The sequence below is a fragment of the Methanobacterium alcaliphilum genome (genome assembly GCF_023227715.1).
Lineage (GTDB): Archaea > Methanobacteriota > Methanobacteria > Methanobacteriales > Methanobacteriaceae > Methanobacterium_E > Methanobacterium_E alcaliphilum.
In genome coordinates this window covers 115343-230685 of record NZ_JALKIF010000001.1, presented here as the reverse complement: position 1 = coordinate 230685, position 115343 = coordinate 115343, and the positions used below count along the sequence as shown (strand labels likewise).

Annotated in this window: 113 protein-coding genes, 5 tRNA genes, 1 pseudogene and 1 CRISPR repeat array (2 of these 120 running past the window's edge); of the genes and pseudogenes, 84 read left to right on the top strand and 35 right to left on the bottom strand. The window is 32.9% G+C overall.

Annotated elements, in window-relative coordinates; all coding sequences use genetic code 11:
- The 6 genes from MXE27_RS01170 to MXE27_RS01145 form a co-directional block, all read right to left on the bottom strand.
- Nucleotides 1-978, bottom strand: partial view of an inositol-3-phosphate synthase gene (locus MXE27_RS01170; RefSeq protein ID WP_248610555.1) — the 5' portion only. It extends 117 nt beyond the left edge of the window; 978 of the gene's 1095 nt are visible here — the first part of the coding sequence; the start codon lies at nucleotides 976-978; its stop codon lies off the left edge, out of view.
- Between the two features lie 284 nt (nucleotides 979-1262).
- Nucleotides 1263-1673 carry a small multi-drug export protein gene (locus tag MXE27_RS01165; RefSeq protein WP_248610554.1) on the bottom strand — a complete coding sequence of 137 codons (411 nt, stop codon included), beginning with the start codon at nucleotides 1671-1673 and terminating at the stop codon, nucleotides 1263-1265.
- A 286-nt stretch (nucleotides 1674-1959) separates the two neighbouring features.
- Nucleotides 1960-2907 (bottom strand): hypothetical protein, encoded by a 948-nt coding sequence (locus tag MXE27_RS01160; protein WP_248610553.1) that lies wholly within the window; start codon nucleotides 2905-2907, stop codon nucleotides 1960-1962.
- Nucleotides 2908-2957: 50 nt separating this feature from the next.
- Complete coding sequence (locus tag MXE27_RS01155; RefSeq protein ID WP_248610552.1) at nucleotides 2958-3797, bottom strand: MBL fold metallo-hydrolase; 840 nt, start codon at nucleotides 3795-3797, stop codon at nucleotides 2958-2960.
- A 12-nt stretch (nucleotides 3798-3809) separates the two neighbouring features.
- Complete coding sequence (locus MXE27_RS01150) at nucleotides 3810-4385, bottom strand: nucleoside/nucleotide kinase family protein (RefSeq protein ID WP_248610551.1); 576 nt, start codon at nucleotides 4383-4385, stop codon at nucleotides 3810-3812.
- Nucleotides 4386-4513: 128 nt separating this feature from the next.
- On the bottom strand, nucleotides 4514-5167 hold the full coding sequence (locus MXE27_RS01145; RefSeq protein ID WP_248610550.1) for a diacylglycerol/polyprenol kinase family protein: 654 nt from the start codon (nucleotides 5165-5167) through the stop codon (nucleotides 4514-4516).
- Between the two features lie 166 nt (nucleotides 5168-5333).
- Between MXE27_RS01145 and MXE27_RS01140 the strand changes: the two genes are divergently transcribed.
- The 3 genes from MXE27_RS01140 to MXE27_RS01130 all read left to right on the top strand — a co-directional run bounded on the left by MXE27_RS01140 (nucleotide 5334) and on the right by MXE27_RS01130 (nucleotide 7276).
- The gene (locus tag MXE27_RS01140) at nucleotides 5334-6176 is read left to right on the top strand and encodes a UbiA family prenyltransferase (RefSeq protein ID WP_248610549.1); all 843 of its coding nucleotides are present in this window, start codon (nucleotides 5334-5336) and stop codon (nucleotides 6174-6176) included.
- A 157-nt stretch (nucleotides 6177-6333) separates the two neighbouring features.
- On the top strand, nucleotides 6334-6717 hold the full coding sequence (locus MXE27_RS01135) for a hypothetical protein (RefSeq protein WP_248610548.1): 384 nt from the start codon (nucleotides 6334-6336) through the stop codon (nucleotides 6715-6717).
- Nucleotides 6718-6844: 127 nt separating this feature from the next.
- Complete coding sequence (locus MXE27_RS01130; RefSeq protein ID WP_248610547.1) at nucleotides 6845-7276, top strand: hypothetical protein; 432 nt, start codon at nucleotides 6845-6847, stop codon at nucleotides 7274-7276.
- A 241-nt stretch (nucleotides 7277-7517) separates the two neighbouring features.
- Here MXE27_RS01130 and MXE27_RS01125 read toward each other — a convergent pair whose 3' ends face one another.
- Nucleotides 7518-9473, bottom strand: a complete 1956-nt coding sequence (locus MXE27_RS01125) for a cation:proton antiporter (RefSeq protein ID WP_248610546.1) — start codon at nucleotides 9471-9473, stop codon at nucleotides 7518-7520.
- 146 nt (nucleotides 9474-9619) lie between these two features.
- On the opposite strand from MXE27_RS01125, the gene MXE27_RS01120 reads away from it, so the two are divergent.
- From MXE27_RS01120 to MXE27_RS01085, 8 genes are read left to right on the top strand one after another with little or no spacing between them, the layout of a single operon-like run.
- Entirely contained in the window at nucleotides 9620-10174 is a 555-nt protein-coding gene (locus MXE27_RS01120; protein ID WP_248610545.1) for a PadR family transcriptional regulator, read from the top strand.
- Nucleotides 10175-10816, top strand: a complete 642-nt coding sequence (locus MXE27_RS01115; protein ID WP_248610544.1) for a GyrI-like domain-containing protein — start codon at nucleotides 10175-10177, stop codon at nucleotides 10814-10816.
- Entirely contained in the window at nucleotides 10809-11186 is a 378-nt protein-coding gene (locus tag MXE27_RS01110; protein ID WP_248610543.1) for a hypothetical protein, read from the top strand. The genes MXE27_RS01115 and MXE27_RS01110 overlap by 8 nt, the downstream gene beginning before the upstream one ends.
- On the top strand, nucleotides 11187-12020 hold the full coding sequence (locus MXE27_RS01105; protein ID WP_248610542.1) for an amidohydrolase family protein: 834 nt from the start codon (nucleotides 11187-11189) through the stop codon (nucleotides 12018-12020). It abuts the gene before it with no gap.
- A gap of 12 nt (nucleotides 12021-12032) precedes the next feature.
- The gene (locus MXE27_RS01100; protein ID WP_248610541.1) at nucleotides 12033-13037 is read left to right on the top strand and encodes a prenyltransferase/squalene oxidase repeat-containing protein; all 1005 of its coding nucleotides are present in this window, start codon (nucleotides 12033-12035) and stop codon (nucleotides 13035-13037) included.
- Nucleotides 13038-13091: 54 nt separating this feature from the next.
- Nucleotides 13092-13283 carry a hypothetical protein gene (locus MXE27_RS01095; protein WP_248610540.1) on the top strand — a complete coding sequence of 64 codons (192 nt, stop codon included), beginning with the start codon at nucleotides 13092-13094 and terminating at the stop codon, nucleotides 13281-13283.
- Nucleotides 13284-13472 carry a hypothetical protein gene (locus MXE27_RS01090; RefSeq protein WP_248610539.1) on the top strand — a complete coding sequence of 63 codons (189 nt, stop codon included), beginning with the start codon at nucleotides 13284-13286 and terminating at the stop codon, nucleotides 13470-13472.
- A 9-nt stretch (nucleotides 13473-13481) separates the two neighbouring features.
- Nucleotides 13482-14171: a DNA alkylation repair protein gene (locus tag MXE27_RS01085; protein ID WP_248610538.1), complete on the top strand. Its 690-nt coding sequence runs from the start codon at nucleotides 13482-13484 to the stop codon at nucleotides 14169-14171.
- A gap of 637 nt (nucleotides 14172-14808) precedes the next feature.
- Here MXE27_RS01085 and MXE27_RS01080 read toward each other — a convergent pair.
- Nucleotides 14809-15291, bottom strand: a complete 483-nt coding sequence (locus tag MXE27_RS01080) for a pyridoxamine 5'-phosphate oxidase family protein (RefSeq protein ID WP_342765974.1) — start codon at nucleotides 15289-15291, stop codon at nucleotides 14809-14811.
- 8 nt (nucleotides 15292-15299) lie between these two features.
- Entirely contained in the window at nucleotides 15300-16664 is a 1365-nt protein-coding gene (locus MXE27_RS01075) for an MBL fold metallo-hydrolase (RefSeq protein WP_248610536.1), read from the bottom strand.
- Between the two features lie 110 nt (nucleotides 16665-16774).
- Here MXE27_RS01075 and MXE27_RS01070 point away from each other — a divergent pair, with 110 nt between their 5' ends.
- From MXE27_RS01070 to cas2, 13 genes are all read left to right on the top strand, one after another.
- On the top strand, nucleotides 16775-17719 hold the full coding sequence (locus tag MXE27_RS01070) for an ATP-binding cassette domain-containing protein (RefSeq protein WP_248610535.1): 945 nt from the start codon (nucleotides 16775-16777) through the stop codon (nucleotides 17717-17719).
- 37 nt (nucleotides 17720-17756) lie between these two features.
- The gene (locus tag MXE27_RS01065) at nucleotides 17757-18521 is read left to right on the top strand and encodes an ABC transporter permease (RefSeq protein ID WP_248610534.1); all 765 of its coding nucleotides are present in this window, start codon (nucleotides 17757-17759) and stop codon (nucleotides 18519-18521) included.
- A 10-nt stretch (nucleotides 18522-18531) separates the two neighbouring features.
- Nucleotides 18532-18720 carry a hypothetical protein gene (locus tag MXE27_RS01060; protein ID WP_248610533.1) on the top strand — a complete coding sequence of 63 codons (189 nt, stop codon included), beginning with the start codon at nucleotides 18532-18534 and terminating at the stop codon, nucleotides 18718-18720.
- A gap of 149 nt (nucleotides 18721-18869) precedes the next feature.
- Nucleotides 18870-19613, top strand: a complete 744-nt coding sequence (cas6, locus tag MXE27_RS01055) for a CRISPR-associated endoribonuclease Cas6 (RefSeq protein WP_248610532.1) — start codon at nucleotides 18870-18872, stop codon at nucleotides 19611-19613.
- Nucleotides 19613-20965, top strand: a complete 1353-nt coding sequence (gene cas8a1, locus MXE27_RS01050) for a type I-B CRISPR-associated protein Cas8b1/Cst1 (protein ID WP_248610531.1) — start codon at nucleotides 19613-19615, stop codon at nucleotides 20963-20965. Before cas6 ends, cas8a1 begins: the two co-directional genes overlap by 1 nt.
- Nucleotide 20966: 1 nt before the next feature.
- Nucleotides 20967-21974: a type I-B CRISPR-associated protein Cas7/Cst2/DevR gene (gene cas7i, locus MXE27_RS01045; RefSeq protein WP_248610530.1), complete on the top strand. Its 1008-nt coding sequence runs from the start codon at nucleotides 20967-20969 to the stop codon at nucleotides 21972-21974.
- The gene (gene cas5b, locus MXE27_RS01040) at nucleotides 21971-22588 is read left to right on the top strand and encodes a type I-B CRISPR-associated protein Cas5b (RefSeq protein ID WP_248610529.1); all 618 of its coding nucleotides are present in this window, start codon (nucleotides 21971-21973) and stop codon (nucleotides 22586-22588) included. The genes cas7i and cas5b overlap by 4 nt, the downstream gene beginning before the upstream one ends.
- Complete coding sequence (gene cas3 / locus MXE27_RS01035) at nucleotides 22581-24803, top strand: CRISPR-associated helicase Cas3' (RefSeq protein WP_248610528.1); 2223 nt, start codon at nucleotides 22581-22583, stop codon at nucleotides 24801-24803. The genes cas5b and cas3 overlap by 8 nt, the downstream gene beginning before the upstream one ends.
- A 517-nt stretch (nucleotides 24804-25320) precedes the next feature.
- Complete coding sequence (locus MXE27_RS01030) at nucleotides 25321-25623, top strand: nucleotidyltransferase domain-containing protein (protein ID WP_248610527.1); 303 nt, start codon at nucleotides 25321-25323, stop codon at nucleotides 25621-25623.
- Nucleotides 25616-25984, top strand: coding sequence for a HEPN domain-containing protein (locus tag MXE27_RS01025; RefSeq protein ID WP_248610526.1), 369 nt, complete (start codon nucleotides 25616-25618; stop codon nucleotides 25982-25984). Before MXE27_RS01030 ends, MXE27_RS01025 begins: the two co-directional genes overlap by 8 nt.
- Before the next feature lie 5 nt (nucleotides 25985-25989).
- Complete coding sequence (cas4, locus tag MXE27_RS01020) at nucleotides 25990-26505, top strand: CRISPR-associated protein Cas4 (RefSeq protein WP_248610525.1); 516 nt, start codon at nucleotides 25990-25992, stop codon at nucleotides 26503-26505.
- Between the two features lie 57 nt (nucleotides 26506-26562).
- A complete protein-coding gene (gene cas1b / locus MXE27_RS01015) occupies nucleotides 26563-27531 on the top strand; it encodes a type I-B CRISPR-associated endonuclease Cas1b (RefSeq protein ID WP_248610524.1) in 969 nt (322 codons plus the stop codon).
- Nucleotides 27532-27533: 2 nt separating this feature from the next.
- Nucleotides 27534-27797: a CRISPR-associated endonuclease Cas2 gene (gene cas2 / locus MXE27_RS01010; RefSeq protein WP_248610523.1), complete on the top strand. Its 264-nt coding sequence runs from the start codon at nucleotides 27534-27536 to the stop codon at nucleotides 27795-27797.
- A 353-nt stretch (nucleotides 27798-28150) separates the two neighbouring features.
- Nucleotides 28151-32421: a CRISPR direct-repeat array (repeat unit 30 nt; unit sequence GTTAAAATCAGACCATATTGGGATTGAAAT).
- Between the two features lie 356 nt (nucleotides 32422-32777).
- Here cas2 and MXE27_RS01005 read toward each other — a convergent pair.
- The 3 genes from MXE27_RS01005 to MXE27_RS00995 form a co-directional block, all read right to left on the bottom strand.
- On the bottom strand, nucleotides 32778-33308 hold the full coding sequence (locus tag MXE27_RS01005) for a hypothetical protein (protein WP_248610522.1): 531 nt from the start codon (nucleotides 33306-33308) through the stop codon (nucleotides 32778-32780).
- 452 nt (nucleotides 33309-33760) lie between these two features.
- The gene (locus MXE27_RS01000; RefSeq protein WP_248610521.1) at nucleotides 33761-34381 is read right to left on the bottom strand and encodes a metal-dependent hydrolase; all 621 of its coding nucleotides are present in this window, start codon (nucleotides 34379-34381) and stop codon (nucleotides 33761-33763) included.
- 96 nt (nucleotides 34382-34477) lie between these two features.
- The gene (locus MXE27_RS00995; RefSeq protein WP_248610520.1) at nucleotides 34478-35086 is read right to left on the bottom strand and encodes a hypothetical protein; all 609 of its coding nucleotides are present in this window, start codon (nucleotides 35084-35086) and stop codon (nucleotides 34478-34480) included.
- 296 nt (nucleotides 35087-35382) lie between these two features.
- Between MXE27_RS00995 and MXE27_RS00990 the strand changes: the two genes are divergently transcribed.
- Nucleotides 35383-36534, top strand: coding sequence for an ABC transporter permease (locus MXE27_RS00990; RefSeq protein WP_248610519.1), 1152 nt, complete (start codon nucleotides 35383-35385; stop codon nucleotides 36532-36534).
- Entirely contained in the window at nucleotides 36527-37192 is a 666-nt protein-coding gene (locus tag MXE27_RS00985; RefSeq protein ID WP_248610518.1) for an ABC transporter ATP-binding protein, read from the top strand. Before MXE27_RS00990 ends, MXE27_RS00985 begins: the two co-directional genes overlap by 8 nt.
- Before the next feature lie 270 nt (nucleotides 37193-37462).
- Here MXE27_RS00985 and MXE27_RS00980 read toward each other — a convergent pair whose 3' ends face one another.
- The 3 genes from MXE27_RS00980 to MXE27_RS00970 all read right to left on the bottom strand — a co-directional run bounded on the left by MXE27_RS00980 (nucleotide 37463) and on the right by MXE27_RS00970 (nucleotide 39628).
- Nucleotides 37463-38215: a class I SAM-dependent methyltransferase gene (locus MXE27_RS00980; RefSeq protein ID WP_248610517.1), complete on the bottom strand. Its 753-nt coding sequence runs from the start codon at nucleotides 38213-38215 to the stop codon at nucleotides 37463-37465.
- A 102-nt stretch (nucleotides 38216-38317) separates the two neighbouring features.
- Nucleotides 38318-39091, bottom strand: coding sequence for a CPBP family intramembrane glutamic endopeptidase (locus MXE27_RS00975; protein ID WP_248610516.1), 774 nt, complete (start codon nucleotides 39089-39091; stop codon nucleotides 38318-38320).
- A gap of 18 nt (nucleotides 39092-39109) precedes the next feature.
- Complete coding sequence (locus MXE27_RS00970; RefSeq protein ID WP_248610515.1) at nucleotides 39110-39628, bottom strand: hypothetical protein; 519 nt, start codon at nucleotides 39626-39628, stop codon at nucleotides 39110-39112.
- A 384-nt stretch (nucleotides 39629-40012) separates the two neighbouring features.
- On the opposite strand from MXE27_RS00970, the gene MXE27_RS00965 reads away from it, so the two are divergent.
- Nucleotides 40013-40204, top strand: coding sequence for a hypothetical protein (locus tag MXE27_RS00965; protein ID WP_248610514.1), 192 nt, complete (start codon nucleotides 40013-40015; stop codon nucleotides 40202-40204).
- A 38-nt stretch (nucleotides 40205-40242) separates the two neighbouring features.
- On the top strand, nucleotides 40243-40722 hold the full coding sequence (locus MXE27_RS00960; RefSeq protein ID WP_248610513.1) for a hypothetical protein: 480 nt from the start codon (nucleotides 40243-40245) through the stop codon (nucleotides 40720-40722).
- Between the two features lie 8 nt (nucleotides 40723-40730).
- Here MXE27_RS00960 and MXE27_RS00955 read toward each other — a convergent pair whose 3' ends face one another.
- From MXE27_RS00955 to MXE27_RS00930, 6 genes are all read right to left on the bottom strand, one after another.
- Nucleotides 40731-41990: an Nramp family divalent metal transporter gene (locus MXE27_RS00955; protein ID WP_248610512.1), complete on the bottom strand. Its 1260-nt coding sequence runs from the start codon at nucleotides 41988-41990 to the stop codon at nucleotides 40731-40733.
- Nucleotides 41991-42022: 32 nt separating this feature from the next.
- Nucleotides 42023-43255 carry a magnesium transporter MgtE N-terminal domain-containing protein gene (locus MXE27_RS00950; RefSeq protein ID WP_248610598.1) on the bottom strand — a complete coding sequence of 411 codons (1233 nt, stop codon included), beginning with the start codon at nucleotides 43253-43255 and terminating at the stop codon, nucleotides 42023-42025.
- A gap of 70 nt (nucleotides 43256-43325) precedes the next feature.
- Nucleotides 43326-43766, bottom strand: a complete 441-nt coding sequence (locus tag MXE27_RS00945) for an Lrp/AsnC family transcriptional regulator (protein WP_248610511.1) — start codon at nucleotides 43764-43766, stop codon at nucleotides 43326-43328.
- A gap of 234 nt (nucleotides 43767-44000) precedes the next feature.
- Complete coding sequence (locus MXE27_RS00940; RefSeq protein ID WP_248610510.1) at nucleotides 44001-44639, bottom strand: DedA family protein; 639 nt, start codon at nucleotides 44637-44639, stop codon at nucleotides 44001-44003.
- A 14-nt stretch (nucleotides 44640-44653) separates the two neighbouring features.
- The gene (locus MXE27_RS00935; protein WP_248610509.1) at nucleotides 44654-45541 is read right to left on the bottom strand and encodes a cation diffusion facilitator family transporter; all 888 of its coding nucleotides are present in this window, start codon (nucleotides 45539-45541) and stop codon (nucleotides 44654-44656) included.
- A 182-nt stretch (nucleotides 45542-45723) separates the two neighbouring features.
- Nucleotides 45724-46353 (bottom strand): DUF4012 domain-containing protein, encoded by a 630-nt coding sequence (locus tag MXE27_RS00930; protein ID WP_248610508.1) that lies wholly within the window; start codon nucleotides 46351-46353, stop codon nucleotides 45724-45726.
- Between the two features lie 310 nt (nucleotides 46354-46663).
- Here MXE27_RS00930 and MXE27_RS00925 point away from each other — a divergent pair, with 310 nt between their 5' ends.
- From MXE27_RS00925 to MXE27_RS00870, 13 genes and pseudogenes are all read left to right on the top strand, one after another.
- Nucleotides 46664-48019, top strand: coding sequence for an MFS transporter (locus MXE27_RS00925; protein WP_248610507.1), 1356 nt, complete (start codon nucleotides 46664-46666; stop codon nucleotides 48017-48019).
- A gap of 168 nt (nucleotides 48020-48187) precedes the next feature.
- Nucleotides 48188-49381 carry a tyrosine-type recombinase/integrase gene (locus MXE27_RS00920; protein ID WP_248610506.1) on the top strand — a complete coding sequence of 398 codons (1194 nt, stop codon included), beginning with the start codon at nucleotides 48188-48190 and terminating at the stop codon, nucleotides 49379-49381.
- A 117-nt stretch (nucleotides 49382-49498) separates the two neighbouring features.
- Complete coding sequence (locus tag MXE27_RS00915) at nucleotides 49499-49825, top strand: hypothetical protein (RefSeq protein WP_248610505.1); 327 nt, start codon at nucleotides 49499-49501, stop codon at nucleotides 49823-49825.
- On the top strand, nucleotides 49822-50109 hold the full coding sequence (locus MXE27_RS00910; RefSeq protein ID WP_248610504.1) for a hypothetical protein: 288 nt from the start codon (nucleotides 49822-49824) through the stop codon (nucleotides 50107-50109). The genes MXE27_RS00915 and MXE27_RS00910 overlap by 4 nt, the downstream gene beginning before the upstream one ends.
- Nucleotides 50110-50363: 254 nt before the next feature.
- The gene (locus tag MXE27_RS00905; RefSeq protein ID WP_248610503.1) at nucleotides 50364-51881 is read left to right on the top strand and encodes a class I SAM-dependent DNA methyltransferase; all 1518 of its coding nucleotides are present in this window, start codon (nucleotides 50364-50366) and stop codon (nucleotides 51879-51881) included.
- A complete protein-coding gene (locus tag MXE27_RS00900; protein WP_248610502.1) occupies nucleotides 51871-52389 on the top strand; it encodes a hypothetical protein in 519 nt (172 codons plus the stop codon). Before MXE27_RS00905 ends, MXE27_RS00900 begins: the two co-directional genes overlap by 11 nt.
- Entirely contained in the window at nucleotides 52386-53729 is a 1344-nt protein-coding gene (locus tag MXE27_RS00895; protein WP_248610501.1) for a restriction endonuclease subunit S, read from the top strand. The genes MXE27_RS00900 and MXE27_RS00895 overlap by 4 nt, the downstream gene beginning before the upstream one ends.
- A complete protein-coding gene (locus tag MXE27_RS00890) occupies nucleotides 53729-56794 on the top strand; it encodes a type I restriction endonuclease subunit R (protein ID WP_248610500.1) in 3066 nt (1021 codons plus the stop codon). Before MXE27_RS00895 ends, MXE27_RS00890 begins: the two co-directional genes overlap by 1 nt.
- Before the next feature lie 20 nt (nucleotides 56795-56814).
- Nucleotides 56815-57075, top strand: a complete 261-nt coding sequence (locus tag MXE27_RS00885) for a tetratricopeptide repeat protein (protein ID WP_248610499.1) — start codon at nucleotides 56815-56817, stop codon at nucleotides 57073-57075.
- A gap of 8 nt (nucleotides 57076-57083) precedes the next feature.
- Nucleotides 57084-57284: a hypothetical protein gene (locus MXE27_RS00880; RefSeq protein ID WP_248610498.1), complete on the top strand. Its 201-nt coding sequence runs from the start codon at nucleotides 57084-57086 to the stop codon at nucleotides 57282-57284.
- Nucleotides 57283-57429: pseudogene (locus tag MXE27_RS12010) on the top strand (tetratricopeptide repeat protein); the annotation flags it as partial. The gene MXE27_RS00880 and the pseudogene MXE27_RS12010, both read left to right, overlap by 2 nt.
- Nucleotides 57430-57549: 120 nt before the next feature.
- Nucleotides 57550-57909, top strand: a complete 360-nt coding sequence (locus MXE27_RS00875; RefSeq protein WP_248610497.1) for an endonuclease NucS domain-containing protein — start codon at nucleotides 57550-57552, stop codon at nucleotides 57907-57909.
- Nucleotides 57910-57926: 17 nt separating this feature from the next.
- The gene (locus MXE27_RS00870; protein ID WP_248610496.1) at nucleotides 57927-58928 is read left to right on the top strand and encodes a restriction endonuclease; all 1002 of its coding nucleotides are present in this window, start codon (nucleotides 57927-57929) and stop codon (nucleotides 58926-58928) included.
- Between the two features lie 36 nt (nucleotides 58929-58964).
- Here the strand turns inward: MXE27_RS00870 and MXE27_RS00865 are convergent, their stop codons facing one another.
- Complete coding sequence (locus MXE27_RS00865; protein WP_248610495.1) at nucleotides 58965-59120, bottom strand: ribbon-helix-helix domain-containing protein; 156 nt, start codon at nucleotides 59118-59120, stop codon at nucleotides 58965-58967.
- 311 nt (nucleotides 59121-59431) lie between these two features.
- Nucleotides 59432-59974 (bottom strand): hypothetical protein, encoded by a 543-nt coding sequence (locus tag MXE27_RS00860; RefSeq protein WP_248610494.1) that lies wholly within the window; start codon nucleotides 59972-59974, stop codon nucleotides 59432-59434.
- Nucleotides 59975-60823: 849 nt separating this feature from the next.
- Between MXE27_RS00860 and MXE27_RS00855 the strand changes: the two genes are divergently transcribed.
- Nucleotides 60824-61414, top strand: coding sequence for a hypothetical protein (locus MXE27_RS00855; protein ID WP_248610493.1), 591 nt, complete (start codon nucleotides 60824-60826; stop codon nucleotides 61412-61414).
- Nucleotides 61415-61419: 5 nt separating this feature from the next.
- Entirely contained in the window at nucleotides 61420-62052 is a 633-nt protein-coding gene (locus tag MXE27_RS00850) for a metal-dependent hydrolase (protein ID WP_248610492.1), read from the top strand.
- Nucleotides 62053-62290: 238 nt separating this feature from the next.
- Here MXE27_RS00850 and MXE27_RS00845 read toward each other — a convergent pair whose 3' ends face one another.
- On the bottom strand, nucleotides 62291-63235 hold the full coding sequence (locus MXE27_RS00845) for an IS5 family transposase (RefSeq protein WP_248610597.1): 945 nt from the start codon (nucleotides 63233-63235) through the stop codon (nucleotides 62291-62293).
- Nucleotides 63236-63714: 479 nt separating this feature from the next.
- Here MXE27_RS00845 and MXE27_RS00840 point away from each other — a divergent pair, with 479 nt between their 5' ends.
- The 10 genes from MXE27_RS00840 (at nucleotide 63715) to MXE27_RS00800 (ending at nucleotide 72426) form a co-directional block, all read left to right on the top strand.
- Nucleotides 63715-64821: an SMODS domain-containing nucleotidyltransferase gene (locus MXE27_RS00840; protein ID WP_282730276.1), complete on the top strand. Its 1107-nt coding sequence runs from the start codon at nucleotides 63715-63717 to the stop codon at nucleotides 64819-64821.
- The gene (locus MXE27_RS00835; RefSeq protein ID WP_248610490.1) at nucleotides 64821-66626 is read left to right on the top strand and encodes a ThiF family adenylyltransferase; all 1806 of its coding nucleotides are present in this window, start codon (nucleotides 64821-64823) and stop codon (nucleotides 66624-66626) included. Before MXE27_RS00840 ends, MXE27_RS00835 begins: the two co-directional genes overlap by 1 nt.
- On the top strand, nucleotides 66613-67092 hold the full coding sequence (locus MXE27_RS00830) for a Mov34/MPN/PAD-1 family protein (protein ID WP_248610489.1): 480 nt from the start codon (nucleotides 66613-66615) through the stop codon (nucleotides 67090-67092). The genes MXE27_RS00835 and MXE27_RS00830 overlap by 14 nt, the downstream gene beginning before the upstream one ends.
- Before the next feature lie 56 nt (nucleotides 67093-67148).
- Complete coding sequence (locus MXE27_RS00825; protein WP_248610488.1) at nucleotides 67149-67784, top strand: Cap15 family cyclic dinucleotide receptor domain-containing protein; 636 nt, start codon at nucleotides 67149-67151, stop codon at nucleotides 67782-67784.
- A gap of 263 nt (nucleotides 67785-68047) precedes the next feature.
- Nucleotides 68048-68473 (top strand): Holliday junction resolvase Hjc, encoded by a 426-nt coding sequence (gene hjc, locus MXE27_RS00820; RefSeq protein ID WP_248610487.1) that lies wholly within the window; start codon nucleotides 68048-68050, stop codon nucleotides 68471-68473.
- A 131-nt stretch (nucleotides 68474-68604) separates the two neighbouring features.
- Complete coding sequence (locus MXE27_RS00815) at nucleotides 68605-69432, top strand: ATP-binding protein (RefSeq protein ID WP_248610486.1); 828 nt, start codon at nucleotides 68605-68607, stop codon at nucleotides 69430-69432.
- Complete coding sequence (locus MXE27_RS00810) at nucleotides 69423-69692, top strand: STAS-like domain-containing protein (protein ID WP_248610485.1); 270 nt, start codon at nucleotides 69423-69425, stop codon at nucleotides 69690-69692. The genes MXE27_RS00815 and MXE27_RS00810 overlap by 10 nt, the downstream gene beginning before the upstream one ends.
- 284 nt (nucleotides 69693-69976) lie before the next feature.
- A complete protein-coding gene (locus MXE27_RS11880) occupies nucleotides 69977-70105 on the top strand; it encodes a hypothetical protein (RefSeq protein WP_282730270.1) in 129 nt (42 codons plus the stop codon).
- A 105-nt stretch (nucleotides 70106-70210) separates the two neighbouring features.
- A complete protein-coding gene (locus MXE27_RS00805) occupies nucleotides 70211-71125 on the top strand; it encodes a hypothetical protein (protein WP_248610484.1) in 915 nt (304 codons plus the stop codon).
- Between the two features lie 41 nt (nucleotides 71126-71166).
- Nucleotides 71167-72426 carry a serine/threonine-protein kinase gene (locus tag MXE27_RS00800; RefSeq protein ID WP_248610483.1) on the top strand — a complete coding sequence of 420 codons (1260 nt, stop codon included), beginning with the start codon at nucleotides 71167-71169 and terminating at the stop codon, nucleotides 72424-72426.
- 258 nt (nucleotides 72427-72684) lie between these two features.
- Here the strand turns inward: MXE27_RS00800 and MXE27_RS00795 are convergent, their stop codons facing one another.
- Together MXE27_RS00795 and MXE27_RS00790 are read right to left on the bottom strand one after the other, a co-directional pair.
- Nucleotides 72685-73782 (bottom strand): hypothetical protein, encoded by a 1098-nt coding sequence (locus MXE27_RS00795; RefSeq protein ID WP_248610482.1) that lies wholly within the window; start codon nucleotides 73780-73782, stop codon nucleotides 72685-72687.
- A 158-nt stretch (nucleotides 73783-73940) separates the two neighbouring features.
- Nucleotides 73941-74372 carry a hypothetical protein gene (locus tag MXE27_RS00790; RefSeq protein ID WP_248610481.1) on the bottom strand — a complete coding sequence of 144 codons (432 nt, stop codon included), beginning with the start codon at nucleotides 74370-74372 and terminating at the stop codon, nucleotides 73941-73943.
- A gap of 791 nt (nucleotides 74373-75163) precedes the next feature.
- Between MXE27_RS00790 and MXE27_RS00785 the strand changes: the two genes are divergently transcribed.
- From MXE27_RS00785 to MXE27_RS00760, 7 genes are all read left to right on the top strand, one after another.
- Complete coding sequence (locus MXE27_RS00785; RefSeq protein WP_342765975.1) at nucleotides 75164-77674, top strand: NosD domain-containing protein; 2511 nt, start codon at nucleotides 75164-75166, stop codon at nucleotides 77672-77674.
- A 105-nt stretch (nucleotides 77675-77779) separates the two neighbouring features.
- The gene (locus tag MXE27_RS00780) at nucleotides 77780-78556 is read left to right on the top strand and encodes a hypothetical protein (RefSeq protein ID WP_248610480.1); all 777 of its coding nucleotides are present in this window, start codon (nucleotides 77780-77782) and stop codon (nucleotides 78554-78556) included.
- A gap of 33 nt (nucleotides 78557-78589) precedes the next feature.
- Entirely contained in the window at nucleotides 78590-78715 is a 126-nt protein-coding gene (locus MXE27_RS11875; RefSeq protein ID WP_282730264.1) for a hypothetical protein, read from the top strand.
- A 440-nt stretch (nucleotides 78716-79155) separates the two neighbouring features.
- On the top strand, nucleotides 79156-79425 hold the full coding sequence (locus MXE27_RS00775) for an LPXTG cell wall anchor domain-containing protein (protein ID WP_248610479.1): 270 nt from the start codon (nucleotides 79156-79158) through the stop codon (nucleotides 79423-79425).
- Between the two features lie 409 nt (nucleotides 79426-79834).
- Complete coding sequence (locus tag MXE27_RS00770) at nucleotides 79835-80185, top strand: hypothetical protein (protein WP_248610478.1); 351 nt, start codon at nucleotides 79835-79837, stop codon at nucleotides 80183-80185.
- A gap of 55 nt (nucleotides 80186-80240) precedes the next feature.
- Complete coding sequence (locus MXE27_RS00765; protein ID WP_248610477.1) at nucleotides 80241-81179, top strand: DUF4013 domain-containing protein; 939 nt, start codon at nucleotides 80241-80243, stop codon at nucleotides 81177-81179.
- A gap of 64 nt (nucleotides 81180-81243) precedes the next feature.
- On the top strand, nucleotides 81244-82062 hold the full coding sequence (locus MXE27_RS00760; protein ID WP_248610476.1) for a CPBP family intramembrane glutamic endopeptidase: 819 nt from the start codon (nucleotides 81244-81246) through the stop codon (nucleotides 82060-82062).
- 27 nt (nucleotides 82063-82089) lie between these two features.
- Here the strand turns inward: MXE27_RS00760 and MXE27_RS00755 are convergent, their stop codons facing one another.
- Entirely contained in the window at nucleotides 82090-85041 is a 2952-nt protein-coding gene (locus MXE27_RS00755; protein WP_248610475.1) for a PAS domain S-box protein, read from the bottom strand.
- Between the two features lie 1100 nt (nucleotides 85042-86141).
- Here MXE27_RS00755 and hypD point away from each other — a divergent pair.
- The 7 genes from hypD to pscS all read left to right on the top strand — a co-directional run bounded on the left by hypD (nucleotide 86142) and on the right by pscS (nucleotide 93035).
- Complete coding sequence (gene hypD / locus MXE27_RS00750) at nucleotides 86142-87188, top strand: hydrogenase formation protein HypD (RefSeq protein WP_248610474.1); 1047 nt, start codon at nucleotides 86142-86144, stop codon at nucleotides 87186-87188.
- Nucleotides 87189-87239: 51 nt separating this feature from the next.
- Entirely contained in the window at nucleotides 87240-87914 is a 675-nt protein-coding gene (locus MXE27_RS00745; protein WP_248610473.1) for a phosphoglycolate phosphatase, read from the top strand.
- Nucleotides 87908-89215: a TldD/PmbA family protein gene (locus tag MXE27_RS00740; RefSeq protein WP_248610595.1), complete on the top strand. Its 1308-nt coding sequence runs from the start codon at nucleotides 87908-87910 to the stop codon at nucleotides 89213-89215. Before MXE27_RS00745 ends, MXE27_RS00740 begins: the two co-directional genes overlap by 7 nt.
- 20 nt (nucleotides 89216-89235) lie before the next feature.
- Nucleotides 89236-90363 carry a radical SAM protein gene (locus MXE27_RS00735; RefSeq protein ID WP_248610472.1) on the top strand — a complete coding sequence of 376 codons (1128 nt, stop codon included), beginning with the start codon at nucleotides 89236-89238 and terminating at the stop codon, nucleotides 90361-90363.
- 97 nt (nucleotides 90364-90460) lie between these two features.
- Complete coding sequence (locus MXE27_RS00730) at nucleotides 90461-91228, top strand: zinc-ribbon domain-containing protein (protein ID WP_248610471.1); 768 nt, start codon at nucleotides 90461-90463, stop codon at nucleotides 91226-91228.
- 12 nt (nucleotides 91229-91240) lie between these two features.
- The gene (locus MXE27_RS00725; RefSeq protein ID WP_248610470.1) at nucleotides 91241-91771 is read left to right on the top strand and encodes an NTPase; all 531 of its coding nucleotides are present in this window, start codon (nucleotides 91241-91243) and stop codon (nucleotides 91769-91771) included.
- Between the two features lie 127 nt (nucleotides 91772-91898).
- Nucleotides 91899-93035, top strand: a complete 1137-nt coding sequence (pscS, locus tag MXE27_RS00720; RefSeq protein WP_248610469.1) for an O-phospho-L-seryl-tRNA:Cys-tRNA synthase — start codon at nucleotides 91899-91901, stop codon at nucleotides 93033-93035.
- 107 nt (nucleotides 93036-93142) lie between these two features.
- On the opposite strand, the gene MXE27_RS00715 is transcribed toward pscS, so the two are convergent.
- The 3 genes from MXE27_RS00715 to MXE27_RS00705 form a co-directional block, all read right to left on the bottom strand.
- Nucleotides 93143-93604, bottom strand: coding sequence for a GyrI-like domain-containing protein (locus MXE27_RS00715; protein WP_248610468.1), 462 nt, complete (start codon nucleotides 93602-93604; stop codon nucleotides 93143-93145).
- Between the two features lie 26 nt (nucleotides 93605-93630).
- Nucleotides 93631-94155 carry a hypothetical protein gene (locus MXE27_RS00710; RefSeq protein ID WP_248610467.1) on the bottom strand — a complete coding sequence of 175 codons (525 nt, stop codon included), beginning with the start codon at nucleotides 94153-94155 and terminating at the stop codon, nucleotides 93631-93633.
- 113 nt (nucleotides 94156-94268) lie between these two features.
- Nucleotides 94269-95753 (bottom strand): TrkH family potassium uptake protein, encoded by a 1485-nt coding sequence (locus tag MXE27_RS00705; RefSeq protein ID WP_248610466.1) that lies wholly within the window; start codon nucleotides 95751-95753, stop codon nucleotides 94269-94271.
- Between the two features lie 361 nt (nucleotides 95754-96114).
- On the opposite strand from MXE27_RS00705, the gene MXE27_RS00700 reads away from it, so the two are divergent.
- From MXE27_RS00700 to MXE27_RS00685, 4 genes are read left to right on the top strand one after another with little or no spacing between them, the layout of a single operon-like run.
- Nucleotides 96115-96666 carry a nitroreductase family protein gene (locus MXE27_RS00700; RefSeq protein WP_248610465.1) on the top strand — a complete coding sequence of 184 codons (552 nt, stop codon included), beginning with the start codon at nucleotides 96115-96117 and terminating at the stop codon, nucleotides 96664-96666.
- A 4-nt stretch (nucleotides 96667-96670) separates the two neighbouring features.
- Entirely contained in the window at nucleotides 96671-97153 is a 483-nt protein-coding gene (locus MXE27_RS00695; RefSeq protein ID WP_248610464.1) for a GbsR/MarR family transcriptional regulator, read from the top strand.
- A gap of 12 nt (nucleotides 97154-97165) precedes the next feature.
- Nucleotides 97166-98110, top strand: coding sequence for a (Fe-S)-binding protein (locus MXE27_RS00690; protein WP_248610463.1), 945 nt, complete (start codon nucleotides 97166-97168; stop codon nucleotides 98108-98110).
- Nucleotides 98111-98119: 9 nt separating this feature from the next.
- Entirely contained in the window at nucleotides 98120-98791 is a 672-nt protein-coding gene (locus MXE27_RS00685; protein WP_248610462.1) for an MBL fold metallo-hydrolase, read from the top strand.
- Nucleotides 98792-98834: 43 nt separating this feature from the next.
- On the opposite strand, the gene MXE27_RS00680 is transcribed toward MXE27_RS00685, so the two are convergent.
- The 5 genes from MXE27_RS00680 to twy1 all read right to left on the bottom strand — a co-directional run bounded on the left by MXE27_RS00680 (nucleotide 98835) and on the right by twy1 (nucleotide 103422).
- Complete coding sequence (locus tag MXE27_RS00680) at nucleotides 98835-99293, bottom strand: GyrI-like domain-containing protein (protein WP_248610461.1); 459 nt, start codon at nucleotides 99291-99293, stop codon at nucleotides 98835-98837.
- A gap of 83 nt (nucleotides 99294-99376) precedes the next feature.
- A complete protein-coding gene (locus MXE27_RS00675) occupies nucleotides 99377-99946 on the bottom strand; it encodes a GNAT family N-acetyltransferase (RefSeq protein ID WP_248610460.1) in 570 nt (189 codons plus the stop codon).
- 38 nt (nucleotides 99947-99984) lie between these two features.
- Nucleotides 99985-101067, bottom strand: a complete 1083-nt coding sequence (locus MXE27_RS00670) for a hypothetical protein (RefSeq protein ID WP_248610459.1) — start codon at nucleotides 101065-101067, stop codon at nucleotides 99985-99987.
- Nucleotides 101068-101353: 286 nt separating this feature from the next.
- The gene (locus MXE27_RS00665; RefSeq protein ID WP_248610458.1) at nucleotides 101354-102217 is read right to left on the bottom strand and encodes a DUF1002 domain-containing protein; all 864 of its coding nucleotides are present in this window, start codon (nucleotides 102215-102217) and stop codon (nucleotides 101354-101356) included.
- Between the two features lie 290 nt (nucleotides 102218-102507).
- Nucleotides 102508-103422 carry a 4-demethylwyosine synthase TYW1 gene (gene twy1, locus MXE27_RS00660; protein WP_248610457.1) on the bottom strand — a complete coding sequence of 305 codons (915 nt, stop codon included), beginning with the start codon at nucleotides 103420-103422 and terminating at the stop codon, nucleotides 102508-102510.
- Nucleotides 103423-104235: 813 nt separating this feature from the next.
- Between twy1 and MXE27_RS00655 the strand changes: the two genes are divergently transcribed.
- The 13 genes from MXE27_RS00655 to rpoA2 all read left to right on the top strand — a co-directional run.
- Nucleotides 104236-104730, top strand: coding sequence for a transglutaminase-like domain-containing protein (locus MXE27_RS00655; RefSeq protein WP_248610456.1), 495 nt, complete (start codon nucleotides 104236-104238; stop codon nucleotides 104728-104730).
- A gap of 300 nt (nucleotides 104731-105030) precedes the next feature.
- Nucleotides 105031-105711: a triose-phosphate isomerase gene (gene tpiA, locus MXE27_RS00650; RefSeq protein ID WP_248610455.1), complete on the top strand. Its 681-nt coding sequence runs from the start codon at nucleotides 105031-105033 to the stop codon at nucleotides 105709-105711.
- 58 nt (nucleotides 105712-105769) lie between these two features.
- Nucleotides 105770-106993, top strand: a complete 1224-nt coding sequence (locus MXE27_RS00645) for a phosphoglycerate kinase (protein ID WP_248610454.1) — start codon at nucleotides 105770-105772, stop codon at nucleotides 106991-106993.
- Between the two features lie 144 nt (nucleotides 106994-107137).
- Nucleotides 107138-107211, top strand: a tRNA-Thr gene (locus MXE27_RS00640).
- A 106-nt stretch (nucleotides 107212-107317) separates the two neighbouring features.
- A tRNA-Pro gene (locus MXE27_RS00635) sits at nucleotides 107318-107392 on the top strand.
- A gap of 78 nt (nucleotides 107393-107470) precedes the next feature.
- A tRNA-Tyr gene (locus tag MXE27_RS00630) sits at nucleotides 107471-107544 on the top strand.
- Nucleotides 107545-107854: 310 nt separating this feature from the next.
- A tRNA-Asp gene (locus MXE27_RS00625) sits at nucleotides 107855-107926 on the top strand.
- A 12-nt stretch (nucleotides 107927-107938) separates the two neighbouring features.
- Nucleotides 107939-108012, top strand: a tRNA-Lys gene (locus MXE27_RS00620).
- Between the two features lie 43 nt (nucleotides 108013-108055).
- Nucleotides 108056-108289: a DNA-directed RNA polymerase subunit H gene (locus tag MXE27_RS00615; RefSeq protein ID WP_248610453.1), complete on the top strand. Its 234-nt coding sequence runs from the start codon at nucleotides 108056-108058 to the stop codon at nucleotides 108287-108289.
- Nucleotides 108290-108434: 145 nt separating this feature from the next.
- Complete coding sequence (locus tag MXE27_RS00610) at nucleotides 108435-109979, top strand: DNA-directed RNA polymerase subunit B'' (protein ID WP_248610452.1); 1545 nt, start codon at nucleotides 108435-108437, stop codon at nucleotides 109977-109979.
- Between the two features lie 40 nt (nucleotides 109980-110019).
- On the top strand, nucleotides 110020-111831 hold the full coding sequence (gene rpoB / locus MXE27_RS00605) for a DNA-directed RNA polymerase subunit B (protein ID WP_248610451.1): 1812 nt from the start codon (nucleotides 110020-110022) through the stop codon (nucleotides 111829-111831).
- Nucleotides 111832-111902: 71 nt separating this feature from the next.
- On the top strand, nucleotides 111903-114551 hold the full coding sequence (locus tag MXE27_RS00600; RefSeq protein WP_248610450.1) for a DNA-directed RNA polymerase subunit A': 2649 nt from the start codon (nucleotides 111903-111905) through the stop codon (nucleotides 114549-114551).
- A 39-nt stretch (nucleotides 114552-114590) separates the two neighbouring features.
- Nucleotides 114591-115343 carry the 5' portion of a DNA-directed RNA polymerase subunit A'' gene (rpoA2, locus tag MXE27_RS00595; RefSeq protein WP_425438250.1) on the top strand. Its footprint extends 396 nt past the window's final position, so the window shows 753 of its 1149 coding nt (coding positions 1-753); its start codon is at nucleotides 114591-114593; the stop codon falls past the right edge of the window.

Genomic DNA, 115343 nt, shown 5'->3' with positions numbered 1-115343 from the left:
AATTCCACGTTCTAATCCTAACTTACAGCAGCGAATGGCATCAATAACGCAGCCTGCAGAATTTGGTGAATCTTCAACACTCAGGCGTAGCTCAATATTCATAGGAACGTCCCCAAAGGTTCTACCTTCCATTCTTAAAAAGCAGATCTTATTATCTTCTTGCCAGGGTACATAATCGCTGGGCCCAATATGAATATTATGCGGGTCCATTCTTTCACCTAAAACCGATTGCACAGCTTCGGTTTTTGATTCTTTCTTAGAGTCTAAACGGCTCCTATTGAGCATGTTCAAAAAATCAGTATTTCCACCGGTATTGATTTGGTAAGTCCTATCTAACTTAACTCCTCTTTCTCTAAAGAGATTAGCAAGAGTTCTGTGTGTGATAGTTGCTCCAATTTGGGCTTTAATATCATCACCAACAATTGGAATGCCTTTTTCTTTGAACTTAGCCGCCCATTCACTGTCACTGGCAATGAAAACAGGCATGTTATTTATAAAGGCCACTCCGGCATCCAGCGCACACTGGGCATAAAAACGGGTTGCTTTTTCAGACCCTACAGGCAAATAATTTAATAAAACTTCAGCACCACTTTCTTTAAGTACCTTTACAACGTCGCATGATTCTTCTTCGGAGACTACAAAGGTGTATTCTTCCTCAAAATCACTCATGTGTGGTGCAACACCATCTAAAATGTGCCCCATTGAAACCTTGACCTTGCTTTCAGGTATTTCACTGCAAAATGTTGTGGTACAGTTAGGTTGTGCAAATATTGCTTCGCTGACGTCCTGCCCTACTTTACGTTCGTCAATGTCAAATGCAGCTACTATTTCGATGTCACCAGGTTCGTATCCTCCGATTTCCCAGTGCATTAATCCAATAGCGTCCTCTGGATTTTTCCCATTGTAATAATGAATTCCTTGGATGAGGGAACTTGCACAATTTCCCACTCCCACTATAGCTATTTTTATTTTATCCAATTGAAACACCTTTAATACTTTAATTGATGTACTTGTCAATGCAAAATAGAATATTCTTTTTTTTATACAATTACTTTAGAATCTATGATTAATTATAGTTACATAGTTTTATTATAACTTAATTCATTTTAAATTTGACTATATAACTATTAAATGTTTCGTTTAAACAAATTTTATTTGTGAAAGGACTGGAATGATGATTTAAATCAATAAATTAATCACTGTAAAAAGTTATTAATAAAATTCACACTAACAGCTGATGGGCCCTGTTTTTAAATAATTCATCAAATCATTTGAGAAATTTTAATCCCTTCCATTGCGGCAATGGTGAGCCCTGCAGACCAAATAATTATGCCCACCACCATCCAAAACATTAATCTAGGCCTGGAAGATCCTAAAGCTGCTCCAATAGCTGCACCTATGGGGGCTCCAAAAAGTAAGGGGGATAATAGTCCAAGGCCAATTAAACCGTATTTTTCCCAGATTTTATGGATTAGTCGGGTTCTTTTGCCAAAGGGAGAGGGATGATATTTTTCAAGGATCGTGGTTCTCAATTTTTCACCAAAAAATAGAACCAGCATAGCTGAAGCACTGGCCCCCAGGGCTGACGCCGCTGCAGTGGCCGCTGGATTTAATTGAAAGGCAAAACCTGCAGGTATAGCAATCCACAACTCAACAATCCCTAATAAAAACACGCTAACAAATGAGATTAAAAATTCAACAGGGCTAATTTTTTATTCCCTCCCCATAATTGGTTTTAAGTTTCCAATATAACTATCTTCTCCTTACCTAAGATTAACTTATTCTAAAAGAACAGTATAATTAACTTAGAGGGCAAAATAGTTAATTATATATTTTAGCGCTTTTAAAATATAAAAAATCGTTTTTTAAAATGATTTAATTGGATTTTTAATCCTGATGGGCTAAAACAGAGTTATAAGTTTGTATAAATCAATTAAAATAAAAAAATAATTTAAAATCCTAACTCTGGATTAAAACTATTCTTAAAAACAGGAACATTATCCAGAAAACTATTAGTATGGTGCTGATTTTAGCTGGAATTTTATCAGGGGATAATTTTTTGAGTTTTGAGTTGAGATTCCAGTGCAATATAACCACCACCACTAAAAGCAGCGTTTCAATCATTCCCAGAATGTTCAATGGATTCTTAGAATAAGTAAATAACCACATTATTGCAGTTAGAATTATACCAATCCACATCAATGGATTCAAATGATTATAATAAGTTTTAGTTAGTTCCAGGGTTTCTTCTGATTTTCTAGATTTTAGGATAAAGGTGCACATCACTGAAAACACCCCTACAGCTAGAATAAGGCCAATGAACTGGAAGAATAATTCAGCTACTGGGACCTGGAATATTTGTGCTTTAAGTAGGGGTAGCAATATGATGGCATTTAAAGATTCATCTGCAGGAAATGATTCAATATCTCCAATGGCCAGTGAATATTTGCCTGCGTTGTTTTCATTAAATACTTTAATATAATAAGTCCCTGCTGGCTGGGTCTGATTATATTCGCCCCCTTTCAAATAATTATCCCCACCAAACTCCTCAAAATAAGGTTTCCATGCACTATTTTCCCTATCAAGCAGTGCAATACGCTCTTGGGAGCTGTTAAGTATTTCTACAGACATCAGCTGCTCTCCAGATCCAGGATTATCTGGAACCAGAATATTCACGTACAAGTTGAATGATGCATTACTCTTAATTTCATAGTATGCTGGAGCCCCATTCAACTGTCCGTAGAATGCTTGTGAAATTTCAGGATTTTTAACCACTACTGGGTTTTCAATAGAACTATTACCACTCACCAGGCGCGGCTGATGAGCAGCAGCCAGAGAAAAAGATAAAAAAATAACTAAAAAAATAACCCCCAAAAGTCCCCACTTTTTATTTTTAGTTAGAAACATACTTTTATTTTTGTTTAAAATAATTATTAAATATATTCCGGTAAAAATTATTAAAGTTCAATACTGGTTCCCGTAAAACAATAATCTATTTTATCCCCCATAATTCTTTTTAATAAAGAATATGCTTTATCCCCTGTGCAGTGGCAGGTGTAAACTTTTTCTATAGGGTATTCCATTAACTTTTCCCCCATGTTTAACAAATCCTCTTTGAGGGCAAATTCTTCATCTGAACTTTTAATTACCATATGGAAGCCACCAAAAATAGATTTTATCTTCTTTTCAGGATACAAGTCAATAGCAGTCTCCACAATATTCAACAAACCATTGTGGCAACAGCCAGTGAATATATGTATTCCATCGAGTTCAGGGACTATAAGAAACAACTCATGATTAAAGTCGTCATTAATGATTTCACCATTTATCTCCTCAAAAAGGTATTTATTGCCGGGAGGTTTAGGATATTTCTGCTTTATATTGGTTATAATATCCAATCCATTAATTTCAGTATTTTCTGATAAAAAATGTATCCTTTCCGGTTCGTTTTCTAAAAAAGACTTATTCAAACCAACATATTTAAAATCTGATGCTGATTTTTTGGAAAAGTGTTTTCTTTCTGCTGTTTTCTTTAGATATAATGGGGCGTTTTTGTTTTTATCAAAAAAAGCACTTAACCCTCCGCCATGGTCATAGTGTCCATGAGATAATACTGCTACATCTACGTCTTCTAGAGAGATCCCCAGTGTTGAGGCATTTTCCATAAATAAATCTGATTTTCCCATGTCCAAAAGGATATTCCTCCCATTTTTTTCTATATGGATTGATAAACCGTGTTCTGCCACCAAATCCGGCTGATTTATTTTTTTATCGTCAATTAAAATAGTGACTTTCATGGCTAAAACACCTTAATCATATTTTTTATCCAGATCCTCTAAGACAATATCTATCTTTTTTTGAACGCTTTCTATACTCCCGCAGGTATTTATGATGTGCCAATCATTCACCAGGTCCAATGCCTTTTGTCTGGTTTTGACTAAATCGTCCATATTTTCAAACATTTCATGTTCATCCCTCTGGGAAACTCTGTTCAATGATTCTTCAGGAGCAACATCCAGAAAAAACATGTAATGAGTGGTGGGTAGGACTGCTGCCAGTATTTTATATAAAACTTTGTCCAGGGGATTAGGCAAATATGCCACCCCTAAAAGATATCGTGAAAAAATAAGAGTATCTGCAGATTTATCATGATATAATTTAAGGGATCTGATAACATCCAGAGCATAATAAAATGATGCCTTGATATGATTAAGCTTCCCTTTTCCCAGCAGTGCTTCTTTTGCTTTAATACCATACTGATTATCACTTTCCGGGTGAGAACGGAATATTACATTTTCGCCCTGGGAAACATATTTTTCTACAATCAATTGGGCGTGGGTGTCTTTCCCGGCACCATCTAATCCATCTATGATTATGAATCGCATTGTTCACCTGTTTTCATTCTATGTTGAAAAAAATAAAGTTTTAAATAGAGAATTATTAACCATAAATTCATTGGAGATATTAGTTAATAAACTTGTCTCATTTAAGGATATATGAATAAGGGGATCTTTTATAATAATCCCATAAGCAAATAAGTACCCACAGCTCCAAAACAGGCAGTTAAATTATCTATACCTTTGGGAGTGATTCCTTCTAATATGGTGGCCACGAGAGATACTATAATAATAGTTAAAACATTTATGGGCTGATTATAATAAATTAGAACCCCGATTAAGGATATAATCAGGACTAAAAACATGGCAATAGATCCTTCAATACTTTTTGTATCTCCTGAAAGATTATACTTGGTTTTACCATATTTTCCACCTACTAGTGATGCCACTCCATCACCATAGGACATGGCTGCAATACCCACAGCAATTATCCATTGTTGGGTGAAGAAGAAAAAAGCCAGAACGGTCCAGGATATGGCGTAATAAACCAAACCCAAACCATGCCCTGAACTTGATACTTTATGATCTAATTTAATGGGCGAATAAGGGCTCATTAAAAAAGTCAGGAATATAAATGGGGCTGCAGCCAGAAAAGTCATGGCTTCTCTTGTGGCAAAGAGTGGAAGTATGAACAATATGTTTCCCACCATTATATGGACAAATTTCCGACTGAAAGTGGGATATTTACTTAAAACCTTCTCTGATACTAACAGTAAAATTACAACATACCCATATACAAATATTAATCCCCATAAATCACTTTGAACCATGAATTTATAAAGTTGTTACACATATAAGAGAATTTGGATTTTATTTTAAATTCAACAAACTATTTGGGAAGGATATAAGAATAGTTTATGTAGTCAGGGATTAAGTATGAATATAATCTATAAGTTTTCATGAACATATTAAACATTTTTTTACAAGGGTGTTACAATGAATGCATATTTAGAGATATTAAGACCGTGGAATGCGTTGATGGCAGTGATTACCATAATTTTAATGGCTATAATTAGTGGACAGTTCACTTTCAATGCAATGTTAGCAGGAATTGCAGTTTTTATAGCCACAGGGGCAGGTAATTCAATCAATGATTATTTTGATCATAGAATTGATGCTATCAATCGGCCAGAGCGACCAATCCCTTCTGGAAGGATCTCCTTAAAAACTGCAGGAATTTATTCTATAGCTCTTTTTACAGTGGCCATTGCATTGGGATTTATTATCGGAGTTCTACCCGGCAGCATTGTTTTTTTAAGTTCACTTTTAATGGTCTATTATGCATACTCTCTTAAAAGCAAATGCATTATAGGTAACCTTAGTATATCCTTCTTAACAGGCCTTAGTTTTGTATTTGGTGGTGTTGTGGTAGGTGAAATCATTATATCTCTCTATCTTGGATTTTTCGCCTTTTTAATGACTATGGCCCGGGAAATTGTAAAGGACATGGAGGACATGGAAGGTGATAAATCAGAAGGAGCAACCACCCTACCTATTGTTTATGGAAAAAAAGTTTCAGCTATCATTGCTGCTTTCTTCATGGTATTTGCCAGTATTGGCAGCCCTATTTTATATTTCGTGGGCATATTTAACGCCGCATATTTAATCATACTTACAGTGCCAATTGCACTTTTTTTATCTGGAGCAATCTCTATTTTGAAGGATCAATCTGTGGAGAGTACTAAAAAGATTTCTAAAAAGATTAAAGTTGGGATGGCCGTTGTTTTTGTAGCTTTTGCTTTAGGCTCTCCATTTTTCACTTCACTGATGAATTTTTAACCTACTGATTAATAATTGGCAAAAAATTCACAAAACTGAAAATCCACCACTTAATACTATTTTTAATTAATGACACATGATTATTAATGGACCTAAATTTATTTATTAGTGAAAAATCAAACAATTAATTATAAATTTTGTGGAGGGGGACAATATAATGAAAAACTCGTTATTGAATCGTAAGATGTTTTTCGCGGTTTTAATATTGTTTGTTTTCGTTTTTGCTGTTCAGATGGCGGAACCCGCATCTGCTGCTAAGTGGAAAAAGTTCGATAAAGGCGAAAAATTTTTTTATAGTGATTATGATCAACTAATTTCATATAAATGGGTCTCTTATAAAAAAGGCACTAAATATGCCAAAGTATATAGCTGGTGGACCAACCATGACAGTGGGAAAAAAGTTCGAATAAATATTTATTTTAAAAAAATGAGTAAAAAGATTATTCGGATTAAAACATCATCTAATGGTAAAACTAAAACACAATATTTCAGAACTACCTGGACCGCAGCCAGAGCTGCTAAATGGTGGATAAGACATTGAATCCATCAATTATTTTTTTTTAACTTGATATAATAGATTAACACTGCTTTTTTAAATCCCTAATGAACCTAAATTACTTATTATTAAAAAATCAAAGATTAATGTATATACGAAGGGGAGGGATAATATGAATAGAATGGTGTTTGATAAGCGAGTCATTCTTGTGGCTTTGACATTGCTTGTTTTTGTTTTTGCTGTTCAGATGGCTGAACCAGCGGCAGCTGCCAAATATAAGAAGTTTGATAGTGGAACTAAGGTATTTTACAGTAGTTATTGGAATACTTATTATAAATATAGTTGGAATTCATATAAAAAACCAAATTATATCTTAGTAAAAGATAAAACGATTTGGTATGACAATAATGAAAAAATAACTGGTAAATATGTCCTTAAAAAAGTCAATAAAAAGAAATTGAAAATTGTAGATAAATATTACAGCTCACGTACAAAAAAGGTCACTACAAAGGTATATTATAAAAAGACTAAGTTAACTGCCTACAAATACTATAAAAAACACTTCAACAAAAAAGGCAAGGGTGGGTTTGGTAGTGTATTATAATCAATTCTTTTTTTTTAATTTTAAATTCTAATTATGGTATTAATGGGGAGGCGAGGGTACTCCAAGGATGAGGCGGTACCCTTATGTTATAATTAAGAGTACCCTCGTTAACCAAAAAATGGTTAATGAAAATGACGAGTTTTTATACCAAACTTGTCAATCTTCTATCTATTTTATAAAAGACGCTTTAAAAATAGTTTTTCCCAATTTAGTTCATATCTCTCCCAAATCATTCCCAAATCTATTTTTCATATAATGGAGTATTGTTATTAGAGTGGGCCATAATAACAATATCTCCTTTTAAAAGCTCAAAATTAATTTCCGGGTTTTTAAATGTTGCAGAACCTCTTCGAACAGCTAATACTTCATAATCATATTTTTTAATAAAATATTCAAGGGGTTTACCGTCCATCTGGGTTTCTATGGGTATGGATATTATATTAACTGGGGTAGTGTCATTATCCAGAGTGCAGGTCACGGTTTCATTTTGTGATAATGTCCTGAACATTTCATAACCATCAGAACGAATTTCACTTATATAATCATCAATATTTTCCTTAGACAAACCATATTTATCAAGCACCCTGCTGAAGATTTCAATAGATGTTTCAAACTCTTCAGGTATTACCTCATCAGCGCCCCTTAGATATAATTTTTCCATTTCCTTAATATATCTAGTTCTAATAATGGTATATAATTCGGGATTTAGTTTTTTAGCAGTATCAACAATTTTACGTGTTCCTAAAGGATCAGAAATTGCCACTACCATTATCCTGGCCTTATCAATATTAATATTTTTTAAAACTGCTTCATGAACGGCATCTCCAAAATATATGGATTCTCCTCTGATTTTTTCAGTTTTAACTATTTCGGGGTTAAGTTCAACCACAACGTAGGGGATATTTGCTCTTGAAGCGGCTTTAGCCATATTTTTACCATTTATTCCAAAACCAATAATTATTAAATGGTCTCTCAGTATGATTTCTTCTTTTAAGGAGATGCTGTGAAACCCGTGTTTAATTTTAGGTGGCAGCGGTGCTTTATCAGAAAGTTCTGCTATTTTAGGTGCATAATTCATGATAAATGGAGTAACTGACATGGAGATTAAGGAGACAGATAAAAATATTTGAAAGAACTCTTCATTTATTATTCCCAGCTGTAGCCCAGTTGCAGATAAAATAAAAGAAAATTCTCCTATTTGGCTTAAAATCAAACCAACTAATACCATAATCCTTAAGGAAGATCCTAAAACTCCTACACTTAAACTGGTAATTAAAGATTTTATAATTAAAATCAGCACGGTGATTAGTAGTATTAAAAGTAGATTTTCCATTATAAATCCGGGATTAAGCAGCATTCCTATTGAAACAAAAAAGAAGCTCATGAAAATATCTTGAAAGGGCAAGATATTACCCAGGGCTTGATGGCTGTAATCTGTGTTAGATATAATCAACCCTGCTAAAAAAGCACCTAATGCTGTAGATAAACCAATACTTGAAGTAATCCAAGTAACTCCAAAACAAATCAATATTATGGTTAATAAGAATATTTCACTGCTTTTAAATCGAGCAATATAGTGCAATAGTTGGGGAACAACCCACTTGGCAGATATAAATGTGAATAAAATTAAAATTATTCCGGTTAAAAGAAAAATAGGCCAGTTATTGGCGGGAGTTGAGTTTAAACCAGCTAAAAGTGGGGTTAATAAAATAACAAAGACTACAGCAATGTCTTGAAAGATTAGAATACCCATGGATATTTGGCCGTGAATACTATGTAACTGGTTGCTGTCCTGTAAAAGTCTTAAAACAATAGCTGTGCTGCTGAAAGCTATTAAAAATCCTATGAATATTGATTCGGATGCAGAAAAACCTAAAATTTGACAGATAAGATAGATAATAATTAAAGTTAGTGAAACCTGCAGTGAGCCCCCAAAAATTACATATCTTTTAACATGTGAAAATTTTTCAAAAGAGAATTCCATGCCTATTGTAAAAAGGAGGAATATAACTCCTAATTCTGCTAAAAGCTGAACTTCTTCAGTTGAACTGATTAAACCAAGGCCGTGAGGCCCGGCTAATAACCCGGTTACGAAAAATGCCAGAATGGCAGGAATCCTTGCTTTTCGAAATATCAGGAGTACCATGACTGATAATGCAAGAATAATCACAATATCCTTTAATAAAAATATATCCATCTATTTTCTCCTTAAACTTTAATTATTCTTATTTTATTTTGTATTTATTAATATGCTGGTTAATGGTTTAAGTTAATCAATGCAAAATCTTTTTATATTATATTCTAAATATAGAATATTATATTTGTAGAATATCAGGGATCGTCATGTACAATCTATCAGACATTGAAGCAGCTGTTTTAGGCCTACTCTGTGAAGGCCCTCAATATGGGTATAATATCGAAAAAATAGTAGAAGATAGGGGAATGCGCAACTGGACGGAAATAGGATTCTCTTCCATATATTACGTCTTGAAAAAGCTCCAAAAGAACCAGTTAATTGAAAGTGAGATAAAAGAAACGAAAGGCAAACCTGCCCGTAAAATATATACTATTACTCCTTTAGGATGGAATGCAATGGAAGAAAAAGTTAAAACAGTATTGTCTGTTGCAGAAAAACAGATTCATCCCTTTGATTTAGGTATTGCTAATCTAAAAATTATCTCTCCAGAGGAGTCTATCCGTTGTTTAAAATCATATGTAAAATCAGTAAATAAGAGGATTTCATTTTTAGAAGAATCTATTGCCACACATAATAAATTAAAATCTCCCTATTTTGTGGTGGCTCTTTTCGAAAGACCTTTGGTGCATTTAAAAAATGAAAAACAATGGGTTTTGGATTTAATAGAAAAAATCAAAAAAGAAGAAAATTTGAGTGATTAAATGAAGAAAATAGACTATAAAAAAGAATATAAAGAATTGTATTCTGCTTCTAAAACCAAACCATCCTTGGTGAAAGTACCAAAATTAAATTATCTGATGATCGATGGAAAGGGAGATCCCAACACTTCACTAGAATATCAGGAGGCCATGGAAGCGTTATTTCCAGTTTCATTTAAGGTAAAATTCATTTCCAAAAAAGAAAAATCCATGGATTATGTGGTAATGCCTTTGGAGGGACTTTGGTGGGTGGATAACATGGAAGACTTTTCAATTGAAGATAAAAGCGCCTGGAAATGGACAGCCATGATCATGCAACCCGATTTTATTACAAAAACCATGATTAACAATGCCCTAAATGAAGTTGAAGAAAAGAAAAATCCGGAAGCGCTGTCAAAAATCCGGTTTAATAGTTTAGAAGAGGGATTGTCTGCTCAGATAATGCACATTGGTCCTTACTCTGAAGAAGGCCCTACAGTTGAAAAACTCCACAATTTTATTCGAGAAGAAGGGTTTGAGTTTGATGGGGGAGGGAACTGCATGAAACACCATGAAATATATTTATCAGACACGCGTCGAACAAAACCAGAAAAACTTAGAACCATAATTAGACAGCCTTTAGGAGGTATTGCAGAAAATGAATAAAAAATTAAAAGTATTTTTATTTGGATTTTTAGCATGGCTAATTCCATTTGCAGTTTCTTTTATTATTTTCCCACTCAAAGAATCTATGAGGCCATTATTTGAATCAATAATGCCCTTAGTTCTTTCCATAACTGTGATAATTTTAACGTATTATTATCTAAAGAAAATATCCTCGAATTTTATTAAAGAAGGAATTTTGATAGGTATTATTTGGTATGTGATAAATATTGTGATAGATCTATTTTTATTCATGCCTGAAAGTCCTATGCATATGAGCTTTGGGGATTACATGATGGATATTGGTTTAACATACTTAATAATCCCTGTTATAACCATTGGTATGGGTTACATGGCTAATTATGGTGATTAAATGATCATTGATTCTCATGTGCATTTACATCCAACAGAAGAAGTTGGGAAAATGGTAGTTGAAATGATCAAAGAACAATATGGTGTTGGTTATTACAGCTATGGTACTCCTGATGATTATTTAAAGGATATGCAAAGATCCGGTATTGATAAAGCAGTGATGGTAAGTTTTGCCCCGGATAATCAACTAAAAAACAATAATTTCTGGACTGTAGCCATAACCCGCCCTGGAAAAAACAGACCTGCGAAATATCCCATGTTCATCCCATTTATCTCAGTCAGCCCCACCATGAAGGGTAGAACCCCTATTGAAGAATTAGAACATAAATATAAATGGGGAATGAAGGGTTTAAAGATCCATCCTGTGGCGCAGGGATTTGATGTAGGTGATGAGAGGATGTGGCCGGTTTACGAGTGGCTAGTAAAACACAACTTACCTATCACTGCTCATTCAGGGATTAATATTGATAATAAATCATCATTTGGAGAACCAAAAAGATGGATGCCTGTTCTTGAAGAATTTGAATCATTAAAACTAATTTTAGCTCATTTAGGTAATGGTTTCTGGGATCAAACCCTTGAAATAGCTGATAAATTTTCTAATGTCCGGTTTGATACAGCCATCGCCATCTCCCATATTAACACACCAACTACTTTGGATGATGAGGACGCAGTTGATTTGATAAAAGCCATCGGCGCTGAAAAAATACTTTTCGGATCAGATTATCCCTGGATAAACCCCTCGGGGGATATAAAACGAATCAAAGCATTGGAGATATCTGAAAATGATAAAGAATTGATATTGGGTAAAAATGCTGCAAAATTATTCAAATAAGGGAGTGTGCGTATGGGAAACTGGGAATCTTATTTAAATGAAAACCCAATAGATTGGCTTCTGGAGGATAACAATCCCTCTGTCAGATACTTCACATTAACTGAACTTCTAGATAAACCACAAGATGACTTTGAAGTAAAAAAAGCCCGAAAAAATATCATGAAAATAGGTGTTGTCCCTAAAATTTTATCTAAACAAAATAAAGGAGGTTACTGGGGCCCGCCCCAAAATTTTTATCTTCGAGGTAAATATAAAGGAACCTCATGGCAGATAATCGTCCTGGCCGAGTTGGGAGCTAATGGAAAAGATGAAAGAATTCAAAAAACATGTGAATTTTTATTTAAAAATTCTCAAGATCCCTTAAGCGGAGGATTTTCCTACTTATCTAATGCTGAAGGGATAGGTGATCATGAGAAAGTCTTACCTTGTCTGACAGCTAATATGGTTTGGAGTTTTATTAGATTGGGATATTGGGGGGATGAGAGACTTGAAATGGCAATTGAGTGGATATTAAACTATCAGAGGTTTGACGACGAAGCCGGACAGGCCCCTGATGAATGGCCCTATAAACGATGGAAAATATGTTATGGTGAACGCACATGCCATAGTATAATAGTCAAATCTCTTAAAGCATTCACTGAAATACCGGAAAATAAAAAAACCCCTGAAATAAAGGAATATATGGCTAATGCTGCAGAACACATGCTAAACCACCATATCCACAAACGAAACTATCCTCCATCTAAAGGTCGATTTAAGTGGTTGGAATTTGGATTCCCTCTGATGTGGAGCATTGATGCCCTTGAAGTTTTAGGTATTCTCTCTAAATTGGGTTATAAAGATAATAGGATGATGGAAACAATGGACATAATGATTTCAAAGCAGAATACTGAAGGTAAATGGATATTGGAGAATACTTTCAATGGTAGGGTTCAAGCAGCAATTGAACGAAAAAATCAACCAAGTAAATGGATTACATTGAATGCTATTAAGGTCTTAAAAAATTTTTATGGTTAAGAATAGGGTTTATATTTTTCAAAATCAATAACTAATCATTGGGGGTGATTGTTTTTGGATTCAGATAATCAGAAATTGATCCTGTCTGGTATTTTAATGGTCGCGGGTTTGGTAATTTGGGTTGTTTTTGGTTTTTGGGGAAATAATTTCATCTTCAGTATAATTGGTATATTGATGATAGGTGTTGGTGGAAGCATTATTTCTACCATTAGAAAAAGACAATTAGGAAATAATGGGGGTAATTAGATGGATGAAAAAGTTAAGTTAATAATAGGTATTGTACTCTTGGCTATTGCCATTTTGGTGTACCTATTTTCTCAGCTATCTACTTCACTGGAAAGTGTTGGAACTAATTTGATGTTGATTTTCATAGCAACCATACTGGCATTAGCAGGGGTTTTACTTATTTTAAGATCAGTACAGAAACTAGCATAATGGGAGTTGATGGATATAACTTATGGATGCCTGGAAATCATAGAAGAACTTCAATTACTATCCAACCCTGAGGATGTGGCAGGCATGGCCCGTTTTGGAATTAACACTGATAAAACATTTGGTGTTAGAATGCCTCAACTGCGCCGTATAGCTAGAAAGGCAGGAAAGAATCATGAATTAGCTCATAAATTATGGAATTATGGGTATAAAGAAACCATGATAATTGCCAGTATTATTGAAGATCCAAAACTGGTAACTGCAGAACAGATGGATGCATGGGCCGTGGAATTTAATTCATGGGACATCTGCGATCAATGCTGTATGAATTTATTTAGAAAAACAGATTATGCCTATTCAAAGATATTTGAATGGAGTACTCGAGAAGAAAAATTTGTAAAAAGAGCCGCTTTTACTTTAATAGCTGTTTTAGCAGTTCATGATAAACAAGCAGCCGATGAAAAATTTGAACAATTTTTTCCTCTGATAGTCCGTGAATCTACAGACAATAGGAAATATGTTAAAAAAGCAGTCAACTGGGCATTACGCCATATCGGCAAAAAGAATAAGTTGCTAAATGAAAAAGCCATAAATGTTGCTGAAGAAATATATAGGATTGATTCTAAAAGTGCAAAATGGATTGCTAAAGATGCTTTAAGAGAACTAAAAAGTGAAAAAGTTAAAAAAAGAGTGGGAATATAGGGGCCAATTACCAATTCTTTTTTGTGCAAAAAATCACAATAGAATATTCTTTTATATCCGTTTAAATAGCCATAATAGATTTTAAAGCGCTTTAAATTATTTAATAATAATTTTAAAAATCTTTTTTTAGTTAATAACTATTAAATATTCAGAAATTATTAATATGGTGGTAAATATTATTTTAATCAATTTTTAATAAGTATTACAAGTCTTTTGTTGTGGTTTATTTCAAGAATTTTAATATTAATATTTAAAAATATATTTTGGTAACTTATATTCTTTAAAATTGATAAATAATATCTAAAAACTATATTGAATCAAAATAACTTGTTTTAAACTTGTTTTCATTATTTAAAGTTACACTTGAAATCAATGACCGATTATTTAGTGATAATATTCACAAAAAAAATTTTAAAATCTTTATATAAGTGAATATACTATTTGAGTTAGGGTACCACAAGCTTGGGAGGCTTTTGGAATCCATGTGCAAACCATATCCCCCCAATTTTTGGCAAAACATGGATACCGGCCTACTTCAAGCAAAACCCTTATTTTTTATTTTTTAAACTTTTCAAAAATAGTTCATGATTTGTTTTGATATTTTCATGATTTTTAAAAATAGGGATATGGGATTCATTCATGAATTTTTAATCCCTATAATTTTCTCAACATCCACCAATTTCCAAACATAGGAACATTCCATCTCCACCAGATTTGAAATAGGGTCATCTGGTGAATGCCCCAGTGCAGCCATAATATTAGTAGAAAGCTTTTTAGACATGATCAATTCTGCAAACATTTCTCTAATTTGGCGCTGTTTTTTAGGGTCTTTTTCTTCCTCAATACGCCCCTGCAAAGTAACAAACTGATATTTTGATAAATCTGGGCTGTATTCTTCGATTTCAACAGCGACCAATGGATTTTTTCCGAGCATCTCTATTTTTTTACCATACTTGGTGGATAAGAAATACAAGTAATCACCATCGAAAACATATAAAAATGGAGCCATATAAGGATAATCTCCGTTAAATGCAATTCTACTAATATAATTACTTTTTATCAAGTTATCATACTCTTTTTTATCCATCAAAGGAATTTTAACTAGACTCAAGATTATCACCTGCTTTTTTATTTAACCACAGGGTAGCCTGATTTTAACCAGGCACCCATACTACCTAAAACACTTGAAATATTAGAATATCCATTTTTTTTCAATATACTAGCGGCAATGGTTGATTTATAACCAGAATCGCAGTACACAACAATTTTCTTATCTTGGGGTATTTCACGAATCATCTGAGGAATATCGCCCACCCATATGTGGTGAGAACCCTCAATATGAAACCTCCTACGGTCGTTAATTTTCCTCACATCCAGTAAGAACATTTCATCCCCGTTTTCCTGAGATTTTTTAAGTTGATGCACAGACCACATATCCAGATGAGCGACGTCTTTCCCTGCCATATACCACTCTGGAAAACCCCCTCTCAGATATCCCTTAATATTATCATAACCTAAACGTATCAAATAGCGCCACACTTGGTGGGGTTGATCATAATCATCCACAATTAATATGGGGTCGTCGTAATTCAAAAAATAACCTGCAAATGCTGGAAAACCTTCTCTCCAAATATTAATAGTTTCAGGGACATGCCCTCCACCAAAACTGGTTGGCTTTCTAAGATCAACAACCTGTGCCCCATTTTCTATAAATTCTGAAAATTCCCGAGCATTCAAAGGAGGCATGTACGGCAATCTATTTAGAATAGGGGCTCCATACTGATTATTTAGTTCCATCTGTTTGAAATAGGGGGGCGTATAAAGTGTTTCTTCCACTTTTCTTTTGATGAATTCTTCTTTGTTTATCTGAAGCAATGGATTAGTTTTTTTCTCATAACCTACAGTGGTTGTTTCCTGGTCACGTATATCTGCCCCACACACAGATCCTGCGCCATGTGCCGGGCATAAGATAACGTTATCTCCATGTGGGAGAATTTTTTCATGGATGCTGTGATATAAAAGCTCAGCCATATGTGGAGTTTCGGATTCTCCAAAAAAATCAACTCTACCCACTTCGCCGGCAAATAAAACATCACCAGTGAAAATTAGATAAACATCATCTGAAACGCTTTTATCTCTAAGAGCAATCGATATACTCTCATGGGTATGTCCCGGAGTTTCTAAAATCTCTAATTCTAATTTACCCACATTAAAAGTATCTCCTTCCATAACAGCAGTCCCATAACTAAAATCAAGATGTGCTCCGTGAAATATTTCACTATCACTAACACCTGCCAGTTCCAGTGAACCCACCGTGAAATCTTCATTTCGGTGAGTCTCAAAGATATATCTAATATTAAGCCCATGTTTTTGCGATAGGTTCAGATAAATGTCAATATCACGCCGAGGGTCTACAACTACAGCTTCCCCTCCGGATCCAAAAAAATAAGAATTCTGAGCTATTCCCTCAGATTTTATCATTTCCATAATCATCCAACCACTCCTTAGATTTATTATGAAATCAAAATCAAATATAATTTATTACATAATTTTCAATATTAATATAAATAAAATTTTTTAAAAGACCTTTTTTGAGGGTTAAAATGTCATTTATAATTGAAACTGAAAACATAACCAAAAAATATGATGATTTCACTGCAGTGAATTCTATTAATCTTCAAGTCCCTAAAAACAGTGTTTATGGTGTTTTAGGGCCAAACGGTGCAGGTAAAACAACTTTAATATCTATGCTATGCACTATATTAAAACCAACTGCTGGAACTGGCAGAGTAAATGGCTACGATATTATAAAACAGGCTAAAGAAGTCAGAGAGTCCATAGGCATAGTATTTCAATCCAGAGCACTGGATGATATCTTAACTGGCAGGGAACATTTGGAGATGCACGCTTCCCTATATGGTGTACCTCGTGATTTAAGGGAAGAACGGATTGAAGAAGTTCTGGACTTAATTGCCCTGGGCAAAAAAGCAGATGAATATGTCAAAACCTATTCTGGGGGGATGAAAAGGCGTTTAGAAATTGGAAGGGGCCTTATACATCATCCGGAAGTATTATTTTTAGATGAACCAACTTTAGGGCTCGATCCTCAAACCAGAGAAAGTATATGGGATTATATTAAAGATTTAAACCAGGCCAAAGACCTTACAGTGCTTTTAACCACCCACTATATGGAAGAAGCAGATAAACTATGTGACGAAGTGGCTATCATAAACAAGGGGCAAATAATAACCACGGATTCCCCAAAAAACCTTAAAAGAGAATTGAAAGCAGACACTATCACTATCAATGTGGATTCCCCAGAAGAGTTTGTAAATAAAATTAAGCAATATGAATTTATAAAAGATGCCTTTATACTCAACGGCGAAGTGAAACTAATGGTGGAAATGGGTGAAAACCTCATACCATCTGTGGTGGAATTTGCAAGTAAAAATGGATTCACTGTAATATCTATAGAACTGGAACACCCTAGCTTGGAAGATGTATTCATAAAATTCACAGGTTCTAAAATCAGCAGCGAGGGAAAATAATGTTTTTTATAATTAAAATGCCCGGAGGGATGGAATAATGGCAGAATTGGAGGGCATATACACCATATGGCTTAGAGAAACCAAACGATTTTTCAGGTACAAATCAAGGATAGTAACATCTGTGGTAACTCCGCTCTTATGGTTAATAATATTTGGAACTGGACTGGGAGCAGCAATAAGGTTTGGTGCCATGGCAGGAGGATATAAAGCATTCATATATCCCGGTATTATTGGCCAGACCATACTATTCACCTCCATATTCTCAGGCTTATCTGTAATCATGGACCGCCAGTATGGGTTTTTAAAAGAAATACTGGTTGCACCAATATCCCGCCCGTCCATTGTTATGGGAAAAGCACTGGGGATAAGTACTGCAGCGGTCATTCAATCGGCTATATTACTGGCACTATCATTTATAGTGGGAGTATCTATGGATCCACTCACCTTTATCCTGTGCATGTTAATAGCGCTTATAATGTCCGTGGGTCTGGGGGGTCTGGGCCTGGTTATTGCAGCATTCACAGAGAGTATGGAAGGATTCAATCTAATCATGAGCTTCATTGTTCTACCTATGTTCCTTTTAAGTGGGGCTTTGTTTCCCATCACTGGACTACCCCAATGGCTACAAGCAGCAGTATATATAAACCCCCTAACCTATGGTGTGGATGCACTAAGATACGTCACCCTGGGAGAATCTGCACTGCCACTAGGCCTTAGTTTCCTAGTCATGATGTTTTTCGCAGTTCTCATGATATGCGTATCCGCACTCCTATTTATTAAAAAAGAACAGAGTCTAATGTAAGGTATTTGGGATGAAACAAGATAAAATTACTTTAAAACACCAAATAACTGTATATGGTGGGACAATAATTGTTATACTTATTTATATGTATATTGTCTCCATCTTTTATGCAATTTATTCCCTATGGTCATTTATAGGGGCTGTTTTGGTGGCTATGGTGACATTACCCATATTGCAGGGATTGATTTATCCTAAATGATTTTATATTTTTTTATATAATGTATTGTATATACTTATAATCTTACATATAATTTATTTTGATGTAAATAAAAATCATTAACTATATATATCTTATTAGAAATAATAATTATATCAATTTTATTATACTAAAATTGGGGGTGGTGAAAGTTGAGGCTAAAAATTAGTTTATCTGCACCAGAAAAACATTTAAAAATTCCGTATAATTACAATCATGTATTATCTGCCATAGTTTACAATAAAATAGTAGATTTGGATATGGCTCAAGAATTACACGAATCTACAAATTATAAATTCTTTACTTTTTCTCAACTTTTTGTTTCAAAAAGAAAAAATCTCAAAGACTTCATGATCTCCCGCAATGGGAAATTTAGTTTTTTTATTTCCTCCCCCAATGATGAATTAATAAAAAGCATGGTAGAAGGTTATCTGGACATTCCCTCAGTAAATTTCATGGGCCAAAATCTCCTGGTGGAACAAGTAGAACTATTGAAAATGCCGGAGATTAAAAAAAGGATGAAAATGAAGACTTTATCTCCTTTAATTGCCCGTGTTCAAAAAGAAGTTGAGGGAAAGCTAAAAATATGGGACTTAAACCCCAATGACCTGAAATTCTATGAGAATTTACAAAATAATCTTTTAAATAAATATAATTCATTTTATGATGGATATGATGGGGATAACTATGTAAAGATAGTTCCTAAAATCGATTCAATTAAAAGAAAGAGGATTACTATTCCAAAAAGAGATCAAGAAACATTTCACCGCTGTTTTTTAATGAAATTTGAGATCGAGGCCGATAAGAGATTGGTGAAGTTTGCTTATGATTGTGGATTGGGAGAAAAGAATAGTATGGGCTTTGGGTGTGTTGATGCTAAAGTTGGAGGTAAATAATGAGTGAAGTAATTTTTGATTTCACAGGAAATCCATTTGTTGATGCTGGAATTTGGGCAATTAGTGAATGGGTTGGGAAACGACCTGAAGAATTGGATAAAATGGATATGATGGGGATTATTGATGAGATTGTGGAATTATATTTAACCCCAAAATGGTCTAAAAATTTGTATCAAATATTTCCAAATAATCCTATAACAAATAATGCAGTCAAAGATAAAAAAGAAAGGTATTCTAGTATTTTAAGAGAATTGGTCGAAAAAACGGAATTTATAGGGGATAATGGTAATTGTATTGCGTGTGGTCGAAGAAACATTCTGTATAGGTCATCTAAAGACAAAATTCCTTTAACTGGATCAAAAAAACTAATAAATTATTTTTCTTTCGGGGCTGAAGGAGCAGATTATTGTCCTGCTTGTGCTTTTGCAATTCAATTCGTTCCTTTGATGTCATATGCATGTGGAAACATGTTGTTGTTACATTCCGGTTCAAAAAAAGTTATGGGAAGATGGTCAAAGAATATTAAGAAAAATATTGATGTACAAATATCTCTGAAGGAATATACGGGCTGTCCTAATGAGGGATTTAAAAACCCTAAAAATGCTATTTTTCATATAATACAAGACATTATAATGACTTATGATGAAAGATGGGTAAATGAGAATCCTTCCATAACATTTTATCATTTCACTAATTTTAATCAAGGTCCATCTTTAGATATATATTTTATTCCAACTCCTGTTTTTAGGTTCTTAACATATATTCCTCAACATGAAAAAAAGGAAGATTGGTTTAGAATAGTTAGGAAAGGTTATCAATATGTGAACTGGGAAAAAGTCAAAGAGGAAAGTGAATATAAAAATAGGGAAAATAAGGTGTATAATAATCTTCTAGAGGGTAAATCAATCATTAAATATTTTATTGATAAAAAAACCAAGGAAGCGATTGGTGGATGGGAATTAATCAGCCATTATCTGGAGGAGGTAAGAAATATGGATAAAAAGCGGATAGATTCAATAAAAAAATTAGGGGATGAAATAGCGCATTACATAGAAAGTATGGATGATATGAAAATGTTGAACCGGTTAGAAATGGCTAGTGATTATCGAAGTTTTAGAAATATTTTGAGAATTATAATCAAAAAGAGAATCTCAAATGGTATTGAAAATCCTTTGTTTACATTTGATGATTATGTAACTTATCTCTTTCCTGAAGGTAACTTAACCTGGCGGGAAACTCAGGATTTAATTTTATTTAGAATCTATGAAAAATTGCAACCTTGGATAATACAAAAGGGAAATCAAGAGGAAATAGAAATTCAAGAACCAGAAGAAGTTGAAGAGGAGGAATAAAATGTCGAAAACAGTTGTAGGGTTCATGTTGGTTGATGCACCTCATTCTGCGTTAAATAATGCGGGTGCTGATGCTGGAGATAGAACAGATAATATTGTGAGGGTTAAATCAATTAGAAGAGGAAGAAAAGTTTATCCTTATGTTTCTGGGCAGGCATTAAGATACTGGTGGAGAGAGACCTTAGAGAAAAAATATCATTGGAAAATGTCTCCTATAGAACGGCAAAAGAAAATTGCTTTTACTAGTGCAAATCCAATTGAATATGATGATGATGATGTTTTTGGATATATGAGAGCTTTAAAAGCAAAAGAAGGAGGTACTGTAACTAGAATATCTCCATTAAAAACATCTCCTTTAATATCTGTGATTGGGCAGACTCCAACTCAGGATTTTGGTGTTATGGCTCGTCATGAGGGCGATCCTGTTCCATACGAACATGAATTTTATTCTACTGTTCTCAAAGGCATTTTTTCTTTGGATTTAGATAGTTTAGGGGTTTTCTATGCCAATGAAAAAACGGGTTATAAAAATATGTACTCTAAATTGGAAGAAGAAGCTGAAGAAAAAGGTTTGGCTAAAGACAAAGAAAATAGTAAATGGGTAATGTCAAAGGATATCCGAATAAAAAGAGCCCAGGAAGTAATCAAGGCCCTTCCCTATCTACAAGGTGGAGCAAAACTAACTTCACATTTAACTGATGTATCTCCCAAATTCGTGATTTTAGCAGCTATTGATGGTGGAAGCCATATATTCATGAATATTGCTAAAGAAGAAGATGGTGAGGCAATTATTGACATTGAAGCAATTAAAGAAGTACTATATGACTATTCTGATTGTTTACTAACTGATGTTTATATTGGACGCAGAAAAGGTTTCATGGATAATTTAGAACCAGATATAACTAAATTAACTGAAGAAAAGTTTGAAGGCAAAGGAGTTATATCCTGTTCAATTAAAGAAGCTGTAGATCAGTTTACAAATAATATCCCGGAGATGATGAAATCATGAAGGCAATAAGAGTTCTGATTGAAGGTTGGGTAACCTCTTTTAGATACCCTGCTTTTATAAGTGGATTCCAACCAACTTTACCTGTTCCACCACTTAGTACAATTTATGGGCTTATATCTGCTGCCAAAGGGAATTTGGTAACTCCAGATGATTTATCTGTAGGCTATGTATTTAATCATCAAGGTAAAGCTGTTGATTTGGAAACTATCTACGAATTATCTGGCCTGAAAGGAAAATCAAATGTTATTAAAAGGGAATTTTTAGTTAATCCTGAAATTTATTTATATTTAACTGATTTGGATTATGGGGATTACTTTAAAAGACCTCACTATCCTCTACTTTTAGGAAGATCCACGGATCTTGTAAATATACGTGAAATTAAAGAAATAGACTTAGAAAAAAGATCAAATGTCCAATTGGGAAAAACAATCTTACCCTTTGGAACTAATGGTGCTTTTGGCACTATTCAAGCATTACCTACTCATTTTTCAGATACTATTCCTCGAAGTGCAATAGGAACAAAGCCATTTATATTGGTAAATCAGTTTTTTGACTATTCAGAAGAATGTTATTTTGATGAAGAGATGGATTGGGGTGTTTGGATACATGAATAAATGCCTAAACACAGAACTTTTAGCCAAACCGGATGAAACGATATTAAAACATACAGAAAATGCTCTGAAAGTATTTAAGAGCATCAAAGAGTCTTATGTCAATGTTCCGGAAATATGTGATGTTGATGATTTTTGGGAACATCTTTTTTATTCTATTTTTTTGCATGATTTTGGTAAAGGAGCAACAGGTTTTCAGGAGATGTTAATGGGAGGACCCGGGTGGAAATATAGGCATGAGATATTATCCGCGGGATTTATTTCTTCTTTGAATTACGAAAAATCATATAATGATGCTATTGGTTTAGCAATAATTACTCATCACAAAGATGTCATAATTTTAAGAGAAAAATACAACACTTCTCCAAGTCCTAATGGAAAAAAATTGTATGATAAAAAATTAAATGAATTAAATCCTAATTTTGAAGAAATAATGGATTATTTTGAACTTATACCAGAATTAAGTAAAGAATATTTGGGTTATAAACTGAAAAATTATAAGTTAATTTCGTTTGATGATTTGACTGATGTTTATAAAAATTCAGTGTTACCTTATTATTTAAATTCGGAGGATAAAGATTATACGCCGCTCCATAGGAAATATGGGGTATTTTTAAGAGGGTTTTTAAATGCATGTGATTATTTATCTTCAGGTTCAAGATATGAGATTTTAAAAGGCATTCCAAATATGAAAACAATTTACAATTTTCAAAAATTAAGAAAAATTCAGGAAGAATCTTTAAAAACCAGGGGGAGTGCATTTTTAACTTCACCTACAGGAAGCGGGAAAACAGAGGCCTCATTATTCTGGAGCGATACAAATCAGAATTTTAATCATTCTAAGCGAGTTTTTTATTTATTACCTTACACAGCAAGTATAAATGCCATGTATAATCGGTTGCAGAAAGATTTTGGAAACAAAGAATTAGTTGGATTATTGCATGGTAAGTCCTCTTATTTTATTTATAAAGCCTTATCTAACCTGGATTTGGATTATGGGTCTAAAAAAAAGATAATTCGTGATATAAAAAGTTTAAATAAGAAGATATACAGGCCTTATAAAGTTTTAACTCCATTCCAAATATTAAAAGCATTTTTCGGTTCCAAAGGATTTGAGATGCAACTATCCGAAATGACTAACGGATTGTTTATATTGGATGAAATTCATGCTTATGATGCTCACACGACTTCTTTGATTCTCGAAATTTTGCGAATATTAAAGAATGATTATGATGTGGATTTATTTATAATGTCTGCAACACTACCTAAATTCATAAAAGATCTATTTAAAGAATATTTGGATATTTCTAATGATATTATGATGGAAAATGAAGAAATAAGATCATTTACTCGGCATGAAGTTCACATTATTGATGGTAATATTCTGGATAATCTTGATTACATTAAAATGGATTTAAACACAGGAAAAAAAGTTTTAGTAGTGTGCAACACTGTTTTACAAGCCCAAAAAGTTTTTGAAGAGTTGAGTAGTCAAATTGAAAATAGTGCTTTGTTGCATAGTAGATTCATGCTTAAAGATCGAGAAAAAATTGAGAAATCTTTAAATAATTTGGATTTGTTAGTGGGAACTCAAGCTATTGAAGTATCTCTTGATATTAGTTATGATGTTTTATATTCTGAACCAGCCCCTATCGATGCTTTAATACAAAGATTTGGTAGGGTAAATAGGAAAGGATGGGAAGAAAACAAGATTTCTAAGGTTAATATATTTTCAAGAGGTTCAGAGAAGGATAAATATGTTTATAGTCAAAACTTAGTAGAAAAAACAATTAAAAGCTTTGAAAATGTGGATATTTTATCAGAAGATCTAATTCAAAGACTTGTTGATGAAGTTTATGAAGATGGCTATGATGAAAAAGATCAAAAAGAATTTGATGCTGTTAAAAAACATTTCAGATCATTTTATGAGCAAATAGTTCCATTTATTAATGAAAAAAGTAGTGAACTCGAGTTTTACTCTCTTTTTAAGTCTTATGAGGTAGTGCCATTTAAATATAAACTGGATTATCTTGAAGAGTTGGATAAGGCTCGTTATTATGATGCAATGAGTTATATTTTGTCTATTAGTATTGTGCAATTCAAAAAACTAGAAAAAGAGAATAATGTAGAATTTGATCAGGATACATATTTTGTTAATGCAGTTTATGATCCAAAAAAGGGGTTAATGTTAGAACAGGAAGAAGATACATTTTATTAAATTAAATCAAAAAAGTAGAAAAAAATCACTTTTAAGATGGTGATTAATAATATTAAAAAAGAATAGGGCCTTAAAATAAATAAGAAGAGTAGTAACAATTTTTACTTTATTTAATCAATACCAAATTACTTTTCGTATTACACTCATAGTAAAAGTAATGTGATCTCTGGTGAGTGTTACAATAAGGATCCGGTAACGATTTCCAGAGAAGTAAGAGAAGATCTTAATATTAATCAGGGAGATAAGGCAGTTTTCATAAAGATAAAGGGGATAAGTGGTTTTAATAATGGGAGAACTCACTAATAATGGTTGAATCCTTTGAGGATATTGAAAAAACAATAGTAGAATAGGTTGAAACTGGAGTTAAGAATAATTAAACGGTAAACTGGTTACTTATGATGTTAAAGACTTCCACTGGATGGAAAATGTAGTGACTCCATGAAGTAACTAAAAAATGATAAAAATATTTTAATTAATCTGGAGTACATAAAATTAAGTAAACATATATGTGATTAAAATGAACCGAAGAAAATTAGCCATAGAATTCTCGAATTCTTTAGATTATCCTGAAATAAAAAAAATAATCTTATTTGGTTCGGTAGCCCGTGGTGACGATAATAAAGACTCAGATATTGACATACTTATTGTTTCCACAAAAAAAGACGAAACAAAGGATAAAATAATGGGTAAAATCACAGATGTTTTACTTGAGCAGGGAGCCTATATCTCTGCTAAGGTTATTTCTCAAAAAGAATATGATACTCTTAAAAATACTCATTTTATTTCCACTATAACTGAAGAAGGTGTAGTCATTGGATGAAAGGATAATTCTTTTAGAAAATGCTCATGAAAAGTTGGAAGCGGCTAAAAATCTATTTGAGAATGAATTTTATAATGATTCTGTAAGTAGGGCATATTATGCAATGTTCTTCGCGGCCAAAGCATTATTGCTTAGAAAAAATATTCATCCCAAAACTCATAGAGGATTGATTTCTCAGTTTGGAATGGAATTTGTGAAGAATAATGAATTTAAAAAAGAACTATTTGATTTACTTGCCCGTGCACAGGAAGATAGGGAAGAAGCAGATTATGGTTTATTTTCTAAAATTGGTGAAAATGAGGCCAAAACTATAATTAAAGGCGCAGAATTATTTTTAGATGAATGTGAATTACTTTTGTAAGTATTATGCCCTCCCAAAAACAGCACCTCCAAATTAGAGGAACCCAAATAAACTACTTTTTTATTTGTCATACCAAACTATGGTTCTTTTCTCATAATATTCAGATGGAACAGGAATCTGAACTGGTTTCTTTAGGTAAGATAATCCATAAAAATTCTTATAAACGAGAACATCGTGACTTTGCCTTGGACAATATTGTCAACATGGATTTCATCAGGAAAGGAGATTTTTTAGAAATTCATGAGGTTAAAAAGAGCACTAAAATGGAAAAAGCCCATGAATTCCAGCTTTTATATTACTTATATTATCTCAAGCATGAGAAAGGAATATCTAATACTAAGGGATTTATTGATTATCCTAAAATTCGCAAAAAACAGGAATTTGAGCTCACAAGTGATAAGGAATATAAGCTAGAGGAAATATTTGAAAAGATCAAAGAAATCGTAGCGAGTGATCTTCCCAAACCAATAAAAAAACCATTTTGTCGAAAGTGCGCCTATTTTGAATTATGCTGGGTTTAATTATATTGGGGGTAGTGGGATTTTTAGTGATATAATTGATCAGATATTTAACTTAAGATGACAAGAAAAAATTATTATTTAATGTCGGATGGTATCCTAAAAAGACGCGAAAACACGGTTTATTTCATAAACAAGGACAATAAAAAACCTTTACCTATAAATAAGATTTATTCTATCTATGCCTATGGGTCTTTAAGTTTTTCTTCTCAAGTAGTTAATCTGCTGGCTAAAGAAGGAATCCCTATTCATTTTTTTAATTACTATGGATTTTACAGTGGTAGTTTTTATCCTAGAGAAACTCTCTTATCTGGTGATCTTTTAGTTAAACAAGCGGAACACTTTTTAGATTTTGAAAAAAGGATAATCTTGGCTAAGAAATTTGTAGAAGGCGCAGCCAAAAACATGATGAAAGTTTTAGCCTATTATAATGTAGATAACCCTATAAAAGAAATATTAAGTGAATTAACAGATTGTGATGTAATAACGGAAATTATGAATGTTGAGGGGAGAATCAGGGCAGATTATTATGGTCGCCTGGACGAAATACTTCCTGAAGATTTTCAAATTGGCAAAAGAAGTAGAAGACCGCCTGAAAATATGATAAATTCTCTGATAAGTTTTGGCAATTCTTTGATTTACTCAACAACATTATCTGAGATTTATAATACTCAGCTCAATCCCACTATTTCCTATTTGCATGAACCATCTGAGCGAAGATATTCTTTATCTTTGGATCTTAGTGAAATATTCAAGCCAATTCTGGTGGATCGCTTGATTTTATATCTTGTTAAAAAGAGGATGTTAAATGAAAATGATTTTGAAAAAGACATGGAATATTGTCTTTTAAATGAAAATGGCCGGAAAGTTTTCCTAAAAGAATATGACAAACGGCTCAAAAAGACCATAAAGCACAGGGAATTAAATAAAAATGTTTCTTATCGCCGATTAATTCGTCTAGAGGCATATAAAATGATAAAACACCTTTTAGGTTCTAAAGAGTATAAACCTTTTGTCATGTGGTGGTAGATATGTATCTAATCATTGTCTACGATATCAAAGTAGAGCGAGTTAATAAAGTAAAAGGATTTCTACGTACACACTTATACTGGATACAGAATTCTGTCTTTGAAGGAGAAGTAACGGTCAGCGAATTTGAAGAGATCAAAATGGGCATTAATGATATAATTGAAAAAGATGAGGATTCTGTGATAATTTATTCATTTAGGACAGAGAAAGCTTTTAAAAGAAAAGTGATGGGCATTGAAAAAGCACCTATTGATGGGATACTATGATTAAAAACTTTAGATTTCTATTTATGGGGTCATAATCTTTTAAATTAACTGATAAATACGTTTTATCAAATCGTTTTTGAGAAAATTTTCATAATTTACTTAAACAATTTTATTTAATTTTTCTTTTCTTAGTTCGAAATGAGGCCTGAAAAATGATTTTAGAATATTTATCCAAGAAATATTTTATTTTTTAATAAATAAGTCCTTTTTAAATAATTAATCATAGTAAACATTGTTATTTAACTGGCGTCTTTTCATATAAAAGAAATACAAAATATTAGATCGATAAAATTATACACTCGAAAGCAACAATATTAATAGATATAAACCAAAATAGGCTAAATTTCCAGCCTGTTAAAATCAGACCATATTGGGATTGAAATGGACTTTGAAGACAATAATCCTTACACTGTTTTTGAGGTTAAAATCAGACCATATTGGGATTGAAATTAGCTTTAATTACATCATCAAAGCCTAATTCTTCCTGTTAAAATCAGACCATATTGGGATTGAAATTTCTTCATCACACATAAACGGGCCGGTTGGTACTTGGTTAAAATCAGACCATATTGGGATTGAAATGATAGTACTGATGATGATTTACAATACCTTGTTTGTTAAAATCAGACCATATTGGGATTGAAATGGACATGAAATTATCTATCTCGTTTTGTATATCTGAGTTAAAATCAGACCATATTGGGATTGAAATAAGATTACAGAAGCTGAACGCAAAGGAGGATATAGAGTTAAAATCAGACCATATTGGGATTGAAATGAATTATAATTAAATGCTTGTTGCATACCACTACAACAGTTAAAATCAGACCATATTGGGATTGAAATGAAACATAAATACGGATCTAAAAGTGACGGAAGGAATGTTAAAATCAGACCATATTGGGATTGAAATACTATAATTTAATTCTCCATGGGTATCGGGAAATTGGTTAAAATCAGACCATATTGGGATTGAAATACGGAGTATGTGAGAATAACCTAACAAGTGAAAATAGTTAAAATCAGACCATATTGGGATTGAAATACAATCCAACCTTATGGTAAATTAGCACCAGGGGAAAGTTAAAATCAGACCATATTGGGATTGAAATCAAAATAACCATGGCAATTCTTAGTCATGAAATTGAAAGTTAAAATCAGACCATATTGGGATTGAAATGAACCTGAGAAAATAGGATATGGCTCTATTTTCAATGTTAAAATCAGACCATATTGGGATTGAAATTTTCGCTTCATACATCCAAGTATCCTTTATCTGTTGTTAAAATCAGACCATATTGGGATTGAAATACCAGTTTATGTTCCACAAATGCAAAGGCCATTACAAGTTAAAATCAGACCATATTGGGATTGAAATGATATTTAATCTCATTTATTTTTTTATGAGGGATAGTTAAAATCAGACCATATTGGGATTGAAATGATATTATTGAACTAATTAAATCTAACCAGATTAATGGTTAAAATCAGACCATATTGGGATTGAAATCTCATTTTTACGAGAACTAGTGATGCTTATGATGATGTTAAAATCAGACCATATTGGGATTGAAATTTAGAATTAAGACTCTTATCTATACTTGACAAAGGCGTTAAAATCAGACCATATTGGGATTGAAATTGTTTTAGTACGTAAAACCTCATCAAAATAGTTTGTTAAAATCAGACCATATTGGGATTGAAATGGGGACAAGGTTTTAATAACATATATTAATAATAACGTTAAAATCAGACCATATTGGGATTGAAATTAAACATATATTATATATATTTTTTTTGATAAGAATTGTTAAAATCAGACCATATTGGGATTGAAATAAACCAAATCATTCAATGTAAGTGGACTAATAGAAAGTTAAAATCAGACCATATTGGGATTGAAATTTCAATTCTGAAGCAATAAATGTGGATGGTACTGGTTAAAATCAGACCATATTGGGATTGAAATAAAAATAAAAAAATAAATTAAGATATATCCTTCATTGTTAAAATCAGACCATATTGGGATTGAAATTTGTGAAAAAGTAATATATGCGTTGAATGGGTTGAGTTAAAATCAGACCATATTGGGATTGAAATAGCTCCTTAATCCTTTGATCTCGGTCACCATTAGTCCGGTTAAAATCAGACCATATTGGGATTGAAATTTAACTTATATAGTTGCACCTGACGAAGGCATAGCTCGTTAAAATCAGACCATATTGGGATTGAAATATCTCAGTAATTTTTAGGCACTTGAAAGCTTTCATATGTTAAAATCAGACCATATTGGGATTGAAATTCTATTGTTGCTATTAAACTTGTATTATCTAATCTAGTTAAAATCAGACCATATTGGGATTGAAATCGATTTATTTACCCACATCATTTGAATCTATATTGAATGTTAAAATCAGACCATATTGGGATTGAAATTTCCTTTGTCATTATTTTCTCTCCATGTAAAAATTAGTTAAAATCAGACCATATTGGGATTGAAATAAAATAGAGGATTTAAATCAACTAAAAGGAAGGTTAGTTAAAATCAGACCATATTGGGATTGAAATGAGTAATAGAAATCCTAGCAGCAGGGTTTGATGTAGTTAAAATCAGACCATATTGGGATTGAAATATTAATATCATCTCTTATGATAAGGAGTTCAAAGAAGTTAAAATCAGACCATATTGGGATTGAAATTTTTATAAATATTTCACATGTGCGAGAGGTGATTAAAGTTAAAATCAGACCATATTGGGATTGAAATTTTTTTAGGGTAACAGGTGATGGTTACGCTGGTTTTTGTTAAAATCAGACCATATTGGGATTGAAATCGGGCTCACCTTGCATTAACCCATCTAGGTCTTCATCGTTAAAATCAGACCATATTGGGATTGAAATTGAACCTTTGAATCATAGTAAAATTCACCTTCAATATGTTAAAATCAGACCATATTGGGATTGAAATAGCTTTTATATTAGATACTGTGACTGTTCCGGTACTGGTTAAAATCAGACCATATTGGGATTGAAATTCAGTTAAATATGATACTGATACTTTAACTAGATTCGTTAAAATCAGACCATATTGGGATTGAAATCTGCGTGGGAGTGGTAGCATGAGTAACTGCCGCACTTGTTAAAATCAGACCATATTGGGATTGAAATTTATAATCTGTTTGTTTATCTGGTCCTGTGATGTCTCGTTAAAATCAGACCATATTGGGATTGAAATTTTAATGTTAAAAGAATGGTCTAATGATGAGTTGGAGTTAAAATCAGACCATATTGGGATTGAAATAAGAATTATTGCATGGAAATTTTTATTTGGATTGGTGTTAAAATCAGACCATATTGGGATTGAAATAAGAAAACATGGGCGCTCAAAGTTTCATAGTTAAAGTTAAAATCAGACCATATTGGGATTGAAATGACGAAGGCATAGCTCCTTATGCATTATACGTATTATGTTAAAATCAGACCATATTGGGATTGAAACGTCTATGATTTGTTGTATGGCTTGATTCCATAACTGAGTTAAAATCAGACCATATTGGGATTGAAATGTTTGTATGTGTTATAGTGTACTGTGGATTATTAACGTTAAAATCAGACCATATTGGGATTGAAATTACGACAGAAATGGAGGAGCAGACCCTGTTTTAAAAGTTAAAATCAGACCATATTGGGATTGAAATGAACATACCACTACAATTAACAAAATTACTAAAGGAGTTAAAATCAGACCATATTGGGATTGAAATAGAAACATCACACACCATTTGAGATTGAATCAGTATTGTTAAAATCAGACCATATTGGGATTGAAATGAGAAAGTAAAAGCAACTGAATTAAAGGGTTGGATTGTTAAAATCAGACCATATTGGGATTGAAATTCACCATATATGTTATTACCTGATTTAGATAACCAGGTTAAAATCAGACCATATTGGGATTGAAATTTTTCTAATTTGGTTAATATGCGTTCTTGTTTTTTTTGTTAAAATCAGACCATATTGGGATTGAAATCTCGATAATGTTTGGGGAGACAATAATAGTGTTGATGTTAAAATCAGACCATATTGGGATTGAAATATAATCCAGATTATAATGATAAACCATTATATAAAGGTTAAAATCAGACCATATTGGGATTGAAATTTTCCTATTGCGGATAGTGTTGCTTTGAATGATTTTGTTAAAATCAGACCATATTGGGATTGAAATGATAAATTAATTGAGGATGATATTATGGTGAATGGTTAAAATCAGACCATATTGGGATTGAAATATAACAGATTTATATCTGCCATTATAGTCTTGTTTTTGTTAAAATCAGACCATATTGGGATTGAAATATACGGGCTCCAACCATGACTTTTTTGATTTCACCGAGTTAAAATCAGACCATATTGGGATTGAAATACATATTACTCCTTTTAAACTAACTTTATTCACAGAGTTAAAATCAGACCATATTGGGATTGAAATTTGCCTGAGTAATAATTACCTCGAATTAAATTATTCGTTAAAATCAGACCATATTGGGATTGAAGTAATTATGCAAGCATAATAGGCGCGGGCAATTATTGCGGTTAAAATCAGACCATATCTTGCTTAAATTATTAATTCATAAAAAAAATGACCCATATAGATCAGAGATATTGATTTTAAATGGGCTATTCTGGATTATGTAATATGCTGTTTGGAAGACAATCTTCTTCCAATTAAATGACGGAGTATCATTTATTTAAATGTTCGAAATATATTTAACCAGTTATATATAATAAATGCATTTGACTATCCGGAGTCAAATTTTCCATTTTTATCAATTTCTCTGATTTACTAATTATGGGCATAGAGTAATATTAATATAATAATATATATTCTTATGCATTTCCTATTATTTTTCAGGGGATTATAATATACTAATGATTGATATTTAAGGGAGCATTACCTGTGCTGATCTAAAGATTAAAATTATTTATTTAAGTTTAAATACTTTTTTAATTCATAGACGCTTATTTTACACTTATTAGCATGGAAATTAATGGTTTTTGTCCCGGTGAATCGATCTACTTCTAAAGGGTCGCATTGGAAACGCTGGGCAATGTTTAAAATAGTGTTAACTGACTCGTTAATTTTTTCATCTTGTATGGAGCTGGGAGCATAACTGCCATTATCATTGTTTAAATCCAATGCCTCTTCGTTAAAAATATGATCAGAATTAATGTGTCTTTTATTATGGGATATTCTCTCTTTTAATAGCTTATTCTGAAGCATTTCCATGGCGAGTATTTCCATTTTAATTTTTTCAAGTTTTAAATTAAGTTCATGGAGCTCGCCATCAATTAATTTTAGAAAAGTCTCTGTTCTTTCTTTTTTATCATTCAAAATATTTGCAAAAAAATCAATGCCTTCCCCATAAGAGTATTCGCTGGTTTTAATAATTTCCCTTGAAGTTGGCAGGCATTTTGCATTAATGGTAACCTTATTATCTTTTATTTTCATACTTACGCCCCTCATTAAACTGGGTTTCACATTCATTTTAAAAAAATAAACAGGTTTAATTGGTTAAGGGGGTTTTAATTCACCAATTAAACTTTTATTATCATTTTAGCTTGGTTAACTTTACAAAGTCATTTTTTTGGGCTTAATAGGAAATTTCTATATTCCTTTAAACCTATCATCATTTAAAACGTATTATTGGATATTGGTATATTTGAGGCTATATAATGCGAGGCAACGTTATTAAATGATGATTTTTCAATTTATTTTATCAGATTTTATCACCTCCAATAATACTATTTTATAATAAAATAATAATATATTTAAATTTTACTACTTGTTCCTAATTTAGTAATATATGTGGGCTTATTCAAGCTAAATCCGATTGTTTCAGGGGTTAAGTACGTATATTAGGGTATTATAGGTAATGCAGTCGTGGAGACTGAATAATAAATTTAAACATGCGACTCAATATCCTGGATAATGATTTGGGTTTTGTTTTCATTCACTTTTTCCAGAGTAATGTTTTTGTTGCAATTTTCATCCAATTTTAAATTTAGATAGATATTATTTTTTTCCATTCCGCTTGAATTTCCTTCTTCTGCAGCAGAAGCGGCTTGGAGTGAATTATTAGGAAATAGCTCGTATATGCCTGAACTAAGAAATACCACGCTACATATCATCAAAGTTAAAAATAGGAATACTGTTTTGTCAGGCTTTGCACCAGTTTTAAATCTCATTTTTTTATTTAAACATACGAATCCTGATTTTTTAAAAGGATAAAAAACAGGAGATCCATAAACTGTGAAACAATCTAGAATAATGTGGGATAAAAATCCAATTATTAAAGATAATGCTATCTCGCTGCTATAGATGGTCACCACGCCTATAGGTATTATCCAGATTAAGGAATGACCCCAATTACGACGGGTCCCTGTAATTTTATCCAGTGAATTAGGGAAAATAGAACTCCAGGCTGCAAATAAAATACCCGGCATGGGGCTTGTAATATTCAATGGGAAAGATAGCAGGAGAAAAAAGAATATTCCTCCTGCAATATGGGTGTAAAATTTCATTTTTGGCCACCATAAATGTGTAAATCGTGCTTATTGCATTTATTCTCCATTTTCAGCCTCCGTGCCTTTAATTTCTCTACTTTTTAATTTTAAGATTCATGGCCTACCTCCTACATAAACCATGGTTCTAAAAATGATTAATCCAAACCATAAAGCCCCGAGTATTGTTGCACTAACATTGGCAAGAGAACTGGCTTTAAGAAAAATTAAAAATGCTATAACTCCAAATATAAAATAAACTGGATAAGTAATGTTTATTTCGTCTTGACCAGTTTCTAATCGATATTCTTCCATATTAACTAATTGGAATGTTTTATAAAATCCATAAACTTCACTTTTAAATTCCTTATTAAAGCTGCAGATAAACATAATATTGGTGTGGTTATTTAATTCCTGCAGAGAACTAACTGCTTGCCTATTTAATAAATGAAATCCATTAAAAAGTATGATTAACTTATTTGAATTTAATTTTGCTAGAAGTATTTTAATTAGTTCTGCGGTAGTAAATTTTTTTAAGGAAGCTTCTTTTTTTCTAACAACAGTTTCAATACATTCTATGACTCTTACTTTTAGGGGGACTGGTTCATTAAAGAATATACAATTATATTTTGAATTTAATTCAAGGTAGACTTTTTGAACGTCTCTATCGTAAAATAACAAATTTTGACCTTCACCTATGCTCCGGGTAATTTGTATTAAATTCATAATATTACTTATTAAAAATGAATATAAAAACATTGTTCAAGTGTGAAATTGTTAATGAGTGTTTTTTTGTTTTCGGTGTTTTATTGCTCTTTGAATTTTTTCATATTGGTGAAAATAAACTATTTTTTATTCATCCTTAGGGTCCAATTATTGTATAATTGTTGTATGATTCGGGTGAAAGTGGGCTTAAATTGGGAAAAATTATTTTTAAGGTCTTTTTTAGAAAAAGGAGCATGCAATTTAGAAATTTAATTATAAAAAACATTTTCAGAAATAAAACCCGGAGCTCCTTAGCAATGCTAGGTATTGCTATAGGGATAGCCACTATTCTGGGTTTGGGTCTGATTACAGACGGACTTTCTGAATCTACACAAAACGCCTTAACCGAAGGTGCAGCAGATTTTTCTGTTGTTGCAGTCAGTTCTGGCCCGGGACAAGGTCAGGGCCAGGGAGGAGGTATGCAGGGTGGACCGGGAGGATCCAGCCAACAATTGATAAATCAAACAACGGTAGATGAAATAGCAAGTATTTCTGGAGTAGAGAGTGTCACTGGAGTTTTAAGGTCCAATATGTTTGATGATAGTACTAATAGCACTAACCAAACAGATCAATCAAGTACTCAAGGCCCAAATCAAGCCAGCATGCAAATGCCCATCACTATTTTAGGAATAGATTCTCAGAATCTGGAAATGGAAGATGTGGAAGTAACCAACGGTACCACGTATTCTTCTTCAGATGAAGTTATAATTGGTAAAACTGCTGCAAACAGTTTAAATAAAACTATTGGGGATTCAGTAAGTATCTCTAATAAAAGCTTTGAAGTGGTAGGAATATATGAAACTGGAGATACCATGCAGGATGGTGGTATTATAATGTCATTATCTTCACTTCAGGATTTGACCAATAACACGGGAAAAGTTTCTTTTATCCTGGTAAAGGCAAGTGACAGCAGCAATGCTAACAGCTTGGCAGAAACCATTGAAAATAAATACAGCAACCTTACAACCACCACCTCATTATCCGGGATGCAAAGAATGAACCAAGGCCTTGACATCATAAATACTGGGGCATGGGCAGTTTCACTTCTAGCTATCCTTATTGGGGGGATAGTTGTGGTAATAACCATGGTTAAATCTGTTAGTGAACGAACCCGCGAAATAGGAGTTTTAAAAGCGGTGGGATGGCCTAAACAATCAGTTCTATTGATGATCATTGCTGAATCGGTGGTAATGGCAGTAATAGCCTCGGTTATTGGGATAATAATAGGAGTGGGATGCGTTGAATTATTAAGCATGACCAACTTGATTCCATTTATCCAGCCGGCATACTCTGCCACATTATTCCTAAAAGCATTAATTATTGGAATATTAATGGGAATAATCGGGGGATTATACCCTGCTTACAGAGCTTCTAAATTAGCACCTACCGAGGCGTTGCGTTATGAATAATATTATAGAAATTAAAAATCTGCAGAAACATTATGACCAGGGCAATATAATCGCTTTAAGTGGAGTTGACTTACAAATAGAAAAAGGAGAGTTTGTTTCTATTGTAGGCCCCTCTGGGTCTGGAAAATCAACTCTTCTAAATATGATTGGTGCCTTGGACCAGGCAGATGAAGGATCAATTAAAGTTGCAGGTAATGATCTAATGGAGAACAAAGATTTCAGCCAGTTTAGATCCACAGAGATAGGTTTCATATTCCAGCTGCACAACCTCATACCTAATTTAACTGTCAGTGAAAATGTTCAAATACCCATGATACAAACAGACATGTCTGATGAAGAGATGGTTAAACGAGCCAATGAGATACTGGAATCATTAAATCTGGGATCTAAAATCCATCAATTCCCCACAAAGTTATCTGGGGGGGAAAGACAAAGAGTGGCCATTGCTAGAGCACTGGTTAACCACCCATCAATAATACTTGCTGATGAGCCAACAGGAGCCCTCGATTCAAAAACTGGAGACATTATTCTGGATGTTCTAAAGAATATCCACCGTGAAGAGAATGTAACCTTGATTATAGTGACTCATGAAAAATACGTGGCAGATCAGGCAGATAGAACAATCAAAGTTAAAGATGGTTGCATTACTGCAATGTAACCATTTAACAAAGGGCACTTATCAGCTAAACCTCCGACATATTTTCATAATACGATAAGTGCCCTCTTTTTTTTGCATGGCTATTTTTTAATAATTTATAATTTAATTTGGCATTTAAAAAAAATCATGTAATATCAATCATGTTTACTATATCTGAAAAATCTTTAAAATTAGTGATTATTGGGTGTATGGTATATATGGTCTGGTGAAAAAATAATGATTTCTTCAATTTTCATATGCAGGAGTGGTAAACAAGTTAATAAAATAATATTATTTTCCCTCAACTTCAATAGCATCTAAAGTATATAATCCACAACTTGATTTAGTCCATGGTTTTTTAGAGATGCATAACATTTCATCAGCACCGGGTCTAAATTTGTAATCTACTTTATGTACTTCTAGTGAAAAATCAGGGGATAAGTCATTAATTATCTGTTCCACGTATTCGGATTTTTTTGAATTTCTCAACTGTACCAAAGGATAAATTCGAACTTCCTGACTACTAACTCTAATCATTTCTTTTATAGATTCCAGATGAAAATCATAATCTAATCGATCGTCATATAAAAATAGCAAATGTGATGATAATACTAAATGAAAGGTGTTATCGTGGAAAGGGAGCATGGGAAGTTTTGCTTCAACATAATTGGTGTCTTTATTTTTTTCATAATCCTTTGAAAAGTCTTTATAAGTTTTTATACGGTACTGGGCCATTTGTTCATGGTCTTCAAAGAATCCCCAGTCGACTTTATCTTGCAGGCCATGGTGGGCGTCCATCAGTGTTCTGAAATCATTTTCCGATACTTTTTTCATCTCTTCAGGATGTTTACTGTATAAAATATCAGCAGCCACCACATCAAAACCTTGTTGGGTCATATGTGCTGCAAAAGAGCTCGCACCAGCATTACAATCCAATATTTTACATTCCCGGAGGTAGTTTAATCTTAAATTGAACATCTGTAAATATTCTTCAAATCCTCTTCCTAAAAACCATATTTTATTTTCAGAATTATTGGGCTGCAATTGATCTCACTACTCTTGAAGTAATTATATTCATTACCCCTACTTGTATTTTTCCAATTCAGAGGATTCTAGGCGTAATACTATTATCAAAATAAAAAGAATTTATGAGTTAGATTTTTTGGGGAAATGGAATGTGTAATACCAGAATATGATTAAAAACAAGGCATTAATCACTAATCCTAAATATCCTCGTTCTGGATCAAAAATATTAATGGGCATTATCCCCAAGATACCTACAGATGTTCCAAATCCAAATAATGTGTAATTAACACTGTTCCATATTGTGTGGGACAGGGAACTGGTAATTATAGACCCTGAACGATAACGTATAGTACCCATTATGGCCCCTCCAGTAAATACTGTGCTTAAATAGAGAGGTATCATATTATAAGCACCTTCCATCCCAGTACCTATGAAAAATAGGGGTATGTGCCAGATGGTAAATGCTAATGCAGTTAATAATATTATTGATTTAGAAGAGAATTCATATTTCTCCATAACCCCAAATAACCATCCTCTAAAGAATCCTTCTTCAGTAGTAACAGTGAGAATTAGGGTGGTGAAAAAAAGCCCTAAAAATGCAATTAAAGCTGTAAAACTCAAATTAATTGGCCCTATATGTCCAGAAATGGTTGCTAAAGTTATCACTATAAGTGCACTGATTAAAGGGTAGGCTATGGCAATCAGATATTCTTTTCTCTTACCAAATACTAATCCCAGTTCGGCGGCATTCATTTTTGTCCAGTAGGCAAAAATTAAGATTAAGGGGAATAATAATGTCACTTGAAGATTACTATTTCCGGTTAAAATCGGCGCAACAGCAGTCAAAACTAATGCGATTATAAATCCTGAAAGTGGAATATATTCTTTTTTCATTTAAATACCTCATTATTTTTATAATGGGATTAAACTCACTATATAAGCTATTGTTGGGAAAAATATTAAATAAAAAATCCCTGATATAAAATGAGCTTTAAATGAGTTGTCCTCATCGTTTTCACGACCCCATTGTGAGAGTACATATTCAAATTCTTCAGCAGTATAAAACTGCAAATGTCGTTCAGTGGCGATTATAGAATGTAAAATTTTTACAAACCCTAAAACAGATAATGATGCAAATGCCGCAGCCATTATGGGTATGGGTCCGGTGGCTTCAGGGATCATAAATGTATACAAAACCAGTAACCACGTAACTGGCAGAATATCAATGATTAATAGGGCCACTGCGAACCTGCGTTTATAACGTCTTTTCTTTTTCTTATTTGCTGAAAATAATAGTTGCATATCAAAGGTTCGGTACTTTCTGATTAAATTCATTAAAAGGGTAAAATAAACTCCAAAAAATAAGATTAGCGCGTCTTTTCCAGTTAAAATAGTTGTTATTTCTGTTCCCGTAACCATTATTTGCCTCATAAATACATTTTATTAAGTTCAGTATAAACAAACCTTTCTAATTAGTAGGGCTTGATGTAAATCCAATTTTTTAGTTTTTCTATGAAAATTAGTTCGTAGGCTGGAAACCCCTCCCTTATATATCCATATAAAACTATTTTAGATATATATCTTATTTTACCATATAAATCCCATTTATGTAGAGAACACCTGACTATCAATTAAATTAGGCTAATTAAAATATTATAAATAAATCCTCGACATTGTTTTCAGATCATATTAATACTTTATTGAGGGTATTTATATAAAATTATGATGGTTATAATTGAGAGCGATTAGAATAATCTCTCTTTCACCTCCGATTGAATAATTATTTTTTTATTTTTTTATAAATTTGGTGATAATTTGAGCCGTAAAAAAAGAAAAAAGCAGCAAAAAGTTGCTAAAACTAATACTAAAAACGATAAATTGGATGACATAATAATCCTGGATGATGGGGAAAGAAAGAGACTGGGATATGTTTTTGCAGGTTTGTTTTTTTCCAGCATAATCTTTGCCATTATATATGCTGTAGGTTTGATCAGGGTTTTTATATAACCAACCAAAATCCTTTTTAAGGTGAAAAACCTAATGTAATGCCTATAAAATATGAGGTATTCATGGGCAATCAATTCACCACAATTAAATATTGTAACTGGTGTGGAGACCCTTTTGAGGTAAAATCACCTAACCAAAAATATTGCTCTCCAGGGAATAAAAATTGTAGTCATGAAGCTAAACGTGAAAGCTGGCGTAAGGCTGCTTCAAAATATAGAAAAAATTACAAAGACACCCTACTTATTTCTCAAATGTATAAATTGGGCTCTGGTTTTCTGGGAAGCAGCGCAGAAAAAGATTTTAATCAAGAATATAAATCTATTCAAAAAGAAAAAAAGAGACTGAAATTGAATTCCATTCTCTTTGGATTATGCATATATATTGAATTAGGATGCCAACATTTAATAAGAAACTTATTCCAAAGAGGAACTATTTCCTATGTTGAATCTAATCCGGGGATACTAATCATTCTTTTAATAATAGTATTCGCTATAATAGTGGGGTTATACTGGCGGTGATCTTATTTTTAAGCCATTAATGAACTTGCAACCAACCCGATACTCAGCCCCATTACAATTATTACAGTAGCTATGGCAATTAAATTAAATAATTTCGAATTCACATGTTCCCCCATTACCTTTTTATCATTGATAATTAAGAGCATTAATATCAATACAAAAGGCAGCAGTATTCCGTTTGCTACTTGTGATAGATATAAAATGGACAATAATGGTATATTCGGTATCATAATTATTATAACTGCCAATACAATCAGCCCCAGATAAAGACCGTGGAATATGGGGGCTTCTTTAAAACTTTTGGACACTCCTGCTTCAAAACCAAGGCTTTCGCAGACATAATATGCGGTTGAAAGAGGTAAAATACTGGCAGCAAATAATGACGCATTCAAAAATCCAAATGCGAATAATATGCTAGCGTATTGTCCTGCCAAGGGTACTAGGGCCTCTGAAACATCCGCTACATCTGTTACTTCTATTCCATTACCATATATGGTTGCAGCACATGCTATGACAATGAAAAATGCTACAATATTGACTACTATGGCTCCAATTATGGCATCGGCCTTGGAATATTTTAGATTTTGTAAACTAATGCCTTTTTCAACCACAGAGGACTGGAGATAAAACATCATCCATGGGGCTATGGTAGTACCTACCAGGCCTATCACCATAGTAATATAGTCTGGATCTGTACTTATGGTGGGTATTAAAACATTTTGGGCAGCTAAGGTCCAGTCAGGCTGTGATAAGAATCCCGCTATAATATATGAGAAATATAAACAAGATGCAAGTAAAAATACTTTCTCTACACTTTTATAATTTCCTTTAACTACCAGGAGCCAAACAAAAAGAGCAGATAGGGGCAACGCTACAAAAAGTGGCACGTTGAATATGGCTGCACTTACTGCGATTCCTGAAAATTCAGCAAGAACATTTCCAAAATTAGCCAGAAGCAAGGCCACCATCATTAAAAAAGTTAGTTTAATACCTACTTTTTCCCTTATAAGATCTGCCAGCCCTTTTCCAGATACAATTCCCATTCTAACTCCCATTTCCTGAATAACAGCTAAAGCTATTATCATGGGAATGAAAGTCCAGAGCAGGGTGTAACCAAATTGTGAACCTGCCAGTGAATAAGTGGTTATGCCTCCTGCATCGTTATCTACATTGGCCGTGATTATTCCAGGGCCCATTACTGAGAGGAAAATTATAATACTCAAAAGAGCAGGATTTTTGAAAATCCTGGTAAAAATACGAAAATCCATATTATCACCGTGTTATTAGCGGTTAAAAATTTTTATCTGCCGAACATTCGGGGAACTCTCTTTTTCCAGGCAGTGGGGAGCACAATATCTATGGCATCATCAACTGTAATTATGCCTTTAAGCTTGGTTTCATTCTCAACCACCGGAAGGGCTATTAAATTATATTTGGCAATTTGTTGAGCCACATCATGTTGATCTGATAGCACGTCTGCCTTAATAATGTGGGTATGCATGAAATCAGAAATATTGGATTGAGGGTCTGCAAGCAAAATGTCTCTGAGTGAGGTTACCCCTACTAAATCGCCATTTTTTGACAGTACATATATATAATAAATGGTTTCTACACCTTTAGCGATATCTCGAAGAGAATCCATTACTTGTTCAGCTGTTAGGTCCTGATTTACTGTAGCAAATTCGGTGGTCATTATTCCACCAGCAGTATTTTCGGGGTATTCTAATAGTTCCCTTAAATCTTTTGCTTCTTCGACTTCCATTAAATCCAGTAATTCCTCTGCTTTTTTTTCGGGTAGGTCTGCCAGGACATCTGCAGCATCATCTGGGGACATTTCATCCAAAATTTCTGCAGCGCGCTGACTTTCCATACCTTCTAAAAGAGAGACCTGCCGTTCAGGCGAAACTTCTTCCAAGGTATCTGCAGCTGATTCATCATCTAATGAGTTTAAAATAGTTAATGATTCATTAAGTCCTAATTGATCCACTATTTCAGCCATATCTGCGGGGTGGAGCTTTTTAATTTTCTGTTTAGGTACTTTTAATTTTAATTGAGCATAGTCACTTTTTAAAGTGTCAATATCCTTCCAGGAGATGAGGTCTTCGCTGGCACTTATACCAAGTTTGGTTAATCTTCCCAGGCTCAACCTTCTTAAAATACTGCTAAATCCAATATCCACTCCAATAATATGATAATGCCCATTTTTAGCAGATATCTTAATATCATTGACTCGTCTGACTTTTTTACCCTCAATATCTACTACTTGTCGGTCCAGTACTTCTTCTAAAAGATATATGTCCTGTTTTTTAACATCATATTCTTTTACTTCACTAAGGGATTTTTTTAGAATTAATTCTTTGCTTACTTCTTTTACATATCTCCATGGTATGGTTACCGTAGTTTTATCGGTTGTATCCATGCTCAAGGCCTTTAAAATTGGGTAAGAATTATCTGATGAAACCAGTAAGTCTTTCAACTTGCCTAATTTTTCTCCATCTGGAGAAACAATGGTTTTCTTAATAAATTCACTCACGTACAAGCTCTCACCTCCTTTAATTTATGTGGATTATTATTAAAGATTAATGATCCAATTTAACTTTATATTAAATAGGGGGAATCATTCCCTCTTTAACCCGTTCCATAACAATCATTTCTGTCAAGTCTTCTACACCATCAACAGATCGGATTTTACTATTAACAATCTTATTTAACTCTTCAATGCTCTTAGCCCAAACTTTAATAAGAATGTCGTATTCTCCAGAGATGCTGTATACTTCTGAGACTTCTTCCAGTTTTGAAAGCTCAATTTCCACATTTTCGTGTTTTTCAGACTCTGTCTGGATAATTATGATTGCAGTTACTATTAAACCCATTTTGCTGGGGTCTAATATTAGGGTGTACTGCTTTATCACGTTATTTTCCAGTTTTTTAAGCCGATTGGATATGGTCGCGTCTGGAACATTGATCTCCTTTGACATTTGAGATAAAGTCATTCGGGAATTCCGGACCAGGGAACGAATTATATCCGAGTCAATCTCATCCATTTCATTTTCACCACATTATTATAATTAAAATTAGTATATTACTCTGAAATATATAAATGTATGGGGAGATTTCCCAATTTACATCACCATATTGGGAAAATTACCAATAATGCTGGGGAGGATTTGTATATTTTTAAAACTGCTAAATATTCTTATTTGCTATTTTTAATGGATAAAATAAGCTAAAACTTTAGATGATAATTTAAATATTATATTTGATTTAAAAAAATTAAATTAATCACGTTTTTTGTTGAATACATAAACCAAATAAATAATTATTCCCACAAAAACTGCTGCAATGGTAATTGTTTCCAGTATTGAAATTTGTTGGGATAAATAATTATAAAAATTACCAAATTGCCAGCCGACAAACCCAAGCATGAATACCCTGGCCAGGGTCCCTAAAAAGGTTATTATTAAAAATTTTTTCAAATCGTAGCGTATAAAACCGCAAAATGCATTCACAACGACGCTGGGTGTGATTGGAATAAATCTCAAAGCAAAAAGAAGAAATTCATCAGTATGGGATTTATCGAATCGCTTATCCAATTTTTCAACATCTTTCCAGGAAAGACCTAAATATTTTCCCCAACTGTCAACGAATGGTTTTCCTGCAAAATAAGTGATTCCATATGAAAATAAAGATCCAAGAGTCACTCCTATTGCTGCAGGAAGAGCAACCATTAAAAATAGCCGTTCTAATGATGCTAAGGTTAGGGTATGGTTGTTCATGAGAAAGAAACTTGAACTTAAAACTACCACACTAGAAGGTATGGGGGCCACCACTTCTTCAAGTATGCTGGCTAGGAATACTCCTAATGCCCCATACTCTATGATTATATTTCCTGCAAATGTAATAAGTTCAGATATCATGCTATCGTAAATAATTAATCATTTTCTTCCACAGGGCAGGTGTGAACACTAACGCTTTTTATGGGCTTTACTTCTTTAATTATGCATTTTTCTACTTCATGGGCTATTTTATGGGATTCCCATAGTATCATGTCACCATATAACTCAATATGCATCTCTGCTGAGGCATAAGGACCCATATAATTTATTTTTATATCATGCACTCCCTGGACATTATCTGTAGAAATTACTACTTCTCTTATTTTTTCTATAATGTCTTGTGATGGTATTTTTCCCATGATATTGTTAACACTATCTTTTCCAACTGAAAATGCTGTTTTTAAAACCATTAATGCAATGAATATTGCTACTAATGGGTCTAAAATGGGAAAACCCAAATGAGCACCAATTACTCCTGCTAAAATCGCAAAACAGGAATAAATATCTACTTTCTGATGATGGCCATCTGCAATTAAAGCAGGACTATTGATTTTTTCGCCAGTTTTTAAAAGATATCTGGTCATGACGATGTTAATTCCAATTCCAATTATGGCCATTAATGCTGCAGTTAAATCCGGTGCATTAAGCGTCTCTTTAATTACTATCTTCAGGTAAACGTCGGATAATATTTCATAAGCTACCACTAAAAGGAAAATCACGATTATTAGGCCTACTATGGGTTCCGCTCTCCCGTGACCATAATGATGGTCATCATCTGCGGGTTTCATTCCGATTTTAAATCCAATAAATGCTATAAATGATGTTATGACATCGGATAATGTGTGCGCTCCCTCTGCAACCAGAGCTGTACTTCCAGAATAGATGCCTACTATTAAATTGAATAATGTGAGCATTATATTTCCAAATATAGCTACAAAAGAGGCACGAGTTCCCATTTTTTTCCTTTCAAGGTCACTTTCCATTATTATCACTTTCATATGAGTAATTGTTCATATATTACCTTAAACATTATATCTAAAGTTATTTAAATTTTGGGGATGTATAAAAAAAAGTTCGCAATAGAATTATAGTGAATGTTAATTTTCTTTTAAAAATAAATAAAAAAAATTTTAATTTTAATTTAAACTCTTAAATAATGAGTCCACTAAGTGAATATATAAATATTGCCGGCCATGTACTGCTGGACTGCAGCTATACTCAAAGGCACGATTTTTGCTGGATTTTTGCTGGATTGTAACATAGCATCCATTACCTCCTGCACTGCTGTACCTCTACTATTGCCCTGGCTTTGATCATCTCTCATCCATTCAATGGAGCTTACATTTTCCATTACTTCTCCATTCACGGTCAATGGTCCGGCAGCATTAATTAGAGCATCCAACCCATCCGGATTTATGATTATGGTTACGTCTATTTTTTGGTTGGTATGATATTCTACAGTTTCTCGTGCTAATTGGGCTGCAGCTGCAGTATCATTTTCCCAGAATGTATCATGTAAAAGGAGCTTTTTTTCTCCTATACTCTGCAAATACTGAGGAACCGTAGCATTAGGATGATACATTCCTCCAGGATAAATAGATGTTTTATTAATTATTTTCCCATTATCCGTGGTAATTATAAATGCCATGTCAACTGCACCAATTCCTGGTCTTTTTTCACTGGGGTCAATACCTAATAAGAGAATCTTATGTTCCCCTATGACAAATGAAAAGAAAATAAAGCCAGAAAATAGGATTATAAGTAGTAATATTATTCCAAATATTTTTTTAGCCATTTTATGACCTTCATTTTTTTAATATGCTTTTTTTATTATATAATTTAGTAATCATGTTAAAAGTAATTATTCCCAAATTACCTCCTGTTTTCTCCGGATTTTGTAATTAAGGAAGAGGTGCATGTCTGAATTATTTTAGTTAATTCGGGTATAATGTTGATCTAGTGTGAAAAAATGTATTTATTTAGTCAATCCATTAATATAATATCAAAAATATCATAAAAGGATATTATTTATTGGGTGATTGTGGGGATTAAACAAATAACACATCAATTTCCACTAAAAATTTTAATGCAGGCGGATTTAATTTATGACTTATAAAGACCTTAAAAAAGATCTTTTAATAGTGGGAATTTTAGTATCATTTCTAACACCATTTGTCAGATCCTCCATTAATCTGGCACTACCAGCCATAGCAAATGAATTTAACTCTTCCGCTGTATTTTTAACTGGAATAACAACAGTCTATCTACTTATCAATGCCATACTTTATATTCCATTTGGTAGAATTGGGGATATCTATGGGAGAAAGCGTATCTTCCAATATGGGCTATTTATTTTCACTATAAGTTCATTTATATCCGCATTTTCTATTTCAGAAGAAATGTTCATGGTTACTCGAATTTTTCAAGCAATAGGTAATGCAATGATATTCGCCAATTTAAATGCCATGATATCCTCCGCATTTCCCGCAAGTGAGAGAGGAAGAGCATTTGGATTAACCGCAATGGGTGTTTTTGTAGGATTAGTAGTTGGACCAATACTTGGAGGGGCTATAACTGGAATTATAGGCTGGCGAACCTTATTTTATTTAGATACTGTAATAGGGATAGCTGCAACTTTTGCTATCACTCGGTTTAAACACGACTGGATAGATGCCGAAGGAGAAAAACTAGACATATTGGGATCATTTCTCTTAGGCGTTTCAATTATATCCATAATTTATGGGTTTTCAAACTTTACTAGTAAATACAGTCTATTTCTGGTAATCGGAGGCATAATCTCGCTTTCGATATTCTATTTAGTGGAAAAAAGAGTTGATTTTCCTTTGATTAATTTAGATTTATTTAACAGTAGAAATTTTACTTTTGGAAACATCACAGCATTCATAAACTATGGGGCATTTGTATCGGTAGGTTTTATTATAAGCCTCTATTTACAATACTTAAAAGGTTACGACCCCCTTACTGCAGGCTTAATAGTTTCTATCCAATCTATTGCCATGATAATCATATCTCCCTTCGCAGGAAGATTATCGGATAGAATTAACCCTGAAAACGTATCAACTGCAGGAATGGTTTTAACAACCATTGGAGTAGCCATCATGACTCTAATTAATTTTGAAAACGCTCTATACGTGGGCGGATTATCCCTGATTATTTTTGGGGCAGGTATTGGTTTATTTTATTCTTCAAATACCAAAGTAGTTCTCAGTTCTGTAGATAAACAGTATTTTGGAATTGCAAGCGCTACATTAAGTAATGTGAGGTCCATGGGACAGATATTTGCCATGGGCATAGTGATGTTGATTATTTCCACACTTTTGGGGAATGCGCAAATTTCGCCTTTAAATTATCCAGAGCTAATTATAAGTCTTAGAACTTCACTGATTGCCATTGCAATTTTAAGTGCAATTGGAATTTTTACATCGGTATTTAAAGATTAAATATTCTGATTTATTATGCTCATTTTAAAAGAATTTATTATCAGAAAAAAATAATATATTCGTTAAACGTCAATATAACGAACACTGGGCAAGGATAAACTAAAATAATAATACTTAATTAACAGTTAGGTAATATTATTATAAAGTATTATTGTCTGGTGTATTAGTATGAACTTTGATGGAAAAGATCAACAAAGAATTGATTTTTGGGTTTTTAATAAAGACCTGGAAGAATCAACTTTAAAAACATATCTAAATTGTTTGAAAAAATATTGTAAAACAGTTGGAAAGTCTCCAAATGAATTAATTGAAGAAGCTGATGCTGAAAACGATCAAGGAATAAGATCCAGGGATAGAAAAATAAATCATTATTTGTTAAAATTTAAAAAACAACTAAAATCAGAGGGTAAGGCCAGGGCCACAATCCATCTATATATCCACGCTGTAAAATCATTTTATGATGCATTGGATGTCGAAACTCCTAAAATTAAAACTCCCCAAGGAGACATAACTCAAGAAAAGAATTATGGCAAGTTGATTAGTTTAAATGAAATAAAAACATTAGTAAATGTTGCAGCTCCAAGGGAAAAGGCGTTAATATACCTCATGGCCCTATCGGGGATGGCCCAAGCAGAAGCTAGAAACTTAACCATAAAAAAATTCATGGATGCTGTGGGTGAATCTCTAAACAGAGAAATAGAATCTATGAAAGATTTATTTGAGGTAGAACATTCATTAGATCAAGAAATTTTAACATTACATATTGTGCGTAAAAAAGTAAATCATAGATACATTACTTTTATCCCACCTGAAGCGACCATTCAAATCATTTACTACCTTAAAGAGAGAATGTATGGTAGAAATCAAAACATCAGAATAACGGATATTAATTCTCCCATATTCGTAAAAATCAATGGCGAACCCATTGATAGGGATATAATTGTAACTAATTTTAGAAGAATAGGTTTAGAAGCAGGATTCAAGAAAGAAGAGGGAGCATATAGTTTTTGGAGAGCCCATGGGCTGCGAAAGTATTTTATCTCAACAATAATGAACAAATTAGGAGACAAAGTATTAGCAGATTACTTAGTAGGCCATAAACTATCGGGTAATGATAGGGCTTATTGGTATCCTGATGAAGAAGACTTAAAAAAAAGATATCTTAAAGCATTACCTTATCTTTCTATAGATAACGCAAAAGTTCTAGAAATTAAAACTGAAGATTACGTCCGTATTGAGCGTGTTGAGCGTGATCAGAATAAACTCAAGAAAAAAATGTCAAGAACTCAAATGATTGTTGATGTAATTGAAAAGAATCCTAAAATCCTGGCAAAACTAGAAGAGGAATTTTATAAATCTTAATTTTTTCATTTCATATAAATTATTTTTCAGCTGCTCTCTATCTCAATCTAGAATATACTAACTCAACAATATGATCCTCATGAATCCTTTTATTAGAATAATCTTGGAGGTTTAAGATTGAGGACCTATGAAACAAAAATTAAAGCCTGTACAGAAGAGTTTATTTATTATGATAAGAAGTTAAGGCAGAGATCATATAAATTTGATAAATATATTATAGTTTTAGAAGAAAATGCTCCCTTTGTCAAAGGTGATGACATAAAAATCATCAATGCAGATGACTTCAATAAATTGGGCAATATTGTCCGGCAGCTGCAGGAAGATAAGAATGACCTGAAAAAGCAGGTCGAAGATCTTCAAACAATCATTCAATACCATAATAAAGCTGAAAATGATTCTAGTTTTATGGATAAGATTAAAAGTTTCTGGAGGGCTATGGCATGAAATTATGCTATTCACAAGTGGCCGAATATACTTTAAAATCAAAAGTAAAGGTCAAAAATGGTTATCAAAAATCAGAAATAACAAAAAACATGGTCCCATTAGATTGGAGCCATCCATTTGCCAAAGAGGAAAAAGTGGCCGTTATAGGTAGGGATGAATTAGAGTTACTCCGAACTAGTTTAAAACAACTAAAAGAAGATAAAGAAAGTTTAAGGAAACAATTGGGCATTGTCAGTGATCAGTTACACATAATTAAAAAAGAAAATAAGTCTTTTTGGAAATAGTTTGGGATATAATTGTTTATAGAGTCATTTAATCAATTATTTTTGGGAGATATATGAAAATCTGTTTTTAGATGTAATTTAACTTATTCATATTGTTTAAACCACTTCTAGATTTACAAATAATAAAATAATAAATTATTAAGGTTTATCATTCAATAATAAAGTTTAATGTAATATTAGATATATAATCACTATCAATTAAGCATATTTAATTTATTTTTAACGAATCAAATTAACTTAGGATGAACGATAAAATGGCGAAAAATGGGGCGAATTTGGGGTTTGAACAGAAGCTATGGCAATCAGCAGACAAACTAAGAAACAACATGGATGCAGCAGAATACAAACACGTTGTACTTGGATTAATCTTCTTAAAATACATATCTGATGCTTTTTTAGAATTGCATAAAAAGCTAGATGCTGATGAATACTCCGATCCCGAAGATAAAGATGAATATCTTGCATTAAATGTTTTTTATGTGCCATCTGAAGCTAGGTGGGACTACTTACAGGACCATGCGAAACAACCAAACATTGGTAAACTTATTGATGACGCCATGGATTCAATCGAAAAAGACAACCCCTACTTAAAAGGAGTTCTACCTAAAGACTATGCAAGAGAAGCACTGGACAAAAAAAGCTTAGGTGGAATAATAGATTTAATAGGAACTATTACACTTGGAGATAAAGAAAGCAAATCTAAGGATACACTGGGCAGAGTATATGAATATTTCTTAGGTCAATTTGCAAGTGCTGAAGGTAAAAAAGGTGGACAATTCTATACACCAAGATCCATTGTTAAGATATTGGTAGAAATGATCGAACCTTACTCTGGTAGAATATACGACCCTTGTTGTGGATCTGGAGGAATGTTTGTACAAAGTGAAAAATTCGTAGAAGCACATGAAGGTAAACTTGGTGACATAGCCATATATGGGCAAGAATCCAACCAAACAACATGGAGACTATGCAAAATCAACCTAGCCATACGTGGAATAGACTCCAACATACAATGGGGAGACAGCTTCACCGAAGATAAACACAGAGACCTAAAAGTAGATTATATTTTAGCCAATCCGCCATTTAATTCTAAAGATTGGAAAGGAGAATTATTAGAAGACGATGTGAGATGGAAATATGGTTTACCTCCTAAAAGGAATGCTAACTTTGCCTGGGTACAACATTTCATCCATCACCTATCCCCTACTGGAATAGCAGGTTTTGTTTTAGCCAATGGGTCCATGTCTGCAGGAGGACAAGAAGGAAAAATTAGAGAACAAATAATCAAAGCAGATCTTGTAGACTGTATGGTGGCATTACCATCACAATTATTCTACAATACCGGGATACCTGCATGCTTATGGTTCTTAAGCAGAGACAAAACCAATAATAAATTCCGCAATCGCCAAGAGGAGATCCTGTTTATAGATGCTCGTAAAATGGGTTACATGGAGGATCGTAAACACCGTGTACTTAATGATGAGGATGTGCAACAGATTGCACAAATATATCATAGCTGGAGAGGAGAAGATGGAGTTTATGAGGACATTAAAGGTTTTTGTAAATCAGTCCACTTAGAAGATATTAAAAAACATGATTTCATTCTCACACCGGGCCGTTACGTGGGATTTGCCGAGGAAGAAGAGGATCTTGAAGAGTTCGAGGAGAAGATGAAAAGATTGACCTTAAAATTGGCCATGCAGTTTGAAGAGTCTAATAAAGTAGAAGACAATATTAAGGCCAATTTGAGGGGGTTGGGTTATGAATTCTAATCTTGAAGAAATCAAACAAAAAGTTAAAAATGCAATTAATCAATTGCGAAAAAATGATGCTTATTTACTTGAAAATGATTCCAGTGAAGAAAGTATTTCCTCAACCTTACATTGTTATTTAAAAAAACAATTTGACAATTTTGATGTTGATTGTGAGTATAATCGGAGACAAAATGGTAATTCAAAACTTTTGAATGTTTCTAGAGATACTAATAATGATGAGTCTCATGTTATTCCAGACATAATCATACATTCCAGAAATTCATCTGATAGTAATTTTCTTATTATTGAAGTGAAAAAATCAAATAATTCAAATGAAGAAATATTTTATGATGAAGAAAAACTTAAAGAATTCACTTCAACTAATATTAAAAATAATCCATCTACATATTTTGGATATTCTTATGGTTTAGCTATAATATTCAAATCCGAAAGAGAAAGTAGGTTAGATGATCCTATATTTAAATGGTTTATCAATGGGAAAATGGTTGAGGTTGAGAATCAATGAATCCACAATTCAAAGAAACAGAGGCAGGATTAATTCCTGAAGAATGGCAATTGAGATCTATTGGGGAAGTAGCATTAATAAATAGGTCTAATTTAAAAAAAAACTCTGAATTAGAATTCATAGAATATATTGACATAGCTTCTGTTGATAAAGGCATAGTAACTGATAAACAAAATTTAAAACTTAAAGAAGCCCCCAGTAGGGCTAAACGAATCGTTAAAGATAATGATATTTTGATTTCAACAGTACGGCCAAATTTAAAACACTATGCTTTCATAAAGAATGCAAATACAAATACAATAGCATCAACGGGTTTTGCAGTTATTTCAGCTAAAAAAATTAATCCTAATTTTCTTTATTATTATTTAACTACAGATAGATACACAAATTATTTATCAGCTATTGCTGATTCCCATACATCTGCTTATCCCTCTTTTAATCCAGATATTATTGAAAAATCGTTTGTCCCTTTCCCTTCTAAAGAAGAACAGAATTCAATTGCTAAAATATTATCCGATTTAGATAAAAAAATCGAAATCAACCAAAAAATGAACCAAACCCTAGAAGAAATCGGCCAGGCCATTTTCAAGCACTGGTTTGTCCATTTTGAATTTCCCAATGAACAAGGAAAACCTTACAAGTCAAGTGGCTGTGAAATGGTTGATTCTGAGTTAGGCGCGATACCAAAAGGATGGGAAATCGGATGTATCAATGATATTATTGGAAATCCAATTTCGGGCGATTGGGGTAAAGAAATAAAAGAAGAAAATTTCTCTAAAGAAACATATTGTATTAGGGGAGCAGATATACCAAATTTATCTATTGGTAATCAATCTAAAGCTCCAGTTAGATTTATTAAACCGGAAAAATATCAAAAATGTCATTTAAAACCAATGGATATCATTTTAGAAATATCTGGAGGTAGTCCTACTCAATCGACTGGTCGATCTGTATTAATCAATGAGGATATATTAAATCTTTATGAAAACAAAATGATTTGTTCTAACTTCTGTAAGATTATAAGAACTAAAAGAGAGGAATATTCTGCGTATTTATATTTATTAATCAATTATTTGTATTTTAAGGATTTTTTCTTCCAGTTTGAAAACGGTACAACAGGAATAAAAAATTTAGATTTCAAATCATTATTCAAATATCATAATATTTTAATCCCTACAAATGATGTTTTAAATGATTTTAATCAACAAATATTCTATTTACAAAAAGTTATCCATAATAATGGTAGTCAATCAAAAATTTTATCCCAAATCAGAGATTCTTTATTGCCTAAACTTATATCTGGAAAGATAAGAGTGAAAATTCCAGAGGAGGCCATTTAATGAGTCGTATTAATGAGGATATGGTGGAGCAGGAGGCTTTGGATATTTTAATGGAGTTAGGCTATGAGATTTTGCATGGTCCTGATATTTCTCCTGATGGTCATAGTCCTATGAGGGAACTTTATAGTGATGTGATCTTGACTGAGAGATTGAGAGATGCTATTTATCGTTTGAATCCTGATGTTCCACATATTGCTAAGGAAGATGCTGTTAAAAAAGTTTTAAGAACTGAGAGTCCAGATTTACTTACTAATAACTTACATTTCCATAAGTTAGTTACTGATGGTGTAACCGTAGAGTATCGTAAAGATGATAAGATTGTGCATGATAAAGTATGGCTTTTTGATTTTAAAAACCCAGATAATAATGAATTTGTAGCAATTAACCAGTTCACAGTCATTGAAAATGATAATAACCGTAGACCTGATATTATTCTTTTTGTAAATGGATTGCCATTAGTTGTTATTGAGCTTAAAAGCCCTGTTAATAAGAAAGCTACACTAGAAAATGCATATAATCAACTTAAGACTTATCAATCAGAAATTCCTTCTTTATTTCATTTTAACGAAATTTTAATGATTAGTGAGGGTATTGAGGCACGTGCCGGTACTTTAACCAGTGATTTTCAACGATTCATGCCATGGAAAACCATAGCAGGAGAAAAAGACTCTTTAATCTCAATGGTAGAAATGGAAGTACTAATAAGAGGTATGTTCAATAAAAAAGTCTTAATTGATCTTATACGTCATTTTATTGTTTATGATGATAGTGAAGTGAGTATAAAGAAAAAAATTGCTGCTTATCATCAATATCATGCGGTTAATAAGGCCGTGGAAGCTACTATGGAAGCAGCCAGACCTGAAGGTGACAGAAGATGTGGTGTAATCTGGCACACACAAGGCTCAGGAAAAAGTTTGATTATGGCTTTTTATGCAGGTAAATTAGTTTTAGAGATGGATAATCCCACATTAGTTGTTTTAACTGATCGTAATGATTTGGATGATCAGTTATTTGGGACATTCACGTCATCACAAAATATTCTACGACAAGAACCAGTACAAGCAGAAAACCGTGCACACCTAAAAGAATTATTGCATGTAGCTAGTGGTGGAATCGTTTTTACTACCATTCAGAAATTCTTACCTGAAAAAGGTGCGGATTATCCTACACTATCTGAGAGACGAAATATTGTAGTAATAGCAGATGAAGCACATCGTTCACAATATGATTTTATTGATGGATTTGCACGTCACATGCGCGATGCATTGCCTAATGCATCATTTATTGGATTTACAGGAACACCACTTGAACGGGGCGATAAAAATACCGTAGCCGTATTTGGAAACTATATTGACATATACGACATTGAACAAGCAGTAGAAGATGGGGCTACAGTCCGTATTTACTATGAAAACCGTCTAGTGAAATTGGATCTTAAAGAAGAAGAAAAGGTACATATAGATCCTCAATTTGATTTCGTTACAGAAGGTCAAGAGACAGAGAGCCAGGAAAAGCTTAAAAGCAAATGGGCCCGAATGGAAGCCATAGTTGGCAGCCAAACACGTATTAAAAAAGTAGCCAAAGATTTAGTGGCTCATTTTGAAGCTAGAACTACAGAACAAGATGGTAAAGGTATGATAGTCTGTATGAGTCGACGAATATGTATCGAACTCTATAATGAAATCATTAAAATAAGACCTGAATGGCATAATGAAGATGACAAATTTGGATTTTTAAAAGTAGTCATGACTGGAAGTGCCACTGATCCATTAGACTGGCAACCACACATACGTAACAAACCACGAAGAAGACACTTAGGAGATGTATTTAGAGATCCAAATTCACCCATCAAACTAGTAATCGTTAGGGATATGTGGCTTACCGGTTTTGATGTTCCTAGCTTACACACCATGTATATTGATAAGCCCATGAAGGGACATGGATTAATGCAAACAATAGCTCGAGTTAACCGTGTTTATAAAGAAAAACAAGGTGGCCTCATTGTTGATTATCTGGGTATTGCTACCCAACTTAAAGAGGCCCTATCTCAGTATACTGAAGGTGGTGGGCGTGGTGAAATTAAATTTGATCAAGAAAAAGCTGTTGCATTGATGATGGAAAAATATGAAATAGTTACAGGATTATTTCATGGATTTGATTATCAAGGATTCCGAAAAGCCAATACAAAGGAAATACTAAAATTCATGCGTGATGGATCTGAATTTGTTATGGCTCAAGAAGATGGTAAAAAACGTTGCCTAAAATATGTTAATGAACTATCCAAAGCATTTGCCCTAGCAGTACCACACCCTGATGCTATGGCCATAAGAGATGATTTATCATTCTTCAAAGCAGTGCGCAATTATATTGTAAAAATCACTTCACCAACTGAAACACAAGTGGAAGATGTAGATGCAGCTATACAACAAATATTATCCTCTGCATTAGTTTCCGATGAAGTACTTGACTTATTCCAATTAGCTGGTCTTAAAAAACCAGATATATCAATCTTATCAGATGAGTTCCTAATGGAAGTCAAAGACATGGAACATAAGAATACGGCTGCCGAATTATTAAGGCGCCTTTTAAATGATGAAATAAAAACTATCTCTCGGAAAAACGTTATCGAGGCCAGATCATTTACAGATATGTTAGAAAAAACCATTAAGAAATACCATAACCGGAACATCGAAGCTGTAGCGGTTATTGAAGAACTCATTGAATTAGCAAAAACAATGCGCGAAGCACAAAAAAGAGGCGAAAACTTAGGATTAACAGAATACGAACTAGCATTTTACGATGCATTAGGAGTCAATGATAGCGCAGTTAAAGTCTTAGGAGATGCAATACTACGAGAAATAGCAATGGAACTAGTCAAAGCTATCAAAAGCAATATAACTATTGATTGGACTTTAAGAGAAAGTGTTCAAGCACAAATGAGAGTATCAATTAAAAAGATTCTTAGAAAATATGGATACCCTCCAAACAAAGAAAAACTAGCAGTTCAAACTGTACTTGAACAAGCGAACCGTGTATGTGAAGAATGGGCTGAAATTAATTCATAATTATATATTGGAGTAATATAATGGATGATCAAGAGAAATGGGATTTATTTAATGAAGCTATTAATCTTTTTAATCAGCAAGAATATGAAAAAAGTTTAGATATATTTGAAAAAGCTCTTAAAATAGATCCATCATTTGAAAATGCTATTGCTTACAAAGCATTTGTATTTATCGAGCTTAAATCAGAAAAAGAGTCATTAATTTACTTGATGAACAAATTAATAAACATAATGATTATAAATTACTTTATTATGTTAAAGCCTCAATATTACATGAATTAGAAGATTATATGGGATCTAACAATTACTATGATTTGGCTGTGAATAATGGTTTAGAAGAGGAATTCACATGGAATTCCAAAGCATTCAACTATTTGAACTTGGAAGATTATAGAAATGCAACATTATTTTTTAAAAAACATTTGAAAGAAAATCCTGTTGATGCTGATTCATGGTTTAGATTAGGTTACTGTCTCCCGTTTTTAAAATGAATTTGATGAAGCTATAAAATGTCAAAATAAAGCCATAGAACTTGATCCTAATTTTGAATTAGCTTATTTCTGTAAAGGCGCAGCATATAGGGGATTAGGCCAATATGAAAAAGCATTAGAATGCTTTGAAAAAGTATATTCTCTCAATCCTGATGATGAAAGTTCTATTTTAAATATTAAAAGATGTTTAAAATCTTTAGGGAGATATGAAGAATCTAGAGAATATGAAAAACTTCTTATAAATTCATCATCCTCTGTTATTCTTTTGGAAGCTCAACTTGAGGAAAAATTAATTAATGATCCATCAATTCTGCTTGATTTTGGTTATGATGTGGAAAAAATTAACCGGCAACATGTTATTAAAGACAGTGATGGTAAAACAAGATTTTTAGATTTAATTTTCCAAGATAAAAATGGTAAAACAATTGTTATTGAGTTGAAGAATGTTAAGGCAACTACTAATACTTATAAACAAATTAATAATTATTTGAAATCATTAAAAAATTATAATATTATTAGTAATGGGATTGTCATTGCAAGAGGGTATGAACCAGATTTTTATGAATTGATCAATGAAAGAGAAGATATTGATTTTATTGATTTAGAGGATTTAGGATTTGAATAAAGTTTAGAGGGTATGTCATGACAAATATGTGGATGGTTAGGGCTGGTGAAAGTGGATTTTTAATAGATCGTTTTGAAAATGAAAATATAGTAGTTATCGGGTGGGAAATAGGAGATTTGACTAATATAAATGATAAAGAAGAGCTTAAAAATCTTATAAAAGATAAATTTCCAGATAAAACTGAAAAGCAGATAATATCTATTTTAAGTGTCATTGGAAGATTTAGATTTGATTTTAATATGGGTGATAAAGTTGTCTCCTATAATCCACAAGAAAGAACCTATTTAGTTGGAGAAATAACTTCAGATTATATATTTGATCCTAATTTTTATCCTGAAAATCCTTTAGAATATTGTGATGTAAGAAAAGTTAAGTGGTTAGGTAAAGTCAAAAGGGATGATTTACTCACTTCTACAAAAAATACACTAGGGTCGGTCATAGCTTTATTTAAAATTTATGATGAACCGGCTAATGATTTATTAAGAGCATTAGATGGAAAAAAAGTTGAAGATGACGTTGAATTAGGATCTGAAGATGAATCTATTGAAATTTTAAAAGATGATATGCTATCTAAATCCCATGAATTTGTGAAAGATAAAATTGTAAAGCTTGATTGGGATGAAATGCAAGATTTAGTGGCGGGTCTTTTAAGAGCAATGGGCTATAAAACTCGAGTCTCTCCTAAAGGTGCGGATATGGGAAAAGATATACTTGCATCACCCGATGGTTTAGGTCTTGAAGATCCTCGTATTGTAGTAGAAGTGAAGCATCAGAAAGGTAAAATGGGTGCAGATAAAATTAGAAGTTTTACCGGTGGTTTAAGAAGTGGTTCAAGAGGATTATATGTTTCCACAGGTGGTTTCTCACAGGAAGCTAAATATGAAGCGGAAAGATCAGAAATACCTATCACTCTAATGGATTTAGATATGTTAGTAAGGTTCATTGTCCAATACTATGATCAGTTCGATAATGATGCCCGTAGTTTAATTCCTTTAACCAAAATATACTGGCCAATCTAATTACCTAGGGGTATACAAAATTTCATTTCTATCATTTTATAAATCATCTTTTACTTCACGTTCTATTAAATTTATCAATGATTTTCTTCTGCTTTGAAATCCTTTCTCTTTTGCATGTTGATCAAAATCATTTAATAATGATGTTGGAATGTTAAAACTTATTCTTGTGTATTTTATATCTTTGTTTTCCATGGTTTCACTTTTTATTTTATTATTTAACTTTTATGACTAATACTTTTTTTATTATTATACTTAACTATTTCATATGATCTGCATCATATTTTTTTAAAAAAGTATAGTAGGAAATCACTCATATGATATATATGATATGGCATATGTTTGCTAATCCCAACTATAATTCATACGATTATACGCATATGACCATATGATTGAGATTTAAAACTTCATAAAATTATTTAAATTAAAAAAATAAGCCTTAAAATTCTTTTTAATAAAATTAAATAGTTAAAAATGAGTAAGATTAGATTTATATGATATATGGCCTATGATGTATGATCCTGTTTAGGGGGTACCTTCGTGGAATCATATGATGATATGGGTATGTTATCCCAAATGGATTTATCTTTTAATATTTCTTCGAATTCATATTTGGTCATTCCACAGTTTTTGGCATGGAATTCGATGGTATCTAAGGAAGTATATTCATTTATTTCCATAGGATCACAATTATAAACACTTATTATTCTTTTTATTGCATTAATTGATTCAGATAATTGTTGATTTTTGTTAGATTCCTTGTTATTGTCACTATTTTCAATGGGTTCTCCTTTCATGGATTCCCATTCTTGTAGTTTTTCTTCTAGATAGCTTTCTTCGGCTATTATTTGGTATTTTATTTTTTGTTTTTGATTTTTGAGTTCTTCAATTCTTATTTTGCTATCTTTAATTTCATTTTGCAGCCGAGTGGTTTCACTAGTTATGACTCTGGCCATATAGTTAATACAATCTCCATAAGTGTATTTGCTGTTTTTAATAATTTCTTTGGATTTGACATTGCATGTTGCGGAGACCTGTATTTTTTTCATTTTTATTCCTCATCTTCTGATTCATCGGTTAAAGGTTTATCATAAACAGCCCAGTCAACAACTTCTTTCCAGGCCTTCAGGGCCTTGGTAAATTCTTTATTATCATTTTTTTTATCCATTTATTTAACCCACCTATGATTTATGTTAGAAAAATTAACTCATGATTATGCTATTTTTCTAAACATTAGTATTACAAAGTAATAATAACTTAGTAATATATTTTTCTAATTTATTAATACATGTAATTGCAATAAATTCTCAGCTAAATCACTTATTTTGACTTGATAATGAGTGATTGTGGCCACATCAGAGATAATTAGTTCTATGGATACTCTATTAAGAGTGCCCTGGTGCCAGGTTTAAAGATTTTAGGAGTAACTATTATTTTACCCCCACACTAAGGCACAGAGTATATAATTATTTGGTTTATTTCGTCATATATCGCATTTAACAAAGTGGTGACTGCGCCTTCGGCTTACCCTACGCTACGCTAGGGTTCGTTAAACGCACCATATATAACAAAATAATCCGTACCTTAGTGTGGGGGTAAGCGAGGACGACGTTTTTGCTCCTAAAGACGCCTTCGGCGTATTTTATTTTGATATCGCAAAAAGTCGACCTCACTGCAGGTGAAGTTTTTAAAAAATAATCATGCCATTATGTAGTATTTCCATCTCAAATAGCACAAAATAGGTTCATGGCCATTTTCTCAACAATTCAGGTGAAGTTGAAAATACATGGTCATACTCTTTTATTGTTCTGGATGGAATCATAATGTTTATAAATAATTTTTATTGTATTAATAAGAGTGGAAAACTATAATAACATAATAATTTTATATCAATTAGTATGAATATTGATGAAATTTTTAATAAAATCACAGAAGGGAAGAGTGTCATAATGTTTAAGAAAGATGTTAAGACATTAATTCCGGAAATAAGTGCGCGATGGACAACTATATATCTTGCAGAACCCGTACCGCCCAAGTTAAGGCTGGTTGAAATTTTATCCAAATTGGGGGCTGGAAAGAAAGAAACTATGAAACGATTCACCATAGAAGAACTTAAGGATAAAATAGAATCAGAAACAAAAAACAAGAAGGTTATCATTGCTTTTAATCATTTTGAAAAAATGACCAAGACTGGCAGCCAGGCCTTTGAATTTTTAATAGACCTTCCTAGTATAATATTGGTCTGCTCTTATCAAAACCACTTCCGAGATCATGCTTATACACTTTTCACACGAATGGAAAGCTTTAAAGATGAAAAAGACGAAGAAGTGGATATTAAATTAGCGGTTTTTGCAGTAATCACATTTTTGTGTATTTTTTCTTATCTAAAATTAGCATTCTCCTTTGCAGGAACCATGGCCTTTGGAGTATTAGCAGCTACCTGGTTTGGACTAATGATCTTTAGAACTTTTTTATTTTTCTGCAAGTGATTAAAATGAGATTTTACACTCATATAGTTGGTTCATTATTAATTGCACTATTATTAAGTGTCTGTTTGTCATTTAAACCAACTTCTTTATATTTGTTTATTGCAGCTGCAGCTGCACCGGCCCTGGACCTATTGGATTTCATGATTGGAAAAGGCCATAGAAGACATACACATAATATCTTTGTTTTAATTGGATCTGGCCTACTGGTCCTGGTGAACTTTCATTTGGGTATTGCAATTTTTGCAGCTGTTTTATCTCATTTGATTCTAGATCTTTTCAGTGTCCATGGTTGTCCTCTTTTTTATCCATTGAAAGAGAAAAAATTCGTTTCCATGCAGAGAAAAAATAGAATAAAAACCGGATCAAAAAGGGAAAAAGCAATATTTGCATTCCTCTTGGTAATAGTGGTCGGTGGCATTTTGGGCAATTATCAGGTATTCACCTCTTTAGATGAAAAGGCCAACAATATTGCGAGTAGTTCTAGTAATAACCTATCAAATAATAGTGGCAATAATCAAGCAAATGTGAAGACTATTACAAATGTTAATATCCAGGCCGATAAAATCGATGGTCAAAAGAATATCACTGTAAAAAGTAGTGGAAACAAAACAAATATTTTGATTAAAGAGGTAGAATAATTTTTTTTTTAATTGGGGTGAAAAATCAGCGATACAGTCATTGTTTTGCAGTAATATAAACTTGTATAGATTATATATTAACTTTCATGTTTTTATTAAATTCAGGATTTAATAAAGTAAAGATAATTTCTTTTAACTTAGTTTTTTGTTTTGAGAGTTTTTGTTTTGTTTTTGAACTTTTTTTCTTTGTTTTTTGTTATTTTGTGGTGTTTTTTTCTTTTTTTGTTGTTAGCGTTCGCTAGGTGGTGTTTTTGTTTTGTATGGTTTTTAGTTGTAGGAGGTTGTAGCTGAAGCAGGTGAAGATGTTTTTGGTGTGTGTTCTGAGTGTTGTGGTTACTTTTACGTGGCCGGAGTGGAATATGTTTTTGATGACGGCGTATGGTCGTTCTCCTGGTGCTCTTTTTCGTGTTATTCTTTTGTTTCGTAGTTTTTCTCGGATGTTTAATGGGTGGCCTCGTGTTGCGCGATTCATTGTGGCGTTATAGCCTTTGCATTTGCCTCCGAAGTATCCTCTATCTCTGTAATTTACTTCTCCAGGTTTGGTTAAGTCTATTTGGCTGTCGTGCAGTGATGCGGGTGAAGTTTCTATTTCTCTTATTAATTGGTGGTCAATATCCATTTTAGTGTGTAATTTGTAGCCGAAATAGGATTTTTTGTTTTTTGTGGTCCATTCGCCGTCTTTGCTTCTTCTTGTTTTTGCAGTGGGTTCGCGTGGTTCATCTGCTTTTTTATGCCCGGGGTCGGATGTTATGAATGTTGCGTCTTGTATAACACCTTCTTTAACCTTTAAGCCTTTGGAATCAATTTGTCTTTGTAGTTCTTCCCATATTTTTTCGTCTTTGCCTGTGTCGATTAATCGTTCTCTGAATGCCCAGACTGTGGAACGGTCTGGGATTCTTTCAGGGAATCCTAAAAACTTGTGGAATGAAATACGATCATTAGCTTGTCTTTCAAGCTCAGGATCTGACAAGCCGTACCATGATTGCAAAACTAACATCTTCATCATAACTATTTCATCAATATTAGGCCTACCACCCTTTTCTGTGTGATTATCATACATTTCACGTATTATTGGCCTGAACACATCCCAATCTATAAGCGGATCAATCTCAGCCAACTTATCACTCAACTCCTCCACACGAGCGTACTGCTTATTCATGAAATATTTTTCAAAAGACTTCATAATACTCTTATAACCATAATAACATGTAAACATACCGTAATAAACAATTAAACCCACAAAAATGCCCAAAAAATAAACCCAAAGATTAAAAAATAAATAAATCAAAAAGGTTTATAGAAATTCTCTAAAATTTATGATAAAGATTAATACCATACTGAGTGATTATTTAGTACTTCTAAAAAGAAATGATATTCGGTGGATATAAAGACTGAACTTAGCTGAAATAAAACCGTATGCTTTTGAAGATTGTAGATTATCAAAATCATAAGAACAAATATATGTCAATTATATCAACAAATCAATCGATTTTTTTAAATCCAAGTTAGATTTTTTTTCTTGAAATTCTGAGTTGATTATGAAAAATTTAATAGAAAAATTAAGTTTCTTTTGTATTTAGTATGTACATTTAAAGAAATAATATAAATATAACAATTTATACATATACAATTAATTACTAAAAAAAAGGGGGATAATTAAATATGGAATTAAATACTTATTTTAGAGATTTTTTGTCAGAAATCAGATTGACACAAAATCAAATAACTAATTTAAAAACAGGCCATGAAAATTTACGGGATAGATTAAATAAAGACGAAATTTCAGAAATTATTATTGGTACTTTTTTACAAGGAAGTTATAGGCGTTCAACAGCAGTTAGACCAAAAAGTGGTGATCAGTCTGATGTTGATATTATTGTTGTTACAAATTTAAATAAGGATGAAATTACCCCTAATAATGCTCTTAAAAAATTTAAACCATTCCTTGATAAGAATTATGCGGATAAATATGAATTCAAGGGACGTTCAATTGGAATAAGTATGAGTAATGTTGAGTTAGATGTAGTTGTAACGGCTATAACTGAAAAAAGTGATGAAAACATATTTCAAAAAATTGTAGCTTTATCCGATTTGAGTATTGAAGAGGCTGAAAAAGGAATCGATTCACAAGGCATAACTCCATTTTCTCAATCAGCCCAAAAATTTAAAAACTTCTTCACTGAACTAGAAGAGTCTTATTCGGATGAAGAAATGTTATATCTTCCAGATAGGGAAGCTAAAGCGTGGAAACCAACAAATCCGATAGAACAGATAAGATGGACAACTGAAAAAAATGAAAAAACAAATAAACATTATATAAATGTAGTTAAATCTTTAAAATGGTGGAAAAAATTGAATTACCCAGGGGAATCTCCAAAAAGTTATCCTTTAGAACATTTTATTGGTGATTGTTGTCCTGATGACATAAGTTCTGTGGCAGATGGCATTACTTTAACTTTAGAAAAAATTGTCTCCAGCCATCCGAATAAACCATTTCTTCAGGATAGAGGTGTTCCTACGCAGGATGTATTTGAAAAAATAACTTCAAAGCAATATGATGCATTTTATTCCCAAGTATCTGATGCTGCAGATATTGCGCGAGAGGCATTTGATTCAGAAGATAAACATGAAAGTATTGCAAAATGGAAAGAACTTTTTGGAAGTAAATTTCCAGATCCTCCTAAAAATAGAAATAATAATGATAATAATGGGGGCTTTTCAAAACGTACTGAAAAAACATCTGATGTTCCTGGGGGTAGATTTGCATAATGGAAAATAAAAAGTTTTGTGAAAATCTAAAAAAAGGCAGGAGAGCATTAGATGGTGAAAAAGGGATAACTATCCTTAACGATTGGAAATATGATTCCAACTTAAAAAAATGGTTTATTAAAATAAAGATTACATCGAATAGTGAAGGAGTAATTCCTGATGATTCAAATTGGTATGTTGTCGTAGATGAGGATTATCCAAATGGAGTTGTGAAAATTTTTCCTGACGCTTTAAGCGGCTTTAAGGATACACTCCAACATCAATCTAATAATGGGGAATTAGAATGCAATGAATTATGGAGAAAAGGATCATTATGTTTGGAATCACATGTACATGGATTAGGACGATATGATTTTAACCCAGAACCGTTAGACTCAGATGAACGTTTATTATGGAATGTTAAAAGAGCAATAGAATGGATTATACTAGCTAATGAGAATAAATTAATATCAAATGGAGATAATTTTGAGTTTCCCCAGTTTAATTTAATTTCCGATTCCACGCATTTAACATTTTCTGAAGATATAACTTCATATAAAGTGTGGCAGAAAATTGGAGATTCTTTTGGATTCCTTAAATTAAATGCATATAAAACAGATCCCTTTATTTATTTTATTAAAGAATTTCAGACTCCCACTTTTGAAACAATTAATGAAGTTAGATGGGGCAAATATTTATCTCAGGATTTTGATATTGAGAAGACTATTATTTGGATTATGCTTAAAGAAACCCCAGTTCTTAACACATGGCAGGCACCTAATACATTAGGTGAACTTATTGATGTTTGTGAGGACCAAGGCATTGATATAATAACCATTATTAACCATTTTTCTCATTTCATAAGAAATGAGGCTCCCCATTTTATTAGTTTAGGGTTTCCTATTCCTAAGATTATTGGTGGAACTAATTCAATAGTCCATTGGCAAGCTGTTAAATTACCTAGTCTTTCTAATGGCTCAATAAAAGGATTTAGGTCTCATGAGAATTCATACCAACTAATTGATAAAATTAAATTAAATCGGGACAAAAAAATAACATGGCTAAAATCTCAAAATTGGAATATGGAAGAGATTAATGCTCGCGGTAAATTTATTCATGAATTAAGCTCAATGAAAACTTTAATTATCGGGTGTGGAGCTATTGGTTCTTCAATTGCCGAATTATTGGTAAGGGCTGGAGTAAATAATATAACTGTAATGGACAATGATAAACTTGAAATAGGAAATCTTTCTAGACATATTTTAGGATTGAACCAAATTGGAAACTTTAAATCAAAAGAAACTGCTAATAATTTAAATGAAACCAACCCACATGCTAATGTCAAGTATAGTGAGAATTTTAAGTTTTCTAAAGACTGTATCGACAAAATAGAAAAATATAATTTAATTGTTGATTGTACAGGTGAAGATATGGTATTGAATGAACTTGAAAAGTATGAATTTTCTGAAGAAAAAATTTTTGTTTCAATTTCGATTGGTTTTGCAGCGGGAAGATTATATTTATTTTTGCAAAAGAGTATCCAATGCAAATCAAATTGCTTCTTTGAAGCAATTAATCCTTGGTTAAAAAAAGAATTTAAAGACTTTTCAGATCATGATTTACCTAGAGATGGCACGGGATGTTGGAGCCCTACGTTTCCTGCAAGATATGATGATATTTTATTAGCAGCTAGTACTTCGGTTAAAGTTATTGAAAATTTCATTATAAATAAAAAAACAGAGCTGGTTTCTATTTATGAGCAGTATTTCGATGACCATATTTTTGTTGGATATAAAAATGTAAGTGATTCTAATGAGCTCGATTAAATTTAAAAGTAACGACAATAAGTTTATACTTGAGATTCGTGAAGATACACTATCCAATTTCATCGATGAGTGTAAAACTAATCCCAATAATGAAACTGGTGGAATATTAGTTGGTTATTATTCAAATGACAATACTACTGCTTTTATTCAGAGTATAACTGGCCCACCAATTGATTCGGAAATAGGTAAAACAACATTTAAAAGAGGAATAGATGGATTGATTGAAATATTAGATGAAAAATGGAAATCTGGTTATTATTATATTGGTGAATGGCATTTCCACCCAAATTCATCCCCTCAACCAAGCACAATAGATGATGAGCAAATGGAAACATTTTCATATTGTAAAACATTAAAATGTCCTGAGCCTATTTTATTTATAATTGGAATGAACTCAGATCAGTGGGAATTTAGTGTTAATGTTTATAAAAAAGGCAATAGAATTCCTTTAGATAAACAATCATAATTTATAAATAAAAATTATTGGATATAATATAAAGATTGATTTAATGGAGAAATAAAATGCATCCTTTTTCAACAGATTCAAAAGAAAGATTTTGGATACCATTTGCTATTATAATAATCAGTATTTTTTTAGCATTAGCATCAAAATTTTTATGGGAACAATCAGGATTAAATGAAATATTAGGTAGCTATTACTTAATTATAAGTATTTTTGTTGATTTTTCAGTTTTATTATATTATGAACTTATTCATTTTTTGTTCAATCATTCTTTATGGAAATTTTCATGGATGCCATTTGTAAAAATTCCGGACATGAATGGAATCTGGAAAGGAACATTGTATTCTTCTTTTACTGAAGATGGATCTAAGGAGAAAACAAAAGTTGATGCAACTATGGAAATTACTCAAACTTGGCAAGATATTGTAATTCGGCTTAAAACAGATTCATCGATCTCTGAAACAGTAACTGCGGCTTTCTTTACAAAAAATCAAAATGCAATTAAATTAACTTATCAATTTGAAAGTAAACCTAAACCCCATTCAGGTTATGAATTACATGATCATAAAGGAACGGGATGGATTACGTTATCCCACGACAAAAAAACATTTGAGGGGGATTATTATAATGGTAGAGATAGAGGAAATTTTGGTAGTTTAAAATTTACTAAGACATCAAAATGGCCCAAAACATAAATAAATTTTTTTAAATTTTTAATAGAATAATACAATAAGTTCTAATTCACACCTATAAAATAAAACGAGAATTATAGTAAGATTAGGAGAAATATAGGACGGCAATAACAGTATGGCAGACTAACTTTTTTTTAGATTTTCATCTTACACCTCTATTATTGATTAAATCTATGGATTTAATCAAAGTAAAATATTATAATAATACTAATTAATAATAAAGTATTTATAATTTATTAACTAATACACATTATTAGGTGATTTTTTTGAGTACTTCTAAAACTAAAATAATGCCCAGTGGAATAAAACAAGAATATGAACTTTTAGCTGAAATAAAACAACATGATTTTGAAGCTTGCAGGTTGCCCAAATCATTAAAACAAACCCCAGATATTTTAGCAGGAGATGGGGAATCTATTTTTGTTATAAAGGCCATAGTATCAAATAATACTGAAATTGCTACCACAAAAGAAGAAATAGTTACACTTAGACGATTTGCCTGGAAATTCAAAGGGGAAGCATGGATTGCAATAAAAATCTTAAATCAAACCAAATGGATCTTTATAAAACCACAGCACTTTAATCTAAAAGAAATGGGTGATATTTTTTCAGTGGACTATGGGGACATTGTATTGAAAGGTATTAGTTTAAGAGAATTGATATCTCAAGAGTTACAGAAAAGATTGATATAATTATTTTAATTTGGTCTATTTTATAAAAATTTTTTTATTTTTATTTTTATTTTTATTTTTCAGAGGCTCTCTTGGAAAAAATAATATTAATGGTAGAAAGTTATTTATTTTTATAGAATATATTTAAAATAATGTGGAGGGACTCTCTTAAAGATTGTTTTACAAAGTTTTGTCAAATAAAAAATGGACATAATGGGGATAATGACTGGTTTGTAACTAGTTATCCATTTTTGTATCCAACAACTTTGATGCCTCTTTTAGAATATATTGTTAGTAATGATCTTCGAGTAAGATTTCATCCGAATGTTGCGGGATATGTAAAGACCATATTACCAAAGAATACTAGTAATAAATCTATAAGTAAAAGAACTTATATTCAAATTGCTATGTTAAGACCAGGATATGTTGGTGGCACATCAGTTTTAGATGAAGTTATTCATTTATTATCTAAGCAATATGGTGGTTTAGATTCACTATATTATTTATTATCCGAATTAACGTCAAATATATATGATCATTCAGAATTTACAAAAGCTTTCATAATGGCCCAAGAGTATCCTAAAAAAGAATTTACAGAAATTTGCATTTATGATAATGGAATTTCAATTCCGCAATGTTTTCAAAATCATGGTTTTGATTCTTCTTCAGATGCAAATTATATTCATCAAGCTATAAATGGTAAATCAACTAAAAAAGAGGATACTGGGAGAGGATATGGGATAAATTCAAGTACTCGTATGGTTATAGATGGTTTTGATGGGGAAATGTTCATCGCTTCTCGTAACGGAGCGATTCAAATAACTAAAGAGAAAATGTTGGGTTATAAGTGTGAAGGGATGTATGAATTAGAGGGGACACTTGTAAGCATGAGACTTCCCAAAAGATTAATTAATTATTCCGAACATATTTCTGGTAAGAGAAATTTTTCAAAATTTGAGGAGGAAAAAAGATGCAGATAAAAAAAGACAAGATTCATGTGAATATAGCGGAAGTAGTTTCACCCGTACTGGGCATTAGATTATCTGCTACACAATTCTTCGAAAAATTTGAATCAAATAAAAAAGAAGTAGAAATAGATTTTAGGGATGTTAAATTCATAAGCAGATCTTTTGCCCATGAATATTTGAAGCAAAAACAAAGTATTTCACCTGATATTAATGAACTCAATGTGCCTAAAAATGTAAAAGAAATGCTAGAAATTGTCCAAAGATCTAAATAAAAGTGAGACATTATTTAAAAATGTCATGGTTCTCCATATTCAGATCCGTTTTTATTTTTATATTCTATTTTTCTCACAGAAACTAATTTTAATCTATATACGATTTCATATTCAGTAATAGCTAATTTTTGAGAGTTCACATCCTATTTAGAATATTTCTCAAAATCCCTTTTAAGATTTTTAAGTTATTACACATTTTGAACACCTTGGATGAAGATAAATTCCTATTCTGGATAGATCTCCTAAATAAAAATAATTTTTAGGTAATGTTTTGATAAAAATGTATGCTCATTTTCATAAACAAACCATCCCAAAATAGAATTGATGAAATAATAGTTCTAGAAGAAGAATTATCATTCGCACTGTTGTATAAAAATGTTATAATTGGGGAAAGAATTTTTGAAAAATATTAAATCTGCTTAATAAATATGAAAAAAGATGTTAAAGAATGTTACAGTTTGTCCAAGATTTTGTTTAAATACTTGTATTAGTTAAGTTTAGAAATTAAAGTGATTTTTATGGTCAAAGAGAAGGATTTAGATAAAAAATTCAACACATTTAAGCCGAATATAAATAGTCATGACCAGATATTAATCACTTTTAAGGATTCTTTAAAATATTTAGAAAATAATTCTGCCCTATATATCAAATTATCAAACTATTTTAAAGCTTACTATTTTATTGATGATTTGATACCACAAACTTCTGATAATTTCATATCCGGCCACACTTTTCCATATTCCGAATCATATTTTGAGCTTGAAAATTCGTATCAATTATGTCTGGAAGGATTTTATACTTACTCTTTTGCTGCTCTAAGATCAGTACTAGAACTAGGTATTCTAGGAATTTATTTTGCTGTAAATGATAAAGAATATAACGAGGTTCGCCCATGGTTAACCTCTGAAAAAAGAACTCCTGCCTTCAAAAAAGCATTAAAACGGTTGAATGAGATTCCTCACTTCAAAGAATATGATGAAAAGTTTGATTATGTGAAAAATATTTATGAGATATATGATCATTTAAGCGGTTTTATACACACAAGGGGCTATAAATACAGTTCAAGATCAAAAAATCGGAGTAATATGAATAGTTTTAATGAAGAAGCCTTGATTGAGTATTTCAAATATATGTTTTTAGTTGTTTCCCATATAGTTGTATTGATGTTGATTAAATATCCCATAGGTATGAAAGAACTTCCTTTGTTTGATAAATTTGGATTTAACTCGCTAGCAGGAGGTTTTTTAGAACCTTATCAAATTGAGGCAGCTAAACTTGTTTTAACAAAAAAACAAATAAAATTTCTAGAAGAAATAATTGATAATGATCCTAATGTTAAATTGATAATCGAAGAAATAGAATCTATGCCCGATATATCTGAGGGGGAATTACAAAAACAAAGGGAATTTTTTGAAGAATGGACTAAAAATTAGATTTTAAACTTTATTTTTTATAACATTACTTTGGTGAAATTATGAATTATGAAATTAGAAATTTGATAGATAAAGGTGGATTTGGGGAGGTATACGATTGTGTGGATGCAGTGGGCAATGTTTATGCGATAAAAATACCTAAAATCGAGGAACAAGAAGAAGAAAAAAGATTTAATAGAGAAATAAGAATACATGCTGCACTTTGTCATGAAAATATTCTTCCAATAATCGAAGATGGGAGTTACAAAGGCCACCCCTATTACATCATGCCAATTGCTAATTGTAATTTAGATAATTTAATTAAAAATATTGATACATTAGATTTATTCTCTCAGATAGCTAGTGGAATGATTTATGCTCATGAAAATGGAGTTATACATCGTGATTTGACACCTAGGAACATTTTAGCATTTAAAAAAAATGGGGGATATATCCTAAAAATATGTGATTTTGGATTAGGTAAGTTTTCGATTAGAGATTCAACTGTTATCACAGGATCTGCAGATTCATTTGGAACTGTTGGTTATATGGCCCCAGAACAACGAGGGGGGGTCAGAGATGTAGACCATCGTGCAGATATTTATGCTTTGGGTAAAATTCTTTATAAGATTGTTTCTGGAACGGAAGATGTTATTACAATAAACAATGATAAAATACCTTCGGAATTTAGATATATTATAAATAAAGCTTGTGCTGATGATGTAGAATCTAGATTCAATAGTGTCAAAGATATGATGGAAGATTTTAATCTTGTTACTTCACCTTTCCATGTTTCTAACCCATCGCATATAGTAAGAGATGAAATTACTAATATTCTGGATGAAAATAATTTCAGCCTTGAAAGGACAGCAGATCTAGCAAAAATGATTCTTGAAAATACAAGTGATAACATTATTATTAATGAAATAGTCCCAAAGATACCTGAATCAATATTAAAAAGCCTTTTAAATAACCATTATGACACATTTTATTTTGTTATAAAAGATTATGATAATAGTATTGATATTATAGGACTACCATTTGGTTATTGTGATATTATAGCAGACTTTTATAAGAATTTATATGATAACACGGATTCTTATGAACTCAAAGAACTCATTATTAAGAGATTACCAAAATTAGGGTATGAAAATAATCGTTATCATGTTGGTTATGTATTTGGACAGATTGTAAATGAACTGACAGATGATTCACTTATATTAACTGTTAGAGATATTTTAAGTTCTGACGAGCAAATGGCTAATTTTTGTAAAGACTATTTTAGTAAGGGGATACCTAAAATTATTAGTTCTATTCTATAACTGTATTTTTTTAAGTTATGGTATGAACTTACTATTAAAAAGAGGATTGACTAAATATTTTTAATTTTTAGCATTGTTTTTTATTAAAATGGGAATTTTATTTTTATTGTTCAACGATTTTTTACAAAAATTTATTAATGAATTAATTAAAATTTATTATAAATGTTTATTAGGGCCCAGTGGATTCGTAACGTCAATATTGTTTACTGTAATGTCGTTATATTTAAATTTTAATTAAAAAAAATAATTTATATTGAACTAAAAGAAGTAAAACTTAATTTTATACACTCCTTTACTACTAAAAATCCAAGATTTACTATAAAAATGAGTGCATTTAACCTTTTTAACTTTACCGCTGTTGTAATATATTTTAAAGTAGTCAAGGTATCTACAATTATCCACATAATCATATATTCCTATTTCTTTTAAATAGCTGTATTTGTCCACTTGAAGATACCCATCAGATCCATAATCGTCAACTGTGTGATATGAACTACCAGAACCAAATCGAACGCTTTTTATCCGATTTACTTTTTTATTAATATATTTTTTAGTAGTTTTGATTTTACCATTAAAATAATATTTTTTAGTTACAATTTTGTACTTTTTATAACGGGCATTTCTTTTTTCGAAAAATTTAATGGTCTTTTTTATTTTTTTTGTTGATACGAGTGAATAAGAGGATATCGAAAGAGTTTTAGAAATTGATTTCGGAACATATATTCCATTTCCCGAGAAATTAATCAGTAATTTTTTATTTCCTGATGATGAGGGTAAAATTATTGTTGCAATACCATTAGAATTTGTTTTACCGTAATATATTTTATTTCCAAATTTGACTGAAATTGTTTTACTGGATAATGGTTGATATTCCCAGAATACATCATCAAATCCATATACTTTGGTTGTTACAATTATTTTTTTAGTTCCTAATTTAGTATCTGCTTTTAAAATTGAAGATACTTTTGGGATAGTATAACTACTAGAATAATTGCATGGCTTGTAAGTTGTATTTCCCTTGTATGAAATAGTATAATTATATTTGCCTGTCTTTAATGGGACATAAAAATCAAATCCGCCCCAATAATCTGTTTTTTCAGTGTAAATTTGATTATTTATGGATAAATTAACCTCGCTATCCTCTAAACCGTGAGAATAGCCTGAGGGGCGACCCATATCGTCTGTACCATAACCTTGCAATTCTCCATTAATTCGTAATTCCGATTTATCATCATAATAACTATGAGTTGTTTCTTTGACATCAATATAAGTATCCCCATAATTTGCAGCAGAAACGGTTGAAATAGTTGCAAAACATAATAAGAATAACAATATCAAAAATTTATTGCTACGCATAAATAAAATCCTCCTTTTTTTTAATTAAATTACAAATATCAATTTTTCATTTGTAGTAAGTGTTTATATGGGTGTCCAATAAAATGATTCAGTTATTAAAATTAATCAGTGAAAACATTAGTTACTTGATTTTGGAAAATAAAATAAAAAAATAGAAATTATTGAGAAATAGTTATTTTCCATGATCCGTCTGCTTGAACATCTAATAAATATTCTCCTGCAGGAATACTAAATGCTCTTGAATTGTCTACACTACCAATTTCATTTTCGACATATTCTTGTGTTGACCCATCATCTGCATTTACTAAATGGATAATGAAATTTGATTCACCATCATGTTTCATACTAATTCTCATTAACCCTCCAGGCCAGTTAAAAGATTCAGTTGCTTTTTCACCAGATCCTTTAAAACTAACTGGATTGAATGTTGAAGCTTGTGATTCATTATTAGAGTCAATATCGCTGTTAATATCACTGTTACTATTGCTTGTTTGGGAATTATCAGTTGTATCTGATGTGCATCCTGAAATACCAACTACTAAACAAAGTATAGTTAAAATACAAATTAATCCAATCTTTGAAATATTCAAATTATTACCCCCATTGGTTTTTTAATAATATAAAATAAACATTTGTTTATGGTAAATATAAATTTATACTTTTATAGATAGAATAGTTAACTTTAATTATTGAAAAGATTATACAATTAACTATTATAATTATTATCTCGTGAATAAATAGTTTCTAATCTTTTATTGTTATCTATAATTCGATTTAAATTATTATAAACCACTAAAAAAATTGAAAAAAAGAGTTCGATGAAAGATTTAATCATTTAAATGATTCCGAATTAGAATATTTGTTAAGCGAGTTGGATGTGGAATTATTTTGTTGAAGAAATATATCATTCTGATTTTTGGAAATTTTTTAGAGTGAGTATATTCAATATTCTGGAAGTTCATCATGTTGCCGAAAAACTTTTCTGAGATATGGGTCGGATCAACAAAATTTGATTCAGTTAGAACTATATTAAATATAATTGAAAGAATGATTAATTAAAATGATTCTATTTACTTACTTTATTAAATTATTAATGCTACTTTAATTTTAGGTGGTGATTGATGATTATTTTAATAGTAGAAAAACTGTTAAAAAAAATGTTCGATATTGAACTTCGCTAAACTCTTCTATAACGAAGTTATTTGGACCATCAAATCCAAAAGATTCCGTGGGTATAATCATTAGAATTATTTGTAAAAATAAAGCTAAAAAGATTAGTTTTAGTCATTAATGGTTGTAGGGCTGAAAAAAATTCGATGTAATTTTAAGTGTACATAATTTTCTGTATTTTTTGATAGGATCTATTGGATCAATATAAACAATATATGGGAATACGATTATTGGAAATGGAACTCGTGGAATCATAATTTATAATTCCTCAAATAACACAATAATTGGTAATAATATAACTTGTAATGGTTTTAATGGAATTCAAACTAATTTTAGTTCTACTACAATTTATGGTAATTTAATATCTGGATGTGAAAGTGGAATATATTCTGAAAATTCCAATAACACCATTTCAAGCAATAACTTGATAAATAATACTTACGGGGTCTGGACTTACAACTCAACAGACACCATCCATTTCAACAGGATAGTAGAGAATACTCATGGTCTTAGAAATGATAGGGGTATTGTAAATGCTACTAATAACTGGTGGGGAACTAATAATCCAACTATTCCTAATGATGTTTGGATTGTAAGTGGAAATGTTACATATAATCCATGGTTAGTTTTGAATTTAAATATTTCATCTGTTAATTCTGGCGGAAATACCAGTGTAACAGCAGATTTAACCCGTAATAGTGATGGTTTAAGCACGGTATCTCAAGGGTTTATTCCAGATGGAACACCCGTCAACTTCAATACAAACACCGGAACTATAATTGATACGGCTTATACTATAAGAGGTCAAGCTGTAACTATATTGAATTTAAATAGTACTCAGCCTCAAAATGCTACTGTTTCAGCATCAGTTGATACTCAATCTGTTCTAACAACGGGATTCGTATCCATAGGAACAGCATTATTAACTCTTAATAGTACTGCTTTAGATAATTCCACTGGTCAATTACTCAATACCACTTATACTATTCCATTAAATAGTTCAGTGACATGGCTTAGTGTTCTCTGGATCAATAAAGACATGTTCACTGATGAATTACAAATAATAGTTGATGGATCAGTAGTACAAAGTAAGTACTTCTATAATGCTGCTTATGAAACCTGGAAAAACAGTTACTCTTCCTCTGTGTTTAATGCAATTTTATACACTAATTTGAGATTACCATTCACTTCAAACACAACAGCATTCTGGAACAACCTAACAACAACATATAATTTAACCAGTACAGAATTAACATTTATTCAGAATCATCACAAGGATTTCATTGATAACATTACAGTGAATATTGTTTATTCTGGAGTATCTGGTTTTAATTTGAATGTGACCGATCCAGATAACAGTACTAATGTGTTTAGTTTAAATTTCCCTGGAAATGTTATTCAAAGAACAAGTCAGGTTATATACTTGGGTGGTTCTTCATGTGATGGTTTGAAGAGTTTTGCAATAGCCACAACATGCGTAAATAATAATGTATTACAATACTGGCAGAATCAATACTCTAATTATCAAACTGCTGATGCTATGAATGTTGCTTACAATACTTTCCTAACTGCTTTAATGCTTGAATACAGTCATGATCAAATTGCGGATAATATCACAACTCGATATAATGTTACTTGGAGTCGTACAAATCCTATCATAGTTTCTGTGGGTGAAGATGCACATGAAACATATATAACTTTAGAATGTGATCACAGTATGGGTATGACTGTTGTGGGTACACTAGAAAATGTAAAAGGATTTAATTATATTTGTTCTTCTGCAATTTCTAATCTGGAATATACAATAATGAATACTGCGTATAATTCGACTTATTCGTATGGGACTTTTAGTTCTGTAATGAATGATATGTATTATGCTAGTTTGAATAATTTCACTGAAACTTTTATTCAAAATAGTTATATCATTGTAAAGCATGAATTTAATGATAATGAGTTTATTATAGTTGATCTTGAAACAGGAATTGTGCGGGATATTAATACAGTTAATAATTTTTGCGGGGGGTTCAAAATTGACCCTACAAAGGTGTACAAGGGCCCTATTCCTCTTTCCTGGGTTTCAGATGGTTATCGTAATTGGGTAGTAACTAAAGGGCAGGTGGATAATTTAGGAACATTTTGGTTTTATTGGGATGGTTTAGGAAGTGTTTACATAGCTTCTTCCCCTATAGCTTACCAGAAAAAGAATATGATATGGGTCGATGATACATTAATTGTTAATGGAATTGAGTATCCTTTTGCCGATTCAAGTGGTGTTTATTCCAAAGAAGCGATTGATATAACGAGTATTCTCCAAAAAGACTCTACTAATTTATTTGGTCTTTATAGTGTTCAAATTAAAATAGTGGATGTTTATGGTCAAGTTATTGGGTGCAGCCCATTATGGGTAGTTAATGATGCTGAAAGAGATGAGCCTGATGAATGGGAATATGATCCGATTAAAATTCCAACACCTACTACACCCCCATTACCATGGAATGAGTCCAATCCACCATATGATCCATTCTCTTACAATGATTCAAATTTTCCAATTGATATAAACATTAATAAAGTCTTTAGAAGAATTACGAATACTACTGATAGCAATGGAGAACCGCCATTTTTGCCTGAAAAAGGTGAAATGGAATTTGTGTTCCCTTATGGATATGATGCTGCAACTAACAATTATTACGTTTGGAGGATTAGGTATAGGTATAATTTATAATCAAATCAAACAGTTTAAAGTTTAGAACTCAATTTACAAATATTCTGTTAAATTGTTAATAAGAATCATAAGTATTTATGAAAAAATTTATAGGAGGCTAATATTATGAGGTTTCATCCAAGTGTATCAATATTTTTAGGAATTATTTGTTGTTTTACATTGTATCTAATTGCTGTTTTAGGGTTTAGTGCAAATGCTTGGGTGGGAGGAACTTTTACTGTACCTCATAATCCTTCATGGTTTGGAACATTTCTATTAATTTTATCGTTTATACTGAGTGGAGTTATAGCTACTTTTTTTGCTAAAGAAAATAAAATAAAATATGGAATATTTGAAGGATTATGTTTAATATTAATATTCTCTATTTGGTCAGTATGTATTTGGTCCTTGCAACATAATGTTATTAACTTTTCTAATACTATTTTTTCAAACGTCATGCTTTTTTTACTTGTATGTGTTGGTAGTATGTTCGGGATGATGGCTGATAATGAATATAATGGATTTAGTCCACTTCTTGCTGTCATCGCAGGATCAGTTATTGGATATTCAAGTATTGTTTTGCTAGTATTATTAACCGGATATTCTCCAGATCCCGCTTCTTACTCCGTGGGAATGATGAGTTTTATAGTTGGGGGGCTCTCTTCTGCGATAGGAGGTTTTGTTACAACATTTTTTGCTAAAGAAAAAAAAATAAAATATGGAATTTATACTGGAATACTTATAATAATAATTGGCTTAGTACAATTATTAATAAATATGACGACTATCTACATCCATATATATGCATTTCTAGGATATGTCTTATCTGCGGCTATTGGTGGTTACATTGCAATAATGGCGGCTAAACATTTAAAAATAACCCCTAATCAAAAATTTTCATAAGCATTATAAAATAAAAATTTCGGGTGGTTAAAAATGATAATTCTAGCAACTGTGACAACTACTACAACAACAATAACAACAACTCAATTATTAACTGGTTTAATTCTTTTAGTAGGTTTATTGATAATTATATGGTTAATTAAAAGATATAAAAGTTAAAAGAAATAAAATAGATCCCTTCAGATATTTATTTGCTGAAAAAATTTTTTAAAGTAATTTTTAGAGAGATTATATTTAAAAATCTATCAGATTAGCTTGTATGGGCGTTATAATATCTGCGGGATTAATACTATCTTATACTTACTTATTCCTACCAGATATGTTTCAAGCTATGAATATGTGGGTTCATAGGCATTTTTCATAATTAGTTACTTTGATATCATCACGGATACCTCGTAAATTTGATTTAGAAAAGTTCATGAATAATGAGTTTATTGTGGTTGATCTTGAAAAGGGTATTGTGCGGTAATATAATTAATACAAATTAAAACATTGCTTTTTTAAGAGGTTGTTAAATGAGAATAGGTTCAAAAATGATCATTTTGGGTTGTATTTTTATATTTATGGGATTACCATCATTTTTATTATATGGTGATTTAATGCCAGATATATTTCTTATATTGGTAGGAATGCTATGGATTCTATTGGGGTTATTTAAAAACAAAGTTTTCCCTAATAAATATTATTTTGTGGCATTTTTTAGTGTAAATGCACTATGGGGATTAATGTTACTTTATATTTTCTTATTTAGAACAGATGAATATTTAATGGATATAAACTGGTTTTATTTCCTAATCGGACTTTTTATATTACTCAGTGGGTGGGTTGGAATGGTTTATATTCGTAGACGTAAAGAGGGTAATTTATAAAAAGATGATAATTATCTGGGGTTAAAGTTAAAGCCATGGATGTGTATGGTCAAGTTATTGGAGCAAGCTAATTGTGGATAGTTAATGATGGGCCTGATGAATGGGAACATGATCCGATTCGAAATCCAACACTATTCTGCCCCCATTACCCTGGAATGAGTCCAATCTACCATATGATCCATTTTATCCACATCCTGACGTTCCAATCGATATAAACGATATTAATAATTTCTTTAGAGATCATCAGAAAGAAACTGATACGATTATGTTAGTGGGTGGGGCGGTAGTATTTGTTATTGCTTTTATTGTATCGTTCGGGTCATCGACAGGATAAATTTCTCAATTTATAAATATATAGTGGTAACTTAGTATAGATATTAATTAAAATTGTTTGTTGAGTGGTAGTTAAATGAAAAAAGGTTCAATAACAATAATATTGGGGTGTATTTGTGTATTTACTCAATTATTGCCTGTTTTACATGGGGATTTGGTAGTTAGCACATTTATTTTAGTTGGAGGGATAATGTGGATTGTTGTTGGAGTATATCAGAACAAAGGTTATCATAATAAAAATTATTTTGTGGCTATGTTTAGTATAATTGCACTATATTGGTTAGTTTTACTTTATATTTTCTTATTCGGAACCGATGAATATTTAGAAAATATATATGCATTTTATATTTTAATGGGACTTTCAATACTTTTCAGCATTCATATTAGCAGATATTATATTCGTAGACGTAAAGATGGTAGTTTATAGATAATATAAATCCACATTGAATTTTTTTTTAAAAGATGTGAACAGGATTGATGATATGAGTATTAAGGAAACAATAACTGATTCTTTGGTTTATCCGTTTTCTAATGGGTTGCGATTTTTGTTTTTGGGGATACTTATATTGATTAGTTTTTCTCCATATGTTGTTTCATATGTGGTTAAGCTAGATTATTGGATAGTTATTTGTTTAAATGTTGTTGGATTATTAATGGTGGGGTCATTGGTGCTGGGGTATTTGTTTAAGGTTATTAGTGAATCTTTAGATGGGGTTAATGAGCTTCCAGTATTCAATAATTGGATTCAAATGTTTATTAATGGCCTTAAATTGTTTATAGTTAATATTACTTATTTGATTCCTGTTTTATTAATCGCTTCCTTCGTTTTTCCTTGCTTATCTGATCTAAGTTTAGGTGCATTGGCACGTTCAGACATATTTTTTTCTATTCTCTTATTAATCGCACTCTTTTATCTGGTATGGATTATTCTCGTGATATTGATGTCCGTTGCTAATATGGCATATAATGGTGGTGAACTTTTTTCAGCTTTTTATTTTGATGAAATGTTTAGTAATGTATCTGTGAATCGGTATAAATCGCCTTCATGGATTTTCTTTGTTGATCTAATTACAATTATTATGGGAATCCTCATGTTTGATGTACTGGTTGATAGAACCATCAATGTTGATGTGGGAAAGATTATAGTTTGGTATTTTGCCACAGGGGCTATTTCGTTAATCTTTATTGTCACTGGATATGTTATAGTGGATATGGCTTCAATTTTTATTTTATCTATGTTGGATTTTTATTCGATTTTAAATTACAATATTTTACGGGTACTAATGTTTTCATTAGCTTTAATTCCCTATCTTTCCATATTTATCTCAAGATCAACAGCCTTAATTTATAATTCTACAATCAAAAGTTCTTTAATCAACCAAAACTCTATAGAATACTATCATTTACAGAAAGATCTATAATTTGAGGAATGGTACTTAAAACTCAAATAAGATATTAAAATTATTCGGGATAGGAGACGTGAAGATGGGTTTAGAATTAAATGATGATTCTCAATATAAATTAAAACCAACACTTTTAAACGCTTTAATTATTGTAGCAGTTTACATAATCATTGTAGTTATAGTTCAAAAAATATTAGGGGTTCCATACCCTGAAATTGCTAAAAGCAGTTCAAACATGTTATATGGTGTATTGATACCTGTAACTACTGGTGCAGTAATTTTAACAATCATTGCTTTATGGTCTGGATGGTGGAAGGATGTATGGCGAGATAAATACCAGATTAAAGGCCATTCTTGGATGCATATTTTCTTAATCCTTTTTGTTTTTGCAATTATTGTAAACTTAATCACAGGACATATTGGTTCATTGGATACGAATCTTGTCCTAACTATATTTATTGCAATGGCTTTTGTTGGTTATGCAGAAGAACTACTTACTAGGGGTTTACTGGTTCAAGGTGCTCGTGGTTCAGGACTTACAGAAGTTAAGATATTTTTCATAGTCATACTCGTTTTTGGAGGCATGCACGCTATGAATTTTATCAGTGGTCAGGGCATTACAACAACAATAATCCAGGTGATTTTTGCAGGACTATTGGGTGGTGTTTTTTATACTATATTCCGTAAAACAGGATTTTTGGTTATCCCCATGATTATTCATGCTTTATGGGATTTTTCAGTGTTTACTCGTGGTGCCATCAACGTCAATCAAGTAACTACACTTACTTTGAATATTATATTGATGGCGATGGCAGGGTTTGCGATATTAATTTCGTTTTTGCTTCTGATTTTTGCTATTCGTAATTTCAATGTTAAATCTACAAAAGATGAACATATTTAAATTTTTTAGATAGTAGTTTCACTATCTTTAAAACCTTTTTTGATAACTCAAATCATTGAAAGTAATAATATATTTGGCCCCATGACTGCCATCATAAAGAATATTTCCATCTATTTGATCAACCAGGTTATTTACCAGCACCAAACCAAGGGTTTTTGTTTTTTTAAAATCAACTTGGTTGGGCAGTCCCTGCCCATCATCTGCAATAATTAGTTTCCTTTTTTCTTTATCCACTTTTAGTTCAATCAATATGGAGCCTTTTTTCTCTGGAAAAGCAAATTTAAGACTATTGGTCACTAACTCATTAATTATTAGGCCCAGAGGTATTGCAGTTTCCATATTCATTTCAATATCTTCAATATTTAAGACGGTTTTGATTTGACTTTTTTGAAGACTATATGTGAAAAAAAGATCTGAAATCAGCCTTTCAACATATTCTTTAAAACTAATATGACTCAAATCACTGGACATGTACAGTTTCTCATGTATCATGGCCATAGATTTAACTCTGTTTTGACTATCTTTGAGAATATCTTTTGATTCCTCTTCTTTAACATAATTGCTTTGGAGATTGAGTAAACTGGAGATGATTTGCATATTATTTTTAACCCTATGATGAATTTCTTTTAGTAATGATTTTTTTTCTTCTAAGGATCTTTTTAGTTCTCTTTCAGCCAGTTTACGTTCAGTAATGTCTTCAGCAATACCTAATAGATGATTTGGACGACCCATATCATCTAAAAGGGGTATTTTCTTGGTTTGCAATATTCTTTCACCTGAATACTTGGTATGGACTGTTTCTTCAGGTATGAAAACTAGTTTCTTTCTAGTTAAAACTTCTCTGTCTTTTTTAGTGTAAAAATCGGCTTCATCTTTAGTAAAGAAGTCATAATCTGTTTTACCCAGTAATTCTTCTCTTTTATATCCCCATATTTCTTCTGCAGCTTTATTCACTCGTTTAAATTTAAGTTCATCAGCAGTTTTCACGAAAATTATGTCGGGGATGTTTTCAATAATATTCTCTAAAAATTGTTTATTCTCTTTTAAGGATATTTCCCTTAACTTTAGGTTGGTAATATCTTCTAAAACTAAAGCTACAGCATTGATTTTCTCATTTTGTTTTAAGAGGCTGTAATGAATATTAACAAACTTCTTTTCACCTTTTTTATTGGTGTATTCCCATTCTTTAGGTATGGGTTTGTTTAACAAAATATTTGTGAATGCAGATAATGCTTCTTTCACACTTAATTTTATTATTGAGGCTAGTTGTATTATGTTTTTACCCACTATGTCTTCATCTGATCCTGTTAATTCTAAAGCTTTAGGGTTAGCTTCAATTATGGTTCCTTTTTTATCAAATAGAACTATACCTTCTTCTGCAGTTTTTATGACATGCTTATATTTTTCTTGACTTTCTTTTAAAGCGTCACTTGCTAATTTTAATTTTGTGATATCTTCGCTGAAAATAATAATGCCACCTATTTCTTGGGGGGCGGAATGCCAGGGGATGACTTCCCATTTAATCCATTGTATAGTTCCATCTGCGCGAACAAATTTGTCTTCTTCAGCAACTTCACTAAAACCTTTAAGGCCTTGTTTATGGATTTTTTTCCATTCATCTGTAATCTCTGGGAAGACATCATAATGTGATTTGCCAAGTATCTCTTTTCCCTCAAGATTATAATCTTTTATCCAGCGTTTACTGGCGGAAATATAGTTCATTTTCCTGTCAAACATGGCAATTGAAGCAGGTGCATTTGAAATGAAAAGATTTAACTGTTCTTCACGTTCTTTAAGTGCTTTTTCTGATTTTATTCTTTTTGTGATGTCTTCACTGAAGATTATGATTCCACCAATCTCTCCCGTAGAGGTGTGCCAAGGATGTACTTCCCATCTAATATATTGAATAGTTCCATCAGAACGTACAAATTCACTTTCATCAGAACTTTCAATAGAACCGGCAAGGGCTCTTTTATGAATTTTTTTTATCTCAGGAGTAATTTCTGGGAAGACATCATAATGTGATTTTCCTTTGAGTTTTTGCTCAGGGAGGTTATAATCTTTTATCCAGCGTTTACTGGCGGAAATATAGTTCATTTTCTTGTCAAACATGGCTATTGCTACAGGTGCACTTTCAATAAAATGTTGAAATTCGGCATCACGTTTTAACAAAGCTTTGTTGATATTTTTCAGTTTTACTTCTGCTTTTTCACGTTCTGTGACATCATCATATACAGCGACGATTTCACCAGATGGTAATTTATAAACGAAGTTTTCTCTCCAAACACTAATTCTATTATCATTATATTGGGAAATGGGATGTTGTTCAGATTGGCCTGTTTTGTATACTCTTTTAAATGTATCCAGGAGACCAAAGTCTTTTATATTGGGAAATATTTCTGTTACTCTCTTTCCAATAACATCTGTTTTCTTAACACCATCAATATGTTCAGCAGCATGGTTGAAATCTTTAAAAACAAAATCTTCTCCATCATCAACAGCCGAATAAACTGCTACTCCATTACTCATATGGTTAAAAAGAGTTTTATAACGTTCTTCACTCTCTTTTATACTTTTTTCTATATTTTTACGTTCAATAGCATAAAATATTGATTTTGATAAAATTTTTGAATCTAAATCTTCTTTTAAGAGATAATCTTGAGTACCATATTGTATAACTGCTGTTGCTAATTTTTTATCATATACCTCAGTTAGAACAATTATGGGGATATTCGCAGCAGTTTTAAAAATCTTTTCTAAAGTTTCAAAGCCATTAAAATCTGAAAAACTAAAATCTAAAAGAATTACATCAGGTATTATATTTAATAGAAGTTCAATACTATCTGCAATGGTATTGGATCTACTTATCACAAAATTACCATCATATTCGCTCAAATGTTCCTCGATGAGCAATGCTTCTTCGATGTTATCTGCAATGATTAAAACATGAATCTTGTTCTTCCCATTCAGCTTTGACATTTTATTTTTTTTCTGAATAAATCAGATAACCCCCGAGTGTTATTTGGAAAAAAATTTTTTAAAGTCAATTAGGCATCATGATTTTTGGTTTTAAAGTATATCCATTCAAAAAATAAAGTTCTCAGACTCCATATTATTCATACCCAGTTTGCATACGATTTTCAGGGCCATTTAATAAATATTTCTGCATAGCTTCATTTAATAATATGTTATTTGTTATATTTATCATTTTATTTAGATTCAAATATTATGGGTTTATGTTTAAAAATAGAGAATTTGAAAAAAAAGAAAAATTTTTTTATTAGTTGTATTGATTGTAACCAACTAGTCTGTCTAGTTTGAACACGTTCCAGTAATAGCTACGGGTGTTTAGTTTGGTTTAATGTATTTGGTTGTGTTATATGTTCCATCTATCCGGACTAGTTTTAATTTATTTTTAGAGACCTTTTTCATAAAACAGTTGCACCAAGGCTTTTCCATTTACCATCAACTTTAGAGTAAGACGTTCTGTAGACTTTCCAGGTGTTTTTTTCTAGCAATATGTTTTCCAGGTTATTTTATCAGAACTGCAATCACCAATATCTTTAAAATATTGGGGGCCCATGATCTATCAAATATCCTTTACTTGCAGCTGAATCAGGTTCAGCAAAACTTACTGCAGAAGCTGCAATAAAACAAACCGCCAGTAAAGTCCAAAATTTTCATCTTCATTTTATTTCCCCTATAATTAATGTGTAATAATGCATCTAATTGGATTTTTAAAAGTTGCTATGGAAAATATAATCTAATTATGCATATTATCTACTTTTAATGGATTCAATATCTTTTAAAACAATTAAACTAACTTTTTTTGAAAATTAGGATAAACTAGCGCTGTATTTTTATTGGCTCTGTTTTTAAAGAAGGAGGTAGCTACAGATATTTTCTTAAAATTAAATTAATTATAATTCTATTATTCCTTCAATTTTCAATCCACATATTTAATAAATAAGATGGCCTTATATTTTTTATATAAATGATTTAATCAAAATTCATGTTTAATTTAAGTTTACCAGAAAAAACAGTTTTAAATGGAATATCAATCATTGCAGGGTGACATCATGAAAGACCTTTCCAAAGAGATAGTAGGAAGAATAAAAGAAATCGCTCAACCAGTAAAAATAATGCATGTCTGCGGTTCACACGAACACACAATAATGCATAACGGAATAAGAACACTTTTACCAGAAGAAGTGGAAGTAGTCGCGGGACCCGGATGCCCGGTATGTTGTGTACCTTCCCGGGAAATTGATGAATGTCTTCAACTGGCAGAAAAAGGAGTAACTATAACTACGTTTGGGGATATGCTAAGAGTTCCAGGATCAGAAAGTTCCTTAGCTGAGGCTAAAGGAGATGGTGCTGATGTAAGGGTAGTTTATGGAGTCAACAATGCAGTAGAAATTGCAAAAAAATTGGATAATGAGGTTGTCTTCATGTCCGCCGGATTTGAAACTACAGCTCCAACCACAGCATCAGAGTTACTGGCCGGACCTCCTGAAAATTTTTCAATTCTTTCATGCCATAGACTTATTCCCCCTGCCTTACAATTTTTAATAGACTCTGGAGAAGTAAATCTCAACGCACTTATTGAACCGGGACATGTGGCCACTATTATTGGAACTAAACCATTTGCTCCATTTTCTGAAAAATATGGAATTCCCCAAGCAGTGGCAGGATTCAATCCATTGGATATTCTCATGGCAGTTTACATGATACTCCGTCAAATTAAAAATGGGAAAGCAGAAGTTCAAAACGAATATACTCGTGCTGTACGGGAGGAAGGCAATGTAAAAGCCCAACAGGCAATGGAAGAAGTATTTTACATTACCAGCCGTGAATGGAGAGGTTTTCCAAAGATTCCCGACTCTGTTTATGAGTTAAAAGATGAATTTTCCCCATTCAATGCCCGTGAAAAATTTGATATCGAGGTTAAAGATGTTAAAGAGGCGCCTACTGGTTGTATATGTGGTGCAATACTTAGGGGAGTGGCCCGACCAGAAGAATGCAAACTATTTAAAAAATCATGCTCTCCTATGAACCCTATTGGGGCTTGTATGGTTTCTAAGGAAGGAACATGTAATATTGCATTCCGTTACAGTACTCTTTAAATTAATTATAACTTTATTTTTTTTCTTTTAATTATATGATGGTGAAATTTAATGGCAAAGCAGATAAAAGCTGTAGCTGTAGATATTGACGGCACAATCACTGATCCACAGCGTAGATTATGTGCCAGTGCAATGGAATCCATACGAACTGTTGAAAAAATGGGTATTCCAGTAATCATTGTTACCGGGAATATCATGTGCTTTACCAGGGCAACTTCTATTCTTCTAGGAACAACTGGCGGAATGGTATCGGAAAATGGAGGAGTAATTTTCTCTGAAAGCAAGGTAAAAGTATTAGGGGATATTAAAAAAGCTCAAAATGCCTACAAACATTTGATAACCAAACATGATGTGGAAAAGGTACAATTTTCAGAACTCAGGGTTTCGGAAATAGCAATGTTTAGGACGTTGCCTGTGAAAACTATAAAAGAAACTCTTAAAGATTTTGATATTGAAATTTATGATACTAAATATGCGCTTCACCTTACTGACCCTATGGTAAATAAGGGATCTTCTTTAAAAGTCGTTGCAGATGAATTAGGTATTAAAACCAAAAATATAATGGCTGTAGGGGACAGTGAGAATGATATTGATTTTTTAAAAGTGACAGGTTGTAAGGTTGCAGTTGCAAATGCAGATAATAACTTAAAGAAAATAGCGGATTATGTAACCCTTAAAAGTTATGGGGACGGGGTAAAAGAGGCAATAGGGAGGTTTATATTATGATGGATGTAGCTTTACAGGCGCTTAAATATACAGAAAAATACACGGACCTGGCAGAAATATTTGTAGAAAAAGAACAGGTACTACAGTTGGATATTCAGAATGATAAATTAGATTTTGCAAAAGAAGAATCGACATCGGGAGTTGGAATTCGCGTTATCCTTGATGGTAAAATGGGGTTTTCATACACATCAAATCCTGAAGAGATAAAAAATACAGTTGAAAGAGCAATTTCTAATTCGAAAGCCAATGAAAAAGATGAAAATTTCACTTTATCACAACCAACAAAATATAAAGATATCAAAGGGACTTATGATGAGGGTATTAATTCTTTAGAAGTAGAGACTGCACTAGAATTTGCACAAACCATGATTAACACCGTAAAAGATGCAAAATGTCAACCAACATCTGGAGGATTTTCTGCTGTATTATCCAAGATGTTAATTTTAAATTCTAATGGAGTTAGTTGTCAGGATAAATCCACTGGATTTGCAGGATATCTGGCTGTAAATGCAGAAAAAGGTGATGAAAAATCTACGGCATATGATTCAGAGTCGTCCTGTTTTTTGAATATTGATCCCGAAAAACTGGCAAGTAAAGTTTGTAAACTGGCCACTGATTCTATTGGCGGAAAACCAGTAGAAACTAAGGACATGGATATAATTGTAGACCACCATGCAGGGGCTGGCCTTTTAGGGACTTTTATAAATGCATTAAATGCCGATAATGTTTTAAGAGGCAGATCAATCTTAGCAGATAAAGTAGGGGAAGAAGTAGTATCTTCTAATTTGAGTATTTATGATAATGGGACTTTAGAACATGGTTTAAATTCATCAAGATGTGATGGTGAAGGTACAGCTTCTGAAAAAACTTCATTAATAGAAAATGGTGTTTTGAAAGGATTCATATTTGATTTATATAATGCTTCAAAAGCCGGCGCTAAAAGCACTGGAAACGGTATCCGACCATCTTTTGCAGAAACCCCAACGATATCTGTTACTAATGTAATGGTTGATTATGGTACTAAAACTGATTTATCTGAACTGGACGATGTAATATTAGTTACTGATGTTTTAGGCGCCCACACAGCAAACCCCATATCCGGGGATTTCTCAGTAGAAGCAAACAATGCTTTTGTAGTTAAAAACGGTGAGATAAGCCACCCGGTAAAAAAAGCCATGCTTTCTGGAAATATATTCGAAGCACTCAAAAAATCGGAGGCAATGGATTCTGAAATTAAACAATACGGACCATTTGTAATGCCCCAAATTTTACTTCATGATTTAAGAGTGGTGGGTCAATAATCCATAATGGAAGTGAGGCCTTGGATTTTTCAGAAATCTCTAAAAAACAGGAAAAAGAAGAGCGCATAAGAAAAGCTCTATCTAACTATTTTAAAATTTTAAATAGTAAAAAACTCCCCAGATTCAAGTTAGCCTCGCTTATAGATGCATTTGATGGACATGAAGATTTAAACTCTATTAATTTAGGGGATATGTGGCTGGAACACTACCGTCTTCTTAAAGAATTCAACAAACAGTATTCTCAAAAGGATGAAACCATAGAAAAAGTTTCAGTGGTACCTAACTACAAAATAAATAACAAAAGAATAACTTCTCAAAAAAAACCAGGGTTTTCTTTTCTTGATTTAAAAATCAGAATTGCATCTGAATTATTCAAAGAATGCAGGCTCTGCGAAAAAAGATGCATGGTTAATCGCAATATGCAAACCGGTGAATGTGGAGTACTTGAGCCGAAAATATCATCCGAATTTCTCCATGTAGGTGAAGAAGCTCAGTTAGTACCTAGTCACACCATATTCTTTGCAGGCTGCACATTAAACTGTGTATTCTGTCAAAATTGGGACATCTCCCAGAACCCGAACGATGGGGTATTTTTAAGTCCCGAAAAACTGGCTGAGATAATTGACAACCGCCACCTGAGAGGATCTAAAAATGTTAACTTTGTAGGGGGAGAACCAACACCCCAAATCTATTTTATTCTTCAAACCATGAACCTATGCAATGAAAACATCCCTATTATCTGGAACAGCAATTTTCACATGTCCAAAGAATCCATGGAGCTGCTAAATGGATTTGTGGATCTGTATTTAAGTGATTTCAAATTCGGAAACGATGATTGCGCATCACGGCTATCTGGAGGCAATGATTACTGGCATATAACTACGCGTAATCATCTCTTGGCTAAAAAATCAGGTGATTTAATTATAAGACACCTTCTTTTGCCGGGACATTTTGAATGCTGCACCAAACCTATTTTAAAATGGATATATGAAAATTTAGGCTCGGATATTGTAGTTAATATTATGGGGCAATACAGACCAGTTTATCAGGCGGACAAGTATCCTGAAATTTCTAGATCCATCAACCGAGATGAAATTATAAAAGCAATTCAATACGGCGAAGAGATTGGTCTAGAAAATATAATATAAAAGTTCACCCTATATTATAATTAAAGCAGGTATTTTTGATTTATTCCTAATCAGAAAAACTTACTTTCAAGGTAACTAATATGATTTTAGTGATACTATGAACTGTAAAAAATGCGGAGCTGAACTTGAAAAAAATGACCAGTTCTGCTATAACTGTGGCTTTGATTTATCCATGGACCAGGCCATGGGTGAAAATATATTAAATACTCCACAACGGGGTGGAGAAAAACCAATAAAATCCCGATTTTCTTCTACTTCTCCTGAAAAATTCGATTCATCTTTGAAAAGGACAGCAAATAGGGAAAACCAGATTGACAATGCTCTTAAGAATGAATCTTCTAATTCATTAACGGATTCACAATCCCATGCAAATGGATCTAAAATGCACGATGCCCCAAAAAAATCCAATAAAACAGCTTCGTCAATATTCACCGTACTCTTAATTCTTTTTTTAGGTGGTGTTGCTGGTAACATGTGGATTTCAGGGCATGATGGTACTGCAGACACACTTCCTGTGGTAGTAAATCAAACTAATTATACTCCCGAAGATTATATGATTCAGAATAATCCAGAAAATACCACACAAGCCGTACAACAGAACACCACAACTCAAAACAATATTCAACCTACCCTGAATGTTAATAAAGACTCAAAATGCAGTTACTGTGGTGGAAACGGAAAAATAAAATGCCATTCCTGTGGTGGAATTGGTTTTTTAACCTGCAATGCCTGTGGCGGTGATGGATTACTGGAAAATGGTGAAAGCTGTCAATCCTGCGGGGGTCAGGGAAGAGTGGTTTGTATAAAATGCCAGGCCACAGGGTATATAACTTGTTCGCGGTGTGGTGGAACAGGGCATAAATAATTCGGTGAGTTCTTGACAAATAAGAGGGTTTTAATTACGGGAAGCCCTGGTGTGGGAAAAACAACTCTTTTATATCGAATTAGGGATTCATTAACTGAGAAAAATCTTTTAATTGGAGGGGTATTCTGCCCAGAGATCATTACCCATGGCCAAAGATCAGGTTTTGCTATAATTAATATCATGACCGGCCAAAAAGGATTACTTTCCTGTAAAGATTGTGAAGGCCCTAAGGTGGGGAGTTATGGGGTCAGCCTCGAAAATTTAAAGAATATTGGCGCTAAAGCATTGGAAATGGCACTTGGGAGAGCGGACTATATTTTGATTGATGAGATTGGGCCTATGGAACTAAAAAGCCCTGAGTTTTTCAGGGCTATTGAGAAAGTATTTGATAGTTCGAAAAACGTGATAGCAGTTATTCATAAAAAATCAAATAATCCTGTGGTTTTAAATATTAAAAATAGGGAAGATGTGGTTTTATTTGACATTAATCTGGAAAATAGTGGTCTTGTTTATGGGGAGATTGTGAGATTATTGGATTTATAATTTAGGAATATAAAATACATTATTGGTTTTTAAGGAATTCTTTTAAAAATCAAGTACATTATATAATATAATATTAAAATTTTACATAATAACTTAATTCAACTTTTCAATTTTATCAGGTGATTAAATGGAATGTCAAGATTATGGTCTAAGTCGGACTTTAGAACGGGAAAATTTAAATTTAAACCCATTACAAAGGGGTGGATTGTTATCAGCAAAGGCCAGAGAAGCACTATATGAATTCGGAGACGGTTATAGTGTATGTGATTACTGTGCCGGTAGGTTAGACGAAGTTGCCAAACCATCCATAAATGGGTTTTTAGAAGATCTGGCAAAATTCATCAATGTAGACGCTGTTCGAACGGTACATGGTGCGCGGGAAGGAAAATTTGCAGTCATGCATGCTATGTGTGAAAAAGGGGATACTGTGCTGGTAGATGGGAATGCTCACTACACCACGCACTTGGCTGTGGAGAGAAACCACCTCAACATGATTGAGGTGCCAAACAATGGAGCCCCTGAATTTGAAATAACACCAGAAAAGTACAGAGAAACCCTGGAAAATGCTATTGATCAAAATAAGAATGTTAAACTTGCTCTTTTAACTCATGTGGATGGAGATTATGGTAATTTAACTGATGCTAAACAGATTGGAAAAATCTGTAAAGATGCAGGGATTCCAGTTGCCTTAAACTGCGCTTACTCCATGGGCAGACTCCCTATTGATGCCAAGGCAATGAACATGGACTTTGTGGTGGGCAGTGGCCACAAGAGTATGGCTGCCTCTGGCCCCATAGGAGTATTGGGAATGAAAGAAGAATGGGCTGATTTATTACTGCAAAGGTCTTCAAGGCATGAAAAGAAGGAAATTGAGATGCTTGGATGTACCAGTAGGGGAGCACCTATTGCTACTTTGATGGCATCATTACCTCATGTAATTGAACGTGTCAGTAAATGGGATGTGGAAGTGGAAAAGACACGAAATTTTGTATCACAAATGGAAGAAATTGATGGTGTAGTGCAGGTTGGTATGAGGCCTACGGAACATGACCTGGTAAGATTTGAAACACCAAAATTCCATGAAATTGCGGATAAACATCCCCGCAGGGGATTCTTCTTATATGAAGAACTTAAAAAGAGAAAAATTGTTGGCATAAAAAGGGGTCAAACCCAGTGGTTCAAGTGCAGTACCTATGGATTGAGCCAGAAACAGGTAGACTATATTGCTAGATCCTTCCAGGAGATTGCAAAAACTGCTATCTAAATATTATCTTTTTTTTTTAAAATAAGAGGCCCCTATAAAACATTTTCAAAATATATTAAAAAATGAATAATCTGCTTTTAAAATAAAAATAAGAATTAATAAAATGTTTATCCCATGTGGATAACTGGGAATTGTATCTCTGTCATCAACTCACCGGCGGCCACTTCCTGGGGTGAGTTGTGGTATATTTCTTTAGGTGACCCAATAACATCGTAATGATTGGTCATCACGAAATTAACCATTTTTTGATAAGTTTTTTGAATTTCAGAGTAGGGCCCTATATAAATGGCATAAACTACTTTGTGTTCGGGTATAGTGGCAATGGATATGTTTTGGTTTCCTTTCACGTCCCCTTCCACGGGAAAACCAATATCATAAACCGTCTTATCTGCATTTTCTTTTTGAGGATAATTGTAATAAATTGCAAAAGGAGGGCCATTTAATTCGATGTCTTCTGCAGCAGCCCATATTTCAATTTTTTCAATTAGGGATCCCATTTCTTCAACAGGACCGATGTGTTTAATCACAGCTATTTGCTCTTCTTCGATTGTTTTTTCTTCGATTTTCAAGTGCATCACCAACTTAAAAAAATAAATTAAGCTGAGTTATCAATGTTTAGAGTACTCAGAACTTTGTTGTATGCTTCTTCAGTTTCAGCCTTTGCAGCCGGAGGGCAAATATACTCTACTAATAATTCATAATCGCCCTGATCAATTACTGCTATTTTATTGGATACTTGAGGACTGTTTCTGCTCAGTATTAGAATATTGTAACTATTTATTTTAAGGTTACTTACTGTGGAGTTAGATGCACTAAGCACATTTAATTGTAGGCTGGTAATATTAAAACTGGTGCCATTAACTAATCTACTTTGCACATTAATATATGCTGGATATTTGTTTCCATTGGCATCGGTGATCTCTTTAGTAAAAGTGACCGCAGAATACGCAGTATTATTAAAATTTCCAACGATCTGACTTTGACTCCACGTTCCAGGTATTTGGAAATAAACTTCTCCTTCATTAAATTCTGTGTTCATGGTGGCATAATAATAAATAATTCCACCAACCAGGGCCACTACTATTATAATTAATATTATAGGTAGATAATCCGACTTCATAAAAACACCCTTTATAAGTTAATTTTACTTATATTTTTCAAAGTATTTATTATTAGGGCATTGATTTGATGATTTTGAGTAAAAGGATTATTAAATTAGTAAAGAAGATTTAATTATCTTCTTCTTGTATTTTGAATAGTAATTACTATTAAAAGTAGAACCGGCCATATTTCAAGCCTACCCATCCAGAAATTTATCATAAAAACTATTTTCACAAGAACTGGAGAATCTGGTGTCAAAATGCCACTGGAAAGCCCTACATTACTTAAAGCGGATGCAACTTCAAAAATCACTTGAGATATATCGTTGTAGTATATGAGAATCAGTATAACACTTACAATATAAACTACAAAATAAGTAAAAACAAAGGCTCCGGTTAGTCTCAAAACATCATCCGTAATTTTTAATTCACTGACGTGATGTATTTTTTTGGGAACAATGGCTTTTCCGGGCAATATAAAAGATTTAACTTGCCAAATCATCCCTTTTAATAAAATACCAAATCTAAGCCACTTAATACCTCCTCCGGTGGAACAAGAACCTGCACCAATAATCATGAGTAATGTGATTAAGAATAATCCCAATCCAATCCATTTTGTTATGATATCTGGATAAAATGCAGTTTGCAATCCTGTTGTTGAAATTGCAGAAACTGCTTGGAAAAGACCGAATCTAAGATTAGTTAATAAATCGGTACCATAAACCTGATTTTTTAACAGCATAATTGTTATTAGGGAGGTAGATATTATTATAAGGGCAAATGCCACTTTAGTCTCTATATCTTTGAAATATTCCTTCCAGTTTCCTTTAATAACTGTATAATGTAATGCGAAGTTTGTAGCACCCATTATCATTATTATCATGGCAGCTATTTCAATCCAAATGCTATTATAATACAAAAGGCTGGAATTGTGCATTCCAAAACCTCCAGTTGATAAAGCAGTGAATGCATGGAATATTGAGTCAAAAATAGGCATTCCTGCAATAATAAACAAAAAAATAGCCAAGCCGGTTAAACCAACATAAATATAAACAATGGTTCTGGTGGTATGTTTAACACTAGGTAACAGTCTTTCATCACGCCCTTCAGCCAGATAAAGACGCATAACATCAGCTCCGGTGGATCTTAAAAGTGCTAAAACAAGAAATATGATTCCTAATCCTCCAAGCCATTGTGTAAATGCTCTCCAAAAGTTTATGGTGTGGGAAAGACCATCTAAATTGGTGAACATACTAAAACCAGTAGTTGTAAAACCTGATAATGCTTCAAAATATGCATTTAAATAACTAAGTTCACCAGAAAAATAGAATGGTAAAGCACTCACAGCACTAGCGATAAGCCAAATTACTGTGGAAAAGACCATGGCCACTTTAAGTGACATGTTTGGTCCTTTTTTAAAGAATTTTTTTGCAGTAAAACCAAAAATCAAAGTTATAATGCTTGTAGATAAAAATGGAATGATATAATTGTGTTCATTGTAAATTAAGGATATTATGATTGGTATTAAGATGGCTATACCTAGTAAAAGACAAACATCTCCAGTATAATGAAATATGGTGGATATTTCTTTTTTACTCAGTCGATTTACCTGTTGCATATGTCATCTCCTGAAATTGCTACAAAAATGGAATGTGATAAATCATGAAATAATTTTTTTAATATACTTTTATTGATCAGTTTGCACTTATTTTGATTTTCTTTAGAGAACTGATTATATTTTCTTTAATTTATTTTAAACTGTTCATTTTATTTTATTTTGCTTATAATTATCTAAAAACTCATTTTATTTCATTTATCTAATTCACATCTTATGCTTGTAATTAATATATAAATATTTGTTTTATTGGATTGATTTTTCTATTTTCCCGAAACATTTAAATACTGAAATAATATATTATTTTTAACTTTCATAAAATACTGAAAATTATAAAAGTTAAGAAACTTATGGGGTGAAAAAAGTGAATCAAGTAATAAAAACCATAAAAACTAGAAGAAGTGAGCGTAAATACTCTGATGAACAAATAAAGGATGAAGAATTAAATGAAATAATGGAAGCAGCAATATATGCACCTAGTGGTCATAATGAACAATCTTGGCATTTTACCATTATTCAAAATAAAGACTTAATTAATGAAATCAGTAACGGTGCTAAAGAAGTAATGAAGAAATGTGATGTGGAATGGATAGCAAAAATGGGGGCTGTAAAAGAACTAAACATATTCCACAGAGCACCTACTGTAATCATTGTTTCCGGCAGAAAAAATGCAGTAACTCCTGAAATTGACTGTTCAGCAGCTGTTCAAAATATGCTTCTGGCAGCAGAGAGTCTGGAAATTGGATCCTGTTGGATCGGCTTTGCAAAATTTTACTTCCAAAGTGCTGAAAACATGGAAAAATTCAAAATACCTGATGGATATGAGGTTTATTTCGGTGTATCGTTAGGATATAAAGTTAGAAATATTAAAAATGCATTGGAACGCAAAAGAGATGTCTTCACCTATTTCAAGTGATAATATGTCAGAAAAAGAAGCATTAAAAGAAGAATTTAAAGAATTAGTCTACCGCAGCTTCAGGGCATTAGGACTGGAAGACTTCCCTTCAAAATTAATGTCAACTCTACTGAGCGAACCAAAAGAGATATCATTAGGTGAGTTATCTGAAATGACGGGTTACAGTTTATCTGCACTGAGCACATCCTTAAAGGCAATGGAAGACAGGGATCTTGTGAAACGCTTTAAAAAACCAAAGTCTCGAAAGGTTTACGTGGTCATGGATAAGGATGTTGTGACATTATATATGCAGCTCCAGAAAAAAAGGTACGACCAAAGTTTAATGCCTACATTAAGAAAAACACCTAAATTAATTGAAAAATTTCAATCTATTAATGAATCTAATGGAGAACTAGAACTTTTAGAAGACTTTTATCAACAAATGATCTTTTTAGAAGAAGAAAGTCGAAAATTTATAGAATCCCTGGAAAAATGGCGAGAAATATAGGGATGTTTTAAGATGGAATCAAAAAATGAAAAGAAAGAATGGTTAGAATCTGATTGTTCACCTTTCAGTTCTCTCTACTGCAATTTAAAGATAAGATTAACTGGCAATTTAAATGAAAAGAATCTCAGCGACCTTTATAATTGTAATTTATGTAATCAATGTGGTCTGGCCGGTGTTAATCAGAGCGCACGGGAAAAAGCAGTTAATAAAAACTTGATTATGCGCCATGTGGCTGAAATCAGGGAGAATATTCGCGAATATGGGAATTCATATGGTGAAACTCCAAATTATTTAAACCCCACTTCAAAGGAGAAGATAACAAAAACTATTCTATTTAGAGGATGTACTCCGCTTTATAAAACTCCTGAAATATTAGAATCTGTTGAAAATTTACTAAAGTCTCAAAATATTGAATATGAATTTATGAATGATGAAAACTGCTGTGGAAATATATTGTTTAATTTAGGGGATAATGAATCTGCACAAGAACTAGTAAGGGAAAATATTGCAAAACTCAAAAAATCAGGCGTAAAAAGAATAATTACCGTCTGTCCTGGCTGTTATAATGCATTTAATAAATATTATGTGGGGGAAAATGGATTTAATGTGGAAGTAATATTGGCCATTGATCTTTTAAGTAACTTAACCATAAGCAATAAAAATTACGTGGTACAGGAATCATGCCATGGTCGGGAAAAAACGAGTGAAGTAATTAAAGTATTTACAAATTCCAAAGAAATAACTAAAAACCTGTGTTGTGGTGCAGGGGCTGGTGTTTTAGCCTATAATGAAAAAATGGCTGCTTCAAAGGCAAATGATTTGATAAAAAATAATTCACAGAAAATCGTAACTTACTGTCCATTCTGTTATATTAATTTATCAGCCTATTCCACAAATATTTTTGATATATACGTGCTGCTGGATTCTCAGTATAATAATATTAAAATAATTGATTAGGTGATATTTATGGAAGTATTTCCTGGAATATATCAATTTAAAAGAGGAGCCAATTTTTACTTGGTGGATGGAGATAAAATGACTCTAATTGACACTGGAATGCCAGGTAGCAGCGCTGAACTATTTGATTTTGTGGAAAAAACATTAAAAAGAGATTTAAATGATATTAAAACTATAATTTTAACCCACCATGACTTTGACCATGTAGGGGATCTGGCTAAAATAAAAAAAAGAACCGGTGCAAAAATAGCAATACACAAAGACGATGTGGATTACGTAACTGGAAAAAAAGAAGATAAATCCTTACCATGGTTTGCCAAAATATTCATAAAATTGGCTAAATACATATATCGCCCAGAAAATGTTGAGGTGGATATTTTACTGGATGAGGATGATCAAATTGGACCATACCATGTTATTCACATGCCGGGTCATACTCCCGGCAGCATAGGCCTATATGATAAAAAAAATAAGGTTTTATTTGTTGGAGATAACTTAGGATATATGAAAAATAAAATTGAGGGCCCACCGTCGCTATTTACTCCAGATATGATGCAAGCAGAAAAATCATTAAAGAAACTCAGGGGACTGGATGTTAAAGCAATTTTCACAGGCCATAGTAAAGGAGTCACTTCCAAAGCTTCTTTAAAATTAAATGATTATCTGGATAACCTTGCATGAGAAAAAAATATAATTTTTCACTTTATAAAAGTGAATTTTGATTTCACTTTTTAGACACAGGGAATTGGACCTCAGTAAGTAATTCACTTTCTGGAACAAATTCAGGGCTGTTCATATAAATCTCAGTCACCGGACCAAAAATCTGGTATCCTTCTTTTTCAGCGTATTCAAATAAATCCACATATACTGAAGATGCTTCACCATAAGGCCCTTTGAAGATGGTTGAAACAACAGTCTGCTCTGGAACAGTTTTTATTTGAATATTATCTTCTGCTTTTAATTTTCCATTGAATGAAGCACCCATTTCCCATTCCAGTTCTTCTTCACTCACCTCCAGTGGTGAATTGAAATAGGTTCCATAAACGGGCATTTGTATTTCCACATTTTTCTCCATTAACCACCCTACAACACTGCCTAAAATTTCAGGGATTTTTTCATAACTTCCTTTATAGAAAATATAGGCGGTCTGATATTCTGGAATCTTTTTTATTTCAATTTTCATGTTTTTCACTCCAAAACGAATTTAATTATATTAATTAGTTCGGCTGGAAATAATCAATTAATTTTTGCAAGAGCAATTGGAAACTATTCTTTGGGATGGGAGTGTTTTACCAGAAATATATCCTGCCCTGGACCATAGTCGCCCTGGCAATATTCTTCTAAAAAATCTTTTTTATAATAATGTTGTGCTTCTAAATTTGATTCATTAAATCCTGCTTTTTTATAGGCATTTATGGCTACAATGTTCTTTTTGGACGGGCGCATTATAAATGTATGATATCCATTTTTGGATAATTTATCAGATAATAAATTAATAGCAGAGATTCCATATTCTTTTCCAGTGTATTTTAAGCTTTTAAGCCATATATCCAACTCAGCAAACCCTGGCTTTAGATGAAAAGTAGTATATGAAATGAATCCAATTTCTTCTTCAAAATAATTAGTATTGTGAATAATCAAAAAACCTCTTCCTTTATCGGGATGGGTATCATTAAAAAAATAGTCGGCATAATCTTTTTTAAATTCTGAATAAGTGGGGATGTCTTTTTCACTGTATCCTTGAAGCCGATTTAGAAATGGGGAAAAATCAGAATAATATAACCATTCATACGTCTCTTTTCTTTTTTTTAGAGAAGCTTTTTTTAAAGAAATCATTTTTTAAGACCTTTAAATAAAATAATGGTGTTGGATTATTAAATACTTCGCTTTAATGAAACTGCATGGGCCATTACCAGTGCTGATAGAATTATGTATGCTAGTAGAGCTGATTCGTTGAATGAACGGTTGAATATGAACAATCCCACAATACTTTGAGCTAAAAATGCAGATAAAGCCCCTATGAGTAGTGCTTCTCTACCTAAATATGTTCGACTACCTTCTTTTCTTTTAGCACGGTATTTTCGAAGTATTGTGAATCCTGTGAATGTCACAAGCATTATCCAGGCCATTAAAAACAGCAAACCAAAGTAACCGGCATCAAATGCCACCACATATATCCCGGGGAGCATATAATCCAGATAATCCTTTTTAACTACCAGTAAACCAAAAAATTGGTGATATGGTAAACCAAATGCATGTATGATGCTCATAGGGAGTGTAAGATAACCATCCGCACCACCTAAACAGTTTGCCTTCCAGTAACAGGATCCCTGCACATGACCCCAAAATGTAGTATTGTTTAAAACTAGTTTAAGGCTGGGGAGGGCATTGTTCTCTAATCTAGCAACCCTTAAAAGAGGACTTAAGACAGCTTTATCTAGAATACGGGATAAAATTTCCAGTGCTGCAAAGGCACCTAATCCTGCTCCAATAAATCCTATAATTGATTTTGGGGTAATTTTAGTACTTCTTTTAAAACTTTTGGACATGATGATATAACCTAAAGCCCATCCTAAAAACCATAATATTAAGAATGAACGATGCATTATACCACCGGCCACGGCAATAACAAAGAAGAGGATAATACTCAATGTTTTTATTGAAGTTGATCTGATACCTACTTCGCTGAGTAAATTAGCTGATGCGGCCACAGTTACCCATCCAAAAACGGCAAGAGCACCGAAAGGGTGGGTGAATTCGTGGTGCGATATAAAAGGCAGCAATAGGAACATGGCATCCACTCCAAAAACAATGGCAATGAGCACAGTTAAAACCATTCCTAAAAACATAACCATACTCAAAGGCAGGGCTATTACATTGAAAAGTAGCAATATGCCTATATGGATGATGATGGCCACTTCTATAATTAGTTGCAGATTATTTTGAGCTATGAACATAATATCTAAATAGTTTTTGACTACAATTATAATATAAATTTATGTGCTAAAATCGAGCTTATTTTATAAAAAATTGTTTTTTAGAATATTTTCACTTTGATGATAATTGTCTGTATTATAATTTTGCTTTGGATTCTTTTTTTATTTACAATATTTATCAAAATTTCTGTTAATCAGCTGAAACAGGGCTCATTAAAACAATATTAGACTATCAAATAATTAGCAAATTTTTACAAAATAAGGATGAAAAGAGAAAAAAATTTAATTCTCTTTTGAAATGGGGTTTTCATTGTCCTGAAATTAGACCCTGGATATATCCAGATAACCATTGCATTAAACTGTTAATTTGATCCATGATTCCGCCCTGATTCACCTGACTACTGATATCCTGTAACTGTTCTTTAAAGTCAGTTAAGTTTCCTTGGACTTGTTGGGAGTTTGCAACAGTATTAGCAATTTGTTGGGTTTGGTTTTGATTTAGATCGATGTTTAAATTATTAGCAGTTTGATTTACTATGTTCTCAATTTGTTCAGGATCCTGCAAGTTCTCTGCAGCGGTCTGATTCTTAACATCACTGAAAAGGGCAGCGATTTCATCTCCACTTGCCCCGGTTTCATTCACTAAAGCCGTTTCTAGATAAAGTTCTTCAGTAGCGGCTTGTTTCGCGGCTTCAGGAATATCTGCACCTACTGCTGTTTCATAGGATTTTAAAACCCCTGTTAAAGCAGCTTCTCCAGTAGCTGAAATGGGCGAGGTAACTACTACATACCCTTTTTCAATTCCACTTGTTTTAAGTGCATTAGCATACATTTGGGGTGTAACAACAGTAATTTTACTGGAATCCACCACAATTTTTATCCCTTCTTTGTAATTTAAATCAACTAAAGCACAAGAATATATGCTGCTTGAAGGATAAACTTTCCCTGTAATGTTTTGGGATATTTTATTAACTTCATCTGCGGTTATAATTTTAACGTCTGCATTTGAAACGTTTTGTTCTGTTTTTGACTGAAAATAGGCCAAAACAGTATTTTTATATGCTGCATTGTTGTTGGTTGCTTCCCCAATAGTCACGGAAAATCCCGAAACAGCATATATTGGGGCAATTAGTATTGAAAGTAAAAGAAATATGGTTATATACCTTTTCATTCCATCACCTCTCTAATGAATAATTTATAGGTCTGTATAAATTAAATACTTTTTCATAGAATGCCTGAATTTTTTATTATTTAATTGTAAAATAATTTTGGCGCGGAATTGATGTGGGACATAGGAACTATTAATAGTTTTTCATGGTTTGGGCTTAGGGTTTCAAATAAATCTAATCTAGTGTAAGTTGTGAAAAAAAATTCCTTATATTATTATATGGTTCTATAATCCTGGAATTTGATTCATTAAATGATTATTTAAAAACTAATAAAATGCAGTTTTCAAGGTAATTAGCCTAAAAGAACTACCCTACTATCTTCCATTTTGTCCAGTATTTTCATACCGCATAATTCTCCGATTTCCAGGGCAAATTTTTCCACATCTGAAAGAGAAGGCATGTTGTCACGCTGCATTCTTTGGCGGGAATATCCTACAAACATGTAGGCTTTTATTTCTACAAAGTCGGGGTCTGCTTTTTTAATTAAGTCAGCATAACTTTGATGGTCTTTCATATTCTCTCCTTTAACACAAGTGGTCCTTATAACGGTTCTAGAATCAAAACTGGGCATTAATTCTAATGATTGGTTAAGACGATCCCAAGCATCATTAACCTGTGGTTTGCAAAGGTTATTGAATGTTTGTTTTTCAGGTGCATCAAGGGAAAGGTATAGTTGAGTGGGTTCTTCTGGAAGATTTTTCAACTTTTCAACTTCCAATCCATTACTCACTAAAAATGTAGTGAACTTCCTGCGGTGAAATTCTGATATTAAGTCTCCAATTTCCGGATACAACATTGGTTCGCCTGCTAGAGATATGGCGGCATTAGTGGGATCTTGAGATTCATCTAATTTTTCCAGATTGGATTTCGCATTACCAAAAAACCCACATAATAATTTACGCTGGGCTTCAATACAGCCGTCTATTATTGCACCGGGATCATCATAATGCCCTTCCCACTTCACACTGGTTGCTGAGAGATCTCTCCAGCAGAAACTACATTTTTGATGGCAAAAAGGTATGCTGGGTGACATCTGTAAACATCTATGGCTTTCAATACCATAAAATTTTTGTTTATAACAAAAACCTTCATCCAGGATGCTTTTCTTAGTCCAGTGACATATTTTTGCAGCTGCATGGTTGTGGTTCCCTACAAAACGATAGCCCATCTTTTCTAGCTTCTGCTTTTCTTCTATTGAAAATGACATGTGAATCTCATTGAAAGTTTATAAGTTCAGATTGAGTTTTCCTATAAAAAGTAGTTATTCTTTAATTATACTCAGTATCCTTTTTAATTTATTTACATATTAATTAAATTATCTGTTAATAATGAGGATATAAATTAATTAGAAAAAGTTTCACCAAATTTATTTGAGTATATATAAAATTAGTTTTAATGTTTGGATGTGAAACAAGAATATGTATTTTATAGAACTTAATTGAACTAGGTAATGATAATGTAAATATTTAAAATGATTGAATCGATATTTTGGATGGGGATAACTCATTTGAACATTTTTTTTGAGTTAATGCTTTATTATTAAAAACAAGTAGAAAAAATATAATCATAAAAATATATTCATTATTATGAAAAATCCTTAAAAAATAAAGCTTCAAATTGAATATTCAAGATTTTTAGGGAGTGATATGTTGTTTTTAGCAAAAAACATTATTTTTAATCAATTTAATTAAAGTTAAATGATAAACATTCTTTTAAAACTATTTTAATTAAAAATGTCTTAAATACGGCTTTTTTTAAGAAAATAGTGTCTTTAATTTAAGTTTTCAAGAGCGGTCACCAATTCCTTTAATTCAGCCTTTAATTTGAAAAAAACACCCTATATAAGCCTTTTCGTCTCCTTTTCCAGCAAAACATTTATATATGGTTATAATGTGAATACTTTATGTTGTTACCATAATGTCTAAATGGGTTCTAAAAACTGTTTAGACGTGGAGGCGGTACAATTAAGCGACACTCGAGATATGCGCTGCTAATTGCATTAGGCATAGTAGTGTGCTTTTTGCCCTTTTCACAGGGCATTTCTATGGAAACTATCCAAAAAGATACGAAAACATCTTTAAGTATAAATGGTGAAGTTGCCGAAGTAAGCGCTGCTTATAATAAACATCGAAAAGCTACAGCGGCAGAAAAAGCAAAATTAACCCGTTTAGAAGGAAAAGAAGGTTTAGATTATTTAGCAAAATACATTAACAAACATTTGAATCATAGATCTGGAGCAGCACATACCGCTGCCGGAGTTGAAAAAACCGGATACGGCGATTGCTGGGGATTATCAGATTGGACAGCTAAAAAATTAGCTAAAGCAGGATATCAAGTTAAAGTTGTACAGGGTGCAAATTCCTACTCTTCAAGACATCGATGGGTAAAAGTGAAAGTTGACGGCAAGTGGATTAACTTTGAACCTTCACTAGTGACCAAACGCTATGGAAGTAAACATTACACAAAAACTTGTGCAAGAATGAGTCGTGTTGTAACAACTTACAACTGCGATTAATAGTGTTTACTTTTTTTTATTTTTGTTAAAATATTCTATTTTTTTTTCTTTTGGTTTAATATTGGATTAAAACCTTTTTTTGGAATATAAATTTCTATGCTTGTGTTTTCAGTTTTATTTTTCATAATTTAAGAAAAAAGGCTGATTTATAATATTTTTTTCAATTACTAACTGCTTTTTTACAATATTTTTAATAATTGTGCATATTTCAAATACCAAAAATTTTTAAATGGTATAATTCAATAATTATAAATATAAAAGATAAATTTCTTATTGTATTTGTTCATTTGGAGGATTTAAATGAAGCCAATCACTCAGACCCCTATTGTAATATTGAATTTTAAGACATACCTTGAATCTACTGGACAAAATGCTTTGAAATTAGCTAAAGCTTGTGAAAAAGTCGCAAAAGAAACTGGTGTCAACATTGCTGTGGCCCCACAACATATGGATATTTATATGCTGGCACAGGAAGTTGAAATACCTGTATTTGCTCAACATATTGACCCTGTGGTTGCTGGGGGACACACTGGAAGTGTTCTTTTGGAGTGTGCATATGAAGCAGGTGCAGTGGGAACATTAATCAATCATTCGGAACAGAGGATGAAGCTGGCGGATATTGATGAAGTAATTAAGAGAACCTCTTCTAAAGATATGGTGAGTGTGGTATGTACCAATAATATCGAAACCAGTATTGCTGCAGCAGCACTAGGGCCTAATTTTGTAGCTGTTGAACCTCCAGAACTTATTGGATCAGGAATACCCGTATCTCAAGCTGAACCTGAAGTAGTAGAAGGTACTGTAGATGCAGTACAAAAAATAGATACATCTGTAAATGTACTCTGTGGTGCAGGAATATCCACTGGTGATGATATGAAAGCAGCACTGGATTTAGGATCAGTTGGAGTATTATTAGCATCAGGAATTATTTTAGCCAAAGATCCTGAAAAAGCTCTTCTAGACTTGGTAAGCAAGATTTAATTGCACATTAATCCAAACAAAATCTATAATTCGTCATGATGATTATTTGGAGGAAAACATGCCCCTTAAATTTAATACTATTGATGATTTTCAGCTAGATGGCAAGACAGTTCTAGTTAGGGTGGACATAAATTCCCCAGTAGATCCTAATAGTGGGTTGATACTGGATGACACCCGTATGCTGCTTCACTCAGAGACCATATCTGAACTGGCGGATAATGGTGCTAAAACTGTGATACTGGCTCACCAGAGCAGGCCGGGAAAAAAGGATTTCACTACTTTAGAGCAGCATGCCCATGCACTATCCAAAATTTTAAAGCGCCCAGTAACGTATGTCGAAGATATTTTTGGATATGCTGCCAGAGAAACCATAAGCAAAATGAAGAAAGGAGATATACTGCTTCTTGAAAATGTTCGTTTTTACTCGGAAGAAGTATTAAAAAAAGATGCTCGATTGCAAGCTGAAACCCATATGGTCCAGAAACTTTCTCCCATTATAGATATATTTATCAACGATGCCTTTGCAGCAGCGCACCGTTCTCAACCGTCACTGGTAGGCTTTGCATTTGAACTACCTTCCGGAGCAGGCAGAGTCATGGAGAAAGAGTTAAAAATTCTTTATGGGGCACTGGACGATGTTAAAAGACCATGCGTATATGTTTTGGGTGGTGTGAAAGTAGATGATTCCATCATGGTCATGGAAAATGTATTGGAAAATGGCAGTGCAGATTATATTTTAACTACGGGGCTGGTGGCAAATATATTTTTAGAAGCAGATGGTGCAAAAATAGGGCAATGTAACTCTGATTTTATAAAAAATAAAGGTTATTCTGACTTTGTTAAAACTGCTGAAAGACTACTGGTCAAGTTCCGTGAAAAAATATTAATCCCCATTGATGTAGCTGTATGCAAAAACGAGAAGAGAATTGATGTCTCGGTTAAGGATATTCCAAATCTCCCTATTTATGATGTGGGTATTGAAACCATAAAACTATATGCTCAACTTATTCGCCAGGCCGGAACAATATTTGCTAATGGACCTGCAGGGGTGTTTGAGAATCCAGAATTCAGTATTGGTACTGATGATATTTTGAATGCCATAGCTTCTTCCCAAGGATTTTCGATTATTGGGGGAGGACATCTGGCTGCTGCTGCTGTTCAGATGGGTTTTGAAGGAGAAATGGATCATATAAGTAGTGGTGGTGGTGCATCTATTAGTTTACTGGCAGGCGAAGAATTACCAGTGGTAAAAGTTCTAAAAGACATGGCTGGTAAAAAATAATCAACGCCTTTTTATGCAATAACGTCTAATTAGTTAATTCTAGATGTTTTCTTAAATTAATTTTTAGAAACCTCTAATTTTTAATAAATTTAATCAGAATAATAACCACAAAGTATTTAAGTAAATACTGCCTAAAATCAAAATGCCTCGGTAGCTCAGTCTGGTGGAGCGCGAGACTTGTAATCTCGTGGTCGCGGGTTCAATTCCCGTCCGGGGCTCTAAGTTAGAGAAATACTAACTTAAGCGAGTAGAAAATAAAATTTAACAAAGTTTATATAGGTTGAAAATATATCTACTTAAATCTATTGTTGATTCATTTCAGTGGGGACCATAGGGTAGCTTGGTCGATCCTTTGGGCTTTGGGAGCCTGAGACTCCGGTTCAAATCCGGGTGGTCCCATTCAAATTCAATAGTGCTTTTATTTAGTACAAACGTGAGCAAAATCTTATTATTTGCTCTATTATCATGTTTCATTCACCCGCCTTAGCTCAATTTGGCAGAGCATCGGACTGTAGATCCGAGGGTTGCTGGTTCAAGTCCGGCAGGCGGGACTTTGATCTCATTGAGCACTTTTTAAGTGTTTTTGATATTTTGGAGTTTAAATTAGTATACGTCGGATGAAAAACAGAAAGAGCCATCCTATATGCTGATTTATTTAACTTAAAAAATATTATTCTGAGAACAAAAATAACCGTACTATTTAAATACTATAAAAATACATCAAGATATATCATATATTACATCCCTAATTTAATCAGCGCTGAAGAATTAGTATGATATTAAAGTTAGTATACTTTCTTACATAGAAAAGTATATATGTAGGTAAATGTATACCCTAAATTGCTCTAATTCTGGATACCTGCCCTGGTGGTGTAGGGGCTATCATGCGGGCCTGTCGAGCCCGCGACTCGGGTTCAATTCCCGGCCAGGGCGTCCAAACAATTAGGGCCCGTAGCTCAGTCTGGCAGAGCGCTTGGCTTTTAACCAAGTGGTCGCGGGTTCAATTCCCGTCGGGCCCGTTACTGATTTTTTTATTGGGATATTTTAACTGGAGGATAAATTGTGAAAAAGGATATCTTGAAACACGAACTTGTTCCAGATCACGCTGTTTTGTCGAAATCCGAAGTTAATAAAGTACTTAAAAAGTTGGATATCCACCCGGAACAACTGCCAAGAATAAACCTGGATGATCCAGTTGTTAAGGCTATTGGTGCTAATTCTGGAGATATTTTGGAGATTACACGTAAAAGTGCCACGGCTGGAAAATTCATTACTTACAGATTAGTACAGGATTAATTTCTGATTATTATTATATTTATAACAAGTATCGTATAACCCGAATAAACTCTCATAACTCAAAATAGTTACTCAAAGCTATAATTCAAGAGTAATATTTTTTGATGTAAAATATTTTACAAGTATTTATTTTTGGAGGAAGTCCATGAAAAAAAGTGCATGGGGATTGGTAGACGCGTTTTTTGATGAATACAACCTGGTAGACCATCACGTAAAGTCCTACAACGACTTTGTAAATCACCGCATACAAGATATAATTGACATCACAGAGCCTATAACCTTGGAACAAGGAGAATACTCTGTTGAAACTGGAAAAATAGAAATAAGAAAGCCTTTTACGAAAGAAGCAGATGGTTCAAAAAGTTTGATCTTTCCTACAGAGGCTCGTTTGAGAAATTTAACTTATTCTGCCCATATGTATTTGGAAATGCGCCTTATAAAAGAAGGAGAAGCAGCGCCTGATTTTGAAAATGTTTACATTGGAGAGTTACCTCTAATGTTAAAGTCAGACATTTGTCATTTAAGTGGGTTAAATTATGATGAACTAATGGGAAAAGGAGAAGACCCTCAGGACCCTGGAGGTTACTTCATTGTGAATGGTTCCGAGAGAGCCATTGTGACCATGGAGGAAATTGCTCCTAATAAAATTATTTTAGAGAGAATAGGAGAAATAGCAGATCGAAGGGCAAGAGCCATTGTCACTTCTATTAAAAGTGGTTTTAGAGCTAGAATTTCTTTAGAGTACCGAAAACCAAGAAAAACTGGTGTTTTCTTAAGAATTTCATTTCCATATGTGCCTGGAGAAATTCCACTGGTTATTTTGCTGAGGGCATTGGGCTTGGCTACTGATGAAGAAATAATTACTCACATATCTGATGATTTTAATTATCAGATGATAGTTGCTGATGATATACAAGTTTCGGATCAGGGATTAAAGCTAGAACCTAAAGAAATGGAAGAATTATCTCCGGAAGAACGCAGAGAATATCTCATTAATAGTGCTATAAAATACATTGGAAACAGAGTAGCTAAGGGAATGACAGAGGAATACCGTATTCGAAGAGCTGAAGATGTCATTGACAGATATTTGCTGCCTCATATGGGTGTGGAACCCGAAAACAGAACTGAAAAAGCAACTTATCTAGCTGAAATGACTGAAATGTTACTGCAAGTTATCTCTGAAGATCGAGAACCTCATGACAAGGATCATTATACTAACAAAAGATTAAGAGTATCTGGGGATTTAATGGAGGATTTGTTCAGAGTAGCATTCACCAGTTTAACTCGGGATATGAGTTATCAGTTAGAACGAAGCCTTGCTAGAGGAAAAGAACCTTCTGTAAAACAAGCAGTGCGTTCGGATGTTTTAACAGAAAACATAAAACACGCAATTGCCACTGGAAATTGGGTAGGTGGAAGGGCGGGTGTAAGCCAGCTTTTAGACCGTACCAGTTACATGGGGACTCTGTCTCACATGAGAAGGGTTGTTTCACCACTGAGTAGAAGTCAACCTCACTTTGAAGCAAGAGATTTGCACCCAACACAATTTGGTAAAATATGTCCAAATGAAACCCCGGAAGGTCCGAACTGTGGTCTGGTAAAGAACCTGGCTTTAATGACTAAAATATCTGAAGGTTCAGACCCGGTGGAAATTGAAAACATCATTAAAAAGATGGGGGTTCTAAACTAACTCATTTTTATTTTTATTCTTATTTTAGGGAGGCAATTTCGTGAGAAAAGCTAAAATTTACATTAACGGGAAGCTCATAGGGACTTGTGATGACCCTGAAACCTTCGTGGAAGAAATGAGGGAAAAACGAAGGTCTGGGGAGATCTCTGATGAGATGAATATTACTCATTATACTGAAACGGACGAAGTTTATATATTTAATGATCCAGGACGTGCCCGAAGGCCTTTAATCATCGTTAAACAAGGTGCACCATTACTACAAGAGGAACATATCGCACGCATGAGAGACGGAGAAATGAATTGGTATGATCTCATAGGTGAAGGTGTAATAGAGTATTTGGATGCTGAAGAAGAAGAAAATGCTTATATTTCCATGTCACTGGCAGATTTAAATGAATATCATACTCACATAGAAATAGATCCTTCTACTATGCTGGGAATTTGTGCAGGAATCATTCCTTTTGCAAATCACAATTCTTCTCCAAGGAATACTATGGAAGCAGGAATGACTAAACAAGCTTTGGGATTGTATGTTTCTAATTATGGTTTACGTACTGATACCAGGGCTCACCTTTTACACCATCCACAAACACCTATTGTAAAAACAAGAATTATTGATGCGACTGGTTATGATAAACGTCCGTCTGGACAGAACTTTGTAGTGGCAGTTATGTCTTATGAAGGATACAACATGGAAGACGCACTTATTTTAAACAAAGCATCAATTGAAAGAGGACTCTCCAGATCATCTTTCTTTAGATCATATGAAGCATCTGAGAGAAGATACCCTGGAGGACAGGAAGACAATTTCGAAATTCCTGAAAAAGGAGTTAGAGGTTACCGTTCTGAGGAAGCTTACAGACACCTGGATGACGATGGAGTTGTAAACCCGGAGTCAAAGGTTTCATCAGGTGATGTTTTAATTGGAAAGACTTCTCCGCCACGTTTCCTTGAGGAAATTGATGAATTCGGAACTGTGGCTGAACGAAGAAGAGAAACTTCAGTAACAGTAAGGCACGGAGAGAAAGGAACAGTGGATGCAGTTTTATTAACTGAAACTGTTGAAGGTAGTAGATTAGCTAAAATAAGGGTTAGAGATCAAAGACAACCTGAGTTCGGAGACAAATTTGCTTCAAGGCACGGACAGAAAGGAGTTGTGGGGTTGATTGTATCTCAAGAAAATATGCCATTCACTGAAAACGGTATAGTTCCCGATTTGGTAGTAAACCCCCACGCTATTCCTTCCAGGATGTCTGTAGGGCAAGTACTGGAAATGTTAGGTGGTAAAGCAGGGTGCATGGAAGGAAGAAGAGTAGATGGTACTCCTTTCACAGGTGAAATGGAAGTTGATATTAAATCAGCCCTCAAATCTAATGGTTATGAAACTGCAGGTATAGAAACCCTTTACAATGGAATAACTGGTGAAAGAATAGAAGCCGAAATTTTTATTGGTGTGGCATATTACCAGAAATTGCATCACATGACCACGGATAAAGTTTATGCCCGATCCAGAGGACCAGTACAGGTACTAACCAGACAGCCAACTGAAGGTAGGGCTAGAGAAGGTGGTCTCCGATTCGGTGAAATGGAAAGAGACTGTCTCATTGCGCATGGTGCAGCTTTAGCTCTTAAAGAAAGATTATTAGATGAATCAGATAAATACGAAGCCATAATCTGTGGAGATTGTGGAATGGTGGCTGTAGAAGATAGGATGAGAGATAAAAAGTACTGTCCTATTTGTGGAGAATCTGATTCATTCCCAGTAGAAATATCATATGCATTTAAGCTTTTACTAGACGAACTCAAGAGCCTGTGCATTTTCCCCAAATTGGTTCTGGAGGATAAAGCCTGATCATGATTTAATCGTGATAGGTACTAATTTAAGGGACTTGAATATAGGAGCAACGTAAAGGAGAGAAAACCTTGAGAGGAATTTTAAAGAAGATTTCCCAGATCAACTTTGGCCTAATGTCTCCGGAAGACATAAGAAAGATGTCTGTCACTAAAATTGTGACTCCAGACACCTATGATGAGGATGGGTATCCCATTGAGAACGGACTTATGGATCCCCGTTTAGGAGTTATAGATCCAAGTTTAAAATGTCGAACTTGTGGTTCTAAAGGGGGGGACTGTCAGGGGCACTTTGGTAGCATTAACCTGGCCAGACCAGTAATCCACGTAGGATTTGCTGATACTATTCATAAGATTTTAAGATCCACATGTCATAGCTGTGGCAGAGTTCTTTTGACTGATAGTGAGATTGTTGATTATCGGGAAAAAATAGAGCATTTAATTAAAAACGAAGAGAGTTTAACTTCAATAATTAAGGAGATATACACTACAGCTCGAAGGGACAAATGTCCGCACTGTGAAGAGGAACAGGAAGACGTTAAAATAGATAAACCTGTTTCTATTGTAGAAGGAAACTATAAACTAACTCCTAGTGAAGTCAGAGAAAGATTAGAAGGCATAAGGGACGACGATGCATTACTTTTAGGAGTAAATCCTAAAGTTGCAAGGCCAGAATGGATGGTACTGACTGTACTACCTGTACCTCCAGTTACAGTAAGACCTTCTATTACTTTGGAAACTGGTGAACGATCTGAAGATGATTTAACTCACAAGCTGGTGGATATTTTACGTATTAACCAACGTTTAAAGGAGAATATGGAAGCTGGTGCTCCTCAACTTATTGTAGAAGATTTATGGGAGCTATTGCAGTATCACGTTACCACTTACTTTGACAATGAGGCATCCGGTGTGCCGCCTGCAAGACACAGATCAGGAAGGCCTCTTAAAACCTTAGCTCAACGTTTAAAAGGTAAAGAGGGTCGTTTCAGAAGTAATCTATCTGGTAAGCGTGTTAACTTTTCAGCGCGTACTGTCATATCGCCTGATCCTAATATCAGTATAAATGAAGTAGGAGTTCCCGAGTTAATTGCTACTGAAGTCACAGTACCGGTGCATGTAAATGAATGGAACCTTGAAGAGATTCAGGGATTCATAAGAAATGGACCTAATGCACATCCTGGTGCTAACTATGTTATACGGCCAGATGGGCGAAAAATAAGGGTTTCTGAAGATATAAAAGAAGTTGTAGCTGAAAACCTGGAAAAAAATTACTACGAACACTTGGAAAAAAATGAACCTGGCCATTACGTTGTAGAAAGACACCTTAAAGATGGAGACATTGTCCTATTCAATCGACAGCCTTCTCTTCACAGAATGTCTATGATGGCCCATGAAGTAAGGGTTTTACCTTATAAAACTTTCCGTTTAAACCTATGTGTATGTCCACCGTACAATGCGGACTTTGACGGAGACGAAATGAATATGCACGTATTCCAAACTGAAGAATCACGTGCTGAGGCTAAATCACTTATGAGGGTACAAGAACATATCTTATCTCCTCGTTTTGGTGGCCCTATTATTGGAGGTATCCACGATCACATTTCTGGTGCCTATTTATTAACTCGTAAGAGTGCAATATTCACCGAAGAACAGGTTTTCCAAATTTTAAGAAAGGCAAAATTACCAATACCTGATAGAACTGGTGAAAAATGGACTGGTAAGCAAATTTTCAGTGCTGTGCTCCCTGACGATATGAATATGGTTTATCGTGCTGAGATTTGTCGTAAGTGCGAGGAATGTAAGAGAAGAGATTGTACCTATGATGCATATGTGGTGATTGAAGACGGCCAACTCTTGATGGGCGTTATAGATGAAAAAGCTTATGGTGCATTTGCCGGTAAAATCTTGGACCACGTGGTAAAAGAATACGGAACAGATCGCGCCCGTGATTTCCTGGATGCTTCCACGAAACTGGCAGTATCCGGTATTATGAAAGCTGGATTTACCACCAGTACCAATGATGAAGAAATTCCTCAAGAAGCTAAAGAAAGAATTGAAGTTCACCTGGATAATGCTGAGAAAAAGGTAGATCAACTGGTTGAAGCCTATGATAACAATGAACTGGAACCTTTACCTGGTAGAAGCCTAGAAGAAACTCTTGAAATGAGAATCATGCAAGTTTTAGGTGAAGCAAGGGACAAATCAGGGGAAATAGCAGAAAGTTACTTCGATATAAATGAAAACCACGCTGTGGTTATGGCACTTACTGGTGCAAGAGGATCTATGCTGAACTTGACTCAGATTACAGCTTGTGTAGGTCAGCAGTCTGTTCGGGGTGGACGTATTGAAAGAGGATATAATGAACGAACATTACCTCACTTCCAGAAAGGTGAGTTAGGTGCTAAAGCACGTGGATTTGTTCATTCCAGTTACAAAGAAGGATTAGATCCAATAGAATTTTTCTTCCATGCAATGGGTGGGAGAGAAGGTTTGGTGGATACTGCTATCCGTACAGCACAAAGTGGTTACATGCAAAGAAGACTGGTTAATGCACTTCAAGACTTAAATGTCAAAGAAGACGGTACAGTAACAGATAACCGTGGTGTAATTATTCAGACCATGTATGGAGAAGATGGAGTAGATCCAGCTAAAAGTGACTATGGTAAAGTAGTAGATTTGGACAAACTTGTAGAAGAAATGAGGATAAAATCCGGTAAATAATTATTATAAATTTACGGCAAGCGGGTTGCAGGTGATTCTGTGCAAGAAACAATAGAGAAAGTTACCAAGGTTGTGAAGAAAAAAAGGGCTAAGTTTCCAGAAAGCTTAATCCATGAAATAGCACAAACTGCTGAAAAACACGACCTTGATGACGATGAACTTGATGAATTAGTAAAAAAAGTTAAAAAGGCTTATGATAGAGCTAAAGTTGAAGATGGTGAAGCAGTAGGGACTGTAGCTGCCCAATCTGTAGGTGAACCAGGTACACAGATGACCATGCGTACCTTTCACTATGCAGGGGTAGCTGAACTTAACGTTACCCTGGGTCTTCCCAGACTCATTGAAATTGTGGATGCTAGAAAAAAAATATCTACACCCACCATGGCCATTTTCTTTGAAGAAGAATTCAGGAATGATGAAGAATTTGTGCGAAAAATTGCCAATCAAATTGGTAAGAGTACCATGAATGATATATTACTTGATTTCCACATTAACTATGCTGAAATGAATGTGGGCGTAGATTTGGACATGGCTAAAATTGAAGATAAAAGGCTTGATTACGAAGACATTATAAATCGTGTAGAAAAAGCTTTTAAGAAGGTTCAGATAGATAACAACGTACTAAGCTTTGAACCTGTAAAATCAAGTATTCGGGAATTGAGACTTTTAGCCGATAAAGTCCGTGATCTACAGATCAGTGGTGTGAAAAACATCGGAAAAGTCGTTATTCGGAAAGAAGAAAACGAATGGGTGATTCACACTGAGGGTTCAAACCTTGGAGCTGTTCTTAAG

Excerpts from the sequence above, each read along its gene's own strand:
- MXE27_RS01160 (WP_248610553.1), bottom strand. The coding sequence starts at position 2,907 with ATGTTTCTAACTAAAAATAAAAAGTGGGGACTTTTGGGGGTTATTTTT.
- MXE27_RS01155 (WP_248610552.1), bottom strand. The coding sequence starts at position 3,797 with ATGAAAGTCACTATTTTAATTGACGATAAAAAAATAAATCAGCCGGAT.
- MXE27_RS01150 (WP_248610551.1), bottom strand. The coding sequence starts at position 4,385 with ATGCGATTCATAATCATAGATGGATTAGATGGTGCCGGGAAAGACACC.
- MXE27_RS01145 (WP_248610550.1), bottom strand. The coding sequence starts at position 5,167 with ATGGTTCAAAGTGATTTATGGGGATTAATATTTGTATATGGGTATGTT.
- MXE27_RS01140 (WP_248610549.1), top strand. The coding sequence starts at position 5,334 with ATGAATGCATATTTAGAGATATTAAGACCGTGGAATGCGTTGATGGCA.
- MXE27_RS01135 (WP_248610548.1), top strand. The coding sequence starts at position 6,334 with ATGAAAAACTCGTTATTGAATCGTAAGATGTTTTTCGCGGTTTTAATA.
- MXE27_RS01130 (WP_248610547.1), top strand. The coding sequence starts at position 6,845 with ATGAATAGAATGGTGTTTGATAAGCGAGTCATTCTTGTGGCTTTGACA.
- MXE27_RS01125 (WP_248610546.1), bottom strand. The coding sequence starts at position 9,473 with ATGGATATATTTTTATTAAAGGATATTGTGATTATTCTTGCATTATCA.
- MXE27_RS01120 (WP_248610545.1), top strand. The coding sequence starts at position 9,620 with ATGTACAATCTATCAGACATTGAAGCAGCTGTTTTAGGCCTACTCTGT.
- MXE27_RS01115 (WP_248610544.1), top strand. The coding sequence starts at position 10,175 with ATGAAGAAAATAGACTATAAAAAAGAATATAAAGAATTGTATTCTGCT.
- MXE27_RS01110 (WP_248610543.1), top strand. The coding sequence starts at position 10,809 with ATGAATAAAAAATTAAAAGTATTTTTATTTGGATTTTTAGCATGGCTA.
- MXE27_RS01105 (WP_248610542.1), top strand. The coding sequence starts at position 11,187 with ATGATCATTGATTCTCATGTGCATTTACATCCAACAGAAGAAGTTGGG.
- MXE27_RS01100 (WP_248610541.1), top strand. The coding sequence starts at position 12,033 with ATGGGAAACTGGGAATCTTATTTAAATGAAAACCCAATAGATTGGCTT.
- MXE27_RS01090 (WP_248610539.1), top strand. The coding sequence starts at position 13,284 with ATGGATGAAAAAGTTAAGTTAATAATAGGTATTGTACTCTTGGCTATT.
- MXE27_RS01085 (WP_248610538.1), top strand. The coding sequence starts at position 13,482 with ATGGATATAACTTATGGATGCCTGGAAATCATAGAAGAACTTCAATTA.
- MXE27_RS01075 (WP_248610536.1), bottom strand. The coding sequence starts at position 16,664 with ATGATTATGGAAATGATAAAATCTGAGGGAATAGCTCAGAATTCTTAT.
- MXE27_RS01070 (WP_248610535.1), top strand. The coding sequence starts at position 16,775 with ATGTCATTTATAATTGAAACTGAAAACATAACCAAAAAATATGATGAT.
- MXE27_RS01065 (WP_248610534.1), top strand. The coding sequence starts at position 17,757 with ATGGCAGAATTGGAGGGCATATACACCATATGGCTTAGAGAAACCAAA.
- MXE27_RS01060 (WP_248610533.1), top strand. The coding sequence starts at position 18,532 with ATGAAACAAGATAAAATTACTTTAAAACACCAAATAACTGTATATGGT.
- cas8a1 (WP_248610531.1), top strand. The coding sequence starts at position 19,613 with ATGAGTGAAGTAATTTTTGATTTCACAGGAAATCCATTTGTTGATGCT.
- cas7i (WP_248610530.1), top strand. The coding sequence starts at position 20,967 with ATGTCGAAAACAGTTGTAGGGTTCATGTTGGTTGATGCACCTCATTCT.
- cas5b (WP_248610529.1), top strand. The coding sequence starts at position 21,971 with ATGAAGGCAATAAGAGTTCTGATTGAAGGTTGGGTAACCTCTTTTAGA.
- cas3 (WP_248610528.1), top strand. The coding sequence starts at position 22,581 with ATGAATAAATGCCTAAACACAGAACTTTTAGCCAAACCGGATGAAACG.
- MXE27_RS01030 (WP_248610527.1), top strand. The coding sequence starts at position 25,321 with ATGAACCGAAGAAAATTAGCCATAGAATTCTCGAATTCTTTAGATTAT.
- cas4 (WP_248610525.1), top strand. The coding sequence starts at position 25,990 with ATGCCCTCCCAAAAACAGCACCTCCAAATTAGAGGAACCCAAATAAAC.
- cas1b (WP_248610524.1), top strand. The coding sequence starts at position 26,563 with ATGACAAGAAAAAATTATTATTTAATGTCGGATGGTATCCTAAAAAGA.
- cas2 (WP_248610523.1), top strand. The coding sequence starts at position 27,534 with ATGTATCTAATCATTGTCTACGATATCAAAGTAGAGCGAGTTAATAAA.
- MXE27_RS01005 (WP_248610522.1), bottom strand. The coding sequence starts at position 33,308 with ATGAAAATAAAAGATAATAAGGTTACCATTAATGCAAAATGCCTGCCA.
- MXE27_RS01000 (WP_248610521.1), bottom strand. The coding sequence starts at position 34,381 with ATGAAATTTTACACCCATATTGCAGGAGGAATATTCTTTTTTCTCCTG.
- MXE27_RS00995 (WP_248610520.1), bottom strand. The coding sequence starts at position 35,086 with ATGAATTTAATACAAATTACCCGGAGCATAGGTGAAGGTCAAAATTTG.
- MXE27_RS00990 (WP_248610519.1), top strand. The coding sequence starts at position 35,383 with ATGCTAGGTATTGCTATAGGGATAGCCACTATTCTGGGTTTGGGTCTG.
- MXE27_RS00985 (WP_248610518.1), top strand. The coding sequence starts at position 36,527 with ATGAATAATATTATAGAAATTAAAAATCTGCAGAAACATTATGACCAG.
- MXE27_RS00975 (WP_248610516.1), bottom strand. The coding sequence starts at position 39,091 with ATGAAAAAAGAATATATTCCACTTTCAGGATTTATAATCGCATTAGTT.
- MXE27_RS00970 (WP_248610515.1), bottom strand. The coding sequence starts at position 39,628 with ATGAGGCAAATAATGGTTACGGGAACAGAAATAACAACTATTTTAACT.
- MXE27_RS00960 (WP_248610513.1), top strand. The coding sequence starts at position 40,243 with ATGCCTATAAAATATGAGGTATTCATGGGCAATCAATTCACCACAATT.
- MXE27_RS00955 (WP_248610512.1), bottom strand. The coding sequence starts at position 41,990 with ATGGATTTTCGTATTTTTACCAGGATTTTCAAAAATCCTGCTCTTTTG.
- MXE27_RS00945 (WP_248610511.1), bottom strand. The coding sequence starts at position 43,766 with ATGGATGAGATTGACTCGGATATAATTCGTTCCCTGGTCCGGAATTCC.
- MXE27_RS00940 (WP_248610510.1), bottom strand. The coding sequence starts at position 44,639 with ATGATATCTGAACTTATTACATTTGCAGGAAATATAATCATAGAGTAT.
- MXE27_RS00935 (WP_248610509.1), bottom strand. The coding sequence starts at position 45,541 with ATGGAAAGTGACCTTGAAAGGAAAAAAATGGGAACTCGTGCCTCTTTT.
- MXE27_RS00930 (WP_248610508.1), bottom strand. The coding sequence starts at position 46,353 with ATGGCTAAAAAAATATTTGGAATAATATTACTACTTATAATCCTATTT.
- MXE27_RS00925 (WP_248610507.1), top strand. The coding sequence starts at position 46,664 with ATGACTTATAAAGACCTTAAAAAAGATCTTTTAATAGTGGGAATTTTA.
- MXE27_RS00920 (WP_248610506.1), top strand. The coding sequence starts at position 48,188 with ATGAACTTTGATGGAAAAGATCAACAAAGAATTGATTTTTGGGTTTTT.
- MXE27_RS00910 (WP_248610504.1), top strand. The coding sequence starts at position 49,822 with ATGAAATTATGCTATTCACAAGTGGCCGAATATACTTTAAAATCAAAA.
- MXE27_RS00905 (WP_248610503.1), top strand. The coding sequence starts at position 50,364 with ATGGCGAAAAATGGGGCGAATTTGGGGTTTGAACAGAAGCTATGGCAA.
- MXE27_RS00900 (WP_248610502.1), top strand. The coding sequence starts at position 51,871 with ATGAATTCTAATCTTGAAGAAATCAAACAAAAAGTTAAAAATGCAATT.
- MXE27_RS00895 (WP_248610501.1), top strand. The coding sequence starts at position 52,386 with ATGAATCCACAATTCAAAGAAACAGAGGCAGGATTAATTCCTGAAGAA.
- MXE27_RS00890 (WP_248610500.1), top strand. The coding sequence starts at position 53,729 with ATGAGTCGTATTAATGAGGATATGGTGGAGCAGGAGGCTTTGGATATT.
- MXE27_RS00885 (WP_248610499.1), top strand. The coding sequence starts at position 56,815 with ATGGATGATCAAGAGAAATGGGATTTATTTAATGAAGCTATTAATCTT.
- MXE27_RS00880 (WP_248610498.1), top strand. The coding sequence starts at position 57,084 with ATGGGATCTAACAATTACTATGATTTGGCTGTGAATAATGGTTTAGAA.
- MXE27_RS00870 (WP_248610496.1), top strand. The coding sequence starts at position 57,927 with ATGACAAATATGTGGATGGTTAGGGCTGGTGAAAGTGGATTTTTAATA.
- MXE27_RS00865 (WP_248610495.1), bottom strand. The coding sequence starts at position 59,120 with ATGGAAAACAAAGATATAAAATACACAAGAATAAGTTTTAACATTCCA.
- MXE27_RS00860 (WP_248610494.1), bottom strand. The coding sequence starts at position 59,974 with ATGAAAAAAATACAGGTCTCCGCAACATGCAATGTCAAATCCAAAGAA.
- MXE27_RS00855 (WP_248610493.1), top strand. The coding sequence starts at position 60,824 with ATGAATATTGATGAAATTTTTAATAAAATCACAGAAGGGAAGAGTGTC.
- MXE27_RS00850 (WP_248610492.1), top strand. The coding sequence starts at position 61,420 with ATGAGATTTTACACTCATATAGTTGGTTCATTATTAATTGCACTATTA.
- MXE27_RS00845 (WP_248610597.1), bottom strand. The coding sequence starts at position 63,235 with ATGAAGTCTTTTGAAAAATATTTCATGAATAAGCAGTACGCTCGTGTG.
- MXE27_RS00840 (WP_282730276.1), top strand. The coding sequence starts at position 63,715 with ATGGAATTAAATACTTATTTTAGAGATTTTTTGTCAGAAATCAGATTG.
- MXE27_RS00835 (WP_248610490.1), top strand. The coding sequence starts at position 64,821 with ATGGAAAATAAAAAGTTTTGTGAAAATCTAAAAAAAGGCAGGAGAGCA.
- MXE27_RS00830 (WP_248610489.1), top strand. The coding sequence starts at position 66,613 with ATGAGCTCGATTAAATTTAAAAGTAACGACAATAAGTTTATACTTGAG.
- MXE27_RS00825 (WP_248610488.1), top strand. The coding sequence starts at position 67,149 with ATGCATCCTTTTTCAACAGATTCAAAAGAAAGATTTTGGATACCATTT.
- MXE27_RS00815 (WP_248610486.1), top strand. The coding sequence starts at position 68,605 with ATGTGGAGGGACTCTCTTAAAGATTGTTTTACAAAGTTTTGTCAAATA.
- MXE27_RS00810 (WP_248610485.1), top strand. The coding sequence starts at position 69,423 with ATGCAGATAAAAAAAGACAAGATTCATGTGAATATAGCGGAAGTAGTT.
- MXE27_RS11880 (WP_282730270.1), top strand. The coding sequence starts at position 69,977 with ATGCTCATTTTCATAAACAAACCATCCCAAAATAGAATTGATGAAATA.
- MXE27_RS00805 (WP_248610484.1), top strand. The coding sequence starts at position 70,211 with ATGGTCAAAGAGAAGGATTTAGATAAAAAATTCAACACATTTAAGCCG.
- MXE27_RS00800 (WP_248610483.1), top strand. The coding sequence starts at position 71,167 with ATGAATTATGAAATTAGAAATTTGATAGATAAAGGTGGATTTGGGGAG.
- MXE27_RS00795 (WP_248610482.1), bottom strand. The coding sequence starts at position 73,782 with ATGCGTAGCAATAAATTTTTGATATTGTTATTCTTATTATGTTTTGCA.
- MXE27_RS00780 (WP_248610480.1), top strand. The coding sequence starts at position 77,780 with ATGAGGTTTCATCCAAGTGTATCAATATTTTTAGGAATTATTTGTTGT.
- MXE27_RS11875 (WP_282730264.1), top strand. The coding sequence starts at position 78,590 with ATGATAATTCTAGCAACTGTGACAACTACTACAACAACAATAACAACA.
- MXE27_RS00775 (WP_248610479.1), top strand. The coding sequence starts at position 79,156 with ATGCCAGATATATTTCTTATATTGGTAGGAATGCTATGGATTCTATTG.
- MXE27_RS00770 (WP_248610478.1), top strand. The coding sequence starts at position 79,835 with ATGAAAAAAGGTTCAATAACAATAATATTGGGGTGTATTTGTGTATTT.
- MXE27_RS00765 (WP_248610477.1), top strand. The coding sequence starts at position 80,241 with ATGAGTATTAAGGAAACAATAACTGATTCTTTGGTTTATCCGTTTTCT.
- MXE27_RS00760 (WP_248610476.1), top strand. The coding sequence starts at position 81,244 with ATGGGTTTAGAATTAAATGATGATTCTCAATATAAATTAAAACCAACA.
- MXE27_RS00755 (WP_248610475.1), bottom strand. The coding sequence starts at position 85,041 with ATGTCAAAGCTGAATGGGAAGAACAAGATTCATGTTTTAATCATTGCA.
- hypD (WP_248610474.1), top strand. The coding sequence starts at position 86,142 with ATGAAAGACCTTTCCAAAGAGATAGTAGGAAGAATAAAAGAAATCGCT.
- MXE27_RS00745 (WP_248610473.1), top strand. The coding sequence starts at position 87,240 with ATGGCAAAGCAGATAAAAGCTGTAGCTGTAGATATTGACGGCACAATC.
- MXE27_RS00730 (WP_248610471.1), top strand. The coding sequence starts at position 90,461 with ATGAACTGTAAAAAATGCGGAGCTGAACTTGAAAAAAATGACCAGTTC.
- pscS (WP_248610469.1), top strand. The coding sequence starts at position 91,899 with ATGGAATGTCAAGATTATGGTCTAAGTCGGACTTTAGAACGGGAAAAT.
- MXE27_RS00710 (WP_248610467.1), bottom strand. The coding sequence starts at position 94,155 with ATGAAGTCGGATTATCTACCTATAATATTAATTATAATAGTAGTGGCC.
- MXE27_RS00705 (WP_248610466.1), bottom strand. The coding sequence starts at position 95,753 with ATGCAACAGGTAAATCGACTGAGTAAAAAAGAAATATCCACCATATTT.
- MXE27_RS00695 (WP_248610464.1), top strand. The coding sequence starts at position 96,671 with ATGTCAGAAAAAGAAGCATTAAAAGAAGAATTTAAAGAATTAGTCTAC.
- MXE27_RS00690 (WP_248610463.1), top strand. The coding sequence starts at position 97,166 with ATGGAATCAAAAAATGAAAAGAAAGAATGGTTAGAATCTGATTGTTCA.
- MXE27_RS00685 (WP_248610462.1), top strand. The coding sequence starts at position 98,120 with ATGGAAGTATTTCCTGGAATATATCAATTTAAAAGAGGAGCCAATTTT.
- MXE27_RS00680 (WP_248610461.1), bottom strand. The coding sequence starts at position 99,293 with ATGAAAATTGAAATAAAAAAGATTCCAGAATATCAGACCGCCTATATT.
- MXE27_RS00675 (WP_248610460.1), bottom strand. The coding sequence starts at position 99,946 with ATGATTTCTTTAAAAAAAGCTTCTCTAAAAAAAAGAAAAGAGACGTAT.
- MXE27_RS00670 (WP_248610459.1), bottom strand. The coding sequence starts at position 101,067 with ATGTTCATAGCTCAAAATAATCTGCAACTAATTATAGAAGTGGCCATC.
- MXE27_RS00665 (WP_248610458.1), bottom strand. The coding sequence starts at position 102,217 with ATGAAAAGGTATATAACCATATTTCTTTTACTTTCAATACTAATTGCC.
- twy1 (WP_248610457.1), bottom strand. The coding sequence starts at position 103,422 with ATGTCATTTTCAATAGAAGAAAAGCAGAAGCTAGAAAAGATGGGCTAT.
- tpiA (WP_248610455.1), top strand. The coding sequence starts at position 105,031 with ATGAAGCCAATCACTCAGACCCCTATTGTAATATTGAATTTTAAGACA.
- MXE27_RS00645 (WP_248610454.1), top strand. The coding sequence starts at position 105,770 with ATGCCCCTTAAATTTAATACTATTGATGATTTTCAGCTAGATGGCAAG.
- MXE27_RS00610 (WP_248610452.1), top strand. The coding sequence starts at position 108,435 with ATGAAAAAAAGTGCATGGGGATTGGTAGACGCGTTTTTTGATGAATAC.